At 59.1% G+C, this 113,165-nt stretch carries 105 protein-coding genes and 7 pseudogenes (2 of these 112 running past the window's edge); 60 read left to right on the top strand and 52 right to left on the bottom strand.

Annotated elements, in window-relative coordinates; translation table 11 throughout:
• The 5 genes from AC0L7L_RS13960 to AC0L7L_RS13940 form a co-directional block, all read right to left on the bottom strand.
• A protein-coding gene (locus AC0L7L_RS13960) for a glycoside hydrolase family 3 N-terminal domain-containing protein (RefSeq protein WP_272212611.1) crosses the window boundary here: on the bottom strand, positions 1-1,612 show its 5' portion. It extends 779 nt beyond the left edge of the window; only the first 1,612 of its 2,391 coding nucleotides appear in the window; the start codon lies at positions 1,610-1,612; its stop codon lies beyond the left edge, outside the window.
• 16 nt (positions 1,613-1,628) lie between these two features.
• Positions 1,629-2,792, bottom strand: a complete 1,164-nt coding sequence (locus AC0L7L_RS13955) for an ABC transporter ATP-binding protein (protein ID WP_473509633.1) — start codon at positions 2,790-2,792, stop codon at positions 1,629-1,631.
• 19 nt (positions 2,793-2,811) lie between these two features.
• Positions 2,812-3,648, bottom strand: a complete 837-nt coding sequence (locus AC0L7L_RS13950; RefSeq protein WP_272212608.1) for a carbohydrate ABC transporter permease — start codon at positions 3,646-3,648, stop codon at positions 2,812-2,814.
• Between the two features lie 4 nt (positions 3,649-3,652).
• A complete protein-coding gene (locus tag AC0L7L_RS13945) occupies positions 3,653-4,585 on the bottom strand; it encodes a carbohydrate ABC transporter permease (RefSeq protein ID WP_473509630.1) in 933 nt (310 codons plus the stop codon).
• A gap of 148 nt (positions 4,586-4,733) precedes the next feature.
• Entirely contained in the window at positions 4,734-6,026 is a 1,293-nt protein-coding gene (locus tag AC0L7L_RS13940; RefSeq protein ID WP_272212605.1) for an extracellular solute-binding protein, read from the bottom strand.
• 315 nt (positions 6,027-6,341) lie between these two features.
• On the opposite strand from AC0L7L_RS13940, the gene AC0L7L_RS13935 reads away from it, so the two are divergent.
• Entirely contained in the window at positions 6,342-7,361 is a 1,020-nt protein-coding gene (locus AC0L7L_RS13935; RefSeq protein WP_473509628.1) for a LacI family DNA-binding transcriptional regulator, read from the top strand.
• A gap of 46 nt (positions 7,362-7,407) precedes the next feature.
• Here AC0L7L_RS13935 and nth read toward each other — a convergent pair whose 3' ends face one another.
• Positions 7,408-8,160 carry an endonuclease III gene (gene nth / locus AC0L7L_RS13930; RefSeq protein ID WP_473509626.1) on the bottom strand — a complete coding sequence of 251 codons (753 nt, stop codon included), beginning with the start codon at positions 8,158-8,160 and terminating at the stop codon, positions 7,408-7,410.
• 20 nt (positions 8,161-8,180) lie between these two features.
• Here nth and AC0L7L_RS13925 point away from each other — a divergent pair, with 20 nt between their 5' ends.
• From AC0L7L_RS13925 to AC0L7L_RS13900, 6 genes are all read left to right on the top strand, one after another.
• Positions 8,181-8,672 carry a DUF2244 domain-containing protein gene (locus tag AC0L7L_RS13925; protein ID WP_473509624.1) on the top strand — a complete coding sequence of 164 codons (492 nt, stop codon included), beginning with the start codon at positions 8,181-8,183 and terminating at the stop codon, positions 8,670-8,672.
• A 74-nt stretch (positions 8,673-8,746) separates the two neighbouring features.
• Positions 8,747-9,631, top strand: a complete 885-nt coding sequence (locus tag AC0L7L_RS13920) for a methylated-DNA--[protein]-cysteine S-methyltransferase (protein ID WP_473509622.1) — start codon at positions 8,747-8,749, stop codon at positions 9,629-9,631.
• 328 nt (positions 9,632-9,959) lie between these two features.
• A complete protein-coding gene (tal, locus tag AC0L7L_RS13915; protein ID WP_272212601.1) occupies positions 9,960-10,916 on the top strand; it encodes a transaldolase in 957 nt (318 codons plus the stop codon).
• Positions 10,917-11,220: 304 nt separating this feature from the next.
• Positions 11,221-11,451 carry a hypothetical protein gene (locus AC0L7L_RS13910; RefSeq protein ID WP_272212600.1) on the top strand — a complete coding sequence of 77 codons (231 nt, stop codon included), beginning with the start codon at positions 11,221-11,223 and terminating at the stop codon, positions 11,449-11,451.
• 154 nt (positions 11,452-11,605) lie between these two features.
• Positions 11,606-11,836, top strand: a complete 231-nt coding sequence (locus AC0L7L_RS13905; protein ID WP_272212599.1) for a hypothetical protein — start codon at positions 11,606-11,608, stop codon at positions 11,834-11,836.
• Positions 11,837-12,001: 165 nt separating this feature from the next.
• Positions 12,002-12,238 (top strand): hypothetical protein, encoded by a 237-nt coding sequence (locus tag AC0L7L_RS13900; protein ID WP_272212598.1) that lies wholly within the window; start codon positions 12,002-12,004, stop codon positions 12,236-12,238.
• An 89-nt stretch (positions 12,239-12,327) separates the two neighbouring features.
• Here the strand turns inward: AC0L7L_RS13900 and pgi are convergent, their stop codons facing one another.
• Together pgi and AC0L7L_RS13890 are read right to left on the bottom strand one after the other, a co-directional pair.
• A complete protein-coding gene (gene pgi / locus AC0L7L_RS13895; protein WP_272212597.1) occupies positions 12,328-13,953 on the bottom strand; it encodes a glucose-6-phosphate isomerase in 1,626 nt (541 codons plus the stop codon).
• Between the two features lie 254 nt (positions 13,954-14,207).
• Positions 14,208-14,612 (bottom strand): hypothetical protein, encoded by a 405-nt coding sequence (locus AC0L7L_RS13890; RefSeq protein WP_473509616.1) that lies wholly within the window; start codon positions 14,610-14,612, stop codon positions 14,208-14,210.
• A 566-nt stretch (positions 14,613-15,178) separates the two neighbouring features.
• Between AC0L7L_RS13890 and cyoA the strand changes: the two genes are divergently transcribed.
• From cyoA to nrdF, 9 genes are all read left to right on the top strand, one after another.
• On the top strand, positions 15,179-16,288 hold the full coding sequence (gene cyoA / locus AC0L7L_RS13885) for a ubiquinol oxidase subunit II (RefSeq protein ID WP_473509614.1): 1,110 nt from the start codon (positions 15,179-15,181) through the stop codon (positions 16,286-16,288).
• On the top strand, positions 16,285-18,267 hold the full coding sequence (cyoB, locus tag AC0L7L_RS13880; protein WP_272212592.1) for a cytochrome o ubiquinol oxidase subunit I: 1,983 nt from the start codon (positions 16,285-16,287) through the stop codon (positions 18,265-18,267). The genes cyoA and cyoB overlap by 4 nt, the downstream gene beginning before the upstream one ends.
• Positions 18,264-18,869, top strand: coding sequence for a cytochrome o ubiquinol oxidase subunit III (gene cyoC, locus AC0L7L_RS13875; protein ID WP_272212591.1), 606 nt, complete (start codon positions 18,264-18,266; stop codon positions 18,867-18,869). Before cyoB ends, cyoC begins: the two co-directional genes overlap by 4 nt.
• Entirely contained in the window at positions 18,866-19,321 is a 456-nt protein-coding gene (gene cyoD / locus AC0L7L_RS13870; protein ID WP_272212589.1) for a cytochrome o ubiquinol oxidase subunit IV, read from the top strand. The genes cyoC and cyoD overlap by 4 nt, the downstream gene beginning before the upstream one ends.
• A gap of 140 nt (positions 19,322-19,461) precedes the next feature.
• A complete protein-coding gene (locus AC0L7L_RS13865) occupies positions 19,462-20,211 on the top strand; it encodes an SURF1 family protein (RefSeq protein ID WP_473509611.1) in 750 nt (249 codons plus the stop codon).
• A gap of 684 nt (positions 20,212-20,895) precedes the next feature.
• On the top strand, positions 20,896-21,117 hold the full coding sequence (nrdH, locus tag AC0L7L_RS13860) for a glutaredoxin-like protein NrdH (RefSeq protein ID WP_272212586.1): 222 nt from the start codon (positions 20,896-20,898) through the stop codon (positions 21,115-21,117).
• 100 nt (positions 21,118-21,217) lie between these two features.
• Positions 21,218-21,637 (top strand): class Ib ribonucleoside-diphosphate reductase assembly flavoprotein NrdI, encoded by a 420-nt coding sequence (gene nrdI, locus AC0L7L_RS13855; protein ID WP_473509608.1) that lies wholly within the window; start codon positions 21,218-21,220, stop codon positions 21,635-21,637.
• A gap of 2 nt (positions 21,638-21,639) precedes the next feature.
• Positions 21,640-23,838 (top strand): class 1b ribonucleoside-diphosphate reductase subunit alpha, encoded by a 2,199-nt coding sequence (nrdE, locus tag AC0L7L_RS13850; protein ID WP_473509606.1) that lies wholly within the window; start codon positions 21,640-21,642, stop codon positions 23,836-23,838.
• Between the two features lie 17 nt (positions 23,839-23,855).
• Entirely contained in the window at positions 23,856-24,836 is a 981-nt protein-coding gene (gene nrdF, locus AC0L7L_RS13845) for a class 1b ribonucleoside-diphosphate reductase subunit beta (protein WP_473509604.1), read from the top strand.
• Between the two features lie 83 nt (positions 24,837-24,919).
• Here the strand turns inward: nrdF and AC0L7L_RS13840 are convergent, their stop codons facing one another.
• Positions 24,920-26,035: a DUF2778 domain-containing protein gene (locus AC0L7L_RS13840; protein ID WP_473509602.1), complete on the bottom strand. Its 1,116-nt coding sequence runs from the start codon at positions 26,033-26,035 to the stop codon at positions 24,920-24,922.
• A gap of 61 nt (positions 26,036-26,096) precedes the next feature.
• Here AC0L7L_RS13840 and AC0L7L_RS13835 point away from each other — a divergent pair, with 61 nt between their 5' ends.
• Together AC0L7L_RS13835 and AC0L7L_RS13830 are read left to right on the top strand one after the other, a co-directional pair.
• The gene (locus AC0L7L_RS13835; protein ID WP_473509600.1) at positions 26,097-26,351 is read left to right on the top strand and encodes a hypothetical protein; all 255 of its coding nucleotides are present in this window, start codon (positions 26,097-26,099) and stop codon (positions 26,349-26,351) included.
• Positions 26,352-26,588: 237 nt separating this feature from the next.
• Positions 26,589-28,415 (top strand): SLC13 family permease, encoded by a 1,827-nt coding sequence (locus AC0L7L_RS13830; protein WP_473509598.1) that lies wholly within the window; start codon positions 26,589-26,591, stop codon positions 28,413-28,415.
• A 4-nt stretch (positions 28,416-28,419) separates the two neighbouring features.
• Here AC0L7L_RS13830 and AC0L7L_RS13825 read toward each other — a convergent pair whose 3' ends face one another.
• From AC0L7L_RS13825 to AC0L7L_RS13795, 7 genes and pseudogenes are all read right to left on the bottom strand, one after another.
• Positions 28,420-28,794 (bottom strand): DUF2147 domain-containing protein, encoded by a 375-nt coding sequence (locus AC0L7L_RS13825; protein ID WP_272212578.1) that lies wholly within the window; start codon positions 28,792-28,794, stop codon positions 28,420-28,422.
• A gap of 55 nt (positions 28,795-28,849) precedes the next feature.
• Entirely contained in the window at positions 28,850-29,734 is an 885-nt protein-coding gene (nadC, locus tag AC0L7L_RS13820) for a carboxylating nicotinate-nucleotide diphosphorylase (RefSeq protein ID WP_473513938.1), read from the bottom strand.
• A pseudogene (locus tag AC0L7L_RS13815) lies at positions 29,709-31,228 on the bottom strand (L-aspartate oxidase). The gene nadC and the pseudogene AC0L7L_RS13815 overlap by 26 nt, the downstream one beginning before the upstream one ends.
• Complete coding sequence (gene nadA, locus AC0L7L_RS13810; protein ID WP_473509596.1) at positions 31,225-32,196, bottom strand: quinolinate synthase NadA; 972 nt, start codon at positions 32,194-32,196, stop codon at positions 31,225-31,227. Before nadA ends, AC0L7L_RS13815 begins: the two are co-directional and overlap by 4 nt.
• Before the next feature lie 272 nt (positions 32,197-32,468).
• Positions 32,469-33,644: an acetyl-CoA C-acetyltransferase gene (locus tag AC0L7L_RS13805; RefSeq protein WP_272212576.1), complete on the bottom strand. Its 1,176-nt coding sequence runs from the start codon at positions 33,642-33,644 to the stop codon at positions 32,469-32,471.
• Complete coding sequence (locus AC0L7L_RS13800; protein ID WP_473509594.1) at positions 33,641-34,300, bottom strand: 3-oxoacid CoA-transferase subunit B; 660 nt, start codon at positions 34,298-34,300, stop codon at positions 33,641-33,643. Before AC0L7L_RS13800 ends, AC0L7L_RS13805 begins: the two co-directional genes overlap by 4 nt.
• Position 34,301: 1 nt before the next feature.
• Positions 34,302-35,015, bottom strand: coding sequence for a CoA transferase subunit A (locus tag AC0L7L_RS13795; protein WP_272212575.1), 714 nt, complete (start codon positions 35,013-35,015; stop codon positions 34,302-34,304).
• An 81-nt stretch (positions 35,016-35,096) separates the two neighbouring features.
• On the opposite strand from AC0L7L_RS13795, the gene AC0L7L_RS13790 reads away from it, so the two are divergent.
• Positions 35,097-35,672: a PAS and helix-turn-helix domain-containing protein gene (locus AC0L7L_RS13790; protein WP_473509591.1), complete on the top strand. Its 576-nt coding sequence runs from the start codon at positions 35,097-35,099 to the stop codon at positions 35,670-35,672.
• A 122-nt stretch (positions 35,673-35,794) separates the two neighbouring features.
• Positions 35,795-36,289 (top strand): GNAT family N-acetyltransferase, encoded by a 495-nt coding sequence (locus AC0L7L_RS13785; protein ID WP_272212573.1) that lies wholly within the window; start codon positions 35,795-35,797, stop codon positions 36,287-36,289.
• A 6-nt stretch (positions 36,290-36,295) separates the two neighbouring features.
• On the opposite strand, the gene glpK is transcribed toward AC0L7L_RS13785, so the two are convergent.
• A complete protein-coding gene (gene glpK / locus AC0L7L_RS13780; protein WP_272212572.1) occupies positions 36,296-37,786 on the bottom strand; it encodes a glycerol kinase GlpK in 1,491 nt (496 codons plus the stop codon).
• Positions 37,787-37,816: 30 nt separating this feature from the next.
• Complete coding sequence (gene glpD, locus AC0L7L_RS13775; protein ID WP_473509588.1) at positions 37,817-39,346, bottom strand: glycerol-3-phosphate dehydrogenase; 1,530 nt, start codon at positions 39,344-39,346, stop codon at positions 37,817-37,819.
• 747 nt (positions 39,347-40,093) lie between these two features.
• On the opposite strand from glpD, the pseudogene AC0L7L_RS13770 reads away from it, so the two are divergent.
• Positions 40,094-40,222 (top strand): annotated as a pseudogene (locus tag AC0L7L_RS13770) (IS5/IS1182 family transposase); the annotation flags it as partial.
• A 9-nt stretch (positions 40,223-40,231) separates the two neighbouring features.
• Here AC0L7L_RS13770 and AC0L7L_RS13765 read toward each other — a convergent pair.
• On the bottom strand, positions 40,232-40,774 hold the full coding sequence (locus AC0L7L_RS13765) for an SMI1/KNR4 family protein (protein WP_272212570.1): 543 nt from the start codon (positions 40,772-40,774) through the stop codon (positions 40,232-40,234).
• 121 nt (positions 40,775-40,895) lie between these two features.
• Between AC0L7L_RS13765 and AC0L7L_RS13760 the strand changes: the two genes are divergently transcribed.
• The 15 genes from AC0L7L_RS13760 (at position 40,896) to AC0L7L_RS13690 (ending at position 54,099) form a co-directional block, all read left to right on the top strand.
• Positions 40,896-41,828, top strand: a complete 933-nt coding sequence (locus AC0L7L_RS13760; RefSeq protein ID WP_272211156.1) for a hypothetical protein — start codon at positions 40,896-40,898, stop codon at positions 41,826-41,828.
• A gap of 33 nt (positions 41,829-41,861) precedes the next feature.
• Positions 41,862-43,928: a type VI secretion system tip protein TssI/VgrG gene (gene tssI / locus AC0L7L_RS13755; protein ID WP_272212566.1), complete on the top strand. Its 2,067-nt coding sequence runs from the start codon at positions 41,862-41,864 to the stop codon at positions 43,926-43,928.
• Between the two features lie 8 nt (positions 43,929-43,936).
• Positions 43,937-44,812, top strand: a complete 876-nt coding sequence (locus AC0L7L_RS13750; protein WP_473509585.1) for a hypothetical protein — start codon at positions 43,937-43,939, stop codon at positions 44,810-44,812.
• Positions 44,802-45,203 carry a hypothetical protein gene (locus AC0L7L_RS13745; protein WP_473509583.1) on the top strand — a complete coding sequence of 134 codons (402 nt, stop codon included), beginning with the start codon at positions 44,802-44,804 and terminating at the stop codon, positions 45,201-45,203. The genes AC0L7L_RS13750 and AC0L7L_RS13745 overlap by 11 nt, the downstream gene beginning before the upstream one ends.
• Positions 45,200-45,877, top strand: coding sequence for an ankyrin repeat domain-containing protein (locus AC0L7L_RS13740; RefSeq protein ID WP_272212562.1), 678 nt, complete (start codon positions 45,200-45,202; stop codon positions 45,875-45,877). The genes AC0L7L_RS13745 and AC0L7L_RS13740 overlap by 4 nt, the downstream gene beginning before the upstream one ends.
• Positions 45,878-46,062: 185 nt before the next feature.
• Positions 46,063-46,464, top strand: coding sequence for a hypothetical protein (locus AC0L7L_RS13735; RefSeq protein ID WP_473509581.1), 402 nt, complete (start codon positions 46,063-46,065; stop codon positions 46,462-46,464).
• Positions 46,461-47,336, top strand: coding sequence for a hypothetical protein (locus AC0L7L_RS13730; protein ID WP_473509579.1), 876 nt, complete (start codon positions 46,461-46,463; stop codon positions 47,334-47,336). The genes AC0L7L_RS13735 and AC0L7L_RS13730 overlap by 4 nt, the downstream gene beginning before the upstream one ends.
• Positions 47,326-48,801: a Tle-like phospholipase domain-containing protein gene (locus AC0L7L_RS13725; RefSeq protein ID WP_473509577.1), complete on the top strand. Its 1,476-nt coding sequence runs from the start codon at positions 47,326-47,328 to the stop codon at positions 48,799-48,801. Before AC0L7L_RS13730 ends, AC0L7L_RS13725 begins: the two co-directional genes overlap by 11 nt.
• Positions 48,798-49,736 carry a hypothetical protein gene (locus tag AC0L7L_RS13720; protein ID WP_473509575.1) on the top strand — a complete coding sequence of 313 codons (939 nt, stop codon included), beginning with the start codon at positions 48,798-48,800 and terminating at the stop codon, positions 49,734-49,736. Before AC0L7L_RS13725 ends, AC0L7L_RS13720 begins: the two co-directional genes overlap by 4 nt.
• Positions 49,726-50,337, top strand: coding sequence for a hypothetical protein (locus AC0L7L_RS13715; RefSeq protein ID WP_473509573.1), 612 nt, complete (start codon positions 49,726-49,728; stop codon positions 50,335-50,337). Before AC0L7L_RS13720 ends, AC0L7L_RS13715 begins: the two co-directional genes overlap by 11 nt.
• Before the next feature lie 34 nt (positions 50,338-50,371).
• A protein-coding gene (locus tag AC0L7L_RS13710; RefSeq protein ID WP_272209663.1) for an IS3 family transposase occupies positions 50,372-51,458 on the top strand; the annotation gives its coding sequence in 2 pieces (ribosomal slippage) (positions 50,372-50,628 and positions 50,627-51,458; 1,089 coding nt in all).
• A 77-nt stretch (positions 51,459-51,535) separates the two neighbouring features.
• A complete protein-coding gene (locus AC0L7L_RS13705) occupies positions 51,536-52,201 on the top strand; it encodes a Tle-like phospholipase domain-containing protein (protein WP_473509571.1) in 666 nt (221 codons plus the stop codon).
• A complete protein-coding gene (locus tag AC0L7L_RS13700; protein ID WP_473509569.1) occupies positions 52,149-52,613 on the top strand; it encodes a hypothetical protein in 465 nt (154 codons plus the stop codon). The genes AC0L7L_RS13705 and AC0L7L_RS13700 overlap by 53 nt, the downstream gene beginning before the upstream one ends.
• Complete coding sequence (locus tag AC0L7L_RS13695) at positions 52,613-53,698, top strand: DUF2169 family type VI secretion system accessory protein (protein ID WP_272212551.1); 1,086 nt, start codon at positions 52,613-52,615, stop codon at positions 53,696-53,698. Before AC0L7L_RS13700 ends, AC0L7L_RS13695 begins: the two co-directional genes overlap by 1 nt.
• On the top strand, positions 53,695-54,099 hold the full coding sequence (locus tag AC0L7L_RS13690) for a PAAR-like domain-containing protein (protein ID WP_272212550.1): 405 nt from the start codon (positions 53,695-53,697) through the stop codon (positions 54,097-54,099). Before AC0L7L_RS13695 ends, AC0L7L_RS13690 begins: the two co-directional genes overlap by 4 nt.
• Before the next feature lie 282 nt (positions 54,100-54,381).
• Here AC0L7L_RS13690 and AC0L7L_RS13685 read toward each other — a convergent pair whose 3' ends face one another.
• The 7 genes and pseudogenes from AC0L7L_RS13685 to AC0L7L_RS13655 form a co-directional block, all read right to left on the bottom strand.
• Complete coding sequence (locus AC0L7L_RS13685) at positions 54,382-54,579, bottom strand: transposase (RefSeq protein ID WP_473513936.1); 198 nt, start codon at positions 54,577-54,579, stop codon at positions 54,382-54,384.
• Positions 54,569-55,133: pseudogene (locus AC0L7L_RS13680) on the bottom strand (aquaporin). The gene AC0L7L_RS13685 and the pseudogene AC0L7L_RS13680 overlap by 11 nt, the downstream one beginning before the upstream one ends.
• 248 nt (positions 55,134-55,381) lie before the next feature.
• Positions 55,382-56,254: an aldose 1-epimerase family protein gene (locus AC0L7L_RS13675; RefSeq protein WP_272212548.1), complete on the bottom strand. Its 873-nt coding sequence runs from the start codon at positions 56,252-56,254 to the stop codon at positions 55,382-55,384.
• An 83-nt stretch (positions 56,255-56,337) separates the two neighbouring features.
• Positions 56,338-57,666 (bottom strand): omega-aminotransferase AptA, encoded by a 1,329-nt coding sequence (gene aptA / locus AC0L7L_RS13670; protein WP_473509566.1) that lies wholly within the window; start codon positions 57,664-57,666, stop codon positions 56,338-56,340.
• Between the two features lie 205 nt (positions 57,667-57,871).
• Positions 57,872-58,195 carry an ArsR/SmtB family transcription factor gene (locus AC0L7L_RS13665; protein ID WP_272212547.1) on the bottom strand — a complete coding sequence of 108 codons (324 nt, stop codon included), beginning with the start codon at positions 58,193-58,195 and terminating at the stop codon, positions 57,872-57,874.
• 118 nt (positions 58,196-58,313) lie between these two features.
• Positions 58,314-59,012 (bottom strand): HugZ family pyridoxamine 5'-phosphate oxidase, encoded by a 699-nt coding sequence (locus tag AC0L7L_RS13660; RefSeq protein WP_473509564.1) that lies wholly within the window; start codon positions 59,010-59,012, stop codon positions 58,314-58,316.
• The gene (locus AC0L7L_RS13655) at positions 59,009-60,073 is read right to left on the bottom strand and encodes a quaternary amine ABC transporter ATP-binding protein (RefSeq protein ID WP_473509562.1); all 1,065 of its coding nucleotides are present in this window, start codon (positions 60,071-60,073) and stop codon (positions 59,009-59,011) included. Before AC0L7L_RS13655 ends, AC0L7L_RS13660 begins: the two co-directional genes overlap by 4 nt.
• Before the next feature lie 224 nt (positions 60,074-60,297).
• Here AC0L7L_RS13655 and AC0L7L_RS13650 point away from each other — a divergent pair, with 224 nt between their 5' ends.
• Entirely contained in the window at positions 60,298-60,879 is a 582-nt protein-coding gene (locus AC0L7L_RS13650; RefSeq protein WP_272212542.1) for a thymidine kinase, read from the top strand.
• Between the two features lie 21 nt (positions 60,880-60,900).
• On the opposite strand, the gene AC0L7L_RS13645 is transcribed toward AC0L7L_RS13650, so the two are convergent.
• Both AC0L7L_RS13645 and AC0L7L_RS13640 read right to left on the bottom strand, forming a co-directional pair.
• Positions 60,901-61,626: a helix-turn-helix transcriptional regulator gene (locus AC0L7L_RS13645; RefSeq protein ID WP_473509560.1), complete on the bottom strand. Its 726-nt coding sequence runs from the start codon at positions 61,624-61,626 to the stop codon at positions 60,901-60,903.
• 380 nt (positions 61,627-62,006) lie between these two features.
• Positions 62,007-64,325: an NADP-dependent malic enzyme gene (locus AC0L7L_RS13640; protein WP_473509558.1), complete on the bottom strand. Its 2,319-nt coding sequence runs from the start codon at positions 64,323-64,325 to the stop codon at positions 62,007-62,009.
• Between the two features lie 272 nt (positions 64,326-64,597).
• Here AC0L7L_RS13640 and AC0L7L_RS13635 point away from each other — a divergent pair, with 272 nt between their 5' ends.
• The 8 genes from AC0L7L_RS13635 to AC0L7L_RS13600 all read left to right on the top strand — a co-directional run bounded on the left by AC0L7L_RS13635 (position 64,598) and on the right by AC0L7L_RS13600 (position 72,423).
• The gene (locus AC0L7L_RS13635) at positions 64,598-64,984 is read left to right on the top strand and encodes a DoxX family protein (protein WP_473509556.1); all 387 of its coding nucleotides are present in this window, start codon (positions 64,598-64,600) and stop codon (positions 64,982-64,984) included.
• A gap of 172 nt (positions 64,985-65,156) precedes the next feature.
• Entirely contained in the window at positions 65,157-66,449 is a 1,293-nt protein-coding gene (locus AC0L7L_RS13630) for an alpha/beta fold hydrolase (protein WP_473513934.1), read from the top strand.
• 191 nt (positions 66,450-66,640) lie between these two features.
• The gene (locus AC0L7L_RS13625) at positions 66,641-67,900 is read left to right on the top strand and encodes an ABC transporter substrate-binding protein (protein ID WP_272212535.1); all 1,260 of its coding nucleotides are present in this window, start codon (positions 66,641-66,643) and stop codon (positions 67,898-67,900) included.
• Positions 67,901-68,012: 112 nt separating this feature from the next.
• Positions 68,013-68,882, top strand: coding sequence for a carbohydrate ABC transporter permease (locus tag AC0L7L_RS13620; protein ID WP_473509554.1), 870 nt, complete (start codon positions 68,013-68,015; stop codon positions 68,880-68,882).
• A complete protein-coding gene (locus AC0L7L_RS13615) occupies positions 68,872-69,681 on the top strand; it encodes a carbohydrate ABC transporter permease (protein ID WP_272212534.1) in 810 nt (269 codons plus the stop codon). Before AC0L7L_RS13620 ends, AC0L7L_RS13615 begins: the two co-directional genes overlap by 11 nt.
• A 29-nt stretch (positions 69,682-69,710) precedes the next feature.
• Positions 69,711-70,466 (top strand): glycerophosphodiester phosphodiesterase family protein, encoded by a 756-nt coding sequence (locus AC0L7L_RS13610; protein WP_272212533.1) that lies wholly within the window; start codon positions 69,711-69,713, stop codon positions 70,464-70,466.
• Positions 70,463-71,518, top strand: coding sequence for an ABC transporter ATP-binding protein (locus tag AC0L7L_RS13605; protein WP_272212532.1), 1,056 nt, complete (start codon positions 70,463-70,465; stop codon positions 71,516-71,518). Before AC0L7L_RS13610 ends, AC0L7L_RS13605 begins: the two co-directional genes overlap by 4 nt.
• Before the next feature lie 20 nt (positions 71,519-71,538).
• Positions 71,539-72,423, top strand: a complete 885-nt coding sequence (locus AC0L7L_RS13600; protein WP_473509551.1) for a MurR/RpiR family transcriptional regulator — start codon at positions 71,539-71,541, stop codon at positions 72,421-72,423.
• Between the two features lie 23 nt (positions 72,424-72,446).
• Here AC0L7L_RS13600 and AC0L7L_RS13595 read toward each other — a convergent pair whose 3' ends face one another.
• From AC0L7L_RS13595 to AC0L7L_RS13565, 7 genes and pseudogenes are all read right to left on the bottom strand, one after another.
• Positions 72,447-72,893: a MaoC family dehydratase gene (locus AC0L7L_RS13595; protein ID WP_272212530.1), complete on the bottom strand. Its 447-nt coding sequence runs from the start codon at positions 72,891-72,893 to the stop codon at positions 72,447-72,449.
• Positions 72,893-74,002: an extracellular solute-binding protein gene (locus AC0L7L_RS13590; RefSeq protein WP_473513932.1), complete on the bottom strand. Its 1,110-nt coding sequence runs from the start codon at positions 74,000-74,002 to the stop codon at positions 72,893-72,895. Before AC0L7L_RS13590 ends, AC0L7L_RS13595 begins: the two co-directional genes overlap by 1 nt.
• Positions 74,003-74,019: 17 nt before the next feature.
• Positions 74,020-75,183, bottom strand: a complete 1,164-nt coding sequence (locus AC0L7L_RS13585; protein WP_272212528.1) for a CaiB/BaiF CoA transferase family protein — start codon at positions 75,181-75,183, stop codon at positions 74,020-74,022.
• Positions 75,180-76,243 (bottom strand): annotated as a pseudogene (locus tag AC0L7L_RS13580) (Gfo/Idh/MocA family protein). The gene AC0L7L_RS13585 and the pseudogene AC0L7L_RS13580 overlap by 4 nt, the downstream one beginning before the upstream one ends.
• 238 nt (positions 76,244-76,481) lie before the next feature.
• On the bottom strand, positions 76,482-76,811 hold the full coding sequence (locus AC0L7L_RS13575) for an L-rhamnose mutarotase (protein WP_473509548.1): 330 nt from the start codon (positions 76,809-76,811) through the stop codon (positions 76,482-76,484).
• 57 nt (positions 76,812-76,868) lie between these two features.
• Positions 76,869-77,693 (bottom strand): amidohydrolase family protein, encoded by an 825-nt coding sequence (locus AC0L7L_RS13570; RefSeq protein ID WP_473509546.1) that lies wholly within the window; start codon positions 77,691-77,693, stop codon positions 76,869-76,871.
• Between the two features lie 80 nt (positions 77,694-77,773).
• Complete coding sequence (locus AC0L7L_RS13565) at positions 77,774-78,529, bottom strand: IclR family transcriptional regulator (RefSeq protein WP_272212521.1); 756 nt, start codon at positions 78,527-78,529, stop codon at positions 77,774-77,776.
• Positions 78,530-78,717: 188 nt separating this feature from the next.
• On the opposite strand from AC0L7L_RS13565, the gene AC0L7L_RS13560 reads away from it, so the two are divergent.
• From AC0L7L_RS13560 to AC0L7L_RS13525, 8 genes and pseudogenes are all read left to right on the top strand, one after another.
• Entirely contained in the window at positions 78,718-80,040 is a 1,323-nt protein-coding gene (locus AC0L7L_RS13560; protein WP_473509544.1) for an ABC transporter substrate-binding protein, read from the top strand.
• A gap of 106 nt (positions 80,041-80,146) precedes the next feature.
• Positions 80,147-81,050: pseudogene (locus tag AC0L7L_RS13555) on the top strand (carbohydrate ABC transporter permease).
• Positions 81,047-81,913 (top strand): carbohydrate ABC transporter permease, encoded by an 867-nt coding sequence (locus tag AC0L7L_RS13550; protein ID WP_473509542.1) that lies wholly within the window; start codon positions 81,047-81,049, stop codon positions 81,911-81,913. The pseudogene AC0L7L_RS13555 and the gene AC0L7L_RS13550 overlap by 4 nt, the downstream one beginning before the upstream one ends.
• 4 nt (positions 81,914-81,917) lie before the next feature.
• Positions 81,918-83,009, top strand: a complete 1,092-nt coding sequence (locus AC0L7L_RS13545; protein WP_272212514.1) for an ABC transporter ATP-binding protein — start codon at positions 81,918-81,920, stop codon at positions 83,007-83,009.
• A 2-nt stretch (positions 83,010-83,011) separates the two neighbouring features.
• Positions 83,012-84,118, top strand: coding sequence for a mandelate racemase/muconate lactonizing enzyme family protein (locus AC0L7L_RS13540; RefSeq protein ID WP_473509540.1), 1,107 nt, complete (start codon positions 83,012-83,014; stop codon positions 84,116-84,118).
• Positions 84,119-84,135: 17 nt separating this feature from the next.
• On the top strand, positions 84,136-84,867 hold the full coding sequence (locus AC0L7L_RS13535) for an SDR family oxidoreductase (protein ID WP_473509538.1): 732 nt from the start codon (positions 84,136-84,138) through the stop codon (positions 84,865-84,867).
• A 35-nt stretch (positions 84,868-84,902) separates the two neighbouring features.
• On the top strand, positions 84,903-86,189 hold the full coding sequence (locus AC0L7L_RS13530; RefSeq protein WP_473509536.1) for an L-fuconate dehydratase: 1,287 nt from the start codon (positions 84,903-84,905) through the stop codon (positions 86,187-86,189).
• 15 nt (positions 86,190-86,204) lie between these two features.
• The gene (locus AC0L7L_RS13525; RefSeq protein WP_473509534.1) at positions 86,205-87,056 is read left to right on the top strand and encodes a fumarylacetoacetate hydrolase family protein; all 852 of its coding nucleotides are present in this window, start codon (positions 86,205-86,207) and stop codon (positions 87,054-87,056) included.
• A 60-nt stretch (positions 87,057-87,116) separates the two neighbouring features.
• On the opposite strand, the gene AC0L7L_RS13520 is transcribed toward AC0L7L_RS13525, so the two are convergent.
• From AC0L7L_RS13520 to AC0L7L_RS13505, 4 genes are all read right to left on the bottom strand, one after another.
• Positions 87,117-87,665, bottom strand: coding sequence for a GntR family transcriptional regulator (locus tag AC0L7L_RS13520; RefSeq protein WP_473509532.1), 549 nt, complete (start codon positions 87,663-87,665; stop codon positions 87,117-87,119).
• 295 nt (positions 87,666-87,960) lie between these two features.
• The gene (locus AC0L7L_RS13515) at positions 87,961-89,286 is read right to left on the bottom strand and encodes a M20 family metallopeptidase (protein WP_473509530.1); all 1,326 of its coding nucleotides are present in this window, start codon (positions 89,284-89,286) and stop codon (positions 87,961-87,963) included.
• Between the two features lie 8 nt (positions 89,287-89,294).
• Positions 89,295-90,104, bottom strand: a complete 810-nt coding sequence (locus AC0L7L_RS13510) for an aspartate dehydrogenase domain-containing protein (protein ID WP_473509528.1) — start codon at positions 90,102-90,104, stop codon at positions 89,295-89,297.
• A gap of 124 nt (positions 90,105-90,228) precedes the next feature.
• Positions 90,229-91,074, bottom strand: a complete 846-nt coding sequence (locus tag AC0L7L_RS13505) for an ABC transporter substrate-binding protein (RefSeq protein ID WP_272212506.1) — start codon at positions 91,072-91,074, stop codon at positions 90,229-90,231.
• Positions 91,075-91,236: 162 nt separating this feature from the next.
• Here AC0L7L_RS13505 and AC0L7L_RS13500 point away from each other — a divergent pair, with 162 nt between their 5' ends.
• Positions 91,237-92,256, top strand: coding sequence for a phosphotriesterase family protein (locus AC0L7L_RS13500; RefSeq protein ID WP_473509525.1), 1,020 nt, complete (start codon positions 91,237-91,239; stop codon positions 92,254-92,256).
• Positions 92,257-92,313: 57 nt separating this feature from the next.
• Here the strand turns inward: AC0L7L_RS13500 and AC0L7L_RS13495 are convergent, their stop codons facing one another.
• From AC0L7L_RS13495 to AC0L7L_RS13465, 7 genes and pseudogenes are all read right to left on the bottom strand, one after another.
• The gene (locus AC0L7L_RS13495; RefSeq protein WP_272212503.1) at positions 92,314-92,730 is read right to left on the bottom strand and encodes a DUF3830 family protein; all 417 of its coding nucleotides are present in this window, start codon (positions 92,728-92,730) and stop codon (positions 92,314-92,316) included.
• 46 nt (positions 92,731-92,776) lie between these two features.
• On the bottom strand, positions 92,777-93,505 hold the full coding sequence (locus tag AC0L7L_RS13490; RefSeq protein WP_473509523.1) for an amino acid ABC transporter ATP-binding protein: 729 nt from the start codon (positions 93,503-93,505) through the stop codon (positions 92,777-92,779).
• A pseudogene (locus AC0L7L_RS13485) lies at positions 93,502-96,437 on the bottom strand (FAD-dependent oxidoreductase). The gene AC0L7L_RS13490 and the pseudogene AC0L7L_RS13485 overlap by 4 nt, the downstream one beginning before the upstream one ends.
• A gap of 13 nt (positions 96,438-96,450) precedes the next feature.
• Positions 96,451-97,341 carry a 4-hydroxy-tetrahydrodipicolinate synthase gene (gene dapA / locus AC0L7L_RS13480; protein ID WP_272212500.1) on the bottom strand — a complete coding sequence of 297 codons (891 nt, stop codon included), beginning with the start codon at positions 97,339-97,341 and terminating at the stop codon, positions 96,451-96,453.
• A gap of 17 nt (positions 97,342-97,358) precedes the next feature.
• Positions 97,359-98,051 carry an amino acid ABC transporter permease gene (locus AC0L7L_RS13475; protein ID WP_272212499.1) on the bottom strand — a complete coding sequence of 231 codons (693 nt, stop codon included), beginning with the start codon at positions 98,049-98,051 and terminating at the stop codon, positions 97,359-97,361.
• Positions 98,052-98,125: 74 nt separating this feature from the next.
• Positions 98,126-98,942: pseudogene (locus AC0L7L_RS13470) on the bottom strand (ABC transporter substrate-binding protein).
• 129 nt (positions 98,943-99,071) lie between these two features.
• The gene (locus AC0L7L_RS13465; protein ID WP_473513930.1) at positions 99,072-99,722 is read right to left on the bottom strand and encodes a GntR family transcriptional regulator; all 651 of its coding nucleotides are present in this window, start codon (positions 99,720-99,722) and stop codon (positions 99,072-99,074) included.
• Between the two features lie 167 nt (positions 99,723-99,889).
• On the opposite strand from AC0L7L_RS13465, the gene AC0L7L_RS13460 reads away from it, so the two are divergent.
• The gene (locus AC0L7L_RS13460; RefSeq protein WP_473513928.1) at positions 99,890-100,516 is read left to right on the top strand and encodes a GntR family transcriptional regulator; all 627 of its coding nucleotides are present in this window, start codon (positions 99,890-99,892) and stop codon (positions 100,514-100,516) included.
• A 19-nt stretch (positions 100,517-100,535) separates the two neighbouring features.
• Here AC0L7L_RS13460 and AC0L7L_RS13455 read toward each other — a convergent pair whose 3' ends face one another.
• Genes AC0L7L_RS13455 through AC0L7L_RS13445 form a run of 3 tightly spaced genes read right to left on the bottom strand, consistent with a single transcriptional unit; the run spans position 100,536 to position 103,759 of the window.
• A complete protein-coding gene (locus tag AC0L7L_RS13455) occupies positions 100,536-102,029 on the bottom strand; it encodes an FGGY-family carbohydrate kinase (protein ID WP_272212495.1) in 1,494 nt (497 codons plus the stop codon).
• Between the two features lie 25 nt (positions 102,030-102,054).
• Positions 102,055-102,855, bottom strand: a complete 801-nt coding sequence (locus tag AC0L7L_RS13450) for a BtpA/SgcQ family protein (RefSeq protein ID WP_473509520.1) — start codon at positions 102,853-102,855, stop codon at positions 102,055-102,057.
• A gap of 52 nt (positions 102,856-102,907) precedes the next feature.
• The gene (locus tag AC0L7L_RS13445) at positions 102,908-103,759 is read right to left on the bottom strand and encodes a DeoR/GlpR family DNA-binding transcription regulator (protein WP_473513927.1); all 852 of its coding nucleotides are present in this window, start codon (positions 103,757-103,759) and stop codon (positions 102,908-102,910) included.
• 177 nt (positions 103,760-103,936) lie between these two features.
• On the opposite strand from AC0L7L_RS13445, the gene AC0L7L_RS13440 reads away from it, so the two are divergent.
• Positions 103,937-104,716, top strand: coding sequence for an SDR family NAD(P)-dependent oxidoreductase (locus AC0L7L_RS13440; RefSeq protein WP_473509518.1), 780 nt, complete (start codon positions 103,937-103,939; stop codon positions 104,714-104,716).
• 50 nt (positions 104,717-104,766) lie between these two features.
• Positions 104,767-105,936, top strand: a complete 1,170-nt coding sequence (locus tag AC0L7L_RS13435) for an ABC transporter ATP-binding protein (RefSeq protein WP_272212488.1) — start codon at positions 104,767-104,769, stop codon at positions 105,934-105,936.
• Between the two features lie 275 nt (positions 105,937-106,211).
• On the opposite strand, the gene AC0L7L_RS13430 is transcribed toward AC0L7L_RS13435, so the two are convergent.
• The 3 genes from AC0L7L_RS13430 to AC0L7L_RS13420 form a co-directional block, all read right to left on the bottom strand.
• The gene (locus tag AC0L7L_RS13430; RefSeq protein ID WP_272212487.1) at positions 106,212-107,030 is read right to left on the bottom strand and encodes a carbohydrate ABC transporter permease; all 819 of its coding nucleotides are present in this window, start codon (positions 107,028-107,030) and stop codon (positions 106,212-106,214) included.
• On the bottom strand, positions 107,027-107,920 hold the full coding sequence (locus AC0L7L_RS13425; RefSeq protein WP_473513925.1) for a carbohydrate ABC transporter permease: 894 nt from the start codon (positions 107,918-107,920) through the stop codon (positions 107,027-107,029). The genes AC0L7L_RS13430 and AC0L7L_RS13425 overlap by 4 nt, the downstream gene beginning before the upstream one ends.
• Before the next feature lie 135 nt (positions 107,921-108,055).
• A complete protein-coding gene (locus AC0L7L_RS13420) occupies positions 108,056-109,336 on the bottom strand; it encodes an ABC transporter substrate-binding protein (RefSeq protein ID WP_473509515.1) in 1,281 nt (426 codons plus the stop codon).
• 207 nt (positions 109,337-109,543) lie between these two features.
• Here AC0L7L_RS13420 and AC0L7L_RS13415 point away from each other — a divergent pair, with 207 nt between their 5' ends.
• The 3 genes in view from AC0L7L_RS13415 to AC0L7L_RS13405 are tightly spaced (at most 17 nt apart) and all read left to right on the top strand, a layout consistent with a single transcriptional unit that may run on beyond the window.
• Complete coding sequence (locus AC0L7L_RS13415) at positions 109,544-110,998, top strand: NAD(P)-binding domain-containing protein (protein ID WP_272212484.1); 1,455 nt, start codon at positions 109,544-109,546, stop codon at positions 110,996-110,998.
• A 17-nt stretch (positions 110,999-111,015) separates the two neighbouring features.
• The gene (locus AC0L7L_RS13410) at positions 111,016-112,047 is read left to right on the top strand and encodes a questin oxidase family protein (RefSeq protein WP_473509513.1); all 1,032 of its coding nucleotides are present in this window, start codon (positions 111,016-111,018) and stop codon (positions 112,045-112,047) included.
• 10 nt (positions 112,048-112,057) lie between these two features.
• Positions 112,058-113,165: the 5' portion of an amidohydrolase gene (locus AC0L7L_RS13405; protein ID WP_272212480.1), read on the top strand. The gene runs 83 nt beyond the window's last position; 1,108 of the gene's 1,191 nt are visible here — the first part of the coding sequence; it begins with the start codon at positions 112,058-112,060; its stop codon lies beyond the right edge, outside the window.

Here is a 113,165-nt window from a genome sequence, read left to right as displayed (position 1 = left end):
CTTCGCCCACCGTGCCGGTCTGGAAAATGCCGGAAAGGTCGCCGACGCAGACGATGGCGACGTCGGCATTCCTTGCCGCTTCCACGGCGCTCGGGATCATATCGACCCGCGTGGAAAGCGAGGAGGCCTGTTCCAGCGAGGTGCTGTCATCAACATCGCCGGGAAAGACCGGGGCGCCTGCCTTGCGCTCGTCGAGGATGTTGCAGCCTCGTGCATAGATGACATTTTTGGCCCCGAGCTTCGCTCTGAGACCCGCCAGCGGTGTGACGACGCTTTCGATCTCTTCCTGGGCCTCGTTATGGATCAGGTGCACGGGGAAGGCGTAGTCGCCGAGAAGCGCCAGCGGATCGTCCGCAGTCGGGCCGATGACGGCGACCTTCTGGTTTGCAGCAAGCGGCAGAATGCCGTTATTGTCGAGAATGGTGACCGACTGTTCAGCCGTCTGCCGGGCGACCTCGACGTAGTCACGGCGCTGGAGCACGATCTTGCCGTCGTCGGCGTAGGGCTTTTCGAACAGGCCAAGCCGGAATTTCTCCTTCAGCACACGACCGACGATCTCGTCGATCTTTGCCTCTGTGATGAGACCGCGCTCAAGCGCTTCCTTCATATCCTTGGCGCAATCATCCCCGGGCAGTTCGATATCAAGGCCGGCATTGAAGGAAAGTGCGGCCGCCTCGGCCCGGTTCTCGGCGATGCCGTGATGCTGATAGAGCAGGCTGACGCCGACATAATCGGCGACGACCAGACCGTCAAAGCCCCAGTCATCGCGCAGCACCTTGGTCATCAGGTGATGTGAGGCATGGACGGGTTCGCCGTCGATATCGTGATAGGCGGGCATCACCGAACCGGCATTGGCGAGCTTCACCGCCATTTCGAAGGGCAGCATGAACATGTCGTTCAGCTCGCGCCAGCCCATATGGACCGGGGCATGGTTGCGCCCGCCTTCGCTGGCGGAATGGCCCGCATAGTGTTTCAGCGTCGCCAGAACTCCGCGATCCTCGCCCTGCAGGCCTTTGACATAGGCCGAGGCGATCACACCTGTCAGATACGGGTCTTCGCCGATGCTTTCCTCGGTCCTGCCCCAGCGGGCATCGCGAGCGACATCGAGCACCGGGGCAAGCCCCTGATGGCAGCCGATGGCACGCGATTCCTGGCCAATCGCCGCACCGACCTTCTCGACCAGCTCCGGATTGAAGGTTGCGCCAAAGGAGAGCGAGGACGGAAACAGCGTCGCACCCTTGATCATCAGGCCGGACAGGCACTCCTCATGCGACATCACAGGAATGCCGAGTCGGGTTTCCTCAACCATGAACTTCTGCAGCGCGTTCAGTGCGCGCACGCCTTCGGCCGCATCGATGCTACGGGTGCCGAGCGGCCGGGTGACCTGGCCGAGGCCGGAGGAGAGCATGGCCTTCAGCGTATCCGGATCGGTGGAGCCGGTGAACTGGTCGGAGCGCGTCTGGTGGTTGCCATCCTCAGACAGAAACAGCCAGACGGCATGTAACTGCCCGACCTTTTCCTCGATCGTCATGCGGGCGAGAAGGTCTGCAACACGCGCATCAACCGGTTGGGATGCGTCTTTATAGAAGGGAGTGTTGTGTGTATTGTTCATCTTACTCATTCCGTGTTCAAACCGCGTCAGTGGAGCTGAGCTCATGCGGGCCGGGCACGCTCGGCAGATAGTCCAATGCCTCGCCGTCGGCATCGAAGAGATGGCAGGCCGCCGGCTTGACGAAGAAAGCCATGGGCTTCTCCGGGACCTTTAAAACATCCTCGGCGACCTTGGCGATGATCGGCGTTTCCGTGCTTTCATTGAGGTAGAGGTGGCTGTATTCACCGAAATTCTCAACAGCCCGGACCTTGCGGCGGATCACCTGCTCGCTGGTGTCATCATCAACCGGGTGCATATGCTCCGGACGTACGCCGAGTGTCAGCTCTGCGCCGCTGGCAAGGCCATCGGTTGTGACGGGAACCTTAAGGCTTTCACCGGTTTCAAGCTTGATAACCGCTCCGTCCGCATCGGCGCTTTCCAACGTCACCTTCAGGAAATTCATTGAAGGGGAGCCGAGAAAGCCTGCAGCAAACAGGTTTGCAGGACGGTGGTAGAGTTCGAGGGGCGCGCCAACCTGGGCAATGCTCCCCTTTTTGGTGACATCCGGCCCGGCGCGCAGCAGCACGATCTTGTCGGCAAGCGCCATGGCTTCCGTCTGGTCGTGGGTCACGTAGATCATGCTGGCTTCGGGGTAGTCGTTGTGCAGATTGGCGATTTCGGACCGCATGTGGACACGCAGCGCCGCATCAAGGTTCGACAGCGGTTCATCGAACAGGAAGACGGCGGGTTGGCGGACGATGGCGCGGCCAATGGCGACGCGCTGGCGCTGACCGCCGGAAAGCTGCTTGGGCCGGCGATCCAGCAATGGCTCAATCTGCAGCATCCGTGCAGCCTCGTTGACCCGCCTTTCAATATCCGCCTTCGGCGTCTTGGCCTGTTTCAGACCGAAAGCCATATTCTCGTAAACACTCATATGCGGATAGAGCGCGTAGTTCTGGAACACCATCGCCACGCGGCGCTCGGCCGGCGGCACATCGTTCATGATCTCGCCGCCGATCGTCAGCGCACCTTCAGTGGTTTCCTCGATGCCGGCAATCATTCTAAGAAGCGTGGACTTGCCACAGCCGGACGGACCAAGAAACACGCAGAACTGGCCGTCTTCTATGTTGAGATTGATGTCGTGCAGGACGGTGAGCTTGGCGAAGCGTTTTTCGACGTTTTCGAGAATAATCTGTGTCATTGTTGTTACTCCGGTTCCATCAGCCCTTGAGCGAGCCGGCCATCATGCCGTTGACGATCTTTTCCTGACCGATGGCGTAGACGATGATCAAAGGCAGGGCGGAAAGCGTGACGACGGCCATGATGGCGGGGACATTCGAGGCGTACTGGCCCTGGAAATCCCAGACTGCCAGCGGCAGCGTCCGCCTGTCGGTCGAAGAGGTCAACACATAGGCGAAGACAAATTCGTTCCACAGCATGATGCCGTTATAGATTGCAACTGTGGAAAGGCCGGGCCCTGAAAGGGGCAGGAAGATCTTCCAGTAGACTTTGAAGGGGCCGCAGCCATCAAGCTTGGCAGCTTCTTCCAGCTCTTTGGGGACCTGTCGCATGAATTCCGTCAGAATGAACACCGAGATCGGCAGGCTGATGGCGACATAGGGACCGATCAGGCCCGCCGGCGTGTCATAAAGCCCCATCGAGCGGGTCATCAGATAGACGGGCACGAGCGTGACATGAAGCGGCACAATCATACCGGCGATGATCAGCGCGAACAGGCTGTCGGAGAATTTGAATTTCAGCCGGGCCAGCGCATAGGCGGCCATCGAGGAAAACAGCATGATGATGACGACCGAAGTCGAGATCACAAACAGGCTGTTTCTGAGGTAGATCAGGAACGAGCCCTCAAGCACCTCGATATAGTTGGAAAGATTAAAGCTTTCCGGTAGCGCCCAGAATGGCTTGATAAAGGTTTCCTGCTGCGTCTTCAGGCTCATGAACGCCACGAAGATGAAGGGCAATGTGGTGACTGCCAGCCAGAAGAGGCCGAGCACCGGTATGGCAACGCGCGAGACCTTGAAGCCTTGTTTCTTTCTCATCGGATCAGACCTCCGTCTCGAACCGCTTGGACAGACGGAAAGCGACTGAAGCGATTACGGTGATGATGATGAACATGGCGGCGGCGACCGTGGTGCCGTAGCCGAGCTCGAAGGAGGCGAAGACCTGCTTGTACATATAGCTTGCCATCACCTGTGAGGCATTTTCCGGCCCGCCTTCGGTCATGACGTAGATCAGGTCGAAATAGCGCATCGAGCCGATGGTCGCGAGCAGCACGGCTGTGCGGAACGTGCCTTGCAGATGCGGCAGTTTCAACCGCCAGAAGATGGTCGTCTGGGACGCGCCGTCGAGCCTTGCCGCCTCGGTGATTTCACGCGGGAAAGAGGCGAGGCCGGCCAGGAACAGCACCATGTAAAAGGGGATGTTCTGCCACAGCACGACCGCAATGACCGATCCCAGCGCGTAGCGCGGATCGCCAAGCCAGTCATGCGCCCAGCCGTAAAGCCCCATGGCGTCCAGAACTGAATTGATCGGGCCGAAATTCGGATCGTAGATATTCTTGAACAGAACCCCGAGGGCAACGGAGGACATCAACAGCGGGATGAAATAGAGGATTTTGAGGATCCGCGAGCCCTTGCTGGCCTCGTCCAGAACCACGGCCAGAACCAGCGCGATCGGCAATTGAACGATAATGGAGAACAGCGCCAGCAGGATGTTGTTCCACGCCGAATGCCAGAACACGCTGTCATGCATCAGCCGGACCCAGTTATCCATGCCGACGAAGCGGGCCGTGTCCCCAAGGCCGTTCCAGTTGACAAAGGAAAGCCGGAAACTGGAAACGAGCGGGTAGAGCAGGTAGACCGCCAGAAATATGACCGCCGGCGCCATGAAGATAATGGGGGCTGCCTTTTGGGCCAGAACCCATTTCTTTCGCTGCCTTTGCCGGTCGGCCGCCGTCCGCGTTATCGCCGTGGACATGTTGTTTCCTTTCTCTCGTCTTATTTCCGGTAAACCCGGGAAAAAGACACAAGCAGCCTCTCGGTCGCCGCCGGTAAAGGCGGCGACCGGTGCGGGGCGTATGCAATACGAACGCCTCGGGAGGTTTGGAGTTAAGTGTTCTCGGCCGTTACTGCTTGGCTTCGGCCTGAGCGGCCTGTTCCATTTCGGCGGCGGCTTCTTCCGGCGTGATCGAGAGGCCGAAAAGCTGCTGGACCGTATCCTTGTGGACCTCGCCGACGGCCGGCGGCAATTCCTGATCGTACCAGAGCTGAACGCTGCCGGCTTCGCCGACGACGTCCAGAACCTTGTTCAGGAAGGGGTCTTCCGTGGTGATACCCTTCAGAGGCATAACACGCTGATCGGCCAGGCGATCCTTCGCCGACTGATCATCGGTCATCGACATCAGGAGATCAAAGGCTGCGTCCTTGTAGGGGCATTCCGCCGAGATCGAAAGAAAGTTGTCGCCGATCGTGCCCGCAACATTGCTTGGATCGCCTTTTCCACCGGGCACGGACGGGAAGGTGAAAAAATCGACCTTCTTGGCAAATTCCGGGTTTTCGTTGCGGATTGTCGCCATTTCCCAGCTACCCATCAGTTCCATGGCAGCACGGTTGGCGTAAAGCAGGCGGCGGGAGCCGCCGACATCGTAGTCGAGGCCGTTATAGCCTCTGGCGAAGGCGTTGGCCTTGACCAGTTCCTGCAGGCGCTCGCCCGCCTCTATGAAGGCAGGATCCTCAAACGAACCGCCCTCTTCACCATAGGCGGCCTTCTGGAAGACTTCCGGTCCGCCGATACGGTCGGCCAGCAGCACGAAATACATCGATCCCGGCCATTTGTTCTTGTTGGCCAGCGCGAAGGGGGCAATGTTGTTTTCGTTCAAGACCGTGATGACATGCATCAGGTCATCCCAGGTTTCCGGTGGAGTCAGCCCAAGATCGTCGAAGATTTCGGTGTTGTAGAAAATCGCGGCAATCGTCGTGTTTTCAGCCGGAATGCCATAGATATTGTCATCGAAGGTGACGGCCCCGAAGCTTGCGGGCACAAACCGGTCTTTGAACGCGGCATGATCTTCCAGATAGGGCGTCAGGTCGACAACCTGGCCGGAATCGACATATTCCTTGAGCGGGCCGCCGCCCCAGGAGGCAAAGACGCAGGGAGGCTCATTGGCGCCGAACGCAATCTTCAGTTTGGTCTTGTAGGCGTCGTTGGCAAAGTGCAGATCCTCGACGACATAGCCAGGATGGGTCGCTTCGAAGCGATCCATGCCGGCGCGGACGATGCCGGCGGTTGCCGTATCCGAGCGCAGATCCCATGACGTGATCGTCTTGGTGTCCTGAGCCTGAGCGGCCAGAGGCAAGAGCGCGGCAATGGCTGCTGAGCCCAAAAGACGGGTGAAAGTTCCGGTCGGTTTGAATTGCATTGTGTCCTCCCATTGCAAGTCAGTTCTATGTCTTACGATATGAGATACGTTACCGGTAACGGTACGTAGTGTCAATCTTGTTTCGTTACGGAGATCAGGGCGCATGACTGGCAGGCCGCGCCAAGGGAAAATACCTTGTCCGGCCAGGTAAATGTGGCTCTGTCGCTATTGTGACAAAATTGTGCTAGTCGAAGCATCGCCCTTGCGGAATGTAGGGCCTCGGCAAACGAAGAAGGGGAATGGTGTTGGTCCGTTCGGTATCTTTTGCGATGCCTCAGTCGCTACACCGGCAAACCTGCGCCAGGGGGAGATAGTGTGGCGGTGAAGAAGCGCGCGGCCACGCTGGCCGAGATAGCAAAAGTTGCGGGTGTTTCCCGGATGACGGCCTCACGGGCTCTCAACAACCAGCCCGGCGTTTCGGCCGAAACGCGCGAGGACATTCTGCGCATTGCAGATGAGATGGGCTACTCTGTCAATCCGTTTGCCCAGAAGCTGGCCAATGGCCGCTCACGCATTATCGGCGTGATGGCCGAACTGCATGCGCCGTTTACCAGCGACATCGTGCTCGGTATCAGCGGTGCAGCCAAAAGCGCCGGCTACGAAGCGCTGGTCTACTCACTTCCCGATCGCGACAGCACGGCGCCAAGCAGTGTGGCGAGCTTGCTGCAGCAAATCGCAGGCGGCATCATCGCGATCCTGCCTTACGAGGCGAGCTATCTGGAACAGATCACCAGCGCGGGCCTGCCGGTGGTGACGATCGACACGCTTTATGATGACCCGCTCTTTCCCGCGGTCGATGGCGACAGCTATCAGGGCGCGAGGCTTGCGGTGCGCCATCTGGCGGATCTCGGGCACCGGCGTATCGGTTTCATCACCGGTGACAATCGCCTGCGTTCGGCCCGTGAGCGGATGGCGGGTTATAGCGATGCCGCCGCCCAGTTTGGCCTGGACAGGGATCCCGCGCTGATCGTTAACGGCGATTTCCTGCAGAAAAGTGGCTTTGATGCCGCCAAACAGCTGCTGGCGCTGATACAGCCTCCGACCGCCATTTTTGCCGCCAACGATATCAGCGCACTCGGCGCCAGCCAGGCGCTGCGCGAGAAGGGGGTGAGGATACCAGAGGATATGTCGCTGATCGGCTTTGATGACATTGCCATTTCGCAGCAGATGCACCCGCCGCTGACCACCATCAGGCAGCCACTGCGTCAGATCGGCCGGTCGGCGATGAATACATTGCTGGCCCGCATTGGCGGTCTCGATGCGCCCAGCAACCGCATCACGCTGCCGACCGAACTGGTCGTGCGCCAATCGACTGCTCCGCCGCATAAGTTGTGACTCGGGGGCGGTTATTGAACACCGTGCGAACGGGTAATCGGACGTGTCAGCCCGCCGGTACCAATGGGGCGGGCATCTCACTGGTTTTCTCGGCCGCCTTACAGATATCGGCAATGACGCAGGCCGGGCAATCCGGTTTGCGGGCCTTGCAAACGTAGCGCCCGTGCAGGATCAGCCAGTGATGGGCGTGAAACAGATAGTCCGGCGGAATGATCTTTTCGAGTTTTGCCTCCACCGCGTCCGGTGTCTTTCCCGGCGCAAGGCCGATGCGGTTGGAGATGCGGAAAATATGGGTATCGACGGCAATCGTGGCTTCGCCAAAGGCCATCGACATCACCACATTGGCAGTCTTGCGTCCGACGCCGGGCAGGCTTACCAGTTCTTCGCGCGTTCGGGGCACTTCGCTCCCGAACTCAGTAATCAGGCGCTGGCTGAGTGCGATTACATTTTTGGCCTTGTTGCGGTAAAGCCCGATGGTGCGGATATAGGAGGTCAGCTGCTCCTCGCCGAGTGCCGCCATCTTTTCCGGCGTATCGGCCACAGCAAACAGCGTTTTCGTTGCCTTGTTGACGCCGATATCGGTGGCTTGGGCGGAAAGCGCCACGGCAACCAGCAGCGTGAAGGCGTTGGTATGATCGAGTTCACCCTTCGGCTCGGGCCGCTGCACTGAAAACCGGCGGAAGATCTCCCGGATTTCCTCTTTCGAGTAGGCGGAGCGCGGCGTTGCAGGTTTGCGGACGGTAGCCGGATTTGACTTTTTCGTCCTTTGGGTGCTCACTTGTGGCTTGGCTTTTGTCATTTTCTTTGATCGCTGGCGCTATGACCGATGTGAATGCGTTTGAAGACCGGCCGGTCTTTTCGGCTGAACTTTTCCCCCATCGCTCTCTGGGGCGCAAGGGATTTCGTGTCCTGCTCGCTGTTGCTGCGCTCGGGTTTTTCCCGAATGCGCTCTGGTTTGCCGCCCACGGCGCCTGGCCGATCGCGCTTTACTGCGGGCTTGCCTTCGTCGCGCTTTATGCGGCTTTCAAGCTTTCCTATCGCTCGGCCCGGATGCGGGAGCATGTCTCGGTTTCAAGGCTTGCCGTTTCTGTGCGCAAGGTAACCCCCTCGGGCCGAATGAAAGAGACCCATTTCAACCCGTTCTGGACGCACTTTGCCGTTGATCGCCACGATGAGTTCGGCATTACCGGGATGCGGCTGACGAGCCGCAATGAGCGCCTTGAGATCGGTGCCTTCCTCAATCCGGATGACCGGGAGAGCTTTGCCGTGGCCTTCAGACAGGCACTTGCGACCGTAAAGCAACGGATTTGATCCGCGCGGCAAGAAACGGGTGGCCGCGCGCGCGAAACTCGTGCTTGCTGCTGTCACGAAGGAGCACGACACCGATGAACGCCTTGTTTGAAACCATTTCCGAAAGCGCAGTCGAGATCACTCCGTGCGGAAGTGATTACGATACCGTGCGCAAGGTCATCACCATGATCAGCGAGGAGTATCGCGAGCAGCCGGGGCTCGAGACAATCGCCGAACGGCTCGGCATGTCTCCGACCGGACTGCAGAAGACCTTCACCCGCTGGGCCGGTCTGTCGCCGAAAGCTTTTTTGCAGGCGATCACACTTGATCACGCCAAAACGCTTCTGGGCGCCGAACGGCTTCCGCTGCTCGACACCTCCTACGAACTCGGCCTTTCCGGTCCCGGCCGGCTGCACGACCTGTTTGTCACCCACGAGGCGATGTCGCCCGGCGAATGGAAGAGCGGCGGCGAGGGACTGTTGATACGCTACGGCTTTCACCTCTCGCCCTTCGGCCGGTCGCTGGTGATGATTACCGATCGCGGGCTTGCAGGCGTTGCCTTTGCCGATGCTGGCGGAGAAAGTGCGACTTTCGAGGATATGAGGGCGCGCTGGCCGGAGGCGACCTATGTCGAGGATATCGCAGCAACAGAAGCTTACGCCCGGCGTATATTCGACCCCGAGGAATGGTCTTCAGACCGGCCTCTCAAGGTTGTTCTGATCGGCACGGATTTTCAGGTTCAGGTATGGGAAAGCCTTTTGAAAATACCCTTCGGCAAGGCAAAGTCCTATTCGGACATTGCTGCAGAGATCGGTCGTCCGAAGGCGTCGCGTGCCGTCGGGGCGGCAATCGGTCGCAATCCGGTCTCCTTCGTCGTGCCCTGCCACCGTGCGCTTGGAAAATCCGGCGCACTCACCGGCTATCACTGGGGCCTGACACGCAAACGCGCCATGCTCGGCTGGGAGGCGGGGCAGGCCTGATCCGAGCCGGCCCGCATAAGGCGCAGCATTTCAGCGCTCGGCCGACTTTTCTTGAAATCGTTTGAGCACGGTCAAATCCCAATCTAAATCGATTGATATCTTGCCTTGACTTGGGAAGCGGCGCTTTGCGATAGTCGCTTGCGAAAATCAGCGGCTGTCGGCGCTTGCGTCCGGCGCCGATGTTTGCCAACAGTCATTGAAAGATCACCGTGGCGCGTTAGCCTTCTGGCAGACCTTGCAGAAACGGCGCGAATGCTGCTCGGCAATCGAAATTGAAAGTGGTCCGCAGGCCTTTGCGCCGCGAACCCTAAAACGAAGGATGAGGATCATGGCTTCCAAACTTGACCAATTGCGTGAGATGACGACGGTCGTCGCCGATACCGGTGACATCAAGGCTGTTGCCAAGATCAAGCCGGTCGATTGCACGACCAACCCCAGCATCGTGCTCAAGGCACTGTCGACCGATATGTTCGACGAACAGTTCGCCGCTGCCATCAAATGGGGCAAGACGCAGTCCGGCGACAAGGATGCTGTTGTTGCAGCCGTAGCAAGCCGTCTTGCAATTGATGTCGGTGCCGCGCTCGTTGATCTCGTTCCCGGTCGCGTTTCGACCGAAGTTGACGCGGATCTTTCCTTCAATACGCAAGGCTCGATCGAAAAGGCGCATGAAATCATTGCGGCTTATGAAGAGCGCGGTATCAGCAAAGACCGTATCCTCATCAAGCTCGCCTCGACCTGGGAAGGTATCCGCGCCTGCGAAGTGCTGCAGAAAGAAGGCATCGACTGCAACCTGACGCTGCTGTTCTCGAAATGCCAGGCGATTGCCTGCGCCGATGCCGGCGCGTTCCTGATCTCGCCCTTCGTCGGCCGTATTCTCGACTGGTACAAGAAGGCCACCGGCGAGGACTACACAGCCGAGACCGATCCGGGTGTTGTCTCCGTCCGTTCGATCTACAATTACTACAAGGCAAACGGTATCAGCACCGTGGTCATGGGCGCCTCTTTCCGTAATATCGGTGAAATTGAAGGCCTGGCCGGCTGCGACCGCCTGACGATCTCGCCCAACCTTCTGGAAGAACTCGAAGCCGATCAGGGCAAGCTGGAGCGCAAGCTTTCTCCGGATGCTTTCGAGCCGGAACCCAAGATCGAAATGGACGAGCAGACCTTCCGCTGGATGATGAACGAGGACGCCATGGCGACCGAGAAACTCGCTGAAGGCATCCGCAACTTCGCTGCGGATCTTGGAAAGTTGCGCACGAAAGTGGCAAAAGAACTCGTCGCCTGATCACAAAAAAGTAAGACTGCACAAAAAAACAACCCGGCCCCTGTGGCCGGGTTGTTTTGTTTCGGCTTGTCGATGATTATTCGAGCCTCCTTGGCGGGCTATCCATAAGTATCTGAATCTTATAAAGAATACTAAATTTATATCTGTGGGCGCCTATCCTGATGGGTTTCTATGTGGTGTTTTCAATTCCCTAGGCGTCAATGTTTTGGCGACACTGCGGTTTCCTTTTGACGACTTGTTGGTCGATTGATTAAACCTTAACTCCCGGTCATCGAACGAAACAAAGATGACGCAGGAGTTCATCATGACGAAGATTATCGCATCCGCCGTTCTGGTTTCAGCACTCGCCGCCGCCCCGGCAGCATTCGCCTTCCAGCCCACAGCCATCCCGGAAACCGGCACCTTTACCAAGGCACCCGTCGGCAGCACGGTCACCATCGAAACGACCGGCAAGTTCGGTAACCGTTATCAGAACTATTTCCGCGTCGCAGAAAATGGCGAGCTGGAATTCGTCGTTCAGGACGCCGTGAACTGATTTCCTTTCAAAGAGAGGCAGGGCCGCAAGGCCTTAAACTTCAGGTGCCGGTCGACGGAGCAAAAAAATCCGCACCGGCTGAATTTCACCTCTTGTTAATCAAATGATTAAAACTACATCTGAGCCATCAGAGAAACTCAGTCAGGAGACTGTCATGAAAAAGATTTTTGCATCCGCCGCTCTCGTATCCGTGCTCGCTGCCGCCCCGGCCGCTTTTGCGATCCAGCCTTCGGCCATTCCGGACACCGGCACGTTTACCAAGGCGCCCGTCGGCAGCACGGTCACCATCGAAACGACCGGCAAGTTCGGCAACCGTTACCAGAACTATTTCCGCGTTGGTGAAAGCGGCGAACTCGATTTCGTCGATCAGTACCGCACCAACTGATTCTTATCTCGAAAGAGGTTGGGCAGGGGCCAAGTATTCCCTTTCGCCCGAAGCCTGTAGGTCGAAAAAGCGTGGAGAGTGGACCCTAGCCACCGCGCGCATCGCCCGAAAAGGCCGATTCAATTCACCTCTGAACCATCAGAGAAACTCAGTCAGGAGACTGTCATGAACAAGATTTTTGCATCCGCCGCTCTGGTATCCGTGCTCGCTACCGCCCCGGCCGCTTTTGCGATCCAGCCTTCGGCCATTCCGGACACTGGCACGTTTACCAAGGCGCCCGTCGGCAGCACGGTCACCATCGAAACGACCGGCAAGTTCGGCAACCGTTACCAGAACTATTTCCGCGTTGGTGAAGACGGCAAGCTCGATTTCGTTGATCAGTTTCGCGAAAGCAGCAACTGATCAAGCCCTGACTATCTCTTTCCTGGGCAAAACAGAAAAAGGCGACCGCGATAAGCGGCCGCCTTTTTTATGTGCTCAAGAAGCCGGCCTTACTGCGCTGCCGCAAGTAGAGCGGCCACGAGCCCCTTGGTCGAGGAATCGTGGCCCTCTGCACTTTCGCTTCCCGAGACCACTGGCAGCAGCCCCGTCGCCAGTTCCTTGCCAAGCTCAACGCCCCACTGGTCAAACGAGTTGATACCGAAGAGGACGCCCTCGACGAAGACCCGGTGTTCGTAAAGCGCGATCATGCGGCCCAGGGCGTAGGGCGTTAGTGCATCATAGACGAAAGTGATCGACGGTCGGTTGCCGGAGAAGACACGGTGCGGCGCAATCTTGTCGGCCGTCTCGGCATCCATGCCCTTGTCGAGAAGCTGAGCTTTCGCCTCTTCCAGCGTGCGTCCCTTCATCAGCGCTTCCGACTGAGCCAGGCAATTGGCCATCAGCAACTGGTGCTGGTGGCGCAGGTCTGCCTCGTGGCCATTGGCGGCGATCATGAACTCGATCGGAATGATATTGGTGCCCTGGTGGAGCAACTGGAAGAAAGCGTGCTGGCCGTTGGTGCCGGGCTCACCCCAGACAATCGGGCCGGTCGGTGTGGTCACGTCTTCGGACGCAATCGTGATCGACTTGCCGTTGCTCTCCATGTCGAGCTGCTGCAGATAGGCGGCAAACCGCGCCATGCGCTGGTCGTAGGGGATGACGGCGCGCGAGGGGTAATCAAGTACGACGCGCTGGTAGTAGCCGATGAGGCCGAGCATGAAGGGCAGGTTTTCGGTCGCCGGGGCTTCCTGGAAATGGGTATCGATCGCATGCGCACCGTCGAGGAAGGCGCCGAAGTTCTTCGCGCCGATGGCAATCATCAGCGGCAGGCCGATGGCTGACCAGATCGAATACCGCCCGCCGACCCAGTCCCAGAAACCGAAGACGCGGGACTGATCGATGCCAAAGTCGGCGACCTTGTCGAGCGCTGTCGAAACCGCGCAGAAATGATGACCAACAGCGTCTTCGCCAAGCGCGCCGGCGATGAATTTGCGCGCCGTCCCTGCGTTGGTCATGGTCTCGATTGTGGTGAAGGTCTTCGAGGCGACGATGAACAGGGTCGTTTCCGGGTCAAGGCCCGCGATCGTGTCGGCGATGTGAGCGCCGTCGATGTTGGAGACATAGTGCAGGCGAGGCCCGTCATGGTAGGGCGCCAGCGCCAGCGTGGTCATGGCCGGGCCGAGATCGGAACCGCCGATGCCGATATTGACGACATCAGTAAAGGCCTTGCCGGTCGCGCCCTTGATGCTACCGGAGCGGATGCCCTCGGAGAATTCGCCCATTGCGTCAAGCACTTCGTTGACGTCCGGCATCACATCCCGGCCATCCACCATCACCGGTGTGTTCGACCGGTTGCGCAATGCGGTATGCAGGACGGCACGGTCCTCGGTGATGTTGATCTTTTCGCCCGCAAACATCGCTGTGCGCTTTTCCGCAACGCCCTTTTCCTCGGCAAGCTTCACAAGCGCTTCGAGTACCTCGGCATTGATGGCGATCTTGGAAAAATCCATAAGAAGGTCTTCGAACCGCAGGCTGAACCGGTCGAAGCGGTCTGGGTCGGCGGCAAAGGCTGCACGAAGATCCGTGGCGCTGGTTCGTTCTGCCGTTTCCTGGAGGGATTTGAGAAGGGCATTCATGTCGATGTGCTCCCTGAAATGCTTGGATTGGGCGGTTATAACGCGTTTTTAAAACGATTGAATGGATTTCTGCTAAATCATGCCGACGGAGTCGAACGCTTTTTTGACATTGAAGGCGGGTGGGGAACGAAAATCAACAGTCTTCAACGTGAAATACGGCTGGTGCCCGCCTCGCAGCGAGCCGGATCGTCACGCAAACAAAGACCGCGCGCCAGAGCACGCGGTCAAAAGCTCTGCATCGATGGTGAGGTTGCTCAGCCGGCAGTTCGCGGTGTCGGGTGATTCTCACGTTTGTGGGCGACCATCATGAAGTAAATGAACACGAACGGGATTGCGCTCCAGTAGGCTACCGACTTGTCATGGCCCATGTTGCGGGCGCGAAATGCGGTGAAGCGTCCGAAGGCAAGGCCGGGCACGACAGCGTAGATCGACAGGCCCATATAATAAGCGGTCGAGAGCGCCATGCCCTGGCTGCTGATCGCTTCGCGCGGGAACGCAAACTCAAGAAGATAGGAAATCACCAGATTGATCACGAAGATGAAGCAGGCGCGCAGGAAATAGTCCCGGCGGTCATATTCCCGCAGCTCTCTGGTCAGATAAACCCCCAGCAACACGCCGATGGCGCTCGTTACATAGGGAAAGAAAAAAAGGCCCGACATCACGTCTCCTCCTCGAAACGATTGTGCGCAGATTGTCGCATGTGGCGTATTGTCGCATAAAATCTCATGCGCTTGCAACTCCGAACGCAACCCGGTTGTTCTGCGTTCGCAGCACTGGGCTTGAGATGAGGGGGCAGGGGTACCGGCATCGCTTTGTTGCACCGCACGCCGTATGCGCTTCAGCCACCGCGGAATAGCGGATTGAGGCAGGTCAATGAAACGGCGCCGTCGATGTCGCGGTGTGAGCGCTGGAGCTGATGATTGGCAAATTTCGTGGCATTTTTCACGCATGGCGGGCAAAAAACGTGGCGATGAGGTGACGGCAATGCGGCGTTGTGCCAAAATGCCACAGGATGGACACGGTTCATTTTTGGTCTAGTTACGGTAAAGAGACCGCCAGAGATGACGCCGCCGTCTGGCTAGGCAGGGGGCTGTCTTAAGGAAATGCCTGTATAAGGAGTTCGGCCGCCGCGGGGACGATGGGCCAGGGCCGTCAGGCATGTCATCGACAATCAAGTCCGGATTATCCGCGCAATCCGGCGTCATTGTAGAGAATGAAGACGATTGTGAACCTATTAAAGCTATTGAAACTGACGCTGATTTTGCCGCTTGTGTTGCTGTTGTCAGGCTGTCAGCTCATTCTTCTTGACCCGGCAGGCTGGGTCGCCAATCAGGAACGCGATCTGCTGATTGCCTCGACGGTGCTGATGCTTGTCATCATTGTACCTGTGCTGGTTCTGGCGGTCTACATTCCGTGGCGGTATCGCGACAGCCGCAAGGCCACGGAAGACTACGACCCGGAATTCGAGCACTCGTCGCTGTTCGAAGCGTTTATCTGGGGCGTGCCGGTCATGATCGTCATCGCTCTTGGTGCGCTGACATGGATTTATACCCACAGGCTTGACCCTTATAAGCCGCTCGATCACATCGCCGGCGAGCCGGTCGAAATCGAGGTCGTCTCGCTCGACTGGAAATGGCTGTTCATCTATCCTGACCAGGATATGGCCGTCGTCAACCAGCTGGTCATTCCGACGGACCGTCCGGTAAATCTCAAGCTCACATCCAGTTCGGTGATGAACACCTTCTTCGTTCCCGCGCTCGCTGGCATGATCTACACCATGGCCGGCATGGAGACGAAGCTGCATCTGGTCGCTGAAGAAGCCGGACAGTATTATGGCCGTTCGGCCAACTATTCCGGTCCCGGCTATGCCCATATGGATTTCGAGACCTTTGCCGTTTCCGAGGATGAGTTCTCCAGCTGGGTCAATACGGTCAAGTCTTCGGGCCAGACGCTGAGCGCTGAGACCTATCTCGAGCTTTCGAAGCCGACGGTTGCCGACAGTGTGTCCTATTACAATGGCGTTGCCGATAATCTCTTCGACAAGATCGTCGGGCTCTGCGTCGAAGCCGGCAAGGTCTGCGTCGGCGAAATGATGATGCAGGACATGATGGGTGGCGGCGGCCTTCAGGGCGTCAAAACCAAGGATAACTACCTTTATGACGAATTCCCGCCCGGCGAAGGCTTCGACCAGCACGAATTCGAAGGGGAGCTTCACGCCAATCCCGACGAACCGAGGAGTGGTCCGGTTAATGTCAAGAATCCCGATCAGACCGTGACCAATCTTTCCGGCGGCGACAGTGCGTCGAACGCTTCTGAACCCGTGAGGCAGCAATGAGACCTGAAATCTGGAACATCATTTTCGGCAAACTGTCGTGGGACGACATTCCCTATGACGTTCTCATTCTCGACGTCACCTTCGCGGCAGTCTTGCTCGCGGCGCTGACCGTATTCGGCCTGATTACTTATCACCGCAAATGGGCCTATCTCTGGAGCGAATGGTTCACTTCGGTTGACCACAAGAAGATCGGCGTGATGTATATCGTGCTGGCGCTGGTGATGCTTTTCCGCGGCTTCACCGACGCCTTCATGATGCGCACCCAGCAGGCGCTTGCCGCTGGCGGTGCGCAGGGCTACCTGCCGCCGCATCACTTCGACCAGATCTTTACGGCTCACGGCACGGTCATGATCTTCTTCTTCGCCATGGCCTTCCTGGTCGGTGTGATGAACATTGCCATGCCGCTGCAGATCGGGGCGCGTGACGTTGCCTTTCCGTGGCTGAACAATTTCTCGTTCTGGATGACGGTGTCGGGCGCAATCCTGCTCAACGTTTCACTGTTTATCGGCCTTCTAGGCCGCACCGGCTGGCTTGCCATGCCGCCGCTTTCCGGGATCGCATACTCGCCCGATGTGGGGGTCGACTATTACATATGGTCTCTACAAATCGCGGGGATAGGCACGACGCTTTCGGGCGTCAACATGATCGCCACCATCCTGAAAATGCGTGCGCCTGGCATGACCATGATGCGTATGCCTGTTTTCACCTGGACCACGCTTGCCGCCAATGTGCTGATCGTCGCAGCCTTTCCGGTTCTGACGGCAACGCTGGCCATGCTCGCACTTGACCGTTATCTCGGTATGCACTTCTTCACCAATGACATGGGCGGCAACGCCATGCTCTACGTGAACCTGATCTGGATCTGGGGTCACCCGGAAGTTTATATCCTGATCCTGCCCTGCTTCGGCATTTTCTCCGAAGTGGTTGCGACCTTCTCCGGCAAGCCGCTATTTGGCTATCGTTCGATGGTTTATGCCACGTGCTGTATTCTGGTTCTGTCGTTCGTCGTCTGGCTGCATCACTTCTTCACGATGGGGTCTGGCGCCAGCGTCAACACCTTCTTCGGCATAGCCACGATGATTATCGCGGTGCCGACCGGGGCCAAGATTTTCAACTGGCTGTTTACCATGTATCGCGGGCGTATCCGTTTCGAGACGCCCATGTACTGGACGGTGGGCTTCCTGATCACCTTCACCATAGGCGGTATGACCGGCGTGATGTTGGCTGTTCCTCCGGCTGACTTCCAGCTGCACAATTCGCTGTTCCTGATTGCCCACTTCCATAACGTCATTATCGGCGGCGTGGTCTTCGGCCTTATGGCGGGTTACCAGTACTGGTGGCCGAAAGTGTTTGGCTTCAAGCTGGACGATAAATGGGGTCGCCGCGCCTTCTGGGGCTGGTGCATCGGTTTCTACCTTGCCTTCATGCCGCTCTACATTCTCGGCCTGATGGGCGTGACCCGCCGCCTGCAGAGCTACACTGATGTCGGTTGGCAGATCTACTTCATCATTGCCTGCATCGGCATGCTGACCATTGGTGCCGGTATCGCCTGCACCGTGATTCAGCTCGTCGTATCGATCAAGAACCGCGAGAAGCTGAAGTGCGGTCCCGATCCGTGGAACGGCCGTACGCTGGAATGGGCAACCACTTCACCGGTTGCGCCCTACAACTTCCCGCAGGATATCGTTGTAACCGGTCGTGATGCCTGGTGGCAGATGAAGAAGCAGGGCTTCAAGTGGTCGACGGATTATCAGCCGATCCACATGCCGAAGAACACCTGGGCCGGTATCGTTCCCGCCTTCTTTGCGCTGGCACTCGGCTTCGCCCTTGTCTGGCATATCTGGTGGCTGGTGATCGTCAGCTTCCTCGCTGCCATCGGCTCGATCATCTATCACACCTTCGATTTTGATCGTGACTACTACATTCCGGCCGAAGAGGTCGCCCGCGACCAGGAAAAGGCCAAGGAGGCTTATGTATGACGACCGCTGATCAGACGGGCGATACGCATCACGAAGATCACGCCCACAGCAGTCCGACACAGCTCGGCTTCTGGATCTACCTCATGAGCGACTGCCTGATCTTTGGTACGCTCTTTGCAACCTACGCCGTGCTCGGTCGCTCCTATGCGGGCGGTCCGGCACCGCAGGATCTGTTCGAACTCGATTTTGCGCTGATCGAAACAGCACTTCTGCTGTTTTCCTCGGTCACCTTCGGCATGGGCATGCTGCGGATGGACAAGGGGGACAAGGCTGGCCTGATGAAATGGCTTATCGTCGCCGGCTTGTTCGCCATCGGCTTTCTGGCGATGGAAGTCTATGAGTTCCATCATTTCATCGAACTCGGTGCGACACCGGATCGTTCGGCCTTTCTGTCGGCCTATTTCACACTGGTCGGTACACACGGCCTGCATGTGACCTTCGGAACGATCTGGCTGATTGTTCTGCTTGTCCAGATTTCACGCAAGGGGCTGACCGAGGCAACACGCCGGCGCACTGCAACATTGTCGATGTTCTGGCATTTCCTTGATCTGGTCTGGATCGGCGTTTTCTCGCTTGTCTATCTCACGGGAGTGGTTCTATGAGCTCAGTCAACGAACATGCGTCCCACGATAGTCACGGTCACGGCAGCTTCAAGGCGCTGATGACGGGCTTCGTCCTGGCGGCGGTCCTCACCATCATTCCCTTCGGGCTGGTGATGGCGGATGTGATCACGAGCAAGGCGTTCCTGATGGTGGTGATCATGATCTGTGCTGCGGCCCAGATCCTGGTGCATCTGCGCTACTTCCTGCTTCTGAGCAGCAATCAGGAAGAAGGCTGGACCATGGCGGCCTCGCTTCTGGCCCTCATCCTGCTTCTGATCGTGTTGGCCGGTTCGCTCTGGGTCATGCACAACATGAACAAATACATGATGCCCCTGCCAGAAAGCGGCTACACCTATCTCGACGACGGCACCATTGTCTGCGCCACCCCGGAGATCGCCCAGCAACTGCGCGATGCCGGTGTGACCGCAAAGATCGTCATCCAGGGCCAGTAGCACGTCTGTTGCCGTTACCTATTCCGCCTCCCCGTTGGTTTTGCGGGGAGGCGTTTTTGTTTTGATACCCGTTGACGCAACGCCTTTCGGGGCGTTTAGAGCGGTACGGTAACCGTCGTCACGACGAAGGTAATTGTCCAATGGCTGCTTCTTCCAGAAAACGTCTGATCGCCATCGCCGCCATCGCGGCGACCCTTTTCACCGGTTTTGTCGCGCTCGGCATCTGGCAGGTATACCGTCTGCAGTGGAAACTCTCGTTGATCGAGGCCGTCGAAACGCGGGTGGAGGCGCCGGCGGTGCCTGCTCCGGGGCCTGCCGAGTGGCCGGATATCACGCGGGAAAAGGACGCCTACCGCCATGTGACTGCGACGGGCAAGCTGCTCAACAGTCAGGAAGTTCAAATCTACTACCCGACCGAACTTGGCCCTGGCTATTTCGTGATGACACCGCTTTTGCGGCCAGACGGCACATTCGTTCTGATCAATCGCGGTTTTGTTCCGGAGGAAAAGCGTGACCCGGTGACCCGTGTCGCGCCGGAAGGGGAAGTGACGATCTCCGGACTTTTGCGGATGTCTGAGGAGAAGGGATGGCTGTTTTCGCGCGCCAATGACCCCAAAAACGGCAACTGGTACCGGCGTGACGTTGGTTCAATCATGGCGACCAAGGGGCTGATGCCGGCCGCCCCCTACTTCATCGATGCGGACAACACCATCAATAGCGGCGGTTATCCGATTGGCGGGTTGACCGTGGTGAAGTTTCGCAACGCACATCTGAGCTATGCGCTGACGTGGTTCGCGATGGCGCTCGGTACAGTGTTTGTCTATGTGCTGGTGCTGCGTTTTGAGGGCGTTTGGGGCAAGCCATTCCTACCGGACGACGATGATGATTAGGCTTCGCATTCGCGATCTGTCCGACTGACCCAGGCCGCGGTGTTTTCGGATCGACTGGCATCGGTTTTCGGTGCCTGTGGAAAGCGTGGAAGAAAGCCTGCGTGTATGTCGGTTCAACCAAAGGTTGGTAGCTGTTGCCCTGGGCAAGCAGTCATCTTGCCAACCATCGTTTTTTTAGTCACACCGATTCGCCCGGTCGGCGCTTACCGTTTTGGAAAAGCCCGTGTGCGACAGCTTTTTTCCCTGTCATATCCTGTTAACTGTGAATGTGGAAAACAGAGCCACGAAACACTATATATAGTCTGTTCGGGCATTTCAGTTCGTAGATATTGTGTTATGGTGATTCTGTCGAATCAAGCTGATGCGTCAGCAGCGTCCGGTTTTCAGTTTTTGAGTCCTCATAAGCATGTGTCGAAGTGGTGTTCCCTGTGAACAACGCGTGTTGTGCCGATTTTTCGAGGACCAGAAAATGTAGCCCGGTCAATATGTTCGAGGAGACTGTTGAGAGATGGTGGCGGTGACGGCTTACAACCGCTTCGGTTTCAACCGGCCTGTGCCGGCAATGGTCAGGCCCTGAGGCGCGGTTTGTTGGCTTTCAACATTGCCCGTCTCGTCAGATGCGCGGAAAAGCGTCAGCGGTTTTGCCGGTGGTGCTTTTGAAAAAATAGTGATGCGAGGATAACGATGAAAATTACTGTCTATTCCAAACCGGCCTGCGTGCAGTGCAATGCAACGACCCGTGCGCTCGAGCGCAAGGGCCTCGACTATGAAATCGTCGATGTGTCGATAGACAATGATGCCTATGACCACGTCGTCGGCATGGGCTATCGCCAGGTACCGGTTGTCGTCGCCGGCGAGCAGCATTGGTCCGGCTTCCGTCCGGACATGATCGGCACCCTCGCGTGAACATGATGCGCGGGCGGCACTTGGCCGGCGCAATCTGAAAGAGGCGTCTGTCGCGGCAGCGCACGGTTGATTTAACGGCGTGTCAGTTGGGCGCGCCGTGATGGTGAAGAGGAAGGGGATAACGGGCATGCTTGTCTATTATTCCAGCGCCACGGGCAATACACATCGTTTCGTTTCGAAGACCGGACTTGAAGCCAGGCGCCTCGGCCCGCAGGGCGATACGGAAACGGTGGAGGAGCCCTATGTTCTGGTCGTGCCGACCTATGCGGGCGGCGACGGCGCGGGCGCTGTACCGAAACCGGTTATCCGCTTCCTCAACAATCCGGAGAACAGGGCGCTGATCCGTGGCGTCATTGCCTCCGGGAACACGAATTTCGGCAATACCTATGGCATAGCCGGCGACATTATCGCGGCCAAATGCAAGGTACCGTACCTCTACCGTTTCGAGCTTCTCGGCACGCAAGAGGATGTCATCAACGTCAGACAGGGACTGGAAGAGTTTTGGAAACGGCAGAACTGAGGATGGCCGCAATTGCGGAGGAAGAGACCGTGCAGGATAATGCCACGGAAACCAAGACCACAGAAAAGGGCGCCGCCAAGTCCAAGGCGGCGACGCTGGACTATCATGCGCTCAACGCCATGCTCAATCTCTATGACGAGAACGGGCATATCCAGTTTGAAGCTGACCGGATGGCGGCCAAGCAGTATTTTCTGCAGCACGTGAACCAGAATACGGTGTTTTTCCATAACCTACGGGAAAAGCTCGATTATCTGGTGGATGAAGGCTATTATGAGCAGGACGTACTCGATCAATACGCCTTCAATTTCGTGCGCGATCTATGGGACCATGCCTTCGACAAGAAGTTCCGCTTCCAGACCTTTCTCGGCGCCTTCAAATATTACACGGCCTATACGCTGAAGACGTTTGACGGCAAGCGCTACCTGGAGCGCTATGAGGACCGCGTCTGCATGGTCGCACTGGCGCTCGCCAAGGGCGACGAACTGCTCGCCACCGCGCTGGTCGACGAGATCATCGGCGGACGCTTCCAGCCGGCCACGCCCACCTTCCTTAATGCCGGCAAGAAAAGCCGCGGCGAGCTGGTTTCCTGCTTCCTGCTGCGCATCGAAGACAATATGGAAAGTATCGGTCGCTCGATCAATTCGGCGCTGCAGCTTTCCAAGCGCGGCGGCGGTGTGGCCCTGGCGCTGACCAATATCCGCGAGCACGGTGCGCCGATCAAGAAGATCGAGAACCAGTCCTCTGGCGTGATCCCGGTGATGAAGCTGCTTGAGGATTCCTTCTCCTACGCCAACCAGCTTGGTGCACGTCAGGGTGCCGGCGCAGTCTATCTGAACGCGCATCACCCCGATATCATGCGTTTCCTCGACACCAAGCGTGAAAATGCGGATGAGAAAATCCGCATCAAGACGCTGTCGCTCGGCGTCGTGATCCCGGACATCACCTTTGAACTCGCCAAGAACAATGAGGACATGTACCTGTTCTCGCCCTATGACGTCGAGCGTGTCTACGGCAAGGCGATGACCGAGGTTTCGATTTCCGAGCACTATCGCGAGATGGTCGACAATCCGGAAATCCGCAAGAAGAAGATCAATGCCCGCGCGTTCTTCCAGACGCTGGCCGAGCTGCAGTTCGAAAGCGGTTACCCCTATATCCTGTTCGAGGATACGGCGAACCGCGCCAATCCAGTCGATGGCCGGATTTCGATGAGCAATCTCTGCTCGGAAATCCTGCAGGTGTCGGAGGCGAGCGAGTTTGACGACGACCTCTCCTACAAGCATATGGGCAAGGACATCTCCTGCAATCTCGGCTCGATGAATATCGCCATGGCGATGGATTCGGACGATTTCGGCCGCACCGTCGATACCGCGATCCGCGCGCTGACGGCGGTTTCCGACATGAGCCACATTTCCTCCGTGCCGTCGGTGGAAAAGGGCAATGACGAGAGCCACGCCATTGGTCTCGGCCAGATGAACCTCCACGGCTATCTCGCCCGCGAGCGCATCTATTATGGCTCGGATGTCGGTGTCGATTTCACCAACATGTATTTCTACGCCGTGACCTATCACGCGCTGAAGGCCTCCAACCGGATCGCCGTCGAACGCGGCGTCTCGTTTGCGGGCTTCGAGAAATCGAAATATGCCAGTGGTGAGTATTTCGACAAATATATCGAAAAGGACTGGGCGCCGGAGACCGAAAGATGCCGCGAACTGTTCGAAAACGCCGGCATAGAGCTGCCGACGAAGGACGAATGGCTGGCGCTGAAGGAAGCGGTGATGAAGGGCGGTCTCTATAACCGTAACCTGCAGGCCGTGCCGCCGACCGGCTCGATTTCCTACATTAACAACGCCACTGCCTCGATCCACCCGATCGTATCGAAGATCGAGATCCGCAAGGAAGGCAAGATCGGCCGCGTCTATTATCCCGCGCCATTCATGTCGAACGACAATCTCGAATATTATCAGGATGCCTATGAGATCGGGCCGGAAAAGATCATCGACACCTATGCGGCTGCGACCCAGCACGTTGATCAGGGCCTGTCGCTGACGCTGTTCTTCCGTGACACGGCAACCACGCGCGATGTCAACAAGGCGCAGATCTATGCGTGGCGCAAGGGCATCAAGACCATCTACTATATCCGTCTTCGGCAGATGGCGCTTTCGGGCACCGAGGTCGAAGGCTGCGTCTCCTGCAGCCTGTGATGAAGGGACCGAGAAAAATGAACATTCAGAGCAAGCAACCCGCCATCGCCGTGCCGCGCGCCGTCAACTGGAACCGTGTTGTCGACGAGAAAGACCTCGAAGTCTGGAACCGTCTCACTGGCAATTTCTGGCTGCCGGAAAAGGTGCCGCTGTCGAACGATATTCCGTCCTGGTCGACGCTCAAGGAAAACGAGCAGCAACTCACCATCCGGGTGTTCACCGGTCTGACGTTGCTCGACACCATCCAGAACACGGTCGGCGCCATCACCCTGATGCCGGATGCGGTGACCCAGCACGAGGAAGCTGTGCTGACGAACATCGCCTTCATGGAAGCCGTTCACGCGCGCTCCTATTCCTCGATCTTTTCCACGCTGTGCTCGATGCCGGAAGTGGACGACGCCTATCGCTGGTCGGAGGAAAACGCCTTCCTCCAGGAAAAATCGCAACTCGTGCTGCAGGAATACCGCGCCACCGATCCGCTTCGAAAGAAGGTCGCCAGCGTCTTCCTCGAAAGCTTCCTGTTTTATTCGGGCTTCTATCTGCCGATGTACTGGTCGAGCCGCGCCAAGCTCACCAATACGGCCGACCTTATTCGTCTGATCATCCGCGACGAGGCCGTGCATGGCTATTATATTGGCTACAAGTTCCAGCAGGGATTGAAGAAGGTTTCGGAAGCCGAGCGCGAGGCGATCAAGGATTTCACTTTCGGCCTGCTGTTCGAGCTTTACGAGATCGAATCCAAATATACCGAGCAGCTCTATGATTCCGTCGGCCTGACCGAGGATGTGAAGGCATTCCTGCATTACAACGCCAACAAGGCGCTGATGAACCTCGGTTACGAGGCCCTGTTCCCTCCGGAAGCCTGCAAGGTCAACCCCGCCATCCTGTCGGCGCTGTCGCCGAATGCGGATGAGAACCACGACTTCTTCTCTGGCTCCGGCTCGTCCTATGTCATCGGCAAGGCGATTGCGACTGAGGACGACGACTGGGATTTCTGATCAGCCTTGTTGGGCTCTAAAAAGTAAAAAACGGCGGTTCTCTGCGGAGCCGCCGTTTTTGTTTTCAGTCACGTCGAAGCCGGTCAGCTTGTGCGGCTTGCAAGCTGCGTGCTGATCCCGTCCCTCAGGCTCGGCACGGCGACGATGTAGTCGACCTTGTTGGCCTTGTAGGCCTTCAGGAACTTGTAATAGTCCTTGAACACGAGGCAGCCATGGGAATCGCCGGGCGTGCGCAGCATGTAGGTATGGGCCAGGATGCCTGTGCGCCCCAGCGGGTGCGTGCCATCGACAGAGGTCATCCGCAGCGCCGGAACGCCGTGGAAAAGCGATTCCCGCATGGTCAGCTTGTAGGTGGCCGCCGGTACGGCGCCGGCCATTTTGACATGGGTGTATTCCGGATCATCCCGGTATTTGCCCTTGCCGGAATGGGCCTCCATCACCTCACCATCGGGCATGTAGACTTTGCCGGCGGCGATATCGTAGACGGCAACTTTCGACGTGCGTTCAGGCACTTCCCCGAAAATACCTTCGAGATTGTCGTGGCCGAAATCGGCATAGGCGAGCGTCAGTGCTGCCGGACGTTTTTCGGGCGTTGGAACCTCGCCGGGACCGAGCCTGGAATCCTCGGCACCCTGAAGCACGAGTTGAAAGGCGCTGCCGGCCTCGTCGGTGGCGCTCGTCGGGCGCGAAGACGGTGCGACAAGCGCGGTTCTGACCGAGCTGTTTGACGGGGTCTCGACGATGGACGGAGATTTGCGAATAAGCTCTGGAGGTAAACCGGCAAGCAGGGTTTCCGAACCTGCATTTTCAGCAATCTGCCTGTTGACCAGTGCGCGCTGCCAATCGGCAAGCGCCGACTGACCTGAACTCTGCAGCTTCGGCTTGAGATAGGACATTCGGATATCGTCAGCCTGAAGGTTTCTCGTGCGTCCCTGGCCTTCCCGCGCTGCAAGAAGCCGGGATGCTTTTGTGCTCTTGGCGCGTGGCGGCGCGGTGAAGGCAGGGTTGACCCGAAGGTCGAAGCCGCGTGTGCTGGCAAGACGGGGGTCAGCCATGGTGGCTGAGATGATCGGTGAGGCGGCTATCATAGCAATCGCAGCGCCCATGACAACAAGGACGGCAGCGGCTGCAGCAAGCCTCCACAGGCCGCCCCGTTTACGGGCGGTGCGATAGGGATGTCTATACTTATTCGTCTTCACGAGGCACACTTCCTACGCAATACTCAAAGACGGTGTGTCTGTTCTCTGACAGCAAAATACTGTGCGCAGGGTAAATTTTTCATTACGCCGATTGCCATCGCGTTTTTTTGCCTGCGCCGAAAATGGTGCGCACGGAAATGAGAGAGGCCTGCTCAAGACCTTTGTGATCAGCCGCGATAGCTTCATGCGCGATAAGAATGCGGGGAAGCATGCCATCTTCATGCAGGTGCCTTTCCTGTTGGGCTTCATCCAGCCAAACCTTGAATTCAGTGTCAGTGCACTTCTGGTGTGGCCGATAAATACCAAGTTTGGGTAAAATGCGGCCACACTGAAAAGTGGCAGGCACTTTGAAGGTTCGGCCCGGCGTTGGAAGGCATCAAACCCGATGATCCGCTTCTGCAAAGGGTTGCGCAGTTTTTGAAAAGCGTCCAATATCCGCGCTGCAGGCGCGTTTCAAAGCGCTGATTTCCTGATAAGCTGTGGTCTTATTTGATACATTCGCCCCACCGTCTTCTGATTAAGACCTGCTTTCATTCGGCCATGAGGCCCGGACTTGGTTGAGAATTTTCATCTCATTGCCACATTGGCGATTATCGCCGGAACAATCGTTCTTTATTCACTCGACCGCTTCCCGGTCGAGGGTATTTCGATTGGCGCGATCGCCTGTCTGCTCGTTTTGTTCGGCACCTTGCCCTACACGCCGGCGAATGGTTCAGGGGTTTCCGTCGATGCCCTGCTTTCGGGCTTCGCCTCTCCGGCGCTGATCACTGTTCTTGCGCTGTTGATTGTGGGCAAGGGGCTGTTTGCAACAGATGCGCTGGAAGGTGTCACGAACCGGATCGGACGGTTCTACGGGGGCAATCCCCGGCTCTCGATCGCCATCATTCTTGTGGTTGCCGGCATAACGTCGGCGTTTCTGAACAATACGCCCGTGGTGGTGATTTTCATTCCTGTACTCACCTCGCTTGCGGCGCGCTTCCGGCTGCCAGCCTACCAGATCTTCATGCCGCTGTCGTTCATCACCATTCTGGGCGGCATGACGACGATGATCGGGTCTTCGACCAATCTGATCGCAGCCGGCATGGCATCGAAGGAAGGCTTGGAAATCGGGTTTTTCGATATCACCGGCATGGGCGTTATTCTCGCCGGGATCGGCTATATCTATGTTCTTTTCTTCCTGCCGCGCATTCTGGGCAGCGAGCGCTCCGAACAGAAGGCGGGCATGGAAAGCACCGGCATCCAGTTCCTGGGGGAGATCGTGCTGCACCCCTCCAGCCGCTTTATCGGCGACACCGCCCGGTCAGGCTTTTTCCCCAATCTGACGCCGATGTCGCTGCATGCGCTGTCCCGTGACGGCAAGGTCCTGCTGCCGCCTTTTGATGACGGACTGGCTCTGGGGGCCGGCGACCGGTTGCAGGTGGCGGGCACTCGAAAGTCGTTCATGGACATGCTCGCCAAGGGCGAAATCAGCCTGTCCGCGCCGCCGGACGGTGCGATGCCGGCAAGCGACCGCAAGGTTGGCCCGCATTATCACCTTGCCGAGGCTGTGATTGCGCCTGGCTCGCTGTTCGAGGGACGGTCTGTTCGCTTCAGCGGTATCCAGCAACGTTTCAACGTGTCGGTTTTCGGTGTTCGGCGGAAAAGCCGCATGACCCGCGCGCCGCTGTCCCAGTTGCGCTTCGAGGCAGGAGATACGCTGCTTTTCGGCGGTAATGAAAACGACGTCATGTCGATGCGCGGAAATCACGACCTGCTGTTGCTCGAGCATTCGGCCGAGAGTGTGCCGCCGCGGGACAAGGCCCTGATTGCGAGCGTGATTTTCGCGGCAATCGTCGTGCTTTCTGCGACTGGCCTTTCGCCCATGGTTGTCAATTCGGTGGCCGGCGCACTGCTGATGATCGTTTTTGGCTGCCTGACCCTGCAGCAGGCAGCACGCGCCTTCGACCGGCAGATATTCCTGCTTGTCGGTGCTTCCATCGCCATGGCGACGGCGCTGGAGGCGACCGGCGGTGCGCGCCTGATCGCGGAAACCATTATCGGGCTTGGTGGCGGCAGCTCGGTTCCGGTTATTCTGGCCTTGCTTTTTGTTGCCGTGGCGCTGTTGACCAATGTTCTGTCCAATAATGCGGCCGCGGCGCTGTTCATCCCGATCGCGCTCGACATGGCGCGTCGGATCGGTGCTCCGCCTGAAGTGTTCGCGGCGGCGGTCATCTATGCGGCGAATTGTTCCTTCGCCACGCCGATTGCCTATCAGACCAATCTCATGGTCATGGGGCCGGGCCACTATAGCTTCAGCGATTTCCTGCGCGCCGGCATACCTTTGATCGCTATCATCACCATTGCGTTTTCGCTGCTGGCGCCTTGGTATTACGGGCTTTGAAGCTTCAGTTCATGTTCCTCCAGTGGGCACTTTTGCAGATCAGCTTGCCCAGAACGCACCCGCGTGTGCGCATTGCGGTGCCGTCAAGAAAGATTTCCATGGAATAGGTCATCCCGCGCCGCACATCGCGGGCCTTACCTTCGAAGCGAAGTTGCGAAACCGGCTCGATATCCATGACGAGCTTGTCTCCGACACGTTCATTGCGGATGCCGGGCTTCACCCAGATATTGGTCGCGCAGAGATCTTCCCCGCATCGGTCGACACGCACCCTTGCCTTGCCGTCGCCGCGCGCCCAGACGCCTGTAATATCGGATGCGTCGGCAAGTGCGGGCACCGCCAGCAATGGAAGAGCAAACAAAATTCCGGTTCTGTTGGTCACATGACTTCTCCTCTCATGACGTTAAGAAGAGATACGGGCGAAAAGCCTGACCGGTTCAGTTTTCGGCGTTTTTATAATCGAGGCCAATGTCCAGTACCGGTGCCGAATGGGTGAGCCAGCCGATGGAAATGAGATCGACGCCGGCCTTGGCGATGGCGTCCGCCGTTTCCGGTGTGATCCCGCCCGAGGCTTCGGTGATGGCGCGTCCGTCGACAATCTCCACCGCCCGGTGCAGCGTTTCCGGTGACATGTTGTCGAGAAGAACCGCGTCGACGCCCTCGGCCATGGCCGCTTTCAGCTGGTCGAGTGTGTCGACCTCCACCTCGATTTTGACCATGTGGCCGGCATTGGCTTTCGCCCGTCTGATGGTTGTGGCGATGTCACCGGCAATGGCGATGTGATTGTCCTTGATCAGCACGGCATCGGCCAGCGAAAAGCGGTGATTGCCGCCGCCGCCGGCTTTGACTGCGTATTTTTCCAGCGCCCTGAGCCCCGGTGTCGTCTTGCGGGTGCAGACGATGCTGGCGCCGGTGCCCGAGACGGCGTCGACGATGCCTCTGGTGACCGTTGCAATGCCGGAGAGGTGGCCGAGGAAATTCAGCGCCGCGCGTTCGCCTGTCAGAAGCGCGCGGGAGGCGCCGATGACGGTCGCGACCGTCGTACCGGGTGTTACACGCTGTCCGTCTTCGACATGGCGGGTCAGGCGGATATCCGGGTCGACGAGGTTAAAGGCGCAATCGGCGGCATCAAGTCCGGCAATCACGCCCGGCTTTCGCGCCACCATCATCACGGTCGAGCGATGGTCAGCCGGTATGACGGCGCTGGCGGTGATGTCACCAGCCAGACCAAGGTCTTCCTCGAGCGCGCGGTGCACAGCGGGCTCGATGAGGAGGCGGGGGAGAGGTGCCAGCATGTCAGGCGCTCCTTTGATAAGGGGAATGGCAAAGCGCTTGTGCGGCGGCAAGGACCTGCGGCAGCGTCATCATCTGCCGTACGGAGCGCGCGTCTCTCGCCGGATAATCACTGCGCGCGTGGCCGCCGCGTGATTCCGCGCGCTGATACGCGAAGACGGCGACCGCCAGTGCCACAAGAGCCGGGTCGGATGCCGCTTTTCGCCTTCGGCGAGTGGCGTCAGGATGTCGATGGCATCTTGCAGATCAGCGCCATGGCGCAGCACGCCGAGTGCGCGCGAAACGATATTGCGCACGGCCGCAATGTCCGGTGGCGGCAAAAGCATTGCCTGCGGCAGCGGCAGGTCCGGGCGTTCCGGAAGGCGCGAGATATCCCGGGCGGCGGCAAGGCCGGTGACGGCAGCCTCCAGAAGTGAGTTGCTGGCAAGCCGGTTGGCGCCGTGAAGCCCGGAAGCGGCACATTCGCCAATGGCCCAGAGGCCGGAGAGCGTGCTGCGCGCGCGAAAATCGGTGGCAATGCCGCCCATGCAGTAATGCTCGGCCGGGCGGACCGGTATGAGATCTTCTGCGGGATTTATGCCGGCTTTTGCGCAGATTGCGGCAATCGAGGGAAAACGCGCGGCAAAGCGGTTACCGAGCGCCTGTCTGGCATCGAGAAACACCCGGCCACCGCGGGCGATTTCGGCAGCGATGGCCCGGGCGACGATGTCGCGTGGCGCAAGCTCTGCGCCCGGTGTTGTCGCCAGAAACCGTTCGCCGTTCTCGTTCACCAGAATTGCGCCTTCGCCGCGCACGGCCTCGCTGATGAGCGGCAGCGGGCGGATATCGGTGGCAAGGGCTGTCGGGTGGAACTGGATGAACTCCATATCGGCAAGGGCGGCACCAGCGCGCGCCGCCAGCATGATGCCCTGACCGAAATTTCCGGACGGATTGGTGGATGTCTCGTAGAGCCCGCCAACGCCGCCGGTCGCCATCACCACGCGGTTGGTTGCGAGCGCGAGCGGCTGTCCATGCCGTTCACAGAGCAGACCGCGAATTTCGTCATCAGCGACAATGAGCCGCCGGACTTCGGTATCCGGCATGACGGTGACGGACGGTGTTGCAGAAACGGCCTGCGTCAATGCAGTTATAACGGCTGCACCCGTGGCATCGCCGCCGGCATGGAGGATGCGGCGGCGCGTATGGGCGGCTTCCAGGCCAAAGGCGAAGCTGCCATCGGCATTGTGGTCAAAGGCGACGCCGTGTCGCTCCAGAAAGGCTATGGCATCGGGGGCTGCCGCGAGAATGGTCTCTGCCGCCTTCCGGTCGCAAAGCCCGTCGCCGGCGGCAAGCGTGTTGTCGAGGTGAAGCGCAGCGCTGTCATCATCGCCGAGGGCTGCGGCAATGCCGCCTTGCGCCCAGCCGGTCGAAGTCTGGGCGCCGAGTGCTGCCCTGGTCACCAGCAGAACCGGCTGAGGGGCAAGCGCGAGAGCCGTGACAAGCCCGCCAATCCCGGAGCCGATGACGACGACGGGCGTGCTCATACGTCCAGCATCCGTTCCACGGCGTGGCGCGCATCGCCTGCAATTGCAGGGTCGATCGTTACTTCATGGCGGTTTTCCTCAAGCGCCATGCGGATATTGGCAAGCGAAATGCGCTTCATATGCGGACAGAGATTACAGGGGCGCACAAAGTTTACATCAGGATGCTGGATTGCGACGTTGTCGCTCATCGAGCACTCCGTCAGAAGCACCACGCGGGCGGGCTTCGCGGTTTTGACATAGTCCGACATGCCAGCGGTGGAGCCGGAAAAATCAGCCTCGGCAACAACCTCCGGCGGGCATTCCGGATGCGCGATAATGGTGACGCCCGGCCAAGCCTCGCGCATTTCGCGCACATCTTCGGCGGTAAAAAGCTCATGCACCTCGCAGTGACCCCGCCAGGCAATCAGCTCGACGTCGGTTTCTCGGGCTATGTTTTTGGCGAGATACTCATCGGGCAGCATCAGAACTTTCGGGACACCAAGGGATTCGACCACTTTCTTGGCATTGCCGGAGGTGCAGCAGATATCGGATGCGGCTTTGACGGCGGCGGACGTGTTCACATAGGTGACCACCGGCACGCCGGGATGGGCCTGGCGCAAAAGCGCGATATCGTCCGGCGTGATGGAATCGGCCAGCGAACAACCGGCCTCCATGTCTGGAATAAGAACCGTCTTTTCCGGGTTCAGCAGTTTGGCCGTTTCGGCCATGAAGTGGACGCCGGCCAGCACGATCACATCGGCTTCGACCCTTGTGGCCTCCCGCGCCAGCGCCAGGCTGTCGCCAACGATATCGGCAACGCCATGGAAGATTTCCGGCGTCTGATAATTATGCGCCAGGATGACGGCATTCTTTTCCTTCTTCAGGCGCAGGATGGCTTCGATATCGTCTTCAAAAGCGAGCCATTCGGCTTTCGGAACCACATGGGCGACGCGCTCATAGAGATCAGCAGGGGAGAGCGGAGCATTCATCGGCATTTCCTCCTTGCGGTCACCATCGCTGGCAAAGCAATAATACTCAAATAGAGTATATCCAGAACGCAAGACATAATCGCTTGCCCGGTCGCTGTCAACGCGCGGCTGTTAATGGAAGGGTCTGGGGATGGCGAGCAGGCCTGCTGACGAACGCGATAAAGGTTCGGGGCGGCCTGTTAGCGGCCTCGAGCCTGCATCATGATCAACAGGCTGTTCTGGAGCCGATCATTTCAAGGTCAGCAACCATGAGCAGCGGAGAGCCGGTTGCCCTATCCCCGCTCCACGCAGAGCGCGACGCCCATGCCGCCGCCGATGCAAAGCGTGGCAAGGCCCTTGCGGATATCGCGGCGCTTCATTTCGTGCAGCAGCGTTACCAGTATGCGGGCGCCGGAAGCGCCGATCGGGTGGCCGATGGCAATTGCCCCGCCGTTGACGTTGACCTTGTCAGCGTCCCAGCCAAGCCCGTCATTGACCGCACAGGTCTGTGCCGCAAATGCTTCGTTGGCTTCGACAAGGTCGAGGTCTTCGGCAGACCAGCCCGCCTTTTCAAGCGCCTTGCGGGAGGCTGAGACAGGGCCGATGCCCATGATTGCCGGATCGACACCGGCGGTTGCCCATGATGCGATGCGCGCAAGCGGGGCGAGGCCGCGCCGGCGGGCTTCATCTGCGTGCATCAGCACAAGGGCTGCCGCTCCGTCATTCAGGCCCGAGGCGTTGCCTGCAGTGACCGTACCGTCCTTTTCGAAAGCCGGTCTGAGCGCTGAAAGTGTCTCGGTGCTGGCGTCCGGGCGGATCTGTTCGTCGGTGTCGACGATAGTCTCGCTTCTGCGCGAGCGCACCGTGACGGGGACGATTTCTTCGACAAACCGGCCGGCTTCCCGAGCGGCGGCTGCCTTGCGGTGGCTTGCAAGTGCGAATTTGTCCTGACGCGCACGGTCGATCCCGAATTTCCGCGCGACGTTTTCTGCGGTGATGCCCATATGGGTGCCGTCAAACGCATCGGTCAGGCCGTCGCCGAGCATGGTATCGACAAAGCTTGCAGAGCCCATTTTGTAACCGCTGCGCAGGTGGGCGCAGTGCGGCGAGAGCGACATGGATTCCTGCCCGCCTGCGACCACAATGCGGGCATCGCCGCAGGCTATCTGTTGCATCCCGAGGGCAACGCTGCGCAGCCCGGAACCGCAGACCTGGTTGATCCCGAAGGCGGTGGCCGTATCGGGAATGCCGGCGGCAATCGCCGCCTGGCGCGCCGGGTTCTGTCCGGCGCCGGCTGTCAGCACCTGGCCGAGGATGACCTCGTCCACTTGGTCGGGTGCGACGTCTGCGCGCTTCAGCGCTTCGCGGATGACGACCGTTCCGAGTTCATGGCCCGGAACGGCGGCAAGGGACTTCATGAAGCTCCCGACGGCCGTGCGCGTCGCCGCGACGATGACGATATCGCTCATTTCAAACCCTCCCGGTCAAGTCCGACGTCGAACCTGGCTTCGGTTCTGGCGGTGATTTCCTCAAGGCTGACACCGTTGGCCAACTCTGTCAGAACCATCTTGACCGGCCCCTGCCGGGCGATGGTGAACACACCGAGATCGGTGATCACCATATCGGCCACGCGGGTGCCGGTGAGCGGCAGATTGCACGCCCGCAACAGCTTAGGGCTGCCCTTGGCCTCGTGCTCCATCACCACGACCACCCGTTTGACGCCGGCGACAAGGTCCATCGCGCCGCCCATGCCCTTGACCATCTTGCCCGGGATCATCCAGTTGGCGAGGTCGCCGTTTTCGGCCACCTGCATGGCGCCGAGGATCGACAGGTCGATATGGCCGCCTCGGATCATCGCGAAGCTTTCGGAACTTGAGAAGAAGCTGGTCTCGTCAAGGGCGGTGACCGTCTGCTTGCCGGCATTGATGAGGTCGGCGTCCTCTTCGCCCTCATAGGGGAAAGGCCCCATACCCATCATGCCGTTTTCGCTTTGCAGCCGGACATCCATGCTGTCGGGAATATAATTGGCAACAAGTGTGGGAATGCCGATGCCGAGATTGACGTAAAACCCGTCCTCAAGTTCACGGGCGGCGCGGGCTGCCATTTCATCACGTGTCCAGGCCATATCACGCGCCCTCCGTCTTGCGTTCGCGCACGGTGCGCTTTTCGATATGCTTTACGGGATCGGGAACATGGACGATGCGGGAGACGAAAATGCCGGGCGTGTGCACATGGTCGGGATCAATCTCGCCGGGCGCGACCAGATGCTCCACTTCGGCAACCGTCAGCCGGGCCGCTGTTGCCATATCCGGATTGAAGTTACGCGCGGTCTTGCGATAGACGAGATTGCCTTCATGATCGCCCTTATAGGCATGAACAAGCGCAACATCGGCGACGAGACCGGTCTCCATGATGAAGTCCTCGCCATCAAAGCGCCGAACTTCCTTGCCCTCGGCAATCATTGTGCCGGCCCCGGTCTTGGTGAAAAACGCAGGAATGCCGGCGCCGCCGGCGCGAATGCGCTCGGCGAGCGTGCCTTGCGGGTTGAACTCGAGCTCCAGTTCGCCCGCCAGATATTGCTCGGCGAAGAGCTTGTTCTCGCCGACATAGGACGAGATCATTTTCTTGATCTGCCGGGTTTCCAGAAGCCGGCCAAGGCCGATCCCGTCAACGCCTGCATTGTTTGAAATCACGGTCAGATCCCGGGCGCCGGATTGTTCGACTGCTTCGATCAGCGCTTCGGGAATGCCGCAGAGGCCGAAGCCGCCTGACATGATCACCATTCCGTCACGTAGCTGACCGGCCAGTGCCTCGGTCGCCGATTGATAGACTTTTCGCATGGTCTCCTCCCAGAGAAGTTGCAATTTGTCAAAACAGAATAAGGCTTGCAGTGGCATTGGCTCGAGTCGTATTTATACGACATGAACACAACCCAGCCCTCCTTCGCTCTGTCCGAACTACCGGTGCCGTTGGTGTTTGCCACCCACCGCGTGATCCGTGATTGCAACGAAGAGTTCGCGTCGCTTTTCGGCTATGAACGCGCGGCGATCATCAACAAGAGCTTTGCCCGTCTTTATCCAGCCATTGACGATTTCGTGCGCACTGGAGAAATGTGGCGCGACAACCTGCCAGGCGGCGCGGTCTATTATGACGAGCGTATCATGGCAGGCACGGACGGACGCCGGTTCTGGTGCCGCGTCCGGGGGCGTTCGCACAATACCGACGACCCGTTCGCCGCTGCCGTTTATTGCTTCGAACCGATCACGCGGCCGGTTTCCACGGCCAATACGGTGCTGACCGGCCGTCAGCGCCAGATCCTCACGCTGGTTGCCCAGGGCAAGACCAATGCGGCGATTGCCGTGGAACTGGGTCTTTCCAGACGAACAATCGAAATGCACCGGTTGCGGATGACGCGGGCGCTTGGCCTGCGCAACAGCGCGGAGTTGCTCGCCTGGTTTCTCAACAGCGCCGAAAGCGGGCAGGGGGCGGACATGTAGCGCCGGTCAAGCGCATTTTCTCAAATGCTCAGTGATCGCCGAATAGTGCTTTTCGGGTTTTTACGCCTCTGCTATCGCTGTTTTGCAGGAGGAGACATCTGACCTCGGGGTAAAACGATACCATGCTGATACGCGACGCGGGGGCGGCCGATCTGCCGGCTATCCTTGAGATTTATAATGATGCCGTTCTGCATTCCACGGCGATCTGGAACGAGATCCTTGTTGATCTCGAAAACCGCAAGTCCTGGCTTGAAACCCGTCATGCGCGCGGATTTCCGGTTCTGGTGGCCGAGCAGGATGGCACGGTCATCGGCTATGCCAGCTATGGTGACTGGCGCCCGTTCGATGGCTATCGCCACACGGTCGAGCACTCGGTCTATGTGCACAAGGATTGCCGTGGTGCCGGTGCGGGCCGCCTCCTCATGGAGGCGCTGCTTGCCCATGCGCGGCAGGCGGGCGTCCACGCCATGATCGCGGCGATCGAGGGCGACAACAAGGCGTCGATCGCGCTGCATGAACGGCTCGGCTTCTTCCACACCGGTCGTTACCCGGAGGTTGGCACCAAGTTCGGCCTCTGGCTTGATCTGGTGACGATGCAGTACCGGTTTGACGCCTGATAGCGTTCAGATCGGCCCGAGTGTGCGCTGCACCGCGTTCTTCCAGCCCTTGTAGAGCCGTTCGCGGGTCGCTTCTTCCATGGCCGGCTTGAACTGCCGGTCGACGGCCCAGGATGACGTGAACGCGTCGCGTCCGGGGTAGAGCCCGGCGCGGCTGCCGGCAAGCCAGGCGGCTCCCAGAGCCGTGGTTTCGACCACTTGCGGACGATCAACGGGAACGCCCAGAATGTCGGCCAGAAACTGCATGGTCCAGTCATTGGCGCTCATGCCGCCATCGACCCTGAGAATATTTGCCGAATCGTGGCTGCCCCAGTCGCTGTGCATCGCATCCAGCAGGTCGCGCGTCTGGTAGCCGACGCTTTGAAGTGCGGCGCGGGCGAATTCCGCCGGCCCTGAATTGCGGGTCAGGCCGTAGATCGCGCCGCGGCACTCCGCATCCCAATAGGGCGCGCCGAGGCCGGTGAAGGCGGGCACCATGTAGAGCGTCTGCTCGCGGTCGGCAGCATTCGCCAGCGCATCGGTCTCGCGCGCATGACGGATCACCTTCAGCCCGTCGCGTAGCCATTGCACCACGGCGCCGGCAATGAAGATCGAACCTTCGAGAGCGTAGGTCGGCTTGCCGTCGAGCTGGTAGGCGATGGTCGAAAGCATCCGGTTTTCGCTCTTCACCAGCTTGTCGCCGGTGTTCAACAACGCAAAACAGCCGGTGCCATAAGTCGATTTGATCATGCCGGGCTCGAAGCAGGCCTGACCGACGGTGGCCGCCTGCTGGTCGCCGGCAACGCCGTAGATCGGGATTTCACGTCCGAAAAGGTCCTGTCGGGTCATACCGAAATCGGCGGCGCAATCCTTCACGTCCGGCAGCAATGACATCGGGATGTTGAGGAGCGCGCAGATATCCTCATCCCATTTTCCTTCACGGATGTTGTAGAGCATGGTTCGCGCGGCATTGGTGGCATCGGTGACGTGGGATTTGCCGTCGGTCAGCCGCCAGATGAGGTAGGTGTCGACGGTGCCAAAGGCGAGCCTGCCTTTTTCCGCCAGCGCCCGCGCGCCTTCGACATTGTCGAGCATCCAGGCGATCTTGGTCGCTGAAAAATAGGGATCGAGTATCAGGCCTGTGGCCGAGGAGATGAAAGCCTCGTGGCCTTCGTCACGCAGCCGTGCGCAGGTGTCTGCGGTGCGCCGGTCCTGCCACACGATCGCCTTGTGGATCGGCCGGCTGGTCTTGCGGTCCCATATCAGCGCTGTCTCGCGCTGGTTGGCGATGCCGATTGCGGCGATGTCGGTGGCATGGATATCTGCCCGCTCGATCGCCTCGCGGCAGGTCGCCGCTACGGTTGACCAGATGTCGGCGGGCGCATGTTCCACGAGACCCGAGGCCGGATAATACTGCCGGAACTCCTCCTGCGCGGAAGCAACCAGCCGCATATTCGCATCGAATATGATCGCGCGGCTCGATGTGGTCCCCTGGTCGATAGCCAGAATGTGGCTCATGCGCTTCTCCTCCCCAGTCAATGTCTATACTTAGGCAGTCTCGATTTCCACCAGCCAGGCATCGAGCGCTGCGATTTCAGCACTGCTCATGCGCAGGCCGAACTTGGTACGCCGGAAGACGATATCCTCCGCCCGCCGGGCAAATTCATGGTCAACAAGCCAGCGCACCTCGGCTTCGAACAGTCCCGCACCGAAATCGCGACCGAGGTCTTCGGTTTTGACGGCACTGCCAAAAATCTTCCAGCAATCGGTGCCATAGGTGCGGATCAGGCGCAACGCCTGCGGTTCGCTCAGGAACGGATAGTCGCGCGCAAGCCGTTCAGGAAGCGCTGCCGTTTCACTCACGGCAAAATCGCCGCCGGGCAATGTGCTGCCCGCCGTCCATGCACCGCCAGCCTGTGGAAAGAATGGGGACAACTTGTGGATAGCGGCCTCGGCAAGCTTGCGGTGGGTGGTGATCTTGCCGCCGAAAACGCTGAGCAGCGGGGCACCTTCTTCACGCAGCGAGAGCACATAATCGCGGGTGGCTGCCGTCGCCGAGGAGGCGCCGTCATCGTAAAGCGGCCGCACACCGGAATAGGTCCAGACTACGTCGTCGCGTGTCACCGGCGTGTCGAAATAGTCCGAGGCGAAACGGCAGAGATAGTCCGCCTCTTCGTCGGTGCATTTGGCCGATGATGCAGGGCCCTGATGGTCCTTGTCGGTGGTGCCGATCAGCGTGAAATCCTGCTCATAGGGAATGGCGAAGATGATCCGCCCGTCGCCGCCCTGGAAGAAATAGCAGCGGTCGTGATCATAGAGTTTTTTCGTAACGATATGGCTGCCGCGCACCAGCCGGACCTTCTCGGCGCTGTTGATACCGAGCGCGCCGGCGATGACATCGGCAACCCAGGGGCCACCGGCATTAACCAGCGCGCGGGCATTGACAGACGGAAGAGCGCCGTTTTCATCTTCGAGATCGATTTTCCACAAGGGGGTGTCGCTGCCGGGCGCCTTCACCTGTTCGGCGTGCGTGACCTTGGTGCGCACCTTCACATCGACACCGCGTTCGGCGGCATCACGCGCCATCAGGCTGACGAGGCGGGCATCCTGCACCCAGCAGTCGGAATATTCAAATGCGCGCCGATATTCGCTTTTGAGCGGTTTTCCGGCTGTGTCGCTTTTGAGGTCAAGGCTGCGGGTCGCCGGGAGGATCTTGCGGCCGCCGAGATGATCGTAAAGGAACAGGCCGAGCCTCAGCAACCACCATGGGCGCAGGCCTTTGTGGTGCGGCAGCACGAACCGCATCGGCCACGATATATGCGGCATCGCCTTCATTAGCACTTCGCGCTCGATCAGCGCCTCGCGCACCAGCCGGAACTCGTAATATTCGAGGTAGCGAAGTCCGCCGTGGAAGAGCTTTGTCGAGGCCGACGACGTCGCCGAAGCCAGATCGTTCATCTCGGCAAGGGCAACGGTCAGGCCGCGCCCTGCGGCATCACGGGCAATGCCAACGCCATTGACGCCGCCGCCGATGACGAAGATGTCGACCGGTTCGGTTGGATTTGCGGCGCGTGTCATCGCGGAGGCCCCCGTGGTTTATTGATAATCGGCAAGTTGAAGATGAGCGCAAATATTCGAAAAGTCAAATTTTATGATCGTAAATGTTCGCTTTTAGCGCAACATCTCCGAGCGACGTTGAAAAGGGACAAATAGATGTTCCATTTTCGTCAGCGATTTTCCATTATTCTCAGAATAAAGCGCCTGTGTGAAACGCCATGTAGGTTGACCTTCTCGGCTATTTAACTTGCGCTTTTTGTGTGCCGAGAGCCGCGATGGGTGCTTTTTATCTGCTGTTTGCAATGAGAATGGTTCGATCAGTCGCCGTTTGGGGGCGGCGCTATTTTGGCTCGGAACGAGTTCTTAAAAAGCAAACAGATTTGCGTCGCCACTCCGTTTGGCATGGATGGTGTAAACCATCCCGGGTGCTGAGGAAGCAAGGCCTGCCGAAGCGCCGATTCATTCGGGTTCAGTGAACAGCAGCTTGGAGCTCGGATTGATCTCCTTGCAGGGGTGAGCTCGGCCAAAAATGGTCGCTTGTGGGATAAGAAAAATCGTGAGGGTTACTCTTTTGGTTTTTGCTTTAGGGAAATTTTTAGATCCATGGCGGTGACTATTTTCACTATTGTTTCCAGATCTGAATCACCTTCGCCACTAAAGGTTTCGTATATGACCTGAGTGTCTGTCCAACAATGACGTTTGTGGCATGGGGTTGAGTGAAGGGGCCTTCCGATTCTTTGTATTTTGCGACAAATACGCAGAGACCGAATGGCCTGGACACCCTCCTCCCGGCGTCACCATGACAGAAGCCGGATGCGCTGCGGAAGCGAACTGACAGACCGGGAATGGAGCATGGTCGAGCCGTTCATGCCGCCTCAGCCGCGGCGGGGCCGACGGCGCAAGACGTCACTTCGCGCGGTGATGGACGCCATCTTCTACCTGCTGCAGTCGGGTTGGCTCAATCATCTGAAGAAAGGCCGTGAAGTCTTGCGCAAGAAGGACCGGCTCAAGCGGGTGGCGTCCGACAAGTGTGCTGACGCCCCAGACTGTCCCGACATTCAGCGGATGCAGGCTGACGAGAAGCGACAGACAAAGGCTCATCGTCGCTGTCATGGCTCGACCGACCGGGAAATAGCATCTTCTGTCATATGGCAAGGTCTCGGTCATCACAAAGCGGCAGAGCTGATGATACTGTTTCCCGGTTTTGGTGATGTCCGGCAGGCCCTCGAAGTCGGCCACATAGTGATAGCCGTCCAGGTAAAGCCGCAGAGAGCGTTGCCCCTCGCACAGTTTCCGCGCGTCAAAATGTTCGAGATACCAGCGCAGATCATCGGGAAACGGCGCTCCGATCATGTCTTCGAATTCCGCGATGCATTCGACGGGATAAGCCTCGCTGGAGGCGTCGTCCGCAAAGGCCAGTTGTCCGGCGATATCCTGAACAGTTCTCATCTTTTGCGCCTCCTGAAGGGTCGCGTACCATACTCTGGTTGCATTTTGCCGGACTATGATTGACATCATCCCTTAAAGTTGTAAAATTTCTGCTGTCATATTAGCGATAGTGGATATTAGTGTGTCCTCTTTGACGATGCTGGAAACAGTTACGCCGATCACGGATATCGATGGACGGGTGTTTGCCTGCCGGCAGGCGATTGACAGCGGACACGGCTTTCTCACCTTTCTCGGTTATCCCGAAGATCGGTCGCAAGGCACGCCGGAAGCGGTGTTGACGCGCGAACTCGCCGACCATCTGCTTGCCCATGGCTTCTCGAAGAAGCGTTCCGGCCTGCCGCTCGGATTGGTGCGGTTGAAGAAATTTCGCAAGCGGCTCGGCATCGTCGATGGCCGCGACCGTCAAGAGCGGGCGCGGCGCGCGGCGCTCGCAAAGCCGGTGCGCATCGTTGACGATATCGACGGAGCCCGCTTCAGGGTCCGGCGCGAACAGAAGACGGATCTCGGCGTCACCATCCTGCGCGGCGTCGAGATCGGCAGGCCCAAGACCAGCCCGCAGGTTGTCCTGACGCCGGCGCTTGCCGCGCTCATCCGCGAATGGGCCGATTTTCCCATGAAGCTCGATGCGTTCCTGCCCTTCGACACCAAGATCCTGATGAACCTGCGTAACCGGCTCGGCCTGTCCTGGCATGACGACCGTGCGGCATGGTGGGCGGAGCGGTTCGGCGACCTGCTGACGCTCACGCCGGAGGATTTTTCCGCCCGTCACGGTCGCAGGCCCAATGTCGCGGCCGACGAGCGGCGGGCGGTGCTCTATGTCGAAAAACGCCTGTCGCAGACGCCGGCAGACAGGGATTTTCTCGATCTGATGATCGATGACTGGTCGGGCAAGCGCAAGGACAACGGCGCGGCCAAGGGCGAGGCGCTGCGCGCCAGAATCGGGCTCAGCTACACATCGGCGCGCCGCTACCGCCGCGCCTACAAGGTGCTGAAGGCGGCAGGCCGGATCGGCGCCAATGGCCTTCCCGTCATTTCCCCATCCCCACGGTCTTGAGCCAAACTCTCCCGCGTCAGGAAGGACATCACCATGAACGCGATCATCGACATGCCGGTCCTCTTTCAGGATCAGGACATCGCCTTCACCTTCGAGGCCCCGGCGTTGAAGGATGCCGGACTTCTTGTTCACGGGTTTACGGCGCAAGAAAAGCTGTTCGAACTTTCCGAGGTGGTGATCGAACTCGTTTCCGACGATCCCAAAATCGATATCAACGCCCTGCTCGACACACCGGCGACGCTGACCATCCATCACAAATATGCCGGCATCCGGCATTTCTCCGGCATCATCGCCGACATGGCCCGCCGCGACGAGGGGCTTCACCGCACCTTCTACACGGTCGTCCTCATGCCTGCGCTCGGCCGGCTCGCCCATGGCTCCGACAGCCGCATCTTCCAGCAGAAGAGCGTGCCCGAGATCATCGCCGAGGTGCTGAAGGAAAGCCGCGTCGAGGATATGCGCTTCGTGCTCGAAGGCACCCATGTGGCGCGGGAATATTGCGTCCAGTACAACGAGACCCATCTCGATTTCGTCCGGCGCATCGCCGCCGAGGAAGGCATCTGGTTCTTCTTCACATCCGGCGAGAACGGCCAGAACCAGGTGACTTTCATCGATACACCGATGATCGTGCCGAAGCTGAAGGAGATGCCGGAACTCGAATACAATGCCAATCCCGGCGGCGTGGCGAAGGGCGTCTTCTGCCGCAGCTTCACCTTCCGCGAGCGCCTGCGGGCGACGAGCTTCACCCAGCGCGAGCGTCTCTTCACGAATCCGGGGTACAGCCAAGAGCATCGCGCCGACCGCCAGGCCGATAACGGCACCAAAGGCGATTACGATCTCTACAACTATCCGGGCGGCTACAAATACGACAATGCCGGCAAGCCGTTTACCAAAACACAGATCGAGGCGGTGCGCGTCGAGGCCACCACCGGCGAAGGCCGCACCAATGCGCCGGCGCTGACGCCGGGCCGCAAGGTCCGGCTCACCGAGCATCCGAATGAGGACTGCAACGTCTTCTGGCATCTTCTCACCGTCACCCATGTGGGCGAACAGCCGCAGGCGCTGAAGGAAGAAGCCGGAGCGGGCGCCACCACCTATGCCAATCGCTTCCTGGCGATGCCGGCGGACCTCAATTACGCCCCGCCGAAACAGCCGAAGCCGAAAGCCGACGGTCCGGAGATCGCAACCGTCAGCGGCCCGGAGGGTGAGGAAATCTACTGCGATGACTGGGGCCGCGTGAAACTTTCCTATCCGTGGGACAGACGCTCGAAAGACAATGAGCACTCCTCGGTCTGGACGCGGGTGACGTCGAGTTCGGCGGGCGGCACTTTCGGCGAGGTGATCCTGCCACGGGTCAAACAGGAAGTGCTCGTCAGTTACATGGGCGGCGACCCCGACCAGCCGATCATCACCGGACGCTCCTACAACGCCCTCAACCTGCCGCCCTACAAGCTTCCCGACAACAAGACCAGAACCGTCTGGCGATCCCAGACCCACAAGGGCAATGGCTATAACGAACTCAGATTTGAGGACGAGAACGACCGGCAGGAAGTCTATGTCCACGCCCAGAAAGACCGCAACGAAAAGACCAACAACAACCACTCCGAACGCATCAACAACAACTGGGTCCAGTCCGTCGGCCACAACAAGGGCATCGAGGTCGAGAACAATCATACCGAGGTGATCGGCGGCGATATGGCGCTTTATGTCGGCCCGGCGCAGAAGGGCATGTTCACGCCCACCGGCGCTGACAGGATGATCGACGGCCTTCCGGGCGTCCCCTACGGCCTTGGCGACAAGGGAGCCGGGGCCGGCGAAGGGTCGATGCAGGTCAGCATCGAGAAGAACCGGAACGAGAGCATCGGCAATAATGACTCTCAACTGGTCCAGAACACCAAGACCGTCAACGTCCTCAAGAGCTATTATCTCGATGTCGGCGAGGAACTGGTGATCACCGCCGGCAAGCGGATTCTCCTCAAGAGCGGCGACAGTGTGATCGTGCTCAACTCCGACGGCTCGATTCACATTAATGGCAAGCAGCTCAGTCACAACCTCGATCAGATGATCAAGCTTTTGTCCGACATCGTGAAGGTCAACTAGGTGCAGCCATGATCCGTCGCCGGTTTATCATCAAGTTTGTTGTTCTCGCCTGCGTCATCCTTGCGGGCCTGTGGGGCTATGGAAGGATTTTGGATATGAATGCGGAACCGACCTATACCGCCGACCGGCTGTTCAAGCCCTATGGCGAGGATGTTTACCATCTGGCGCAGAGGATCGAGCGCGGCGGACATATCAGCGCGCGTGAGATTGAGGCGCTCCCCGATGGCGTCAACGAGCGCTATGGCGACGAAATCACCATGCTGTTTCTGGCGCTTCAGGCGCACAATCTACAGGCCATCGACGCGCTTCTGGCAGCCGGCGCGGACCCCTATATGGTCGACCGGCCATCGCAGGGATCGGAACGAAATTTCGTCTATTACCTGACCATGCCGGGACCAAGTTCCGGTCCTGTTCAAGGCTTCGATTTCGAAAACCGAATGATCGAGAGTTACCTCAAACATGGCGGCAAGGCCAATGTGCAGCTTCTTGGCAATGGGGGCGAATGGCTGATCGAGCAGGTTGCGCTGATTAAAAACTATGAAGGTGTAAAGTTATTGCTGAAGGCGAGAGCAAACCCTTGGGCAGATGACAATGCTGGCGAATCTGCAATGGATAAAATTGCTTACGAGGGAACCATACAGTCGATAAGCTTGTTGAATGAACTTGTCGATAGTGGATCCTTCCAGGACATAAAAACTGCTCAATTGAAAAGCTTTTTCAGCTCGCTAGCTCTTTATTCTCAGAGGGGAGACAGCCGAAGCCTATCAAATCAACAAATCGCTCTCCGTGTTCTGAAGCGCAATCCCGACTACCCACCCGACCAGAATACGCAGGAGCTCTTCGGTGGCCCCATCCCTTGGCAGGAGGTGGAGAATGCCAAATAATCAGGAACATGTGGTCAAGATTCCGCCGATGCGGGATACCGACAACATCACCCCGCCGAAGATTGATATTCCGCCCATCCCCCCGGACACGCCCAACACGACCGCTGTTCATGGTCGCGCGACCTGGAAGCCATGCTGGCGGCAGGCCTGTTATCTGTCGAAATTCATCTACAAGGACCCGCCGCCAGCGGGTGGGTTCAGCACCGTTTTCGAAAGGGAAATGGCGAAAGTCGACAAGCACTGGGAACCTTGGGGTGACAGTCTGAACAACCAGCAAAAGAGTGGTCTCGTCGCGCGTCTTTACAAGGTCAAGGGCTATGATCCGCACAAGAAGACTGATGTCTGCCCGCCGACGCTGGTGTTTCGCGGCACGGCTGGGAGACAGCCATGACCCGCCGCCGGTTTCTCATCAAGTTTGTCGTTCTCGCCTGCGTCATCTTCGCGGGGCTTTGGGGCTATGGAAGGATTTTGGATATGAATGCGGAACCGACCTATACCGCCGACCGGCTGTTCAAGCCGTACGGTGAGGATGTCTACCATCTGGCGCAGAGGATCGAGCGCGGCGGGCATATCAGCACGCGCGACGTCGAGGCGTTACCGGGCGGCGTCAACAAGCGCTATGGCGAGGAGATCACCTTCCTGTTTCTGGCGCTTCAGGCGCACAATCTACAGGCCATCGACACGCTGCTGGCGGCAGGCGCCGACCCCTATATGGTCGACCGTCCGTCGCAGGGATCAGAGCGGAATTTCGTGTACTACCTGACCATGCGGGGACCAATCACTGGGCCGGTTCATGGTTACGACTTCGAAAATCGGATGATCCAGAGCTATCTCAAACATGGTGGCAAGGCCAATGTTCAGCTTCTTGGGAATGGAGGAGAATGGCTGATCGAGCAGGTTGCGTTGTCAGAAAACTACGAAGGAGTAAAAATCCTGCTTAGGGCCGGGGCCGATCCGTGGGCAGAGGATGGCGGCGGCGATACAGCAATGAGCATCGTTGCGAGTGAGGCGAAAAAAATCATTCGAAATGCTGAATTTCCTAATAGATCAGGGTTATTTCGATGACGTTGATCTTAGCAAGCTTCGAAATTTCATGGCTTACTTATCTGCATATTTGCCGCGCGGTGATGCGACCAGTCTTCGAAATCAGCAAGTGGGATTACGTGTTCTCAAACGAAACCCCAGTTATTCTCCAGACGCTTCGACAGAACGCTTGTTTCAGGGGGCTATCCCGTGGCAGGAGGTCGAGAATGCCGACTGACAAGGACTTTGTGGTGAAGATCCCGCCGATGCGGGATACCGACAACATCACGCCGCCGAAGATCGACATTCCGCCCATCCCCCCGGACACGCCCAACACGACCGCTGTTCATGGTCGCGCGTCCTGGAAGCCGTGCTGGCGGCAGGCCTGTTATCTGTCCAAATTCATCTACAAGGACCCGCCACCTTCCGGCGGTTTCCATACAGTATTCGGGAAGGAGATGGCAAAGGTCGATAAGCACTGGGAACCTTGGAGTGACGGCCTGAACAACCAGCAAAAGAGCGGCCTTGTTGCGCGGCTCTACAAGGTCAAGGGCTATGATCCGGACAAGAAGACTGATATCTGCCCGCCAACGCTGGTGTTTCGCGGCTTGGCAGGAGGTTGTCCATGACCCGCCGCCGGTTTCTCATCAAGACTGTTGTTCTCGTCTGCCTCGTTGTCGCGGGTCTGTATGGCTATGGAAGGATCTTGGATATGAATGCGGAACCGACCTATACCGCCGACCGGCTGTTCAAGCCGTATGGCGAGGATGTCTACCATCTGGCGCAGAGGATCGAGCGCGGCGAACATATCAGCGCGCGCGACGTCGAGGCGCTACCGGGCGGCGTCAACAAGCGCTATGGCGAGGAGATCACCTTCCTGTTTCTGGCGCTTCAGGCGCACAATCTGCAGGCTATCGACACGCTGCTGGCGGCCGGCGCCGATCCTTATATTGTCGATCGACCCTCGCAGGGGTCGACACGCAATTTCGTCTGGTATCTTGGGGAGCCAGGTCCGAGTGCAGGGCCGGTTCAGGGCTTCGATTTCATGAACAGGCTGATCGAGAGCTATCTCAAACATGGCGGCAAGGCCAATATCCAGATGCTTGGCAGCGAGGGTGCCTGGCTCATAGAGGATGTGGCGCTGATCGAGAATTACGAAGGTGTGAAAATATTGCTCAAAGCCGGGGCTGATCCCTGGGCGGCGGACAATAGAAATAGCACAGCTATGGATACTATTGCTCACGAAGGAAAGCCCGACTCGTTTGAATTGCTGAATTATCTGATTGACAGAGGGTATTTTGACCACGTTCAGCAACCTGATTTACAACATTTTATAGGAGCAGTAGCGCTCTATACACAACGCGGAGACAAAACCAGTCTAGCCTATCGAAAGATCGGCCTCCGAGTGTTGAAGCGCAATCCTGAATATGTTGCCGATCAGAACACCCGAGACCTCTTCGGTGGCCCGATTCCATGGCAGGAGGTGCAAGATGCCGACTGACAAGGATTTCGTGGTTAGGATCCCGCCGATGCGGGATACAGATAACATCACGCCGCCGAAGATCGATATTCCGCCCATGCCGCCGGACACGCCCAATACCACGGTGATCCATGGCCGGGCGCACTGGAGGCCGTGTTGGCGGCAGGCCTGCTATCTGTCGAAATATGTCTACAAGGACCCGCCACCGTCTGGTGGTTTCCATACCGTCTTCGAAAAGGAAATGGCCGAAGTCGACAAGCGCTGGGAAACCTGGGACAGCCTGAACCTTCAGACAGACAGCGGCCTTGTCGCACGCCTTTTCAAGGTCAAGGGCTACGATCCGGACAAGAAAACCGATGTCTGCCCGCCGACGCTGGTGTTTCGCGGTACGGATTTCGACGATTTTCGCGGCCTCAAGGTCGGGGTGACGCTTGAGGTCTACGATATCGGCCCGATCTTCATCCTGGTGCAGCCGACGCCGCCTTACTATCAAATCTCCTTTGGCGACGCCACGCGCAAACAGACGCTCGCCGATGGCTATGTTCCGACCACCATCATCGACAACAGCGAATGGCTGCGCCTTCCCGGTGCGACCAAGGGGTTTCCCCTGCCGGTTTCTGTTGGGTACAAGCTGGAATATTTCGGCAAGCCCGATGGCGACTGGAATAACAATATTCAGCAGGGGTTGGGTCATGGAAGTCGACAGTATAAGCGGGCGATAGAGTACGGTTTGCAGTTGGCACAAGATAAAATAAAGCCGGGACAGGATCGGAGATTAGAAGTCGCCGGACATTCACTTGGCGGTGGCTTGGCTGCCGCCACTTGTGCCGTACTGGAACAAAAAGTTCCAGAAATCGACATTCACGGCACGACCTTCAACGCGGCGGGCGTACACCCAAACACGATAGCACCGGCAACCAGCGCCAGCGTCAATGCCTTTTACGTCAACAACGAAATCCTGACGACCCTGCAGAGCAAGGCCAATACGGTTCCGGTCATCGGTGCGGTGTTCAACTGGGCACGGGCGGAAATAAACGAGACCGGCCTGCCGCCCGCGCTTGGCAATCTCATTGGCATGCCCCCTTACGAACTGACCGAAGACATCGCCAATGCCAAACCGCTTCCCGTGCTCTGGCCGCTGCCGCAGGAAACGCTGGTTCTGCCGCGCCCGAATGATTTCGCCACCATTACCAAACTCAACGATCTTCTGATGTCCTCGGCCTCGCCAGGTCAGGCGATCAACAATCTGCTGCAATACATGGACAGGACATACCGCGACAAGGCGGTCGAAGAGCTTGTCGAGCAGGATAAGACTGCGTTCGTCTGGCGGATGTATGAAGAGGCCGCCCGGCTCTTCCTGAAGGACGCCGGCCCGGAACTCGCAGCCCTTCAGCAAATCACCGGCCAGTCCGTCGCCTATCACGGCATGGATTATGTGATCGCGGCCTATGAGCATCGTCTTCTCGAAAAGGGCAAGACGCCATGACCACGCCGTCGACCGAGAAGAAACAAGCTTCGATCAGGCGATTTTATGCGGTCGTGTTCGCGGCCTTTGCCGTTATCGTCACGCCTCTCGTCTGGTGGGGCTATGGCAAATACGAAACCTATCGAACGGAGCAGGACATGATCGAGAGTTCTCCGGATACGCCGCTTTCCAACAGATTGATCCTTCCCTATGGCGAACAGCCGTATCGCCTGGCGCAGCAGATCGAGCGCGGCGATGCGATTTCCGAGGCCGAGGTGAAGGCTTTGCCAGAGGGTGTCGATCAACGCTACGGCGACGAGATCACCATGCTGTTTCTGGCGCTTGGCGCCCATAATCTTCAGGCGATCGATACGCTGCTGGCCGCGGGGGCCGATCCCTACATGATCGACCGGCCGTCGACAGGCTCCGCCAGAAATTTTGTTTACTATCTGACAATGCCCGGCCCGAGTTCCGGGCCCGTGCAGGGCTTCGATTTCGAAAACCGCATGATCGAGAGCTATCTCAAGCACGGCGGCAAGGCGAATGTTCAGCTACCTGGTGATCAAGGGAACTGGTTTGTCGAGCAAGTCGGGCTGATCGGCAATTATGACGGCGTCAAAATCCTGCTGAAGGCTGGGGCGGATCCTTGGGCTGAAGACAAATCAGGTGAAACGGCTATAAGTACCATCGGGGATATGTCGGGCACAGACGAGTCATTCAAACTTATGAATTGGCTACTCGATCAAGGTTATTTCAGCAATGTTTCAATGCTGAAGTTGCAGAACTTCATGAATGCCATCGCAGGATATACTCAAAGAAAAGACAAGGTTAGCAGGGAGTATCGCAATATCGCGCTGCGCGCACTAAAGAGGTTTCCCAACTATCCTCCGGATCAGAACACGCAAGACATATTCGGCGGACCGATCCCCTGGAAGGAGGTTGAGAATGCCAAATGACCAGCAGCATGTGGTCAAGATTCCGCCCATGCGGGACACCGACCATATCATCCCGCCTAAGATCGATATTCCGCCCATCCCCCCGGATACGGCCAACACCACAGTGATCCACGGGCACGGCAACCCAAAGACCTGTCGGAGACAAGCGGCCTATCTGTGCAAGCTTGTCTACAAGGACCCACCACCGACGGGTGGTTTTTCGACGCTCTATCCCGACAAGATCGCCGAGGCGGAAAAAAACTGGGAAGAATGGGATCACCTGAACGAACAGGCCATTACCGGGCTTGTCGCCAAGCTCTACAAGGTGAAGGGTTACGACCCGAACAGCAAGACCGATGTCTGCCCGCCGACGCTGGTGTTTCGCGGGACCGATTTCGATGACATGCGCGATTTCGCCTTTTGCATCATCCTCAAGATCACCCATGGTGCTGGCGAGACGCCGGTGATCGATCTCCAGGACGTGCTGGAAAGGCAATATCCCGGCGGCGAGATCATGTTTGCCATGGACAAGCGACTGAAGGGCAAGAGCCGAAAGGAACTGATCGCCGACAACTTCATTCCCATGGTAATCCCCCCGAAAAATAATGGGCTTCAAAAGTAGAATTTTCTCGGGTTTTATGACTGAGGAGATTTTGATGAAAAAGACGAGATTTAGCGAAGCACAGATTATTGGCATTCTGCGTCAGGCAGAAGGTGGCGTTCCTGTGCCTGAACTTTGCCGGGAGCACGGGATGAGTTCAGCGAGTTTTTATAAATGGCGGGCCAAATATGGCGGCATGGATGCGTCGATGATCAGCCAGATGAAAGCGCTGGAAGACGAGAACCGCCGTCTGAAAAAGATGTATGCGGAGATGAGCATGCAAACCGAACTGCTGAAAGAGGCTTTGGGAAAAAATGACGCGGCCATCTCTACGCCGGGAGGTGGCCGCGCAAGCCGTGGCGATACGTGGGGTGAGCATAGCACTTGCCTGCCGAACGTTCGGTGTCAGCGAAACTTGCTACCGATACAAAGGCAAACGCAATGATGAGAATGAACAGATCGCCGATCTTCTGACCGGCTTGACGCAGGCAAAGAAGAACTGGGGCTTTGGCCTTTGTTTTCTCTATCTGCGGAACGTACAGGGACGGCGCTGGAATCATAAGCGTGTTTATCGCATCTACCGCGCGCTTGAGCTGAACCTCAGGATCAAGCCACGCCGGCGGCTGAAACGGGAAAAACCGGATACACTCAATGTCCCGACAACGCCGAACGCGGTCTGGTCCATGGACTTTATGGCGGATCGGCTGGCCGATGGCCGGCAGTTTCGGCTTTTGAATGTTCTGGATGACTTTAACCGTGAGGGGCTTGGCATTGAGGTCGATTTCTCTCTACCTGCGGAGCGTGTCATCCGTAGCCTGAACCAGATCATTGAGTGGCGCGGCAAACCGCTGGCAATACGTGTTGACAATGGCCCGGAATATGTCAGTGGAAGGCTTATGGACTGGGCTGAAAATCAGGGCATTGCGCTGAATTACATCCAGCCTGGAAAGCCGCAGCAGAACGCTTATGTCGAACGCTACAACCGGACAGTACGACACGAATGGCTTGACCAATACATCATCGAGAGTATCGAAGAGGCGCAGGCGTTCGCCACACAATGGTTATGGAGCTATAACAACGAGCGACCCAATATGGGCATCGGCGGAATGACACCCGCACAGAAACTGAAAATGGCTGCGTGAATTCTACCAAAAAGCCCCGTTAAAAAGGGGAGGATTACCCCATCACGCTTCTGAACAGTTCCGGCGCGTTTCGGCTCTTGGGCGTTCCCTATCAGGCGAGCCTGCAACTGATCTTTCTCGGCGGGCCGAATGGCGACTGGGCCAACAATGTTGAGCAGGGATTGGGGAAACCAAGCGAGCAATATAAGAAAGCAACTGTTTACGCGCGTACGACTGTTGCGGATAAGATCAAATCGGGACAAGACCGACGCTTGAACATTGCCGGACATTCGCTCGGCGGCGGACTGGCTAGTGCAGCCGCGACGATTGTTGAGCATTATTATCACATCGACATCACCACACTCTGCCACACCTTCAACGCGGCCGGCCTCAATTCCGCAACAGTCAAACCCGCCTCGATCGGCGAGGCGACGATCAACGCTTTCGGTGCGCGCGATGAAATCCTGACGACGATCGAAACCCGCGCCGGGCAATTGCCGTTTCTCGGCGCCATTTTGCGATGGGCCAAGGCAGAGGCGAATATCGACGGCTTTCCGATGCCGGCCGGCAATTCTCGTCCCGAGGAAGGGCATCAGTCCCGGACCTTCAAGCGACCCGCCGCAGACGCGGCCCGTCGTGCTGTCGACCGGCGGCATCGGCCAGCAGATCGTCCCGTCATGGCAGCCGCCCGCAAAAGGCGAGAAACTGCCCGTGGTCTGGCCGATCACCGAACAGACCGTCTTTCCCGCCGCCCTTGCCAATAACTTCCGCCTGACCCTTGCGCTGGACGGTATCCTGAATAGTGCAGCCTCGCTGCCGCAGGCGCTCAACCTGCTTGGCGCCCGCATTCCCGGCTGGGTGGAAGACGCGGTAAACGCTAATTCGAAGATAAAAGTGCCACCGGCCGGCCCGAACACATCCTATCAGCCATGGGTCTATGGCAAGTTCACGTTCGGCGATCTTCTCGGCAAGATGGCCCAGGACAGAACGAGATCCGTCGTCAAGGATTATAGAGGTTTCCTTGACGCGCAGGTCGTTCTTCCGACGGTAGGCCCTGCACTTGCGATGTTCGCCGTTGAATTTTCCTATCTTCTGGACCTCTTCGGCATTTCAACGACCTATCACGGCATGGATTATGTGATCGCGACCTTCGAACAATATCTGGATTCAGAATAATGATCCCCCAAATCTCGCTTCCCTTTCCGTGCCTGTTCTTCCGCCACTGGTATCTGGACGGCAGTGAGATGGGGGTGCTGGTGGTGCGGGCAGTGTTCGAAATAGACGAGGGCAGACGCGCGGTGCTGCCGAAGGCGCAGCCGGAGATGGCGCTTTCGGATGCGTTTTACGGTGAGGCGAATGTCTCGTCGCTGAAAGCCGAAAGCGAGATCGCGCCGTTCAAGCCGAAAACCGATCTGACCTTTTCCGCCATTGCCCGCTCGCCGGAGGAAAAGCAGCTTGCGAGTTGGCCGGTGCGGGTGGATATCGCCCGGCCCACGGAGGATGGCGCGGCGCCCGAGGTCATCGGCAGCCACGGCTTTCATGTGTTCGGCGAGCGGCTGATGGAGCCGGAGACGGCAAAAGGCGGCAAGCGCTGGCAGCTTTCTGACGCAATGCCGGTTACGCAAGTGCCGCTCGTCTATGAACGCGCCTATGGCGGCACGGTGAGGATCGATCACGAAAGCGAAGACGCGCATGTGTTCAACCCGATCGGGCGCGGCATGGTCAGCGATTATCTTCTGGAGGCGGACGAGGCATTGCCTGCGCCGCAGATCGGCCTCGCCGGCGAATTCGCCGCCTGGGCTCCGGGCGAGGAGATAACCGTCTGCGGGGTCGGCCCGCTGACGAAATCCTGGCAGCCGCGTCTTGCGCTCGCCGGCACCTTTGACGATGCCTGGCAGCGCGAACGCCATCCGCGCATGCCGGAAGATTATGATTACGGCTTCTGGAATGCCGCGCCGCAAGCCTTGCAGTTCAAGCCGTTCTTCACCGGCATGGAACAGATCACCGTCCACGGCATGCGTCACGACCCGGAGCCCTATCGGTTTTTCCTGCCGGAAGGCGGGCTGAAGGCCGTTGTGCGCTATGCCAATGCCGACGACCGGACCCTCGTTCTGCGGCTCGATACCGTCCATTGCGATATCGCCGATCCGGCCCCGGAAAAACATCAAATGACGCTGGTCTGGCGGATGGCGATTGAAAACCCCGATGATGTGACGGCGATCGAGGTTCTGCCGCACGCCCTCAGAAAGGAGCCATCATGAGCCGCAGTGCAGCCCGCAACACATCGAAATCCAACAACATCGTCTGCCTTTCGCCCTGCGTGTGCCTGACGCCGCGCGGCCCGAAAATGGTGCCGGTGCCCTATATGATCGTCTCGAAACTGGAATGGAGCACGAAGACGATTTCCAAGACCGGCTTCGGCGGCGATCAGGCTTTCACCATGGCCAGCCGCACCGAAAAAGTGACCGGCAACGAGCCGGGCACCGGCGGCGGGGTGTCGTCCGGCGTCAATCTCGGCTGGTGCCGGCCGCAATCCAACAAGTCGAGCTTTCTGGTCGAGGGCCATCAGGTTCTGCAGGACAACTGTGTCTACGAGATGAACTGCGCCGGTCCCGACGGACCGTCGAACACGCTCGGCAAGCTGAATTATGATGATGTGTGAGCGCGACGGAACATCAACTGCATCCCGATCACTGCAGCAGCGGTCTCGTTTCCAGCACCTCTGCGCGCGCCGGCATTCGGCGGACCGAGCGGAGTTTCAGGGGCTGCCACCGCGCGTAGTGCCGCTCGATAACCTCGGTGATCACTTCGACGGAAAGATCATGAGAACTGCCCCGCGACGCAGATTAGTTTCGCCAGTTCGGCATCAGTGATACTCAGCGGAGTTTCAAGGCAGGCGCCGCCGACAAGAAGTCGGCCACTGGACCCGCTGTCCTGGCGGAGTTCAGCCAGGCGGGCTGGCTCGCGAGCACGTTTGACTTCGGCAAAAAGCTTGGGCCTTTCGTGCTCCGTCACGGGCTGCGCGTGTTTCAGCCAGCTTGACCCATTTGCGCACAAGGAAATCTTGCATGCCGAGTTCATCGGTGATCAATTTGACCGGGCAGCCTTCGTCCCGAACCCGCCGAACGGCTTCACGCTTTATCGACTTCGGCCAGATTTTCCTGCCATCTGCCGGCCAGCGGAGCGACGATAAACAGCCAGAGCTGCTTGAGAGCCTGTTCTCCGGCGAGGAGGGCCGAAGCTTCGCGCCCGGTTAACCGAAACACCGGTGAACTGGATTCCTACAAGATGGATTGCCGCCAGGGTCAGGCCGATGGCAAGACGGGCAAAGCCGGCTGACGCTGCCTTGCCGGTTGAGCCGAGAGTGACGATAACTAAAATGGCGGTGAACACCACTTCGAAGACAAGCGCAGCGGGCAGCGCATATTCGCCGAGATAACCCGGTCCCCAGCCGTTCTGTCCGAGGCTGGCGGTGGATCCGGCAATCACCGCGAGGATTGCTGCGCCAAGGAGGGCGCCGGCGAACTGGGCCATCCAATAGCGGACCATCCCGGCTGCCGGCATGCGGCTGGTGATGAAGACGCCAAGGCTGACGGCTGGATTGACGTGGCAACCGGAACCCCGGACAGCAGAGCCGCAGCCGAAGAGAACCAGCACTGTCGTGCCGATGAACTCTGCTACCTTTTTTTCCATTATATAGATCCCGAAAAACGGCGGCGCGCGTCGTTCTCCGACGGCCGCCCCCTGGATTGGTAGGAATGGTTGGATGATCCGGTTGTTTTTTTGAGATATGCAATTTTGTCGGGATTTCGACAACAGAAATCGGTTGCGCTCAGCTGTTATCCAGACTGGTTGTGGATAAGTCCGTTCACGCGGAAAAAGATTGCGGGCGTCTTGGTTGTGCGGTGGGCATGGAATGTAACACGAAGGCGCCGCTGTGCCTGCTATCCATCAATCGTGACGGACCAGGAGAAGGAAGCGCTGGCTCGGGGCGCCAGAACTTTGGTAAAGGGGCGGTCGTCGATAGCATCGCCCCTGCCATGGGCAGCCGCCATGCCGTGCCAGGGCTCAACGCAGATATAGGGAGCGCCGGGCTTGGTCCAGAGCGCCAGATTGGGCAGGCCATCAAAGGCGAAGTGCAGCGCCGGGCCTTCTTCGGCGCTGTAGGTCAGCCTGCTGCCCGCTCCTTCCGGGAAGATCATCGCATCCTCTTCGAAATAGTCATCGTCAAGGGCGAGGATGCCGTCTGAAAAGGGCGAGGGCAGTGGTTTCAGGTCCAAAAGTCCGTCATGAAGACGGATCATTGCCGGTTCGTTACGGTTTTCAAGCGTGATGTGGTGGACATGGCCTTTGGTGATACCGGGCATCGGCCAGCAGAAGGCTGGATGATAGCCGAAGCCGAAGGGCATAGGCTTGTCGTCTTTGTTCTCGACGGTCGCCGAGACCGTGAGTGTCTTGCCTTCGAGCGCGTGCTCGATTGCGAGGCGGAAGGCGAATGGGTAGGCCGCCTGCGTTTCATCCGAATCCGCCAGGACAAAGCGGCAGCGTGCTTCGCTGCTTTCCTCAAGCGCAAACAGGCTGCGCCGGGCAAAGCCGTGCTGCTTCATGTCGAAGCTCTCGCCGCCGATTTCCACCTGGTCACCGGGCGCCTTTCCGACTATCGGGAACAGGATCGGCGCGCGTCCGGTCCAGAACTCCGGGTCGCCGTTCCATAACCACTCCCGCCCGTCACTCGTCGTGATTGACTGTGTCTCTGCGCCAAGCGGCGAGATGGTTACGGCAAGAGCTTCGTTGGCGATGCGGATGGCGTCGGTCATGATCAGGGCCTCGTGGTGGGCAGCAGCTTATGGGTAAAGCGGGACACAGGCGGGCAGGATTGTAGCCCGCCGATGCCGGGTGATCATATATTGTTCATTAGCACCTTGCGAAGCTTGTCGAACAGTTCATCGATTTCGTTCTTCGTGATGATCAGCGGCGGTGACAATGCGATGATATCGCCGGTTGTGCGGATCAGGAGCCCGTCTTCATAAGCCTTCAGGAAGGCGGAGAAGGCGCGCTTGGTCGGTTCGCCGGCGATTGGTTCCAGCTCGATCGCGCCGATCAGGCCGAGATTGCGGATGTCGATGACATGCGGGCAATCCTTGAGGCTGTGAAGCTGTTCTTCCCAATAAGGCGAGAGCTCCTTGGCGCGGGTCAGAAGTCCTTCCTCCTGATAGGTCTCGAGCGTAGCAAGGCCTGCCGCAGACGCGATCGGGTTACCGGAATAGGTATAGCCGTGCATGAACTCGATCATATGCTCGGGGCCGTTCATGAAGGCGTCATGGATCTCGTCCCTGACGAACACTGCGCCCATGGGAACGACGCCATTTGTCAGTCCCTTGGCCGTGGTCATGATATCCGGCGTTACACCGAAATATTCAGCGGCAAACGGTGCACCGATACGTCCGAAGCCGGTGATGACTTCGTCGAAAATCAAGAGGATGCCATGCTTGTCGCAGATGTTGCGCAGGCGCTGGAGATAGCCCTTAGGCGGGATCAACACGCCGGTGGAGCCGGCAACTGGCTCGACGATGACAGCGGCAACCGTGGACGGGTCATGCAGCGCCACGATCCGCTCCAGCGTATCGGCAAGATCGGCGCCGTGTTCGGGTTCGCCTTTGGTAAAGGCATTTTTCTCCGGCAGATGGGTGTGGGGGATATGATCGACACCCGTCAGCAATGTGCCAAACATCTTGCGGTTTGAAACAATGCCGCCAACCGATGTGCCGCCGAAGTTGATGCCGTGATAGCCACGCTCGCGGCCGATCAGCCGGAAGCGCTCGCCCTGTCCTTTGACGCGGTGGTAGGCGAGCGCAATCTTGAGTGCAGTATCGACGGATTCTGAGCCGGAATTGGTATAAAAAACGTGGCCCATGCCTTCCGGTGCCAGTTCGACAAGGCGGTTGGCCAGTTCGAATGCCTTCGGGTGGCCTAGCTGAAAGGCCGGGGCATAGTCGAGTTCGCCGGCCTGTGCCCGGATCGCTTCGGTGATCTTCGGCCGGCAGTGACCGGCATTGACGCACCACAGGCCCGCTGTGCCGTCCAGCACCGTTCGACCGTCGACCGTGGTATAATACATGTCCTTTGCCGAGGCGAACATGCGCGGCGCCTTCTTGAACTGCCGGTTTGCGGTAAACGGCATCCAGAAGGCTTCGAGATTATTGGGAACGACGGCGCTGCGGTCGGACATTAGCTGCTCCACAAAAGAAAGCGACCCGTTTGGACGGGTCACGTATTTTTCGTTTTATCGGAGAGCACGTTATCAGGGGATTGGACGTCGTCAAGCAAGAAGGCGGTGGCCGGCCCAACGACGACCTTTGTGAGGCCGGCCATCTGGAAATCTCGCAAACAGAGACCGGCTTGTATGTTGCAGGTCAGCCGCGGAAACAGCCTGTTCAACTGGCCAGGCGACCGCGCCAGTCCGGGCCGTCTTCGTAGATGTCGTCGAGCGTGGCAAGCAGCTTCTGAACGGGTTCTGCATGGGTGCTGTAATAGATGGTCTGGGCTTCGCGGCGTGTCTCCACGAGATTCTGCGCCCGCAACTTTGACAAGTGTTGTGAAAGGGCCGATTGGCTCAGCCCGACCCGGGCCGCGAGTGCTCCAACATGCATCTCGTCTTCGGCCAAGACGCACAATATCTGAAGCCGTTTCGGGTTGGCCATGGCCGAAAGTAGGCCCGCAGCGATGACGGTTTTGTCCGATTCCGTGTTATGTGTCACCTTGATATGTCCTCTTTTGGTTGCGCGATCCAGACTAGAAAGCCCCGGAATAGAGTTCGATATCTGGCAACCCTACACAAGTGAAAACAAAAAAAGTAATCCCATATTTAGGGTATTATTAGAACGTACCTTTGATAAGGTTAGCGAATTCGTCGTATGACGATGCTGCATTTGGAAATTCTACTCTGGATATTGCTGATTTTTTTCTTGTATAAGTTCCCTCAGGGTCCGAACTTACTATCTGAATCTCCCTTTTTTCATGGTCTTTGAAAATAGCGTCAGTAAGCTTTAACGCGTAAGTGTGGTCGAACCATTGGTAGGATGACAGCGCTTCGGGGTGAACGATTTCCGCACCCTTCAGGGCATAGGCTTTCCCGAAACCGCCGTTGAAATTCGCCGAAACGGGTTCCAGGCGCATAAATGAAAAGTCGGGGAAGTCGATGTAAGTTTTTGCTTTCGGATGACGCGCGAGAAATCGAGATTTCAACCATTCATGGTGTTCGCTGTTGGGTGTTACGGGGCGCACATGGCAACGGGTTGTCAGGCGCGGGTGGGCGAGCGGGTCGCCCTTGCCCGGCTCGCCTGTGAGCAGCGAAACCCTGTTATCATGTTCAATAGCCTGCGTATGAAAGGACAGTCTCGAGACGAGAATCACCGGCGCGCCATCGAGATCGGTTGCCAGCAGAACGCGGCTGACAAGCGGGAAACCGGTATCTGATTCGTTGACCCCGAGAGCAGCAAAAGGCGCCTCGCGGATCAGTCGGCGTGCCAGCGCTACGGCCTCTGCATCGGTTTCGCGCAGCGTATTCTGTTTCATCGCTCGGTGTTTTCCTGTTGGGGAGGGCGTGGCGCAAGGTTATTTATGACATCACGAATTGAAACCGTCCCGACGACCCGACCACGGTCGATGACGCCGATCGTCTCCGGTCTTTGCGAAAAAACACGCAGCAATTCTGCGACTGTCGTTCGCGGTCTGACGGTGGCTGCGAGGCGCACCGCCAGCTGTTCACGATCGATAACCGGCTGCATGATGTCTTCGGCCGTCAAAAAGCGGTACCGGTTAATGGTGGCGACAAAATCGGCAACATATCCTGTTGCGGGAGCCCTGATGATTTCGCGTGGGGTACCTGACTGGATAATCCGTCCCGCCTGCATGATGGCAATCCGGTTCCCCAGCTTTACGGCCTCATCAAGGTCATGGCTGACGAAAATAATGGTTTTGTCCAGGGCTTTCTGAAGCGCAAGCAATTCATCTTGCAGGTGGGTGCGGATCAGCGGATCGAGGGCGGAAAACGGTTCGTCCATCAGCAGCACAGGCGCCCCGGTTGCGAAAGCCCGCGCCAGACCAACCCGCTGCTGCATGCCGCCCGAAAGCGCATGGACGGGATGGTCGGCCCAATCCGCCAGATTGACAAGCGCCAGCTGCTCTTCGATACGGGCGCGTCGCTGTTTCAGGTTGACGCCCGAAAGCTCAAGTCCGAAGCCGATATTATCGGCGACGCTGCGCCAGGGCAGCAGAGCGAACTGCTGAAACACCATCGAGACCGCGTTGCCGCGCAGCGACCGTAGTGCTCGCTTGCCGGCGGTGTAGGGGGTGACCGGGCCTTGCTCGGTGTGAATCGTCACAGTGCCCCGGGTGACCGGCGCCAGACCGTTCACGGCCCTTAGCAGTGTTGACTTGCCTGAGCCCGAAAGCCCCATCAGCACGACAATCTCGCCGCGTTCCACTGTGAGTGATGCGCCAGAAACCCCAACCAAATTGCCTGTTCTGCGCTGAATGTCGTCGCGTGAAAGTCCGGTGTCGATCAGCGGCAGCGCACGCGCAGGGCGTTTGCCGAAAACAATATCGATGTTGTCGAGTTCCACGGCCTTGTTCATGGGCAATTCCGAAACTGTTGACGGGGTACATGCCATTCCGGCCCGCAACGGGCGGGTTTCTGGATGGGGTGTTTTTCACAATAGGCGCATGGCTGCAAGTCCGCAGCCGGGGTGCGCTTCCATGGAGAGATTGGACGGGTTACGAGTTTCCTGTGGCTTCGTCGTTTTGGGGCTTTATTCCGATGCATTGATCCCGGCAAAAGAAATCCGGAAGGATCGAAAATATGGCGAAGCTTCATTTTTACTACGCAACGATGAATGCCGGGAAATCGACCCTGCTTTTGCAGGCAGCCTATAATTACCGCGAGCGCGGCATGCATGCTGAAATATTGGTTGCCGAGCTTGACGACCGTGCCGGAAAGGGTGTGGTCTCCTCGCGGATCGGCCTTGCCTCAGAAGCCGTGACCTTCGGTTCCGACAGCGACCTCCTGGTGCTTGTGCGGGAACTGAATGACCGGAGCACAATAGATTGCCTGCTTGTCGACGAGGTCCATTTCGTCAAGGCCGAGCATGTGTGGCAGTTGGCCCGTGTCGTCGATGAGCTCGGCGTACCCGTCATGGCCTATGGTCTTCGCTCCGATTTCAAGGGCGAATTGTTTCCTGCATCGCGGGAGCTTTTCGTTCTGGCAGATGAAATTCGCGAGGTGAGAACCATATGTCATTGCGGCCGCAAGGCGACCATGGTGGTTCGCCTTGACGACGGTGGTAACGTTCTGCTCGATGGTCCGCAGATCGTTGTCGGTGGTAATGATCGCTATGTGTCTTATTGCCGGGTGCACTGGAAGGAAAAGACAGGCCGGGTTTGAGACTACCGTTCTCGCATTTGATCAGTCGATCAGGTTGAGTCGAATTGTTTTTGCAACCAGTTGTGTGCGGTTGACGCAGTCGAGCTTGCGGATGGCATTGGCGAGATAGGCATTCACTGTATGGTCGGAAAGGCCAAGGATGCTACCGATTTCATGCGAGGTTTTGCCTTCTGCTGTCCAGCCAACCACTTCCATTTCGCGGGCAGACAATGCGGCCAGCGGCTCACCTGGACTGCGCTGAAGTTCTGATAACCGGCCGAGTGTCAGCCGCGCGATACTGGCGAGTGCATATTCTTCTGTTCTGTCGAGCGGCTCGCGATCGCCAAAAAACAGAAGACTCAGAGGTTTTCGGGCATTTGGCGCGAATGCAAAAACGACGCCCATGCTGATGTGCATCGTGCGCATAAGCTCGGCCAAGTCCGCGCGGCCGCTGTCATGTGGGTCTTCAATGTCGGCAAGGGTCCATTGCAGTGGCGCCGCTGCACGGCCATGGGTATTTGCCTGTGAGCTCATCCGCAACAGGCCGGCACGCTCGGATGCTTCGACAAAGGAGGGCGGCAGGGTCGTGCAATGGATCGCGCAATCCGGCGCTTCGGTCTCGGCCCAAGGGTATTCCACAAGCGCGAAATGAGAGAACTTGAACTCCGTTGCAATCGGAGAGAGCAGCCGCGATAAGGACTCGACCTGAGATGCCTTGTCGAATGCCCAGGTAAACCGGCTTTGATTTTTTTCGCCTGCAGGGTACATATTGCGATCCCGAAAAGGGGAACATATTTGAAAATAAGTCCAAATTTCGACTTGAGGACTGCTGATATCTCGGTGAACAGTTCATTTTTGCGCCGACACCTCGCCGCTTCTCCCAAGAATTTGAGCAATACTAGTCATATACCTCTGGCGAAGTCTAGTTGAAAAGAGGGTATTATTATACTTTTACGTGTAATTTGTGTTGCGATTTCGGCGACGTTTTGAGTGCTGAACGCCGTTCGCGTGTCACTGCGGAATGGTGCTTTCGACGCAAAGCTACGCCCACAGCAAGACCTCGGGGCTTGCGGTGGGCGTAAAGCCGGCGGTTGCAATTGCGCGTCGGAACAGGTCTACCTTCGGTAGGAAAGGCCCCGAGGTTAATGCTATCCGGCGGTGCGGCGTTCTTCCTGAGCGATATTGGCTTCGACCACGGCGAGCGTGGCCATGTTGACGATACCACGCGAGGTGACCGAGGGTGACAGGATATGGGCGGGCAAGGCGCTACCGAGGAGTATCGGCCCGACATGAAGCGCATCCAGCATGCTCTGAACCACTGTCATGGTGATATGTGCGGCATCGAGCGACGGGAATATCAGCAGATTGGCCTCGCCCGACAGGGTGCTGTTCGGCATTTCCCGGTGGCGCAGTACGTCGGAAATCGCTGTATCACCGTGCATTTCGCCATCGACCTCGAGATCAGGCATGCGTTCGCGAATGATCGCCAGCGCATCGCGCATGCGCGCTGAACTTTCGGAATCGCGCGAGCCAAAATTCGAGTGTGATACCAGCGCAGCCTTGGTGGACATGCCGAAACGCGATATTGCCCGGGCGGACTGGATCGTGGTTTCCGCAATCTCTTCTGCGGTAGGACTATAAGTGACATGCGTGTCGGCAAAGAAGGTTGCACCGCGGTTGGAAATCAGAAGCCCCAGGCTCGAGAAATCGCGGACGTTTTCATGCTTGCCGATAATGTTTCCGATGTCGCGCAAGTGCCGCTCGAAGCGGCCTTCCACGCCGCACAGCAAGGCATCGGCGTCGCCGCGCTTGACGGCAAGCGCCCCGATCACCGTGGTGTTGGTGCGCACGATCGTGCGGGCACGTTCCGGTGTCACGCCCTTGCGGGCGACGAAGGCTAGATATTCATCGACATATTCCCGAAAACGTGAGTCACTTTCCGGGTTGATGATCTCGAAATCCTCCTGCGGACGCATCCTCAGACCATAGCGCTTCATACGGATCTCGAGCACGTTCGGCCGGCCAATCAGGATTGGCCGCGAAACGCCTTCCTCTATCAGCACCTGAGCCGCGCGCATCACCCGCTCATCTTCGCCGTCGGAGAAGATGATCCGTTTGGGTTCTGCGGCCTTGGCTGCGGCAAAAACCGGCTTCATGACGAGGCCGGAGCGGAAGGCAAATCTGTTCAGTTGATCGTAGTAAGCCTCATAATCCGCGATCGGTCGCTCGGCGACGCCGGATTCCTCTGCTGCGCGGGCGACTGCGGGCGCAATGCGCAGGATCAGGCGCGGGTCGAAGGGAGAGGGAATGAGGTAGTCTGGACCGAAGATCAACGGCTCGCCCGAGGAAGAATGTGGCACTTCCCAGACTTCCTCCCTGGCCAGCCCGGCGATGGCGCGCACAGCCGCCATCTTCATTTCCTCGTTGATGGTGCGCGCGCCACAATCAAGTGCGCCGCGGAAAATGTAAGGGAAGCACAGGACATTGTTGACCTGGTTGGGAAAGTCGGAGCGGCCCGTGCAGATCATCGCATCCTCGCGCTCGGCGCGGGCGAGGTCAGGCATAATTTCCGGCACGGGGTTTGCCAGCGCCATGATCATCGGCTTGTCGGCCATTTTTTTCAAAAGCGCCGGCTTTAATGCACCCGCGACGGACAGGCCGAGAAACACATCAGCGCCCTCGATATGGTCGGCAAGCCCATGCGCGTCGCTTTCCTGGGCGTATACTGCCTTCCACCGGTCCATGTTGGTGGTGCGGCCGGGATAAACGAGGCCGTCGATATCGAAGACCCAGATGTTTTCGCGCCGGGCGCCGAGAGAGACGAGGAGATTGAGGCAGGCAAGGGCAGCAGCCCCGGCGCCCGAGGCCACGATCTTGACGTTTTCGATCGATTTGCCGGCAAGCTCCAGCCCGTTCAGGATCGCCGCGGCGACGATGATGGCGGTGCCATGTTGGTCGTCGTGGAACACCGGGATCTGCATCTTGTCGCGGAGGATGCGTTCAACCTCAAAACATTCCGGTGCCTTGATATCTTCCAGGTTGACCCCGCCGAAGGTCGGCTCAAGCGCAGAGATTGTGGAGACCATTTCATCAATGGTCGGCGCGTCGATTTCGATGTCGAAGACATCAACGCCCGCGAATTTCTTGAACAGGACGGCCTTGCCTTCCATGACCGGCTTGGAGGCGAGCGGCCCGATATTGCCGAGACCGAGCACTGCGGTACCGTTTGAGATGACGGCGACAAGATTGCTGCGCGCTGTGTATTTCGCGGCATCGCCGGGGTTATCATGAATGGCAAGGCAGGGCGCGCCGACCCCGGGCGAATAGGCCAGCGCCAGGTCGCGCTGGTTGCCAAGTGGTTTGATTGCCTGGATCTCAAGTTTTCCGGCGCGCGGATAGCGGTGATAAAAAAGGGCCTGTTGCTTCAGGTCTTCTCCGGCACCCTTGGTTTCGTTCGGGTCGCTCATCGTCTCGTCTCCTTGCCCGCGCCGGCTGGCCGGGTCTCCACAATGCCGGGCGACTATATGGTCGGGGATTGCGAACATCAATCCATCGTTGGTGCTCGCGCGGCTGTTTTGGGCCTGTGCCTAGTGCTCCTGTCACGTGCCATGTCTCGGCAACTGATTGTTCACAATAGCGGATGTTTCACTCCCCGCATTTTCAGGTATTGTGGTTTGTGTAAACGGGCGGCCTCCCGCAGGCGCCGATCAATTCCCCATACCCTGCATGGAGTCTAACAATGAATAAAATGTTGCTGCCCATGGCGCCTTACTTTCTGGCCCTGCTTCGGGTCGTTGCCGGCCTGCTCTTTATGCAACACGGCACCCAGAAGGTCCTCCATTTTCCGGTTTCCGACTTTTACCCCCCGATGTTCTCGCTGCTGTGGTTTGGCGGAATTCTGGAAATCGTCGGCGGTGCGCTGATCATCGTCGGCCTCTATACCCGTATTTCGGCCTTTGTGCTTTCCGGGATGATGGCCGTCGCCTACTTCATGTTCCATGCGCCGAACAGCTTTTTTCCGGCGCTGAACGGTGGCGATGCAGCAGTGCTGTTCTGCTTCATTTGCCTCTATATTGTGTTTGCCGGCCCCGGCGCGTTCAGCCTCGACAGCAAGGTCAAGCGCTGATCACGGTTTACTATCTTCATATGATCGCAAAGGCGGGCTCCACCGGAGTTCGCCTTTTTGTTTCGGCGTGTTGGCCGGGTTGCTCTTTTCGTTCAAGCCAAAAGCGGATAGGGCTCGGGAAAGAATGAAGGCCCGCAGGCCCCGTTGGAACGAACCAGGATGAAGCGCAATGATGCCGAAGCAATACATTATTCCCGGGATGATGATTCGGGACATGCTGGTGCCGGTGCCGCTTGACTGGTCGAACCCGGATGGTCCGATCATCCAGATTTTTGTGCGCGAAATCATCGATCCGGTAAAACGGCGCGACGATCTGCCGACACTTGCCTTCCTGCAGGGCGGGCCCGGCGGCAAGTCACCGAGGCCTTCCGGCGGCGGCCCAGCCTGGCTTTCCGAGGCGCTGAAGACCCACCGCGTGATCCTGATTGACCAAAGGGGGACGGGACGCAGCAGCCGGATCGAGGCTGCGACCATGTCCCGCTTCGAAACCGGAGAGGCAGGTGCAGACTATCTGATGCATTTTCGCGCCGACAGCATCGTCGCCGATTGCGAGCATGTGCGCAAAAACCTGATCGGAGAGCGCAAATGGGAGACACTAGGGCAGAGTTTCGGCGGGTTCATCACGCTGACCTATCTCTCGCAGGCGCCGGAGGGGCTGTCAGCCTGCTATGTGACCGGAGGACTGTCCGGACTTTCTGCTTCAGCGGATGATGTCTACCGCCGAACCTATCCGCGGGTGCTCGCCAAGAACCGGCAATATCACCGGCGTTATCCCCATGACGCTGCGCTGTTTTCGCGGATCGCGGATCACGTCTCGGCCAATGATATCCGCCTTCCCGACGGTGACCGGTTGAGCGTGCGGCGGCTCCAGACACTCGGCCTCGCCTTCGGCATGGCGCCGGGTTTCGAAAATGTGCACTGGCTGATGGACGAGGCTTTTGCCGACCCTGACGAAACGCGGCTTTCCGACAGTTTCCTGTCTTCGGTTATGGTCGACACCGGCTTTGACGGCAATCCGCTTTTTGCCGTTCTGCAGGAGAGCATATACGGGCAGGGGAGTGCGCCGACGAACTGGGCCGCCGAACGGGTGCGCGCCGAGTTTCCCAGGTTTGACCCCGAACAGCGGCCGCTGATGCTGACCGGGGAAATGATCTATCCGTGGATGTTCGAGGAAATCCGCTCCCTGCGCCCCTTCCGGGATGCAGCAGAGGCGCTGGCCGCGCGCTCCGATTATCCGCCGCTTTATGATGCCACCCGGCTTTTTGCCAATGACATCCCCGTCGCCGCCGCCGTCTATCATGACGACATGTATGTCGATGCCGGTCTTTCGCTGGAGACAGCGGGGCGGCTCGGCAATTGCCGGGCATGGGTCACCAATGAATATGAGCATGACGGGCTGCGCCAGAGCCCCGACGTGTTCCGCCGCTTGCGCCAGCTGGTGCTGGAGCAGGGCGGGCCGCTGTAAGCTTTGCAGAGCCGTTTCGAAGGCCCATCATCTATCCGCAATATGTTTTCCCGGTCGTCGTCGCGCGCATGCCACGGGCGGCAGCCTGCTGTTATGAATCCTTCATCTTTCGTTCAATCAAATGTCGTGTTGCGAGGCTAATTGCAGATGGCCATCGAACTGCAATTTTCATTGCGATAAGGATTTTTCGAATGATGAAACTCTCCGCCTATCTGCTCGCCGGCTCCGTGGTGCTCTCCGCCTCGGCCGCGTTCGCCGCCGACACCTCTGTCGAATTCTGGCACAGCTTCTCCGATACCAGCGCCAATGGTGCAGCCCTTGCCGAAATCATCGACAATTTCGAAGCCGCCAATCCCGAGATCACAGTCGACGCCCAGTTTATCGGCAATTACAACGACATCGTCGCCAAGCTTCAGGCTGCGATCCCCGCGCGCCGCGCACCCGACGCAGTGATCATGGAAGTGACCCGCTACGGCCTTTTCGCCGATCGCGGCGTGCTCGGCGACCTTTCCGACCGCCTTGCAAACGATCCGCTTGCCGACAACCTGTTCGACTTCGCCCGCGAAGTCGGCATCTTTGAGGGCAAGAACTACATCGTGCCCTTCAACTCCTCGACGCCGGTTCTCTACCTCAACAAGGCCGTTTTCGACGCTGCCGGTTTCGAGGAAGAGCCGCAACTCGAGACTTATGACGATATCCTGGCCGCTGCCCAGCAGATCACCGATACTCTGGGTGATCAGGGTATCATGGGTATGACGGCGCCCGGCCAGTTCGCGCGCTGGGGCCTGATCATGGCGAATGACAGCGACCTGATCGACTCCAAGACCGGCGAAATCCTGATCGATGCGCCGAATACGGTCGAGGCCTATGAATGGATGGCCTCGCTCGTCGACGATTACAAGGTCGCCTCGCCCGATGGCGTAACCGATGAGAAGAAGGACAAGCAGTTCTTCATGTCCGGTAATGCCGGCATGATGATGAACTCGACCGGCAATTACGGCGATGCCAGGGCCGCGCTGGGCGATGACCTTCTGGTTCGTCCGATGCCTTGCAACAAGGTCTGCGCCGTGCCGATCGGCGGTGCTGGCATTGGCATTCTTTCGTCGGCGGAACCTGAGGTGAAGGACGCTGCCTACAAGTTCATCTCGTTTGCTGCCTCGCCGGAATCGAACGCCATATGGTTTGCCGAAACCGGCTACATGCCGATCAACAAGAAGACCGCCGAGCAGCCGCGTGCCGCCGAAGCGCTCGCCAATGCTGAAGGCATCGATGTCGCCATCAACCAGCTCGACTTCGCCCGTGGTCGTCCGCGCCCGGTCGTCGTCACCTGGATGCGCGCTAATGAATATGACGTCTGGCAGTCGATCGCGCTCGGCCAGCGTAGCGCTGAAGACGCGCTTGGCGATTTTGCCGAACGGACGCGTCAGGAAGCCCAGCGCCTTTCCAACTGATTGATCTGAAAGACACTCCCGCCCGCGCGCCCAAGAAAAAGGTGCGCGGGCCTTTTCCAATGACAAGCGCTGCTGCCGTTAACGCGCATGCGCCTGTGCGAAAGTCCGCCCCATGCCGCGCAAGCTGACGCCCTATCTCTTCGTCCTGCCGCTGATAAGTTTCATTGCGGTCTTCACCTATATCCCGATTGTCACCAGTATCGACCTGAGCTTCCGGCAGTGGGACTTCATGACCCCCGACAAGCCGTTTGTCGGGTTTGAAAACTATCGGGTCCTGTTCAATTCCCGCGAATTCTGGAATTCGCTCCGGGTGACGGCGATCTTTGCTGTTGTCTCGGTGCCGCTGCGGCTGGCGCTGGCGCTTTTGATTGCAAGCGCGCTGACGCGCGAAACCTTTTCACGGCGTATCCTGCGCGGCGCGCTGTTCCTGCCCTCGGTCACCTCAACCGTTTCGATTGCTGTGGTGTTTTCCTGGGTTTTTTCCACCGATTACGGCATGGCGAACGGTCTGCTGTCGTTTTTCGGTGTCGAGAAAATCCGCTGGATGCAACGGCCGGATCTGGCGCTCGGTGTCCTTATTTTCATCAATACCTGGAAACAGCTCGGCTATGACATCGTCATCTATATCGCCGGTCTACAGGCTATTCCGCAGGAACTCTACGATGCCGCTGCAGTCGATGGCGGCAAGCGCCGGCACGTCTTCCGCCGCGTCACCTTTCCGCTGGTGATGCCGACGACCTATTTCCTACTGGTGATCTCGGTGATCGAGGCATTTCAGGTGTTCACCCTCGTCTCGGTGATGACCGAGGGCGGGCCGGCCGGTGCCACCGATCTTCTGGTCAACCTGCTTTATCGCATCGGCTTCACCTTCTTCGATATCGGTCAGGGTTCGGCGCTGGCCGTGCTGCTGTTCATTCTCCTCATCGCGCTTGCCGTCATCAAGTCGCGCGTTCTCGGCCGGAAGGTGCATTATGAAGCCTGACAATCCAATTCTGGCGGGGCTTGCGCTGCTGGCGGGCCTGCTGTTCCTCTCGCCTGTGCTGTACTCGATCTGGATGTCGTTCCAGACTTCGACCGCCTATTATACCGGCACGGTCGATTTCACGATCGGCAATTATCAGCTCGCCGTCGGCCAGTATAATTTCGCCCGCTACCTCATCAACAGCCTGATTGTCTCGGGCGCGGTGACCTTGATCGGCATTAGCTTTGCCACCATGGCGGCCTATGCATTTGCCCGCTTCACCTTCTTCGGTTCCAACCTGTTGTTTGCGGCAACGGTGGCAACGCTGATGATCCCGAGCCATATCAGTCTGATCCCGAACTATCTGACGCTGGCAAATGTCGGCCTGCTCGACACCTATGCCGGGTTGATCCTGCCGGCGATCTCCAACGGTTTCGCCGCCTTCTTTCTGCGCCAGTATATTCGTGGCATTCCCCGCGCGCTCGATGAGGCGGCTTACATGGATGGCGCAACGCCGCTGAAAGTGCTGTGGCGGGTGATCGTGCCGATCGCCAAACCGGCGATCCTGTCGATGGGGCTCTATATCTTCATCACCGAGTGGAACAACTATATCTGGCCGCTGGTCGCCACCAGCCGGGAGGACCTCTACACGCTGCAGGTCGGTCTTGCCCGCCTCTACCGCATCAATCCCGGCGAAGGACTGATCAACTGGCCGCTGGTCATGGCGGCATCCGCCATCTCGATGCTGCCGGTCATCGCCGGCTTCGTGCTGGTCGAGCGCCATCTGGTGCGCGGTATCACCATGGGCGCCGTCAAATGACACGACATAACGTAAAAAAGGAAAAGACTGTGACGCGCATTGCCTCTCATCGCGGCGGAACCCTGGAATATGGCGACAGCACCTTTGCGGGCTTTGCCGCGACAGCCGCGATGGAGGTCGATGAGGTGGAGTTCGACCTTCACCCGACGGCTGATGGCCGGATCATCGTCAATCATGACGCAACGCTTGACCGAACCACGGATAGCACAGGCGTGGTCGCCGCGATGAAGGCCGAGGATGTGCGCGCGGCAATCGTCAACCATGCAGGTGACGGTTTTCGTCATCCGCTGTTCGTCGAGGAGCTTTGCGATATCTTCCGGTCGAGCAAGGTCGGCTTTCGGTGTGAGATCAAGCCCGGCTTTGACGGCAAGCCCTATGCCGGCTTTGTCCCGCGTGTCACCGAGGCGCTTGAAAAGGCCGGGCGGCTGGAAACCACGGTGTTTTCGTCGTTTCTGCTGGACAGTCTCGATGCGCTGAGAGAGGCAACAGACCGTCCCGCACTCTGGCTTGTCAGCCCACCGGTGCTGATCCAGCTGGGGCCGCGCGGCGTGGTCGAAGTCGCGCACCTGCGCGGCATTGGCGAGATTGCGGTCAATATCGATATGGCCGACGCGAAGCTGAAAAACATGGCTGCAGATGCGGGCCTCGCCTTCGGTGCGTGGGCGGCGCATACGACCGTGCAAATCACCAAAGCCTTCGCGCTTGACCTGAAGGTGTTCACCACCGACAGGCCGCGTCTGGCCATCGAAATCCGCAATGCATTGGCAATGGAGACGGCACGATGAGCAGCATCTCGCTGAAACATATCCGCAAGGCCTATGACAACGGGCCGACGGTTCTGCATGGCGTATCGATGGATATCCGCCCCGGTGAGTTCGTCGTTATCGTCGGACCGTCCGGTTGCGGCAAATCCACGCTTCTGCGTCTGATCGCGGGCCTTGAGGAATGCCGGGAGGGCGATATCGAGATCGACGGAAAGCGCGCCAATGACGTGTCCCCGCAGGACCGCGACATCGCAATGATTTTCCAGAATTACGCGCTCTACCCACATATGAGCGTGCGTGAAAACATCGCCTTCGGGCTGGAACTGCGCGGTGTGGCGAAAAAGGAGCGCAACCGCCGCGCCGAAGAGGTTGCCGCCACGCTGCAGCTTGCTCCTTATCTTGACCGCAAGCCCGGCGCCCTTTCCGGCGGACAGCGCCAGCGCGTGGCCATGGGCCGGGCGATTGCCCGCGATACCTCGACCTTTCTGATGGATGAGCCGCTTTCCAATCTTGATAATGCGCTGCGGGTCGTCATGCGCCGCGAGATCAAGGAACTGCACCGGGCACTGAAAGCAACCATCGTTTATGTGACCCACGACCAGACCGAGGCCCTGTCGCTGGCCGACCGGATCGCGGTGATGAAGGACGGCTATCTGCAGCAGTTCGACACACCCGAAGCCATCTATGACCGGCCCGCCAACCGCTTCGTCGCCTCCTTCATCGGCGCACCGGAGATGAACTTTCTGGATGCCGGAAAACTGCCCGGCGGCGTGGTTCCGGCCGGGCTGACAATGGGGCTCAGATCCGATGCGCTGACGATCACCGCCACCAATCCAGGCGGCGTGGCGCTACCCGCATCCGTGACCTTAAGCGAAATGACGGGATCGGACGTCGTGCTTCATTGCGAAACGCCGGCCGGCCGGGTTACGCTGACGTGTCACCGTAGCGCGTTGCCAGCAGATCTGTCCGATTGCTGGATCGCCTGTGATATGGATGCGGCGCATTTCTTTGACGCGGAGACAGGCGTGCGCGCCGAGACCGTGGTTGAACAACGGGCCGTATTGCAGGGCTGAGGAAAGACGACAGAGCCGACATGAACATACCCAATGGCATTCCCCAGCATCTGAGCGATCTGGTTGCGCTGAATTCCGAACGCCTGACCCAGGCCGATACGCGACTTCTCGACGTCTTGTTGCAGAACCCGCTGCGCGCGGCCCTGGAAAACGGTACCGAGATTTCGACCCGCGCCGGGCTGCACCCCTCTTCGGCTGTCAGGCTGGCGCGTCGTCTTGGCTTTGAGGGCTATCCGGAATTCCGGACCTTTCTGCAAAACAGTCTGGCGGGAGAGGGGGAGGATTTTGACAATGGCGCCGCCCGTGTCGCTGCCCGGCTTTTGCGCGCGGATGAAGGCGCGCTGGTGTCCTCTGTCATCGACAGCGAGATCGCAGCCCTTGAAGCGGCCCGCAACAGCGTCGACGACCGCCAGATCCGGACGTTCGCGGAGACCGTCAGGGATTGCCGCAAGGTGTTTATCATCGGCACCGGCCATGCCGGCGCGCTGGCCCAGCTTCTCGGGCTGAGGCTGAACCGTTCCGGCTATGATGCCGTCGACCTGACGGCCACACCGAACCAGATGCGCGAAAAGCTGATGACGATGACGGCGGACGATGTGCTCTGGCTGTTCGCCTTTCGCAAGCTGCCGCCGCTTGTGCAGGATATCCGCGCGGTGGCAGCCAGATGCGGCGCGACGACGCTTGCCGTGACTGATGTAACAGCCGGACGGTTCACGCCGGCTCCCGAACATCACATTACCATTTCGCGCGGTTCTCTCGGCCAGTCGCAATCGCTGGTCATCCCGATGACGGTCGCCAACACTGTCATTCTCGATCTTGCGGCCATCGACAATGGCCGTTCGCTGAAGGCTATCGAACAGTTCGACAGGTTTCGAGAAGACGGGCCGCCGCTCAGCTGGGGATAACGCGATCTGCCGCTATTGCGGCTTTAATTGCTCCGGCGCTCCACCAGATAGACATGGTCACAGGCCATGACCACCTCGTCGCGCTGGTTCCAGACGCGCACTTCCTCGATGACACGACCATGGTTCGGCCGTTTCGGGTCGTCCTCGCAGCGTGCGATTGTGAGCACCGTACGGATGGTGTCGCCGATGAAGACGGGCTTGGGAAAGCGCAGGCGCTCATAGCCATAGGTAAAGGAGAGCGGGTTGATCTCCGAGGCTGAAAGGCCGATGCCTATGGCAAAGGTCATGGTACCGTGGGCGATCCGCTGGCCGAAGGGGCTGTCCTTCATGAACTCGGCGTCCATATGATGCGGGAAGAAATCGCCCGTGTGGCCCGCATGGACGACGAAATCCGCCTCGGTGATCGTCCGGCCATAGGTGCGGCGCTCCTCGCCAACGGTGATATCCTCGAAATGGCGTGGCCGCTCCATCAGAAACTCTCCTCGAACAATCGGTTGATCCGCGCAATCGCGGCGTGGGCGGATGCCCCGTCCCTGAGCGCCTCGTTCAGCGCTTCCGAAGCCTCCGCCTGAAAGCGCATGTAGCCGTTGTGGCGCGGTCGCAGGAACGATGTCTCCAGCGTCCGGCGCGTATTGCGGTAGAAATCGTTGGTCTTGGCGTTGACCGCCGCGTCGGTCCATCCGGCGTCATGGCCCGGCTGGCCGCCGGCATCAGGGTAGAGCCCGGCCTGAACCACGGCCCCTGCAACCCAGTAGGCATAGTCGATGGCCGCGTCACGGTGGGCGGAAAATGCAGACACTGCAATGCCGGTGCCGCCAAGCGCCGAGCCGCAGGGGCCATTTCCCCCGAGCGCAGGGATATCGGCGAAGGTCAGGCGATGCGGACGAAAACCGTCGATTGCGTAATTCACGTAGCCATAAATATAGGGTGACAGAACGGCTGTCGGCTGTGGCGCGGCGAGTGCCTCCAGCACTGCGATCGGGTCCATGGCGAAATTTTCGGCAGGCACCATGCTGGCAAGCTCTGCAAGGCGCTCGTAAATGGCAATGCCATCGTCCATGGCAATCAACGGGCCGGCGACATCATTGCGGCAGGGCGTTCCTGCATTGGCGGCCAGCGTATAGAAGGTCATCAGATTGTGCGGTGGGCGCAATGGCAGCAATACCCGGCCTTCCGAGGCCAATTCCATCAGGTTTTCCCAGTCTTCGGGCACCTCGGAAACCAGGTCTTCGCGATAGGCCATAACCTGCGCAGCAGCATCCAGCGGAAAGGCCCATTGGCGGCCTTCATAATGATAACTCGGACAGGAAGCGCCGACAGAGCCTTTTTCAAGCGCGGCACCTTCGTCCTCGCGACCAGCGACATCTAGTGGCGTCAGGCAACTCTCCGCCGTGATCTGGCCGACATGCGGGTGGTCGATGACGATCAGGTCATATTGCCGGGCAAGCTCTTTGACCGGAAAACTTTCAAAATCCTGCAGGCTGCGCTTGTCCCATTCGATCGAGACGCCGGTTTTTTCCTGCCATTTCGCAGCGCTTGCCACCATCGGGTCATAGCCCCTCGGATGGCTCCAGGTCATGCCTTTCAGTTTGATCGTCACAGTTTGAACTCCGCTCGCAAGGACGCACTCTGCTCACCGATCTTCGGGGCGGCGCGGTCGGTTTGCATGCGCTTGCCGTCGACCCTCAAGGGCGAACGCGTTGTGCGGATCGAAACCCCGTCTTCGCGGGTCACCGTCTGCAGCATGTCAAGCACCTTGAAGCCGGCATGGTTCATCAGCTCCGGCCAGTCGAGAACCTTGCTGCACCAGATATCAGCGGGCTCCAGAACAGCAAGCCATTGATCCGTGGTCCCGGTCGCAAAGTGCTGGGCGATGATGCGCTTGATGTCGTCGCGGCCTGTGAACCAGAGGTCCGGCTTGCCGCGATAAGGGCCAAGCGCGTCCAGTTGCAGCACATCGGCAAGCTGGTCGACCGGCATCATGGCAAGTGCGAGATAGCCGTCCGCCGTCGGGTAAACGCCGTAGGGCGCTGAAAGGTAGGCGTGGGCGGAGCGGTAGGCTGAGCGTTTTGGCGGCCGTTCGCCATCGTTCAGATGGGTGGTCAGAACCTCGAACTGGAAGTCGATCATGGCTTCGAGCAGGCTTGTTTCAACATGCGCGCCCTTGCCGGTGCGACCTTGCCGGACCAGAGCGGCAAGAACGCCCTGTGCCAACGCTGCACCTGCGAGCATATCGGCGATGGCAAGGCCAAAGGGCACGGGCCCCTGGCCATCATCGCCGTTCAGCCACATCACGCCGGAGCGTGCCTGCGCCAGAAGGTCCTGGCCCGGACGGCTGACCCACGGGCCATCATCGCCATAGCCGGTGATCGAACCGTAGACGAGGCCGGGGTGATCCTGCTTCAGCGTGTCGTAATCGAGCCCGATCCGCTGGATCACGCCGGGGCGAAAGTTCTGCAACACCACATTCGCCTTGCCGATCAGCGTTTTCAGAGCGGCAAGGTCGTCCGGATCCTTCATGTCTATGGCGAGACTTTCCTTGGAGCGGTTGATCGCGTGGAAAATCGTCGAATCGCCTCCGATCTCTGTGTCGGACAGGTAAAGCCTGCGGGAAAGATCACCGAGCCCCGGCCGTTCGATCTTGATAACCCGCGCGCCGAGATCCTGCAGACGCAGTGAGCAGTAGGGGCCGGAGAGAAACTGGCACATATCGAGCACCAGCACGCCTGAAAGCGGCAGGTCGGAATGCTCTGCGTTCATGGTTTTTCCTTGATCGGGGTCGCGGGCCGGGCGCTGCTGTCATAGGCTGCCTCGACCAGCGCCATGGTATTCCAGGCGTCTTCGATATTTGTCACGAGCGTTTCGTCTTCACCGGCGACGAAACGCTGGAGATTGTTCATCACGCCGATAAATGCGTGGGGGAACCAGGTGCCGGAAAGCGGGATCTGCTCCCATTCCCCCCTTTTTCACAAAGCCAGAGTTCGTCCGGTACGCCCTTTGGATAGTCGAGATTGACGCCGAGCGTGGTCATGGCAACGCCTTTGGTGCCTTCGAAACGGAAGTAGCAGTCCTGGAATTTCGGGCCGAAATCATGATTGTGATTGACCGACATCACCGCGCGCACGGGATCGGGGTAGTCGAGGATTGCAGACGTGCGCGACTGAGCGACCGTGGTGTCGGGGTGGCCGAGTGTCTTGGCGTGGATGCCGGCCGGGTTACCGAGGAAGTGGCGCATCAGGTCGAGATAATGGATCGAGTGCAGGAGGATCTCGACCCGATCCATGCCCTTGAGAAACGGCCAGAGATGCCATGGTGTCATGATGTTGGCGTGTAACTCGACATCGACGAGCGCGCCAAGTGCGCCGCTTTGATGGAGGTCGTGGATCGCCAGCATCATTGGCGAGAAGCGAAGCTGGAAATTGACGGCGGCCGTCAGTTTCTTTTCGCGGGCCGCCAGAAGGATCGCAGTCGCTTCGGCAAGGTCGCGTCCCATCGGTTTTTGCAAAAGCGCCACCGCGCCTTCCGGCAGTTGCTCGATCACGCTGCGGTGGGCAGCAGGGGGCAGCGCCAGGTCGAAGATCGCGTTTTCGGTGGCGACAGCTTCTTCAAGGTTTGCAAACGGCGTGATGTCCCACTCGGCGGCAACCTTGCGGGTGCGCTCGGCATCGAGATCGAAAAGGCCGGCCACGGGCAGGCCAGCCAAGCGGTATGCGGGCAGATGGGCATCGCTGACGATCGAACCGCCACCGATGACGACGATGGGCCGCGGCGAACCTGCCGCCGCCCAGCTCTGTGCCGGACTGCGAGATGTTTTTGACAACCTGCTCCTCCTTCAGGCGAGAATGTCATTCTTATGTGAAGAGATTATTCAAATTTGGATGAAATTCAAGGGCTCATCATGGGCCGCCGCCGGATTATTTGAAGTCCGGATCGTTTGCGTGGCGCATTTGGGGGCAACAGGGTTCAGTCGGATTGGATTGATGCCGGACAGCAGAGTAACTCAGCTGTCCGCGCTTGACGATCGACTGACGGTTCGAAGTTTACGTGAACTGCGCGCCTCAATCGAGGTGGAAGACGTCTTCCATTTCGATCCACCACTCGCCGTCTTTTGCGGTGTCGAGCGGTTTCTGGCACGGTATGCAGACCGACCACCATTCCTGTGTTTTAGGGTCGGCGGCCATTTTCGCCATGTCCGCCTCGTAGTCCTCACCGGTATATTCGTAATAGGAGAACAGGAGGTTTTCCGGCTCCCGGAGAAAGATCGTATAATTCCGGATATTGCACTTTTTTATCATATCCAGGATTTCTGGCCAGGCGTCGGCGTGAAGCCGCTTGTATTCGGCAACCTTGTCGGCGTTGAGTGTCAGGACCATTCCGATGCGCTGCATGAGTTCCTCCCTTGTCAGCGGGGCTTTTGAAATTGGCGATCGCGGATTTCTGGCATTCTAGAGGCGGTAGATCTTCTCTGCATTGACGCTGAACAGCTTTTTCTGCTCATCCGAACTGGCATCCGCGACGAGTTCCATCGACGCAGCAACCCAGTCCTCAAGGCTTGCATGAAGGGTGCAGACCGGAAAATCCGAGCCCCATACCACGCGATCAAAGGTGAAGGTGTCTATGACGTGGCTGACATAGGGGCGCAATCCGTCAACGCTCCAACCCGCGCCGCCATAGGCGATCACGCCGGAAATCTTGGCTGTCACATTGGCCTGTCTGGCAATCTCGCTGATCTGTTCGCGCCAGGGGGACAAGCCTTCATTCTCGATATCCGGCACGCCGCAATGGTCGAGCACGAACTGCACCTCCGGGCATTTGCGGGCGAGCTCGATGGCGAGCGGAATCTGGCGGGCCAGAACGCAAAGGTCGAAGGTCAAATCGTAAGCCGCCAGCCGGCGGATGTTGTCGACAAATGTCTGAGACTGCGAGAGGTCATCCGGCATGGTGTGCAGCACCCGGCGCAGGCCCTTGACCCCGCCGATTGCGGCAATACGCTCAAGATAGACCGGGAAATCCGGACTTTCCGGCCGCCCGGCGGCAATTGCGCCGACAATGTTTTCGTGGGCGCCTGCCACAAAGGCAGTCTCCGCCTCCATGTCGGCGTCTGCAACATCGACCTCCATATGCAGCGCCTTTTCGATGCCGAGCTTTTCGGCCCGGGCGAAATAGTCCTCAGCCGTCAGCTGATGATCCAGCATTGGGGCGTCTTTCAGCCAGGGATAGGAGAAGCGGTCCTTGTAGACGAGGTGGAGATGGGTATCGATGATGCGCATATGGTCCTCCCTTTTGCCCGTCCTCTCCGGGCCCGGTTTTCATTGCTGCCTCCGCCCGAACGGGCGGACGGAGGTCTGGCTTAATTTTCGGCTCGGCCTTTTGAAAGGCTGGCTGCTGCCGCGCGCACCAGTTCCAGCGTGCGTGCGTGGTCCTTGCCGCTCTCGCGATCAAGGCGTTCTGTATAGGGTGACGTCAGGACTGCCATCACCGTGCCGAGCGGCCCGATGACCGGAGCTGACAGGTTGGTGACGCCGGCGATCTGTTCCGATGGCATCATTGTGTAGCCGTCCCTGCGGATGGCGTCGAGTTCGGCCTCGATGTTGGGCGTCATCGTTTCGCCTGCGCCCTTCAGCATCAAGGCGCGGTTTTCGGGAGACGAAAAAGCAAGGAAGACGAGGCCGGAACCGGTGGTGGTCAGCTTCAACTGGGTGCCGACGCGAACGGCGAGCGTCCAGTAGCTAGGCGCATCCACCTGCGCGACGACGACTGCGGCGGCGCGGTCGAACACCACCATATGACATGACTGACCGGCCTCCTGCGCGATCTGCTGCAATAAGGGCATTGCCTGATTGACGAGGCGCCTCAGCGGCGGACGGGCATGCACCAGCTCGAACATCTTCAGCGTGATCTCGTAACGGTCCTCCGGCGTGCGGCGGATATATTCGCGCCGCACCAGCCGGTCGAGCATGCGGTAGATCTCGTTTGGTGTGCGCCCTAGCGATTTGGCGATTTCGGCCTGGCTCAAGGCCCCGTCTGTTTCCGCGAGCAATTCGAAAATATCGAGTCCCTTGTCGAGAGCGGGGGCGCGGTAGCGGTCGGCATCATCTGTTGCCATGGTCGATCCTTGTGCAGCGGGTGAGCTTCTCACCCTGAAATTCAAGCGAAGTTGCCGGTCTTCCCGCCCAATATCAAGAGTAGCGTTGACGGCCTCGCTGAAATGATGCTTATATACGAATAGACTTTTCAAATATGGAGGATCAAGTCTTTTCTGGACTTGAGTACGAGAGGAGGAGAAACATGCGTATGAGGTATCTGAAAGCGACGCTTGTCGCTTGCTGCGCTGTGGGCGGCCTTGCCGCTTCGGCCCAGGCGGAGGATTTCGACTACGGCAGCTTTCCGGGTTATACGCTGGAAGTGAAGCTGATCGGCGGAACCCAGTACGAAAAGCTTTATACCCGTATCCCGGAATGGGAAAAAATGACGGGTGCCAAGGTCAAGATCGTCTCATCGAAGAACCACTTCGATCTTGATCGCGAGATCAAGCAGGATATCGCTGCGGGCCCCGTGTCCTGGTGTGTCGGCTCTAACCACACCAGCTTTGCGCCGCAATATGGCAGCCTCTACATCGACCTTTCCGAACATATTCCGCAGTCGGAACTCGACAAATATGTCCAAGGCACTCTGAACGCCTCGACCGTCGATGGCCGTCTTGTGCAGTTGCCGCGCGTCACCGATGTTTCCAACCTCTACTATCGCAAGAGCCTTTATGCGGATCCGGCGAACCAGAAGGCCTGGAAAGACCAGTATGGCAGCGAGCTTGCACCGCCGAAAACCTTTGACGAGTTCCGTGATCAGGTGATCTTTTTTGCCGACCCGCCGAACCTCTACGGCACAGCCTTTGCCGGCAAGGACGAGGGGATGACGGGCCGCTTCATGGAAATCCTGCGCGCCAATGGCGGCGATATTTTCGACAAAGACATGAAGCCGGTGTTCAATTCCGAAGCCGGTGTCGCGGCGCTTCAGTGGTTCGTCGACATTTATGAGGCAGGGGCGGTACCGGCCGGCACGGTCAACTATACCTGGGACGATATTGGTCAGGCCATGGCTGCCGGCCAGCTTGCTGTTGATCTGGACTGGCCCGGTTGGGCTGCCTTTTTCGCCGACCCGGAAGCGTCGAAGATTGCCGATGATCTCGGCTATGCAGTTTCGCCCGTCGGCACGTCCGGCAAGCGCGGCGGCTGGTCCGGTTCGCATTCCTTCTCGGTCACCAATGATTGCGACAACAAGGACGCTGCCGTCTCGTTTTCTGTGTTCATGACCAATGACGAAAGCGAGCTGCTGGAAGCCAAGGCCGGCAATCTGCCGACCCGTACCGCGACCTATGACGAGGTCGTCGCGTGGTTCAATGCCAATGGCAAGGAAAACCTCGCCGAGATGTTCACGGTCTGGAAAGGCTCGCTTGACGATGCCCGTACGCCGCCCCTGGTTGCGGAATGGATCCAGGTCTCGAATGTGTTGTGGCCCGAACTGCAGGCCGCGATTGTCGGTGAGAAAACACCGCAGGAAGCGCTCGACGATGCCGCCGAAGAGGCGGGTTACATCATGCAGGACGCGGGCTATTATTGATCTCGTCGGTCTCGAAAATCAGCCGTCGGCCTCAGGGCCGGCGGTGTGACCCGGCCGATCTGCGACCGGATATCTCTCCCCTTTTCAAAAATCTCGAAGGCGTGACATGAAGTTTTTCAGGTCTCCGCAGGCGACGCCCTATCTGCTGTTGATGCCGGCTATTATCGTCATTCTGGCGGTGGTCTTGGTGCCATTGCTGGTGTCGTTCTGGACCAGCTTCACCAGCTACAATCTGGTGCGGCCGGATCTCGCTTTACAATTTTGTAGGTCTCAGAAACTACAAGCGCCTTTGGGGCAATGAGGACTTCTGGTGGGCGTTTGGACGCACCGTGGTGTTCATAACGATCGCGCTCAATCTGGAAATGCTCATGGGGCTGGGGCTGGCACTTCTGGTGAACCGCATCACCTGGGGCCAACGCACGCTCAGAACCATCATGATGTTTCCGATGATGTTCTCGCCGATCCTCGTCGGTTTCCAGTTCAAATACCTGTTCAATGATTCCGTTGGTCTGGTGAACAATGCACTGTTTTCGCTTGGTCTGATCACCAAGCCGATCCCGTGGCTGGTCGACGGATTTCTCGCCAATTTCTCCATCATCGTTGCGGAAATGTGGATGTCGACATCGATCTTCGCGATCCTGCTGATGGCCGGTCTTCTGGCCATGCCGAAGGATCCGATCGAGGCGGCAAAGGTCGACGGATGCAACGCGCTTCAGGTTTTTCGCCACATCACACTGCCGTTCCTGATGCCATTCATCTGGATTGCGATGACCATCCGTTCGCTTGATGTCGCCCGCGCCTATGACATGGTGAAAATCATGACCAATGGCGGGCCGGCCGGCCGCACCGAACTGATCTGGACGCTGATGACCCGCACCGGCTACCAGAACTCGCAGATGGGTATGGCAAACGCCATGGGCTACGTTTCCATTCTGCTTTCCATCGCCTTTACGATCATGTTTTACCGCAACCTTTCCAAGGCCCGCGTTTTCATGGGAGGCGCACAATGAGCCAGTCAATGACCATGGAAAAAAGCTGGCAGCGCTGGTTGCTCCGACTGACGCTGTTTGTCGCGATGATGATCCTCGTCGTGCCCGGCGCCTGGGTCGTGCTGACCGCGTTTCGGCCCAATGTCGAGGTGATGGCGCGCCCGCCGGTCTGGATCCCGCAGCAATGGACGCTCAATAACTTTCTCGGGATTTTCGGGTTCTTGCCCGATCGTCAGCAGGGCCTGCCAGTCCCAAGCTATTTCATCAACTCGATGGTGATCTCGCTGACCTCCACCTTTGTTGCAATTCTGGTGGGCATGATGGGCGGTTATGCGTTTGCCCGCTATCGCTTCAAGGGCAAAGGCGCGCTGTTCCTGTCCTTCATGCTGTCGCGCACGGTTCCGGGAGTGGCGCTGTCGCTGCCGCTGTTCATTCTATGGAGCAAGATCGGGCTGATCGATACAAAGTTCGGGCTGATCCTGGTCTATATGGCGATCAACATCCCCTTCACAATCTGGCTGACCGACGGGTTTTTCCGGCAGATCCCGGCGGACCTTTCCGAGGCTGCCCAGATTGATGGCTGCACCCGCTGGCAGGCGTTCTGGAAGGTCGAGTTTCCGCTTGCCCGTTCGGGGCTTGCCTCTGCCGGTATCTTCGCATTTTTGACAGCGTGGAACGAGTTCGCGCTCGCAAGCCAGCTGACTCGCACCACTGCATCGAAAACCATGCCTGTCGGGCTGATGGATTTTACCGCCCAGTTCACCGTGGACTGGACCGGGATGAGCGCCATGGCGGTGCTGATCATCATTCCCGCACTCATTCTCACCTTCATCGTACAAAAGCATCTGATTGCCGGACTGACGTTCGGTGGTGTGAAAGGATAATCCCGTGGCCGAAGTGCACCTTTCCAAAGTCGTCAAACGTTATGGATCGCTGGAAGTCGTTCACGGCATCGATCTTGAGGTTGCCCACAACGAGTTCGTCGTCCTGGTCGGCCCGTCTGGCTGCGGCAAATCGACAACGCTGCGCATGATTGCGGGGTTGGAAGAAATTTCCGACGGGGAGCTCAAGATCGGCGACCGTGTCGTCAATTCCCTGCCGCCGCGTTCGCGCAATATCTCCATGGTGTTCCAGTCCTATGCGCTCTATCCGCATATGACCGTGCGTGAAAATCTTGGCTTCGGGCTGAAGATTGCCGGCATGAAGCCTGAGGATATCATCCCGCGTGTGGATGAAGCCTCAGCCATTCTGGGGCTGGAAAAGTTCATGGACCGGCTTCCCGCCAATCTTTCCGGCGGCCAGCGGCAGCGTGTCGCCATGGGCCGTGCCATCGTGCGCCACCCGGATGTGTTCCTGTTCGACGAACCGCTCTCGAACCTTGATGCCAAGCTGCGCGGTCAGATGCGCGTCGAGATCAAGAAGCTGCATCAGCGGGTGAAGACCACCGTCATCTACGTGACCCACGATCAGGTGGAGGCGATGACGCTTGCCGACCGGATTGTGATCATGCGCGACGGCTATGTCGAGCAGGTTGGCACGCCGACGGATGTGTTTGAAAACCCGGCCAATACCTTTGTTGCCGGTTTTATCGGTTCGCCGCCGATGAACCAGCTTGAGGGTGTGGTGGAAAATGGCGGGGCACGGCTTACCGATGGCACACTGGTGCAGATGCCCGAGGATATTGCGTCAAAGCTTTCCGATGGTGCCAAGGTGGTGATCGGCTTCCGCCCGGATGCGTTTGCGCCCAAGGGGCATTCGCTGCACCCTGAAGACCGGTCACTGGAAATCGCGCTTCCCGTGATCATCTCCGAGCCGCTTGGTACCGAGACCATTATCTACACCCAGCTTGGCGGCAAGGAAGTGCAGGCCAAGATGCTTGATCCCCATCCGCTGCAAGATGGCGAGAGCCTGACCTTCACCCTCGACCTCGAACGCCTTCACGTGTTCGACGGCGAGACCGGCAAGAGTATGAGGGCCTGACAATGGCGAAGATTGTCCGTGCCGAACTGGTGATGGTGGACTTGAAACCGAAAGTGACGCGGGTTGATGCGATCCAGTCCTTCGTCAGTCAGGAAACCCCGATCGTCCGCATCACCGATGCCGACGGGGTCACGGGCACGGGCTATTCCTATACCATAGGAACCGGCGGCCCGTCGGTCATGGCGCTGCTGGAAAAAACGCTGCTGCCGGCAATTATCGGCCGCGAGGCGTTTGACATCGAGCGGATCTGGCGCGATCTGACCTTTCTGACCCATGCGACCACCGTCGGTGCGATTACCTCGATTGCGCTTGCCGCGATCGATACAGCACTCTGGGATATGAAGGCGTTGAAGCTCGGCCTTCCTCTGCACACGCTTGCTGGTGGTGCACAGGACGAGGTGCCGCTCTATACCACCGAGGGCGGCTGGCTGCATCTGGAGACGGAAGCCCTGGTCGCAGACGCGGTCAAGGCCAAGGCAGAGGGGTTTTCCGGTTGCAAACTCAAGGTCGGCCGGCCGCTTGCCGAGGATGTCGCGCGGATATCGGCCGTGCGCGAGGCCGTTGGCCCTGCGTTTGAAATCTTTACCGACGCCAATCAGGCATTTACCGTTGACGAGGCCGTGCGCCGGGCGGCGGCCTATCAGCGGCTCGATATCGGCTGGCTGGAAGAGCCGCTGCCTGCTGACGATATCGAAGGTCATGCTGTTCTTTCCCGCCACACAAGTGTACCGGTGGCTGTTGGCGAAAGCCTTTATTCGGTTCTGCATTTCCGGGAATATCTGGAGCGTCGGGCCTGTTCCGTCGTTCAGGTCGATGCCGGGCGCATCGGCGGTATAACGCCTTGGCTCAAGGTCGCGCATATGGCCGAATGCTTCAATATCGCGGTGGCGCCGCATTTCCTGATGGAGTTGCATGTCTCGCTGTGTGCTGCCGTGCCCAATGCGCGCTGGGTGGAATATATCCCACAGCTTGATACGGTTACACTCGAAGGCATGACTATTCGTGATGGCTGCGCCATTCCGTCATCGGCCCCGGGCCTCGGCATCGTCTGGGATTTCGAAGCCATCGGCAAAATGGCCGTCGAAGGCTCACACAAGACAATCAACTGACATTCAAGGGAGCGATCATGACCGACCTTTCCGGAAAAACCTGCTTTATCACCGCCGCCGCCCAGGGAATCGGCGCGGCATCGGCCAAGGCTTTCGCCAAGGCCGGCGCCAAGGTGATTGCAACGGATATCAATGCCGACAAGCTTGCCGAGCTTGAGGGTATCGACAATATTTCGACGCGGCCCCTGAACGTGCTGTCGGAAGAGGCTGTCTCCGCCGCCGCGCTGGACGTCGGCCATGTCGATATTCTGTTCAATTGTGCCGGCATTGTGCACAGCGGTTCCATTCTCGACGGCGCCGAGGGTGATCTCGACCTTGCCTACGATCTCAACGTCAAGGCCATGGTGCGCACCATTCGTGCCTTCCTGCCGGGCATGCTGGAGCGCGGTGACGGTGCCATCATCAATATGTCCTCGGTGGCGTCCAGCATGAAGGGCGTTCCGAACCGCTTTGCATACACCACCACCAAGGCCGCTGTTCTCGGCCTGACCAAATCGGTGGCTGCCGACTTTGTCTCTAAAGGCATTCGCTGCAACGCCATCTGCCCGGGCACGGTCGACAGTCCCTCGCTGCAGCAGCGACTGCAGGACACCGGTGACTACGACAAGGCCCGCGCTGACTTTATCGCCCGCCAGCCCATCGGTCGCATCGGCACGCCGGAAGAGATCGCCGGTCTTGCCGTCTATCTCGCCGGCGCGACCTATACCACTGGCCAGGCCTACGCCATTGACGGCGGCTGGACCTGCTGAGCCCGTTCCGACCTCCATTGATCAAGGTTCAGACCATGACCGAAATCACCGGACTTTTCGTCCACGACCTGCGTTTTCCGACCTCGGCGAAGCTCGACGGGTCAGATGCCATGAACCCTGACCCGGACTATTCTGCCGCCTATGTCGTTTTAAAAACCGATGGCGCGCATGAAGGCCACGGCCTGACGTTTACCATCGGCCGGGGCAACGAGGTTGTCTGCGCCGCCATTGCCGCCCTTCAGCCCCGTGTGAAGGGGCTGAAGCTCGACTGGATTACCGAGGATCCCGGCCGTTTCTGGCGGCACATCACCGGCGACAGCCAGCTGCGCTGGATCGGGCCGGACAAGGGCGCAATGCATCTGGCAACCGGTGCCGTGGTCAACGCCGTCTGGGATCTGATCGCCAAGGCGGCGGGCAAGCCGGTCTGGCAGCTTGTTGGCGAGATGACACCGGAACAGCTCGTTTCGATCATCGATTTCCGTTACCTGACAGACGCGATCACGCCGGATGAGGCGCTTCAGATCTTTCGCAAGGCCGAAGCCGGAAAGGCGGAACGCATCGAAGAGCTGAAGACAAACGGCTATCCCTGCTACACCACCTCGGCCGGCTGGCTCGGCTACAGCCACGACAAGCTGCGCCGTCTGGCTCAAGAAGCGGTCGATGCGGGTTTCACCTTCATCAAGATGAAGGTCGGGCAGGACCGTGACGAGGACATCGCCCGGCTGAAAATCGTGCGCGAGGTGATCGGTGAGGATCGTACGCTGATGATCGATGCCAACCAGGTCTGGGAGGTCGATCAGGCGATCGACTGGGTCAAGGCGCTTACGCCGTTCCGGCCGTATTTCATCGAGGAGCCGACAAGCCCCGATGACGTTGCCGGCCACAAAAAAATCCGTGAGGGCGTGGCCCCGGTGAAGGTCGCGACCGGCGAGATGTGCCAGAACCGTATCCTGTTCAAGCAGTTCATCGCCGGTGGTGCCATCGATATCGTCCAGATCGATGCCTGCCGTATTGGCGGGCTGAACGAAGTGCTTTCGGTTCTGGTGATGGCGGCGAAATTCGGCCTGCCGGTCTGGCCGCATGCCGGCGGGGTCGGCCTTTGCGAATATGTCCAGCACCTCTCGATGATCGATTATCTGGTGGTTTCTGGCAGCAAGGATGGCCGCGTCATCGAATATGTCGACCATCTGCACGAGCATTTCGTCGATCCCTGCCGGATCGAAGGAGCGGCCTATATGCCGCCGGAAATGCCTGGTTTTTCCATTGAGATGAAGCCGGAAACGCTTCATAACTACGCGCATCCGACGCCCCGGGCGTCGTAGAACGGGAGAATTCAAATGAAACTGCTTCGTCTTGGCGCCAAGGGCGCCGAACGGCCCGCCATTCTGCATTCCGATGGCACCTATCGCGATATTTCCTCTGTCGTCGTGGATATTGCCGGTGATACGCTGACGGCTGCCGGGCTGGCGCGTATAGCCGCTTCCGATATCGGCAGCCTGCCCGAATTGCCGCAGTCGAGCCGCATCGGCCCTTGCGTCGGCAATGTCGGAAAATTTATCTGCATCGGGTTGAACTATGCCGACCATGCGGCTGAAACCGGCGCCGATATCCCCGAAGAGCCGATCGTGTTCATGAAGGCCACAAGCGCCATCATCGGCCCGAATGACGATGTTCGCATTCCGCGGAATTCCAAGAAGACCGACTGGGAAGTCGAACTGGGCATTATCATCGGCAAGGAAGCCTCCTATGTGGATGAAGCCGATGCCATGGACCATGTCGCTGGCTATTGCGTGGTCAACGACCTGTCCGAGCGTGAGTTCCAGATCGAGCGTTCCGGCCAGTGGGTCAAGGGCAAGAGCGCCGACACTTTCGGCCCGATCGGTCCTTATCTGGTGACGCGCGACGAGGTTGAAGACCCGCAGAAGCTGGCCATGTGGCTCGAGGTTGACGGCCACCGCTATCAGGACGGCTCAACCAAAACGATGATCTTCGGCGTACAGCATCTCGTCAGCTACCTGTCGCAGTTCATGAGCTTGCAGCCCGGCGACATCATCACCACCGGCACGCCCCCCGGCGTCGGCATGGGGCAGAAGCCGGAACCGGTTTATCTGAAGGAGGGCCAGACCATGCGGCTATCCATCGAGGGCCTTGGCGAGCAGTCCCAGAAGACGATCGCCTGGAACGCCTGAGGTTTTTAAGGGCGGCGTGGCGAGGTGCCGCGCTGTCTTTCCTGTTAAAGCGCTTCGGTGTCAGGCGATCCGGTCGACGGCGAAGCTGACGAGCGAACGCAGATGGGTCGCCATCGCAACCTTGGCGCCGTCCCTGTCGCCCTGCTCGATCCTTTCAAGGATCTCTTCGTGCTGGCGGATATCCGGCTCCAGCCGTTCGGCCAGCCGGTCGACTTCAAATAGCTTGGTCGTGACCCTGAGCGAGCGGACGATGCCGGCAACCACCTGATTTCCGCAGAAGTCCGTCACCAGATCATGGACCACCTTGTCAGCGGTCCAATGCTGCTCGGGGTTATAGGCCTGCTCGTGTTTCAGCGCTGCCGTCATCGCCTTGGCCGTTGCCAGCCGCGCTTCGGCGACATGGCCGGCACACATTGCCGTTGCCTCGGATTCCACAATTTCGCGGGCCTTGAGACTTTGAAGATACTCTTTGAGTTCGACCTTGCGCACTACGAACGAGCTGTTGTTGGGCTTGACCAGCTGACCTTCGATTTCCAGTCGCTGCAATGCCTGGCGCACCGGCGTTCGGGAAATACCGAGATAGGCCGCGAGGTTCTGTTCGACCAGCACTTCGCCGCTTGAAAGCTTCTTCTGCTCGATCAGACGCGCAATTTCTTCATAGGCGAGCGTCGCCCGGTTTTTGGTCGCCCTGGGGGAAAGCAGGGGGCGTCTCCACTGCCCGTCGTCATGCCATCATTGTCCGGTATTGCGCTCATATCCATCGCCTCATCCCCGAAAGAGGGCATGCGCCAAAGCGCCGCATTCGAATCGTTTGTTCGGGCGTTCCCGACTTAAAATCTAGCATGCCCGACAGCCTCCCACAAAGTTCCGGAAGCCCCTTTCCCGGGGGCGGGTGTCAGCAAAGTTACGCGTTGTCACTCTCCCACGTCGCGACGAAGAGCGCGGTCGCCGCGATGCTGTCGAGGAACTCATCGAGATCGACCCATTCATCATTGAAGCCGTTTTGTGTCAGGTCGCCGCACAGCGCGCCGAAGCCGACGGCGGGGATGTTTTTCTGGACGAAAGGATTGCGGATATCGCTGCCGGTGTGGAGCGCATTGAGTTCCGGCTTTTTGCCGCTCACAGCCTCCACACAATCGGAAAGCGTGCTGAACAGCGGGGCGTTGCGATCCACTTCGCTCGGCGAAACACCCGTCAGGAATGTCAGTTCGGGGGGATGAGCGCTGAGCCATTCATCATGCTTTGTCGCCGCCTTTAGTGTGGTTTCGATTTCGGTGCAGACCGAACGAAGGCTTTCACCCGGGGGAAAGGCGAGGGCGGCGGAGAAGGTGCAGCTTTGTGGGAAGCGGGCCAGCGCGTTCGGCTTTCCCGCTTCAATATGCGAGATCATCAGATTGGTGGACCGTTGCGCGGCCTTTTCCAGAACCGGATGACGGATGCGGTCAGCCCGCTCAAGATCCATCCTGCGCAAGGCGGCGATAAGGTGCGAGGCCTTGTCCAGCGGATCGACGCCGCGATGGGCCAGCGCCGTCTGCAGCGGTTCGGTGGTTGGTGGCTGGCGGCCTTTGACAGTGACCGAGAATTCGACGTGACCTGACGAAAGCCCTTTGATTTCTCCGAGCCCTGCGCCGGATTCTGCCGGGTGCAGATAGACCGCCACGTCGGCGTCAACGCCATGATGGCACAGAAGTGCCGCCGTTCCGCGGGCAAGTGCCTTGCTCGGCGCCGAAGCGAAGATCACCTCGGTATTGTCTGTAGCGCCTGTCGCCGCAAGGATGGCCGGCAGAGCTGCCATGGCAGCAACGCCTGCAAGGTCATCGGCAATGCCCCAACCGACCATGTGTCCGTTATCGATCCGGAGGTCAAACGGGTCGTGTGCCCAATCGCCCGTCGCGCGGACGTTTTCGGCATCGGGATGGGCAAAGATCAGAATACGATTGCTCGGTGCATCGCTACCGAGCCGGGCGACCACTGCCGTTTCTTCGGTGTCGGGCAGGACTGAGGCGTTGGCGAATTCATTGACCAGTTTGACGTCGGCAGGACGGTAGGTGATGGTCTCGACCGCACAGCCCTTGTCGGTAAAATGACGGGCGAGGAGAGACTGCACCTGTCCACCTCCGGTTTTCTGGTCGGCGATCAGCGCGCCCAGAAGAGAAAGGACTTCGTCTTTCCCCTCCGCAACGGCCTGCTTGATGCCTGAAACCAGGCCTTCTGAAATCGGCGCGTTCATGACGGCTCCTAGAATGTGATGGCTTCCGAGCGGGCGGAAAGCATGGAAAGGATTGAATAGGCCGTATGGTCTGGACCTTCCGGCGGGCGGTCGCAATACGGCCCGATTGCAAGCCGGATCGGCGCACCGAGACTGTCGATCTCCAGCTCGTAGCGCATGTTGCCGATTTCCGGATCGCCGACCAGCGCGATGGACGTGTTGTCAAGACCGGCGCCTGCAAGTGCGACCCCCACAGCGGCATTCAGGTTGAATGGAAAGCGCGACGCCGCAGCGCGTACCGGTCCTTCAAAGAAAGGCCCCATGAAACGGCTTTCGTCATCAAGCCCGGCAATCCTAGCCCAGTGTGAGGGCCGGTAGGTCTGGCGGAAATGGACCCGCGAAAGGCCAGCCTTTCGGGCAACGCGGATGAGCGGCAGCGCGGCTGCGGCGCCCGAGGGGATGGATATTTGTCCCGGTCCGGCCATGGCCGCCTGGCGCAGGTGCATTTCCATCTCCGGATCGACAAAGGCCGTGAGCGAAACGGCGACCAGATCGACGCCTGCGGCGAGGATTTGTGCGCCCGATGCGGCCAGTGTCGCAGGGGAGGCGCATTCGACCACGAGGTCGGGCTTGATCTCGAGCGCTTCTTCCAGCGTTGCAAATATGCGGATGTCCGGATTGCCGAGATCGGCTGCGGCCGCTGCCGGGTCACGCGCCACCACGCCCGCAAGCAAGGGTCCGCTATTGTCTGTGCAAAGCCCATGGGCGACGCGGCGGCCGATGCGGCCATAGCCCAGGATGACACAAATTTCTCGTCTTTTGGCGGGTTCAGCGAGCATCAAGCAGTCTTTCGGGATTTTCTGACCGGCGATCGTCTTCAGAGGAACCCGGTCTGGCAATAAAGGCCGGAAAGACCGATGCGCAGGCGTGAGCGCACCGGTCCTTATTTTGGGCAGGCTGGCGTTATTGCGGGCCGGGTCCACGGATCGCGAAGGTATCGCCATCGATTTTCAGAACACCGTAACGGTCGAAGAGTTTGTCGTAATAGCCTTCTGCTTTCAGTTCGTTCAGGGCATTGACGGCTGCATCCGCCAGATCCTTGTCGGCAAAGGCGAATGTCGCCGTCTGCGGGAAAAGGCCTGAAACCGCGCGGGTAAAATCACCACGCTGCTGCCAGTACATCGCCGTTGCATCAATCGAGGTTGCCGCATCCACCTGACCGGCGCGAAGCGCCTGGAAGGCTTCAGCAAAGTTGTTGAAGGTGCGCACGGTGATGCCCTCAAGCCCTTCTGCCTCAAGCATCGTGTTTACTTCGCGGGTGCGGGTTTCCTCAACGCCGCCAAGCTCCACGCCGACGGCATAACCGGAGAGGTCTTCCCAGCTTTCGATGCCGAGCGGGTTGCCCGCCTGCACCAGAAAGCTGACCGCCGCCTGCTCGTACGGGATCATGTACATCAGCTTGGAGCGTTCCTCGGTGAAGTAGATGCCGGTGTTGATCATGTCCCAGCGCTTGGAGGCAAGACCCGGTACCATGGCGGCGAATTCGATGCGGGTATATTCAGGCTCAAGTCCGAGCTTTTCCGCCAGTGCATTGCCGAGCTCAACGCGCATGCCCTGCAGCTCGCCCTTGTCGTTGACATATTGCAGCGGCGGCAGGGTCGGGTTGATCGACATCGTCAGTTTGCCGGGGGTGATGGTGTCGAGCTCAGGTACCGACTGGGCGAAGACCGGGATGGCGCCTGCGATCAACAGGCCGGCAAGGCCTGCCGTGGCGGCGAGAAAGCGGCGACGCGCCGTTGCGAAAGACATGTTTGTTCCCTTCTTGATTTTTGTTCGTGCGTTTCAGACCGACACCTGACTTGCGTCCGGCTGTCGGTCTGTATATGTATTGTATACCGAGCGTGCACATTCGAGGCAAGCGGCATTTTTCCGGCCTCGAAAGAACGCACGGCTCTAAGCAGGAATGGCATTTTGACGACAGATGACCCAAGACCAAAGGCCGGATACGTTGAAACCGTGACCGGCCCGATCCGCCCGGAAGACCTCGGCACCACACTGATGCATGAGCATATCCTCTGCGACCTCACACCGCTTGCCCGTCGGGGTGCAGATGAAATCGAGATCACCCTCGACAATATCTTCGATGTGAACTGGCGGCCGAATGACTATCCGGGTAATCATCGCCTGCAGGACGAGACCGTGGCCGGGCGCGAGTGCGCCTGGTTCCGCGCGGCAGGCGGCGGCACGATCGTTGATGTCACCACGGGCGGCATCGTGCCGGATCCGGCGGGACTGGCGCGTGTGGCGCGGGCGAGCGGTATCAATATCGTGATGGGGGCGGGTTTCTACACCGAACCTTTTCTGGATGATGATGCGCTGTCGCTGTCCGAGGATGCAATCTTCGAGATCATGCTGGGTCAGATGCGCGAGGGAACGGAAGGCGTCCGCTGCGGCATTATCGGCGAGATCGGCTGTTCATGGCCGTTGACGCCGTTTGAGGCGCGAAGCCTTGCGGCTGCGGCCAGAACCCAAAAGCAGACCGGGGCCACGATCACGGTTCATCCCGGCCGGCACCCGGATGCACCGTATGAAATTCTCGATATACTGGAGAAGAATGGTGCCGATATCGCCCGGGTGATCATCGATCACATGGATCGCACGCTTGAAGAGCCGGAGGTGGTTGCGCTCGCCCGGCACGGCTGCGTCGTCGAATATGATTTTTTCGGCATCGAACAGTCGAACTACTGGCTCGGTATTCTGGATCTGCCGACCGACTGGATGCGGATCAACACGCTCAGGAAACTGTTTGACGCAGGGATGGGAGACCGGGTGACGCTGTCGCACGATATCTGCACGCGCGGCCGGCTGCAAAGCTATGGCGGCCACGGTTACAGTCACCTGCCGCGCAATGTCGTGCCGTTGATGAAGGACAGAGGCTTTGCGGAAGCCGAGATCGATCAGCTTCTGATCGATACCCCCGCCGCCTTCTGACTTTGATGAGTTAAGGAATATGGAAAAGAGGCGCCTTCAAGGGCGCCCCGCCCATTTTCAGTCTTCCGCGAGATCGAAGCGGATATCCTGTGCACCTTCCCACAGCGTCAGACGGCCGATTTCCGGCAGCTTGTCGAGGTTCGAGGTGATCGTGATGAAGTGGTTGCCGGCAAGCTGGCCCATCTTCGAGGAGAAATCGACGCCGCCATAGGCAAGCAGGATTTCCGTTTCGCTGATGCCGCCGGGATACAGAATGATGTGGCCGGGTGCGGGGTGGCTGGTGTGGTTTTCGTAGCCGACGCCGAAATCCTTTTCGCCGAGCGGGATCCATACCCCTTCGCCGGACCAGCGCACATGGACGACCTGACCGGTAAACGGCATATGCTTCAAAAAGGCCTCGACGGTCTTCGGGGCATTCTCTGTTTCCAGAACGGCGTCGAATGTGTGCGGGCCGGCGGTGATCTTCAGTTTCATGTTATGCCTTGCTTGTTTTTGGTCGGTTGGTTCATTGAAATACGCATCAGTGATGCAGAATCTTGCTTAAAAACGCGCCGGTGCGCGGGTTATGGGTGCCAGAGAAGAAGTCGTCGCTCGGCCGGTCCTCGACGATTTCGCCCTGATCGATGAAAACAACGCGTGTCGAGACCCGCCGCGCAAAGCCCATCTCATGGGTCACGACGATCATGGTCATGCCATCCTTTGCAAGGTCTGTCATGACATCCAGCACCTCGGAGATCATTTCCGGGTCCAGTGCCGAAGTTGGTTCATCGAACAACATGGCGATCGGGTCCATGGCGAGCGCACGGGCAATCGCCACGCGCTGCTGTTGGCCGCCGGAGAGCTGGCCGGGGTATTTTTCCGCCTGATCGACAAGCCCGACACGCTCGAGAAGCTGCATCGCCTTGGTGTTGGCGGAGCCATCGGAACGGCCGAGCACGAGCTTCTGCGCCAACTTGATATTCTCGATGACGGTCAAATGCGGGAACAGCTCGAAATTCTGGAACACCATGCCGACCTGGGCGCGCAGTTCCGTCAGGTCGGTGTTGGGGTCGCCGACCTCAATGCCATGAACCCGGATCGAGCCTTTTTCAAAAGGCTCCAGCCCGTTGATGCATTTGATCAGCGTGGATTTGCCCGACCCGGACGGGCCGCAGACCACGACGATTTCGCCGCGATCGACCTTGGTCGTGCAGTTCTTCAAAACGTCGAAATCGCCATAGGACTTGGTGACGCCGTTGATTTCTATCATCTTGTTGTTCCCGTAAAGCGTTCGATTGAAAAGGGTGCCATGTCAAAACCGGTATCCTGTCCGAGGATGCTTTGCGCCGTTGTCTTGCCGACCAGCGGGCCAAGCGTGTAACCGTTGGACGTGACCGCATTGTAGAAGCCCGGGCAGGCTGGATGCTCGCCCAGAATTGGCGCCCCGTCGATATTGATGTTCATCGCCGCCCAACTGCGGAGGACATGCAGTTTTTTCAGTCCGGGCACCACATGCTGGGCGACCCAGAGATTGCCTTCAAGGCTTGTCGGCAGCGGACGTGGATGCTGATGGACAGGATCGAGACCGGCTGTCCAGCCGCCGCCGATGATGAAATTGCCGTTCGCCGCCTGCTTCAAGGTCAGATGCCGGTCGGCATGGGCGACAAGGCAGTTGATGGCGGGCGCCGCTGCCTCGGTGACCACCATCTGCAACGGGGCGCCGAATACCGGAACATCGAGCCCGAGCATGGCGCCGACTCGCGACGCAAAGGCCCCGGCCGCGTTGACGATGCGCGTCGCATGGATGGTGCCGCGTGACGTGGTGACGGTGAATCCGTTATTCTTGTGCTCAAGAGCCAAAACGGAGCAGCGTGCAAAAAGCCTGGCACCGTTTCGCTCCGCTTCCTGCAGCACGCCGTTTGTGGCCACAAGCGGGTTGATCTTGCCTTCCTGCGGGCAATAGGCCGCGCCGACAAAACGCTCCGAAAGGGCAGGCTCGAGCCGGCGCAGTTCCTGCTGTCCGATAACGTGACAGGTGACGCCGGCGCGGGTTTCGACCGCGGTCTTTTCTTCAAGAAAGCGCATATGCGTCTCGGTTTCGGCAACCATCAGACCGCCGGTGATCTTCATCTCGAAGTCACTTCCGGTGTCTTTCTGAAGCTCCTGCCAGAGCGCTATGGACTGCAGCTGCAACGGCAGAGTGCGGGCTGCCGGTCCGCCGCCTGCTTCAGCGCGCGCGCCGTGATCGAAGGACAGAAGCTGGGCATGCAGACTACCGGCATTGCCGCCGGAGGCCACGCCATTCGGGTAGGCGTGTTCGAGCACGACAACATCCTCACCGGCGCGTGCCAAATAGAGGGCCGTCGAGATGCCGGCAATGCCGCCGCCGATAACCACGATGGACGCCTTTGTGATGGGCAGCGGTTCGACTGCTTCATGGGATGGCCTCTCCGGCAGCATTGCATGCTTGTGGCCACCCCATTCGGCCTTTTCGACGGCAAGTGCTGCAAGCGGGACAGGCCTTAGCGGCATTTGCGGCGCAAGAAATCCATTCGTCTCAGTGCCTGCCGGTTTCCCGGCATTGCTGATGTCCGCCAGCGCCTTGCTGCAGTATCGCGACTGGCAGCGGCCCATCCCGGCGCGCGTCAGCCGTTTCAGGCTCGCGATGTCCGAAATGCCACGCTCGACGAGATCCTGCAATTCCTTGAAGGTCACACCCTCGCAGCGGCAGATGACGGTTTCGTCGTCCGGCAACCGGTCTTCACGTTTTTCCTGGGCGAAAAGGCGCCACAGAGCCTTCTGGAAACGGCGGTGGCGGGACAGGCGGCGCGTCTCGGCGTCAATGTCGATATCGGTCCTGGCACCATCCGTCAGTTTTCCCGCGATTGCTGCCGCTGCAAGCCTTCCTCGCTCATGGCCACATGCGCGCCGCCGAAACGGGCTGCTTCGCCAATCACATGAATATGGGCAAGCGAGGTCTCGCCGGTTGCCCCGGTCACTGTTTCAAGTGCGCCGTCCTTCGGTGCGTGTGCGCAGCCGAGCAGTCTTGCAAGCTCGTTGGCGGATGTGAAGCTGCCGCCGATCATCACCGTATCGGCTTCGATGGTTGTGTTGCCGCGCGTGCTTTCGACCGTGACGGTCTCGACCGCTTCAGACCCGCCGATGGCGCCAAGCCGGCTTTTCCAGTAAATCTTGACACCGGCGGCACGCAGGCGGGCGAGCTGGGCGGTTCCGGCAATCGCAAGCGCGCGGTCTGAGCGCATCAGGTCAAGTCCGGCCATCGGACGGCTGAACGGAGATGCGGCCTCTTCGATGATTGCGGCAACTTTTCCACCCGCGCGGATGATTTCGAGCGCGACCTGGAAATTCAACGGGCCGTTTCCCGCCACAATAATAGCGCGGCCTGCCAGCGTTCCGTAGCTGCGCAACAGCGTTTGTGCGGCACCCACCGTCATTGCTCCGGGCAATGTCCAGCCTTTGACGGCGGGCGGACGCTCATGAGCACCGGTCGCTATGATAAGGGCACGGGCCTTGCAGTAAAATGCGCCGTCTGGCCCGAGACAGGATAGCACTGTGCGCCCATCATCTTCATGGAACCCGCCCCAGACCAGAGTTTCGTGCCGGATCGTGACGCCAGCCCTGGTAACGCGCGCAATCAGTTCGGCCCCGTCGGCGGCCTGTTGGTCGCGGGCCAGCGCCTTTCGCGCACTGGCATTGGCCGGCTGCTTGAAGAACTGCCCGCCGGCTGCACGGCGTTCATCAACCATGAAGACGTTAAGCCCGCTGGCTGCCGCGGTTTCAGCAGCAGCTAGGCCGCCCGGGCCAGCGCCGATGATCATCAGGTCGGCTTCGACCGTCGGGATTGCACCCGGCAGTGGCGCGAGATCGGCCAGCGCGGGATCGGTTACATCCGGCCTGGGATGCTGGCGGGTCACGGCCATGCCTTCTTCGGCCTGGCGCATGCAGGCGCGCTGGCTCACTTGGCCGTCAATGGTCACAAGACAGTCCTGGCAGGTGCCCATCCCGCAGAAAAGGCCACGGTCCTCGCCCTTCACGTCACGGGAAAAACTATGGCAGCCCCACGCCTCAAGCGCTGCCGCCACCGAGCTTCCGCGCTCCGTGGTGACCGGCATGCCGTCAAAGGTCAGATGCACCATCTGATCGGCTGGTACGCTTGTTTCCCGTAGAAGGGCTTCTGCCATGGCTCAGTTGCTTTCAGTTATCGAAGCGGAGGCCGAATGTCTCGACCAGTGCCTTCATTTCGGCATCACGTTCTGCAGGCAGCGGCAGCCGGGGTGGACGCGGCGGACCGGCCTGAAAGCCCATATGGGTGAGCAGTGATTTGGTGCCCGCAACATAAGCCTGACCGGCGACGGCCTTGATGATCGGCAGCCACTCCAGGTAGAGCGCACGCGCTTCGTCGTATTTCTTCTCATCGGCGACCAGCTCAAAAATACGGGCCATCTGCCGGGGCGCAACGTTGGAGGCCACTGCGACCCAGCCCTGTGCACCCATGACAAAGGATTCATACCCCATGATACCGCCGAAAACGGTCATATTGTCACCGACACCGAGAATGATGTCGCGCACACGGCTGATTTCGAGAGTCGATTCCTTGATGTAGTCGCAGCCATCGATTTCCGCGATACGCGCGACAAGATCGGGCATCAGGTCGACGTTGGAGGTCGCCGGGTTGTTGTAGACCATGACGGGGACATCGATGGCTCCGGCAATCTTGCGGTAGTGTTCGACCAGTTCGTCATCCGTCGGGGTCGAATAGAAGGGCGGGATCACCATCACGCCATCGGCGCCCATGGCCTCCGCCTCTTTGCTGAGACGCACGGCCTCGCGGGTGTCTTCGGCGCCACTTCCGATGAGGACGGGGACGCGGCCTGCCGCCGTCTCGATCACGGTGCGGGCAACGCTGTCGCGCTCCTCCTGGCTCAGCGACAGAAACTCGCCGGTGGAGCCGAGCGGGATCAGGCCGTGAATGCCTTCCTTGATCTGCCAGTCGGTGAAGCGTGCCAGTGCGTCGAGGTCGAGGCTGCCATCATTGGCGAGCGGCGTGATCATTACGGAAAAGACGCCGCGGAATGTTTTCTTCATGGAATTGGTCCTGTAATTCAGCGCTTTTCAGAGAGCGTCAGCCGCGCATCTGACTGGCCAAAATGCCGTTCGATGCGAACCTGGATAAGATCCCAGAGCGTTGTCAGTAAGAGGTAATAGATGGCCGCAACGGCGAAGAGTTCGAGCACCATGAACTTGTCCTGGATCAGGATTTGGGTGCGGCGCAGAAGCTCCTCCATCGAGATGACAGAGGTGACCGATGTGGTTTTCAGCAGCCCGTTAACGGAGTTGCCGAGCGGCGGAATGATGATCCGGAAGGCCTGGGGCATGATGACCTTGCGCATGATCTGCCGCTCTGACATTCCAAGCGCCCGGCCGGCCCGAGATTGGCCCTCGGAGACCGCCTCGATGCCCGAACGGATGATTTCGGCAAGGTAGGCCGCTTCGTTGAGGGCGAGACCGAGAAGTGCCGCTTGTGTTACTGAGAAGCGGATGCCGATCACCGGGAGTGCGGTATAGATGACGATCAGCTGCACAAGAAGCGGGGTGCCCCGGAACAACCAGATATAGGCCTTCGCGATCATCTTGACCAAGGGCATTTTCGAGCGCCGCATCATGGCGATGCCGAAGCCGAGAACAAGACCCGCGATCAGCGAGACGACTGTCAGCCAGATCGTCGTGACCACGCCGCCCAAGATGAATGGATTGAAGAGATAGCTGAAAAAGCCAGGCCAGTTCCAAAGCGACATTGTGGAAACTCCGTTGGGTACGGACGCAGCCCGATGGACTGCGTCCGTGTCTCATGGATCAAAGGGGAAGCGGATCAGCGGCCGGGGCCCTTGACGGTGTAGTCACCGTCCACCATCGGCAGGCCATATTCGTCAAACAGTGCGCCGAGCGAGCCATCGGCCTTCATCTCGACCAGCGTTTCGGAAACGGCATCGGCAAGGGCGGGGTTCTTCATCGCCAGCGCAACTGGAGCGGGGTAAAGGCCGCTCAACGCGGTTTCAAAGTCACCGCGCGTGTCATATTCCTTGGCAACGGCATCGATCGAGACCACGCCGTCAACCTGACCGGAGCGCAGTGCCTGGAAGGCCATGGCGAAGTTGTCAAAGGCGCGGATGGTGATGCCGTCCAGGCCTTCGCCCTTCAGTTCCTCGTCCATCAGGCGCAGCTTGGCTTCTTCGAAACCACCGATCTCGACGCCGATGGCCATGCCGTCGAGGTCTTCCTTGGTCTCGTACACAGTCTCAGTGTCGGGCGCGACCGAAATGCTGATCGCCTGGTTCTCATAAGGGATCATCTGCATCAGACCGGCGCGCTCTTCGGTGAAGAAAATACCGGTGTTGATCAGGTCCCAGCGGCCCGACTGAAGGCCGGGGATCATGGCAGAAAACTCGATGCGGATATATTCCGGCTCAAGGCAAAGGCGCTTGGCGATCTCGTTGCCGAGTTCGATGCGCATGCCCTGAAGATCACCGTTCGAGATCAACAAACTGCAGCGGCGGCAGCGTCGGGTTGGTCGACATGATCAGGGTTCCGGACTTGATCAGTTCGCTGTCGGCAACCTTGGGCGTGCAATCCTGAGCGCTGGCGTTGGCGACCGCTCCGAGAACGAGCGCGGCGGAGAGCATTTTCATCGAAAAACGTTTGGAAATCATGGTCTACCTCTGGAGTTATCGTTGTCGTCACTTGTTTATGTGTTCAAGTGGGATCCCACTATAGTACATAATTCCAGCCGTGATGCAAGCATCCCATGAACGCGGCACTCAATAGTTTTGCAAAACCCCGTCGCGCACCATTTCCAGATGGCGGATCATCGTCTGGCGGGCGCTTTCCTGATCTCCGGCCACAAGCGCATCGATGATTGCGCGGTGTTCTGCGACACCTGGCTTCGAGCGCGCGGCCTTTGCCTGCCGCTCGAAAATCGTTGTGTAGCGGCGCATGTCGGCGATGGTGTTTTCCATGAAGCCGTTGCCGCATTGGCGCGCGATGGTCAGATGCAGTCCGTCATCGAAGTGCCAGACGGCTTCGGGGTCGGGGTCCGGCGCATGGTCGATGGCGTCGAGTTCTTCTGACAGCGCGGCAAGGCTGACCGGATCGATATTGGAGCAGGCATGGTAGGCTGCGGTCGGCTCCAGCAGCATCCGCATGGAAAGGCTGTCGAGATATTCCTTGAGGGTGACGACCCTGACGGCAAGAAGGCCCTTGCCGGTACGCACCAGAAGGCCTTCCCCTTCCAGGCGACTGATGGCGTGTCGCATCGGTGAGCGCGACACGGAATGCTCCGTGGCAAGGCGTCGCTGCTGGATGACGGTTCCGCCTGCAAGCCGTGCCGACAGGATCTCGGCCAGCAGCGCGCGATAGGCTTCCTCGGCAAGGCTGGTTTCGGGCGGATCATTCTGGTCGTCGAGCATCAGCCGTATATGTCCTTTGGTAAAATACGAAGATTATGCAACATATGTGATTCTTGAAAGGCGCCGATCGCTTCTTGCCGATCGTGCGCGATGAACATCTCCGGGAAGAGGCCTTTGACTGGCTCTGTCGTACAACAAAATCCGAAGCTTGCGGGGGAGGGCAGCACAATCTGGCCTCCCTGACCTATAAAGCCGTCTCCGATATGATCCGCCACAGACGGCTCAGGGGCGGGCATGTCATTGTTGAGGCGAAACTGGCCGAAACGCTCGGCATTTCCCGCACGCCCCTGCGTGAGGCACTGCAGCGCCTCGAGGGCGAGGGCCTTGTGCTGAAGGGCAATGGCCGGAACTATGTTGTGCGCCGGGTTGATATCGGCGAATATCTGCAGAGCCTGAAGCTTCGTCTGCTGATCGAGCCGGCGGCGGCGGCGCTGGCTGTGCCGGCGATCCCGCGCGGGCAGCTGATCAAGGTGCGCCGTGAAATCCAGGAGCTTCTGGAGGCCAGCAGCTATCATACTGACGAGCACTGGTTTTCCGACGACAATCTGCACAACATGATCATCGACCACTGCGGCAATGCCGTGATGGCGAAGGTTTTGCGCGAATTGCGGGCAACCACGCGGTTGTTCGAGATCGACCAGTTGAAGGATCGGCTGCGACCGGACTCGACCGAGCATATCGAGATCATTGAGGCGATCGAAAAGCAGGATGTTGAGGGGGCCCGCATCTCTGTCGCAAACCATATCCAGAGCCTGATCGATTTTGCCCGCAAGAACCTTTTCCTGAGCACGGCCTGAAATTTTGGCGCGGCCGCCCTCAGGGGGCGGCATGTGGCTGGTAGAGCGCGCGGAAGCGGGTATAACCGTCATCATAGACCGCCCGGTTCGACACATCGGGCTCAACCGTCACGCCTTTTCCGACAAAGGCTGAAACGCCGGCCCAGTCATCGACAAGCCCGGCGCCCATGGCCGCGGTCCAGGCAACGCCCAGACACGAACCCGGATGTCCGGTCAGGCATTGCAGCGGCTGTTGCAGCACATCGGCGACAATCTGCATCCAGATTTCGCTTTGCGCGCCGCCATCGGAAACCAGAAAGCGCGAGGTTTCAAGACCCATATCGTTGAGCACATCGATATGGTGTCTGAGCGCGTAGGCATAGGATTCCAGCAGCGCCCGCCACAGATGGCCGATATCATGCGACAGGGTGAGGCCCGAAATCAGCCCGCGCGCATCGGGATCGTGGATCGGTGTCTTCTCGCCGAGAAGATAGGGCAGGATCACGACGCCGTCTGAGCCCGCCGGACGGTTTTCCGCCAGCCGGTCGAGATAGCGATAGGTTGATATACCCTCCGATTCGGCGGCAAGCTGTTCCTTGCCTGCAAAGGTCGCGATGAACCAGTTGAGTGCCGAGCCGCCCGTCGACATGCAGCCGTTCGGCATATAGAGGCCGGGTATCAGGTGGTAGTCGAGAAACAGGCGCGGATCGGGGCGAACCTTATCTGTCGCCGTCAGGATATCGACAGCACCGCCGAATTTCAAAAGAACATCGCCGGCTTCCTGCACGCCCGCGCCGAACGCCGAGGCCACCATATCGGCCGCACCGCCGACAACGGGCGTTCCCGCGCAAAGGCCGGTAAGGGCGGCGGCTTCCTCGCCGACGGTGCCGAGCACTTCATGCGAGGCGATCTTGGGCGGAATGGCGTTTGGGGGCAGATGGGCCCAGTCGATCAGGTCGTCGTCAAGTTCATCGCTTGCGACGTCGACGAAACCCGCTTCGAGTGCCCAGTTCTGCTCAACGGCGCGCTTGCCGGTGAGCTTGAAATTGATGAAATCATAGGAGCCGAACACCGTGGCGATGCGGGCAAATACATCCGGCTCGTGCTTTTCGATCCAGCGCAGCTTGGCGGTCACCAGCTGCTGGTTGATGCCGTTTCCGGCCTTTGCGATGAATGCGGCCTCGCCGCGCTCGCGGCGCATGGCCTCAACCTCGCGCCCCGAGCGCCCGTCGCTCTGCTGAATGCTTGGACGCAGCACGGTCCCGGCCTCATCCAGAAGCACCACGGCGGGCAGCATGCCGGTGACGCCGATGGCGCCGATATCGGCCGGGTCCGTGCCTTCCAGCGCCAGCAGTTCGCGGGTGATCGCCTGGACGTTTTCCCACCACTCAGCCGGATTTTCCTCCGCCCAGCCGTGATGCGGCGAGGACAGCGTGACCGGACGGCTCGCAAGCCCCACGACCCGGCCCGGAACCTCGATCAGAATGCCGATGGTGGATGTCGTCCCGATATCGAGACCGATCACGTAAGCCATGCCAAGCCTCCAGCGCAGGGTTTATTCAGCGCAGTGTTGCGACCTTGTCCATGAAGCGGCTGACGCGGTCCTGGTCGACCGGGTTCCAGGTGTCGCCATCGACCTTGAAATGCGTGCCGATAATACAGCCGTCGGCCACCGACATGACGTCGGTCACATTGTCGATATTGACGCCGGTATTGGCAAAAACCGGAACCTCTTCGATGGTCTCACACACTGTCTTCAGCTCCGACTGGTCTGCGGGCTGACCGGTGATCGGGCCGGAGACCAGAATGGCGTCTGCCATCGATGAGAACACCGCGCTCTTGGCGCGCAGCGCGATGGGCCGCTGGTCGAGCGGGTGGGCAAACTCGGCATTGATGTTGAACAAGAGCTTCATGTCCTTGGCGCCGAGATTGGCGCGAAGCCTTGCGGGCGTGGCACAATCCGGTGCCCAGACCCCCATGTCGGAGGCAAAGACGCCGGTGAAGATTTCGCGCACGAAGCTTGCGCCGGTGACCGCGCCGATCGCGACACTTGCTTCCGGATCCCAGAGGTAATTGACGCCGAAGGGCACCTTGATTTCCGGCTTCAGCGCCTGCACCACGGCCGTCATTGCGGAAATACCCTCGACGGGGGCCTTCTTCACATAGGGCCGGTCGTTCTCATTGCCGAACATGATCGCGTCGACGCCGCCGGCCTGCAGTTTCTCGATGTCGGCAAGGACATCCGCGATCAGCTTGTCGAGACCGCCATCCTTGTCATATTGCGGAGAACCGGGCAGTGCGCCGATATGGGCCATGGCGATGACCGCCTTTTTCTTGGCGCCAAAGAACTCGAAAACCATTGAAGTACTCCATTTGGGTAAGCAGTCTGGCGGGTCGGGCCCGGAAATTGGGTCAGGATGCCATTTTGCGTGCAGGGCTGGCGATGCGGACTTCGACCTCAGCGGCAGCGAGTGCCTTTGCGATGTCTCCCGGCGGCTCGGCATCGGTGATCAGCACGTCGAATTGTTCAAGGTCGGCGACATGAACCAGCGACATGCAGGAGAATTTGGAGGCGTCACACAAAACGACCTTGCGCGTCGAGCGGCTCAGAAACACGCGCTTCATCTCGGCGTCATCGAAGGAATAGTCGTATATCCCCTGGGCGGTCAGCCCGGAGATGCCGATGAAGGCGATGTCGAACCACAGCGTGTTGAAATCAGCGATTGCCGCCGGGCCGGAAATCGACATTTCGTCGCCGCGCATGCGTCCGCCCGGCAGATAGACCTCGGCCAGCCCCTCGCCGAGGAAAAAGGCGTTGCGGACAGAGCTGGTGAAGATCTTGGTGTGCTGGCGGTCCTGCAACCTTCTGGCCAGCAGCAGTGCTGTGGTGCCGACATCGAGCGCGATGGTGCGCGCGCCGGCGGAAAGTGTCTCGGCTTCGACGGCGATGGCCTGCTTGGCAAGCGCGTTCTTGACTGTTCTGAGCTGGAACGACGGTTCGCCGGGAAGGGCTGCCGGGGCGGAGACGGGTTCTGCGCTCTGTTCGGAGCGCACGGCGCCGCCATGGGTGCGGGCAAGCTTGCCCTCCTTCTCCAGTTCAGCAAGGTCCCGCCGGACCGTCATTTCGGAAACGCCGAGCTGTCCCGCAACATCGGAGACCGAAAGCGCCCCGAATTCGGCCAGAACATCAAGGATGCGCGAATGGCGCACCTGCGCGAGAACCTTGGTCTTCTCTCCGGTCTTTTCCCCCTGGCCACCCTGCAAGACGGATCCTTTCGGCACGATTGAGGTTTCGATCAGGCGCAGCGCATTCTGTCGCAGGCCGATCAATGCTGAGCTTCATGACTAGCAGCAGGATCGAACAAATTCAAACATTATTTTCTCTTGTTGTGTATGTTTTTGTTGATATATGATCGAACGAACCAATAAGGGGAACGAAAAATGACTCACCCGATCTTTCCCGAGCTCGAAGGCCGCAAGGCCGTCGTCACCGGCGGCGCCACCGGTATCGGTCGCGCCATTGTCGAGGCGTTGAGGCGCCAGAAGGTCGATGTCGCATTGTGCGATATCAATCCCGAAGCTGCCGCGAAAACAGGTGACGAGACTGGCGCAATTGCCGTTTCGATTGATGTACGCAAGCGCGCGTCTGTAGAAGAGGCTTTTGCCGAGGCAGAAGAAAGGCTTGGCGGCTTCGATATGCTGTTCGCCAATGCCGGGGTCTCCTCCATGCAGCGCGCCTTGGATCTCACCGACGAGGAGTGGGATTTCAACTTTGACGTCAACACGCGCGGCATCTTTTTGACCAACCAGATTGCCGGGCGTCGCTTCAAGGCCAATGGCAAGGGCGTGATCGTCAACACCGCTTCGCTTGCCGCCAAGGTCGGTGCGCCGTTTCTCGCGCATTATTCGGCCAGCAAGTTTGCCGTTCTCGGCTGGACGCAGGCGCTGGCGAAGGAGCTTGCCGGCGACGGCATCCGGGTCAATGCCATCTGCCCCGGTCTGGTCAAGACCGCGATGCAGGATCGCGAGGTAGCCTGGGAGGCCGAGTTGCGCGGCATGACGCCGGAAGAAGTGATCGCCGACTACATCGCGCAAACCCCGCTGGGCAGGCTCGAGACGGCTGAAGACGTTGCCGATGTCGCTGTCTTCCTTTCCAGCAATTCCGCCCGCTTCATGACCGGGCAGGGCGTGAACGTCACCGGCGGCATCTACATGACGTAAGCCCGCTTTGCGGACAGCCTGAAACTGACGACAAAAGAGCGGGAAAGCGTATGGCAGACATTATTTTCGACGGTATCGGCAAGCGCTATCCAGACGGATATGCGGCAATTGCCAATCTCGACCTTCACATCCAAGACGGCGAATTTCTGGTGCTTGTCGGACCTTCAGGTTGCGGCAAGTCGACCGCGCTCAGGATGATTGCGGGCCTTGAGGACATTACCGATGGACGGCTGATCATCGACGGCGTCATCGCCAACAACCTTGCACCGCGCGACCGCGACATCGCCATGGTGTTTCAGTCCTATGCGCTCTATCCGCATCTCAATGTCGAGGAGAATATCGGCTTCGGTCTCAGGGTTCGCGGCTCGGAAAAGCAGGCGCTGGCGAAAAAGGTGCGCGAAACGGCTGAGCTTCTGGAGCTTTCCGAGCACCTGAAGCGCAAGCCCGGTCAGCTTTCCGGCGGCCAGCGGCAGCGTGTCGCCATGGGCCGGGCGCTGGTGCGCGACCCCAAGGCCTTCCTGATGGATGAGCCGCTTTCCAACCTCGATGCAAGGCTGCGCGGACAGATGCGCACCGAGATCGCACGGCTGCAGAAGCTCACCGGCGTTACCACCGTCTATGTGACCCATGACCAGGTGGAGGCGATGACCATGGGAGACCGTGTCGCCGTCATGCGTCATGGCGTTCTCCTGCAGCTTGATACGCCGCGCGCGCTCTACGACACGCCCGCCAATCTCTTCGTGGCAGGCTTTATCGGTGCGCCGTCGATGAATTTCATGGCGGCCGGCCTTGCCATGGCCGATGACGGGATCGATGCCCGTGTCGGACCTTTCGATTTTCTGTTTGCCGCCGATGATCTGACTGTGCGGCCGGGCCTCAAGCGCTCGATCGGCGATCGCGTGATCCTCGGTATTCGTCCGGAAATGTTCACCCCGGTCGAACATCCCGACAGCGCGGTCAATACCGTGACAGGCGAGGTCATCTTCGTCGAGGATCTGGGCTCCACGCTTCTGGCCCATATCGACATCGGCTCTGCCGACGGTAGCCTGCGTGAGATCGGAAATGACGGCGAGGGGGATGGTGCGCTCTCCGCGCCGCGCCTGCGCGTTGTTCTGGATGGGCAAATGCGGATCAAGGCCGGCGAGACCATAACGCTTGCCGTTGATGCCGGGAACATCCATGTTTTCAACGCTCAGACGGAAGGTGCGATCCGGGATTGAGCGGGGCGGAAGGCCTCAGGCTGTTTGCAAACCTATCCTTTTTACGGGCGTCATCCTCGGGCTTGACCCGAGGATCCAATCACGCCACCAAACGAGCGGTGCTGGTTTCTTACAAAGGTTTGTTTTACCTGAATATCTATCCCAACTCGCCTGTCGCAACCAAACATGGTTAGACCCTCGGGACAAGCCCGAGGGTGACGAAAGTGAGGGGGCCGGCTCTGTCAGCAAACTGGCCTGCCGCCTTTCGCACGTCGGCCAGCCTGCAAAAGGGTGGTTCAATGAATACCCTTGGTCAGCCCTTGCACAAAATAGCGGTTCAAAAACAGGATCACGACCACGATCGGGATGGTTGAGAAGTGCGCCAGCGCGCCCAGTGTGCCCCAGGTGATGTCCTTTGTGCCATAGGCCGACAGAAGCGCCACGGAGAGTGGTTTCGAGTCCAGCCGGGTCAGAAACATCGGGTAGAGGAAATCGTTCCAGGAAAACATCAGGCAGAACAACACACAGGCGACGATCCCGGCCATCACGGCGGGCAGCGCGACCTTGAAGAAGGCGCCGAACTGCGTGCAGCCATCGGTGAGCGCTGCTTCTTCGAGCTCCGGCGGCAGACCGCGAAAGTAAGAAAACATCAACCAGGTTACGAAGGCCGAGTTCAGCATTGAGTTGATCAGCACGACAGACATCCAGCTTCCCAGAAGCCCGATATCGCGCATCATCAGATAAAACGGAATGAGCGCTGCAACCGAGGGGATCATCCGGATCGCCATCAGGAAATAGGCAATGCCCATGGCATAGCGGCTTTTCGAGCGTGCCAGCGCATAGCCTGCCGGAACGCCGAGCGCCAGCGACAGGATGACCGAGCCGGTGGCAATCAGAACGCTGGAGCGCAGCAGGCTCCAGACATCGAACAACCGGAAGATTGTGCGGAACTGGTCAAGCGTGGGCGAGAAGGCGAATGTTGGCGGAATCGAGAAGATTGCACTTGACGGCTTGTAGGCGGTGGTTGCCAGCCACAGGAACGGCGCCAGGAAAAACACCAGCATGATGAGAAGAAAGGCGCGGCGGCCAGTCTGAAACCAGTAACTTGCACTCATTTTCCGTTGGCCTTCCTGTCGGCATGGCGGATCATCAGCGCGAAGCCCGCAGCAATCAGGGCAATGATCAGCAGGGTGAGGTTTGCAATTGCCGAGGCGCGGCCGATATTGAAGAATTCAAGCCCCTGTTTGACCGCATGCAGCATCAGCGTGTTGGTGGCGTTGCCCGGCCCGCCGCCGGTTGCCACATAAACCGTATCGAACACCCGGAAGGCGTCGACGGTGCGCAGGATCAGCGCCAGCAGAACGGCGGGCAGCATCAGCGGGATCACGATGATCCTCAGTTTCTGCAGGCCCGTTGCGCCATCAACGGAGGCGGCTTCGAGGATGTCGGACGGAAGCGCCTTCAGTCCCGCCAGCAGGATCAGCGCCACCAGCGGCGTCCACTCCCAGACGTCGATGAAGATCAGTGTGGCAAGGGCGGCGTGCTGGTCGGCCAGCAGGCCACGCGGATCGGTCAGCCCCCATTGGGCGAGGAAATAGCCGATCATGCCATAATCGGCGGCCAGCAGCCCCTTGAAGATCAGGCCGACAACCAGCGGCGTGATGGTGACGGGGATCAGGATCAGTGCCAGAGCAAGCCGGTTGAACCGGTCATCGCGCCAGAGCGCTAAGGCCAGTGCAAAGCCGATCAGCAGTTCGAAAAACACCGCGCCGAACGTGAAGATAGCGGTGTTGATCAGCGCCTGTCGGCTGACCGGATCGGTGATGATCTCGATGTAATTGTCGATGCCGGCGAATTTGGTCCGCTGCGGGCGGATCAGATTGTAGTCGTAAAGGCTGTACCAGATGCCCTGCGTTAGTGGCCAGATGCCGACAACCAGCACATAGGCGACGACCGGCACGGCCATGGCCACCAGAAACACCTTTCGCTTTGTGGCAAAAGCCATTCCCTTGGGCTCGATCAGCCCGGAGGGCAGATGATCTGCGATCGCACTCACGCGCGTATCCTCGATTTCAAGTGACATGCAACAGCCGGACCGCACGGCATCAAAACGCGCGGTCCGCAGAGTTCAGCGCAGTTCTCAGAACAGCTCTTCGGCCTGTGCCTGCGCGGTATCCAGCGCTTCCTTCGGATCGGCATCGCCGACCAGCACTGAATTGACCGCTGTGCCCAGGAAGTCCTGGATCTGCGGATATTCCGGAATGCGCGGACGGTAATCATAATTGCCGTTCTCGAAGGTTTCGGCAAGCACCGGCAGGAACGGGAATTTTTCCAGCAGGTCCGGATCGGTCATCTCGCTCTTGCGGAGGAAGCTGCCGGCACCCATCAAATTGAATTCCTTGTGGATTTCAGGGCTGTTCAGCCATTTGATGAAAGCCCAGGCGGCTTCCTGTTGTTCCGGCGAGACATCGGCATTGATCGCCATGCCCCAGCCGCCAATGCCGTAGCTCGGCGCCATGTCACCGGAATGCGGCGCGGTAGTGATGGCGACATCATCGACAACCTTCGAGATTTCCGGATTGTAATAGCCGGGCGCGCCGACCGACCAGGTCTGCATCATGGCCGCAACACCCTGGCGGAAGCTTTCCTCGCGGCCGCCCCAATCATAGCCGGCAGCGCCGGGAGGGGCCGAATTGCGGAACAGGTCGCGATAAACCTTCAGGCTTCCGACATTGGCGTCGGAATTGAGCGTCGGCATGCCGTCGTCGCCCATGATCGCGCCGCCCATTTCGCTGTTATACTGCATCCAGTCCTGAGCGCTGGCCGGGCCCTTCTGGCCGTTGGCGACGAAGCCGTAGAGTCCGTCGTCAGGCTTGGTCAGCGTTTCGGCGGCAGTGACGAACTCTTCCATCGTCGTTGGCGCTGCAAGGCCGGCCTGGTCAAGGCGGGTTTTGTTATAGGCCAGAACATTGGCGTATCCGGCAAACGGGAAGGCGACCTGCTGACCTTCATAATTGCCGAGGCCCATCATCAGATTGGGGTAGATGTCATCGACGTCGATTTCGTCGGCATCGCGTTCGATCAGCTCTGAAAGCTCGACCGAATAGCCGTTTTCGGCGTATTCACCGGCCCAGACGATGTCCATGGTGACGATGTCATAACCTTCGGTGTCGCCGATATAATCGGCGGTGGTTTTGGTCAGAAGCGAGCCGTAGTCGAGAATGTCGACCTTGACGGTAGCGCCTGTTTCCGCCTCGAATTTCGGCGCCAGCTCGGCGATCACAGGCGCGAACTGGTCGTTCTGTGAGGCGATGGTAAGCGTGATGCCGGAAAAAGGCTTGTCCTGCGCAAGGGCCGTTGAGCCCAGCAGGCAGGCCAGTAGTCCGGCTGTCGCATATTTTGCGGCATTTGCGTTTTTCATGTTGTTCCCCTTTATATCATGCATCTGTTGTTCTCGTGAATGTCATGATCGATAAGCACTATACATCAAACAAAAACGCACTCAAGCGCACTTGACAAAAAAACAATTCAAGTAAAAAATCACAAAATAGAACATAATCGCCCAAAATTCAGACAAAATTCGCCGCTTGTGCATGAATTTTGAGCAAATGCCTGATCGGGGACCAAAATGCAGCGCCTCACCGACCATCAGCCGTCGATTTCCGGCGGTTTTGAGCATCGACTCGAACAGCTTGCCACGCGTGCGGCTTGGGAAATGGCGTGTATCGAGGCCGAAGCGCCGGTGTGGCTGAAAAAGCCGGAGGATAAGGCGCATTATAATGTCGTGATTGTTGGCGGTGGGCTGAATGGGCTATCCGCCGCCTTTGCGCTCAGACGCCGCGGGATCGAGGGTGTCCTCGTGATCGATCAGGCCGAGGCTGGGTGCGAGGGCCCGTGGATCACATCGGCGCGCATGAAGACGTTGCGTTCGCCGAAAACGCTGGCCGGTCCCGATTTCGGCATTCCGAGCCTCAGCCCGCGCGCCTGGTATGAAACGGTCTATGGCGCGGAGAGCTTTGCAGGACTGGAGAAAATCGGTCGCGAGGACTGGATGCGATACATGCTCTGGTTCCGCAAGGCGAGCGGTGTCACGGTCCATAACGAGACGCGACTGCAGGCTGTTGCCGAGGCAGAGAGCGGCGTCCGGCTGACGATCTCCGGCGCCGCAGCTCTGCCCCGCGAAATCACCTGCCGCCGGTTGATCATGGCGAACGGCATGGATGGTTGCGGTGGACCCTACGTGCCGGACAATGTCCGCGCGCTGCCCAAGGCATTCTGGACCCACAGCGCCGAAGTGGCTGATGACAGCCATCTGAAGGGCAAGGATGTCATCGTGCTGGGCTCGGCCACATCCAGTTTCGACTGGGCGGTAACCGCGCTGGAGGTAGGCGCGCGCCGTGTCACCATGGTGGCCCGCGCCAAAGAACTGGCCTGCACCGAAGCGCTGGCCTGGACCAATTTTCCGGGGTATCTCGGCACTTTCGCAGAATTGGCCGATGATGAAAAATGGCGTTTCTCGCGGCACTATTATGACCTGAAAGTGCCACCGACGCAGGATCAGTATGACCGCGCCACATCCTATGCCAATTTTGTCATGGAGTTTGGCAGCGGGGTCACATCGCTCGCCATTGAGGACGGTCGCATCCGCGCGGAGACCAAAAACGGCACAATCCACGCAGATCATATCCTGCTTGGAACCGGTTACGGCGTCGATTTTTCGATGCGGCCGGAACTTGCAAGCCTTGAGGGGCGATTTGCCCATTGGCGGGACCGTTACACCCCGCCCGAAGGTGAGGATTGCCAAACGGTCTTGCAGGCGCCCTATCTCGGGCGCACATTTGAATTGACGCCGATGGACGCGGTGCAGGATCGCTGGGTCTCGCGCATCCACATGTTCAATGGCGGCGCCGTGCCGAGCGTCGGGCCGGTCAGCAACGGCATTACCGGGGTGAAATACGGGATTGCCCGCATCGCCGACGGCATGACGCGGGCTTTCTTCATGGAGGACGCCGCGCATTTTCAGGAAGAGCTTGCGAACTATCGTGAACAGCATTTCAATCCGCGCGACAAGATCTCGGCCTGAGGGCCGGGGAGGACAATATGACCACACCGCTGACACTCGACGCCGTTCTGGCCAGGGCCCAGACGCGCAGTTTTGAATTTCCCTATCTGCTCGCCAATCACGTGCCGATGGTGCTGATTGCGCTCGATCGCCTCGGGGCGACCCCGCAACGGCTTGACGAGTGGTACGAGACCTATCGCGATGCCCATGCCGTGCCGCCAATCCCGGAGCCGGTCGCGCCGGTCGATCCGGAGAACTGGCAGGATGCCCTCGGAGAGCGCTCGCGAGAAGCCGACTATCGCGGCTTTTTTGTCGGCGAGGTGCAGCGGCTCGGCATCGACCGGGCGATCCGCACCTATCTGCCGGCGATGACGCAGGGGATTGCCGGAAGCGCTACCCATCCGCTGATGCGTCTTGCCTATGGCGTCTTGAAGAATGACGCCCGCGAGGTTGGCCACGCGCTTGGCTACTGGGCGGCGACCTATCTGCCGCTGCCCGGTCCCGGTCGGTTTGGTGCCGATACGGATGATCCGGCAGAGGTGCTGGCAGGCATTGCCGAGATCGAGGGCATCCGGGACTATCAACCCGAGACCGATCTGCTCTGGCACAATATCCGTGCTGTCGGCGCGCTGCCGGGGTTTGCGCCGGTAATCGACCGTTTGCGGTTCGATGACAGCACGGCGCGGCGCATGACCGAGGTCTCGCTCGTCGCCTTTGCCTTCACGCTTGATTTTTCAGCCCTTCACGCTGTCACCGGCATGCACTGGATGCGCCTTGTCACCTCTCATGTGGATGAGGACAAGGTCGAGCCGTTCTACCGCGCCTTCTGGCAGGTGATCGCCGCCCTTGTGCCGAAGATCGGCTTTCCTGTCTTCCCGACGGCGGAAGCCGTTGAAGACATGCGCGCGCGCGCCGCACCGGAATGGCCGGAGATCAAGGCGGCGGCGATTGCCTCTTATGACGAGCATGATGTCAGCTTGACCTTCTCGGCCTTCGAGGAGCAGAAAGCCTGGGGCGGGGATCGCCTCTATCGCGTCGCCGCCGCCCGCCGTCTCCGCCTGATCGATTGAGGAAAGCCGCTTGTCTGAAAGTCTCGTTGTCGAGAACATCCGCAATGCCGCAGGCGAAAGTGTCACGCTCCTGATTGAAGGTGGCCGCGTGGCGGGCCTCGGCTCTGCCGCAAGTCTTGCCATTTCCGACAGCGCCGAACGGCTTGACGGCGCGGGACGGATAATCCTCCCCGGCCTTGTCGACGGGCATATTCATCTCGACAAGACGTTTATGGGCCTGCCATTTGTTCCGCATATTCCCGGCGAAACGGTCGCCAAACGGATCGCGGCGGAGCGCGAGCTGCGCCGCACGGTATCGCTTCCGGTGACGGCGCGCGGCGGCGCGCTGATCGAAAAGATCGCGGTGCTGGGGACGGTCGCCGTCAGAAGCCATGTCGACATCGATACCGAGATCGGGCTCAAGGGCCTGGAGCAGGTTCTGTCGTTGAAACAAAGCCACGGCCACCTCGTCGATATCGAGATTGTCGCCTTTCCGCAATCTGGCATCATGCGCGATCCCGGCACGGCAGAACTGCTGCACAAGGCTGTTGCCGAGGGCGCGGATCTTGTCGGCGGGCTGGATCCGGCCGGCATCGATGATGATATCAACGGCCACCTTGATGCGGTCTTTGCTGTTGCCGAGAGGCACAATGTTGGCGTCGACCTGCACTTGCATGATGGCGGGCCGCTTGGCGCTTTCGAACTGCGCCAGATTGCCGAACGTACGATTGCGCTTTCGCTTCAGGGCCGGGTTGCCGTCAGCCATGCATTCTGCCTTGGCGCGCTGGATGGTGCCGATTTCGGGAAAACTGCGGAGCTTCTGGCGCGGGCCGAAGTCTCGATCATGACAAATGGACCGGGCCCGGTGCCGATGCCGCCGGTCAAGCCGCTTCAGGCGGCGGGTGTTCGAGTCTTCTGCGGCTCCGACAATATCCGCGATGCCTGGTCGCCCTTCGGCAATGGCGATCTGATCGAGCGCGCCGGCATTATCTGCGACCGGCAGGATTTCCGCGCCGATGAAGATCTCGAACGCGCCTTCGATCTGGCCACGCGCGCTTCAGGCGCGGTGTTGGGTCGGCCGGAGCCGCTTTCCATTGGTGCTCCCGCTGACTTCATTCTGGTCGGGTGCGGCAGTGTTG

It is taken from the genome of Martelella sp. K41-7 (assembly GCF_055808365.1).
Note: the sequence above shows the minus strand (reverse complement) of the source record. Positions and strands in the feature narration are given on the sequence as shown.

Excerpts from the sequence above, each read along its gene's own strand:
- AC0L7L_RS13955 (WP_473509633.1), bottom strand. The coding sequence starts at position 2,792 with ATGACACAGATTATTCTCGAAAACGTCGAAAAACGCTTCGCCAAGCTC.
- AC0L7L_RS13950 (WP_272212608.1), bottom strand. The coding sequence starts at position 3,648 with ATGAGAAAGAAACAAGGCTTCAAGGTCTCGCGCGTTGCCATACCGGTG.
- AC0L7L_RS13945 (WP_473509630.1), bottom strand. The coding sequence starts at position 4,585 with ATGTCCACGGCGATAACGCGGACGGCGGCCGACCGGCAAAGGCAGCGA.
- AC0L7L_RS13940 (WP_272212605.1), bottom strand. The coding sequence starts at position 6,026 with ATGCAATTCAAACCGACCGGAACTTTCACCCGTCTTTTGGGCTCAGCA.
- nth (WP_473509626.1), bottom strand. The coding sequence starts at position 8,160 with ATGACAAAAGCCAAGCCACAAGTGAGCACCCAAAGGACGAAAAAGTCA.
- AC0L7L_RS13925 (WP_473509624.1), top strand. The coding sequence starts at position 8,181 with ATGACCGATGTGAATGCGTTTGAAGACCGGCCGGTCTTTTCGGCTGAA.
- AC0L7L_RS13920 (WP_473509622.1), top strand. The coding sequence starts at position 8,747 with ATGAACGCCTTGTTTGAAACCATTTCCGAAAGCGCAGTCGAGATCACT.
- tal (WP_272212601.1), top strand. The coding sequence starts at position 9,960 with ATGGCTTCCAAACTTGACCAATTGCGTGAGATGACGACGGTCGTCGCC.
- AC0L7L_RS13910 (WP_272212600.1), top strand. The coding sequence starts at position 11,221 with ATGACGAAGATTATCGCATCCGCCGTTCTGGTTTCAGCACTCGCCGCC.
- AC0L7L_RS13905 (WP_272212599.1), top strand. The coding sequence starts at position 11,606 with ATGAAAAAGATTTTTGCATCCGCCGCTCTCGTATCCGTGCTCGCTGCC.
- AC0L7L_RS13900 (WP_272212598.1), top strand. The coding sequence starts at position 12,002 with ATGAACAAGATTTTTGCATCCGCCGCTCTGGTATCCGTGCTCGCTACC.
- pgi (WP_272212597.1), bottom strand. The coding sequence starts at position 13,953 with ATGAATGCCCTTCTCAAATCCCTCCAGGAAACGGCAGAACGAACCAGC.
- AC0L7L_RS13890 (WP_473509616.1), bottom strand. The coding sequence starts at position 14,612 with ATGTCGGGCCTTTTTTTCTTTCCCTATGTAACGAGCGCCATCGGCGTG.
- cyoB (WP_272212592.1), top strand. The coding sequence starts at position 16,285 with ATGAGACCTGAAATCTGGAACATCATTTTCGGCAAACTGTCGTGGGAC.
- cyoC (WP_272212591.1), top strand. The coding sequence starts at position 18,264 with ATGACGACCGCTGATCAGACGGGCGATACGCATCACGAAGATCACGCC.
- cyoD (WP_272212589.1), top strand. The coding sequence starts at position 18,866 with ATGAGCTCAGTCAACGAACATGCGTCCCACGATAGTCACGGTCACGGC.
- AC0L7L_RS13865 (WP_473509611.1), top strand. The coding sequence starts at position 19,462 with ATGGCTGCTTCTTCCAGAAAACGTCTGATCGCCATCGCCGCCATCGCG.
- nrdH (WP_272212586.1), top strand. The coding sequence starts at position 20,896 with ATGAAAATTACTGTCTATTCCAAACCGGCCTGCGTGCAGTGCAATGCA.
- nrdI (WP_473509608.1), top strand. The coding sequence starts at position 21,218 with ATGGTGAAGAGGAAGGGGATAACGGGCATGCTTGTCTATTATTCCAGC.
- nrdE (WP_473509606.1), top strand. The coding sequence starts at position 21,640 with ATGGCCGCAATTGCGGAGGAAGAGACCGTGCAGGATAATGCCACGGAA.
- nrdF (WP_473509604.1), top strand. The coding sequence starts at position 23,856 with ATGAACATTCAGAGCAAGCAACCCGCCATCGCCGTGCCGCGCGCCGTC.
- nadA (WP_473509596.1), bottom strand. The coding sequence starts at position 32,196 with ATGAATGCTCCGCTCTCCCCTGCTGATCTCTATGAGCGCGTCGCCCAT.
- AC0L7L_RS13805 (WP_272212576.1), bottom strand. The coding sequence starts at position 33,644 with ATGAGCGATATCGTCATCGTCGCGGCGACGCGCACGGCCGTCGGGAGC.
- AC0L7L_RS13800 (WP_473509594.1), bottom strand. The coding sequence starts at position 34,300 with ATGGCCTGGACACGTGATGAAATGGCAGCCCGCGCCGCCCGTGAACTT.
- AC0L7L_RS13795 (WP_272212575.1), bottom strand. The coding sequence starts at position 35,015 with ATGCGAAAAGTCTATCAATCGGCGACCGAGGCACTGGCCGGTCAGCTA.
- AC0L7L_RS13790 (WP_473509591.1), top strand. The coding sequence starts at position 35,097 with ATGAACACAACCCAGCCCTCCTTCGCTCTGTCCGAACTACCGGTGCCG.
- AC0L7L_RS13785 (WP_272212573.1), top strand. The coding sequence starts at position 35,795 with ATGCTGATACGCGACGCGGGGGCGGCCGATCTGCCGGCTATCCTTGAG.
- glpK (WP_272212572.1), bottom strand. The coding sequence starts at position 37,786 with ATGAGCCACATTCTGGCTATCGACCAGGGGACCACATCGAGCCGCGCG.
- glpD (WP_473509588.1), bottom strand. The coding sequence starts at position 39,346 with ATGACACGCGCCGCAAATCCAACCGAACCGGTCGACATCTTCGTCATC.
- AC0L7L_RS13765 (WP_272212570.1), bottom strand. The coding sequence starts at position 40,774 with ATGAGAACTGTTCAGGATATCGCCGGACAACTGGCCTTTGCGGACGAC.
- tssI (WP_272212566.1), top strand. The coding sequence starts at position 41,862 with ATGAACGCGATCATCGACATGCCGGTCCTCTTTCAGGATCAGGACATC.
- AC0L7L_RS13750 (WP_473509585.1), top strand. The coding sequence starts at position 43,937 with ATGATCCGTCGCCGGTTTATCATCAAGTTTGTTGTTCTCGCCTGCGTC.
- AC0L7L_RS13745 (WP_473509583.1), top strand. The coding sequence starts at position 44,802 with ATGCCAAATAATCAGGAACATGTGGTCAAGATTCCGCCGATGCGGGAT.
- AC0L7L_RS13740 (WP_272212562.1), top strand. The coding sequence starts at position 45,200 with ATGACCCGCCGCCGGTTTCTCATCAAGTTTGTCGTTCTCGCCTGCGTC.
- AC0L7L_RS13735 (WP_473509581.1), top strand. The coding sequence starts at position 46,063 with ATGCCGACTGACAAGGACTTTGTGGTGAAGATCCCGCCGATGCGGGAT.
- AC0L7L_RS13730 (WP_473509579.1), top strand. The coding sequence starts at position 46,461 with ATGACCCGCCGCCGGTTTCTCATCAAGACTGTTGTTCTCGTCTGCCTC.
- AC0L7L_RS13725 (WP_473509577.1), top strand. The coding sequence starts at position 47,326 with ATGCCGACTGACAAGGATTTCGTGGTTAGGATCCCGCCGATGCGGGAT.
- AC0L7L_RS13720 (WP_473509575.1), top strand. The coding sequence starts at position 48,798 with ATGACCACGCCGTCGACCGAGAAGAAACAAGCTTCGATCAGGCGATTT.
- AC0L7L_RS13715 (WP_473509573.1), top strand. The coding sequence starts at position 49,726 with ATGCCAAATGACCAGCAGCATGTGGTCAAGATTCCGCCCATGCGGGAC.
- AC0L7L_RS13695 (WP_272212551.1), top strand. The coding sequence starts at position 52,613 with ATGATCCCCCAAATCTCGCTTCCCTTTCCGTGCCTGTTCTTCCGCCAC.
- AC0L7L_RS13690 (WP_272212550.1), top strand. The coding sequence starts at position 53,695 with ATGAGCCGCAGTGCAGCCCGCAACACATCGAAATCCAACAACATCGTC.
- AC0L7L_RS13675 (WP_272212548.1), bottom strand. The coding sequence starts at position 56,254 with ATGACCGACGCCATCCGCATCGCCAACGAAGCTCTTGCCGTAACCATC.
- aptA (WP_473509566.1), bottom strand. The coding sequence starts at position 57,666 with ATGTCCGACCGCAGCGCCGTCGTTCCCAATAATCTCGAAGCCTTCTGG.
- AC0L7L_RS13660 (WP_473509564.1), bottom strand. The coding sequence starts at position 59,012 with ATGAAACAGAATACGCTGCGCGAAACCGATGCAGAGGCCGTAGCGCTG.
- AC0L7L_RS13655 (WP_473509562.1), bottom strand. The coding sequence starts at position 60,073 with ATGAACAAGGCCGTGGAACTCGACAACATCGATATTGTTTTCGGCAAA.
- AC0L7L_RS13650 (WP_272212542.1), top strand. The coding sequence starts at position 60,298 with ATGGCGAAGCTTCATTTTTACTACGCAACGATGAATGCCGGGAAATCG.
- AC0L7L_RS13645 (WP_473509560.1), bottom strand. The coding sequence starts at position 61,626 with ATGTACCCTGCAGGCGAAAAAAATCAAAGCCGGTTTACCTGGGCATTC.
- AC0L7L_RS13640 (WP_473509558.1), bottom strand. The coding sequence starts at position 64,325 with ATGAGCGACCCGAACGAAACCAAGGGTGCCGGAGAAGACCTGAAGCAA.
- AC0L7L_RS13635 (WP_473509556.1), top strand. The coding sequence starts at position 64,598 with ATGAATAAAATGTTGCTGCCCATGGCGCCTTACTTTCTGGCCCTGCTT.
- AC0L7L_RS13630 (WP_473513934.1), top strand. The coding sequence starts at position 65,157 with ATGCCGAAGCAATACATTATTCCCGGGATGATGATTCGGGACATGCTG.
- AC0L7L_RS13625 (WP_272212535.1), top strand. The coding sequence starts at position 66,641 with ATGATGAAACTCTCCGCCTATCTGCTCGCCGGCTCCGTGGTGCTCTCC.
- AC0L7L_RS13620 (WP_473509554.1), top strand. The coding sequence starts at position 68,013 with ATGCCGCGCAAGCTGACGCCCTATCTCTTCGTCCTGCCGCTGATAAGT.
- AC0L7L_RS13615 (WP_272212534.1), top strand. The coding sequence starts at position 68,872 with ATGAAGCCTGACAATCCAATTCTGGCGGGGCTTGCGCTGCTGGCGGGC.
- AC0L7L_RS13605 (WP_272212532.1), top strand. The coding sequence starts at position 70,463 with ATGAGCAGCATCTCGCTGAAACATATCCGCAAGGCCTATGACAACGGG.
- AC0L7L_RS13600 (WP_473509551.1), top strand. The coding sequence starts at position 71,539 with ATGAACATACCCAATGGCATTCCCCAGCATCTGAGCGATCTGGTTGCG.
- AC0L7L_RS13595 (WP_272212530.1), bottom strand. The coding sequence starts at position 72,893 with ATGGAGCGGCCACGCCATTTCGAGGATATCACCGTTGGCGAGGAGCGC.
- AC0L7L_RS13590 (WP_473513932.1), bottom strand. The coding sequence starts at position 74,002 with ATGACCTGGAGCCATCCGAGGGGCTATGACCCGATGGTGGCAAGCGCT.
- AC0L7L_RS13585 (WP_272212528.1), bottom strand. The coding sequence starts at position 75,183 with ATGAACGCAGAGCATTCCGACCTGCCGCTTTCAGGCGTGCTGGTGCTC.
- AC0L7L_RS13575 (WP_473509548.1), bottom strand. The coding sequence starts at position 76,811 with ATGCAGCGCATCGGAATGGTCCTGACACTCAACGCCGACAAGGTTGCC.
- AC0L7L_RS13570 (WP_473509546.1), bottom strand. The coding sequence starts at position 77,693 with ATGCGCATCATCGATACCCATCTCCACCTCGTCTACAAGGACCGCTTC.
- AC0L7L_RS13565 (WP_272212521.1), bottom strand. The coding sequence starts at position 78,529 with ATGGCAACAGATGATGCCGACCGCTACCGCGCCCCCGCTCTCGACAAG.
- AC0L7L_RS13560 (WP_473509544.1), top strand. The coding sequence starts at position 78,718 with ATGAGGTATCTGAAAGCGACGCTTGTCGCTTGCTGCGCTGTGGGCGGC.
- AC0L7L_RS13550 (WP_473509542.1), top strand. The coding sequence starts at position 81,047 with ATGAGCCAGTCAATGACCATGGAAAAAAGCTGGCAGCGCTGGTTGCTC.
- AC0L7L_RS13540 (WP_473509540.1), top strand. The coding sequence starts at position 83,012 with ATGGCGAAGATTGTCCGTGCCGAACTGGTGATGGTGGACTTGAAACCG.
- AC0L7L_RS13535 (WP_473509538.1), top strand. The coding sequence starts at position 84,136 with ATGACCGACCTTTCCGGAAAAACCTGCTTTATCACCGCCGCCGCCCAG.
- AC0L7L_RS13530 (WP_473509536.1), top strand. The coding sequence starts at position 84,903 with ATGACCGAAATCACCGGACTTTTCGTCCACGACCTGCGTTTTCCGACC.
- AC0L7L_RS13525 (WP_473509534.1), top strand. The coding sequence starts at position 86,205 with ATGAAACTGCTTCGTCTTGGCGCCAAGGGCGCCGAACGGCCCGCCATT.
- AC0L7L_RS13515 (WP_473509530.1), bottom strand. The coding sequence starts at position 89,286 with ATGAACGCGCCGATTTCAGAAGGCCTGGTTTCAGGCATCAAGCAGGCC.
- AC0L7L_RS13510 (WP_473509528.1), bottom strand. The coding sequence starts at position 90,104 with ATGCTCGCTGAACCCGCCAAAAGACGAGAAATTTGTGTCATCCTGGGC.
- AC0L7L_RS13505 (WP_272212506.1), bottom strand. The coding sequence starts at position 91,074 with ATGTCTTTCGCAACGGCGCGTCGCCGCTTTCTCGCCGCCACGGCAGGC.
- AC0L7L_RS13495 (WP_272212503.1), bottom strand. The coding sequence starts at position 92,730 with ATGAAACTGAAGATCACCGCCGGCCCGCACACATTCGACGCCGTTCTG.
- AC0L7L_RS13490 (WP_473509523.1), bottom strand. The coding sequence starts at position 93,505 with ATGATAGAAATCAACGGCGTCACCAAGTCCTATGGCGATTTCGACGTT.
- dapA (WP_272212500.1), bottom strand. The coding sequence starts at position 97,341 with ATGAAGAAAACATTCCGCGGCGTCTTTTCCGTAATGATCACGCCGCTC.
- AC0L7L_RS13475 (WP_272212499.1), bottom strand. The coding sequence starts at position 98,051 with ATGTCGCTTTGGAACTGGCCTGGCTTTTTCAGCTATCTCTTCAATCCA.
- AC0L7L_RS13455 (WP_272212495.1), bottom strand. The coding sequence starts at position 102,029 with ATGGCTTACGTGATCGGTCTCGATATCGGGACGACATCCACCATCGGC.
- AC0L7L_RS13450 (WP_473509520.1), bottom strand. The coding sequence starts at position 102,855 with ATGGTTTTCGAGTTCTTTGGCGCCAAGAAAAAGGCGGTCATCGCCATG.
- AC0L7L_RS13440 (WP_473509518.1), top strand. The coding sequence starts at position 103,937 with ATGACTCACCCGATCTTTCCCGAGCTCGAAGGCCGCAAGGCCGTCGTC.
- AC0L7L_RS13435 (WP_272212488.1), top strand. The coding sequence starts at position 104,767 with ATGGCAGACATTATTTTCGACGGTATCGGCAAGCGCTATCCAGACGGA.
- AC0L7L_RS13430 (WP_272212487.1), bottom strand. The coding sequence starts at position 107,030 with ATGAGTGCAAGTTACTGGTTTCAGACTGGCCGCCGCGCCTTTCTTCTC.
- AC0L7L_RS13425 (WP_473513925.1), bottom strand. The coding sequence starts at position 107,920 with ATGGCTTTTGCCACAAAGCGAAAGGTGTTTCTGGTGGCCATGGCCGTG.
- AC0L7L_RS13420 (WP_473509515.1), bottom strand. The coding sequence starts at position 109,336 with ATGAAAAACGCAAATGCCGCAAAATATGCGACAGCCGGACTACTGGCC.
- AC0L7L_RS13415 (WP_272212484.1), top strand. The coding sequence starts at position 109,544 with ATGCAGCGCCTCACCGACCATCAGCCGTCGATTTCCGGCGGTTTTGAG.
- AC0L7L_RS13410 (WP_473509513.1), top strand. The coding sequence starts at position 111,016 with ATGACCACACCGCTGACACTCGACGCCGTTCTGGCCAGGGCCCAGACG.